This is a genomic window from Brenneria salicis ATCC 15712 = DSM 30166 (assembly GCF_003315515.1).
Classification (GTDB): Bacteria; Pseudomonadota; Gammaproteobacteria; order Enterobacterales; family Enterobacteriaceae; genus Brenneria; species Brenneria salicis.
On record NZ_QNRY01000002.1, the window covers coordinates 1 to 115,343 of the forward strand.

Consider the following 115,343-nt stretch of genomic DNA (forward strand, 5'->3'; position numbering starts at 1 on the left):
AGAATCCGAAGTTTCGTGTTATTTATCAGCCGGTTTACTCGCCCTGGGTAAATCATGTTGAACGGCTGTGGCAGGCGCTGCACGAAACGATAACCCGAAACCTCCAGTGCCGCTCAATGTGGCAGTTACTGAAAAAAGTGCGTCACTTTATGAATACTGTCAGCCCATTCCCCGGTGGGAATCATGGGTTGGTAAAAATGTAGCGATATTAGGATCAGTTATTTAGTTGCAGACAAGCGGCAATTTTAAGAATGATGGGTGTGGATATATTTTCTGGAGGGAACATGTCAAATACCATTAGTAGCATCAGTGTATCGACAGCTACCAGCAGTAGTAAAAGCAGCAGTAATACTGAGCAACAGATTGCGCAGTTGAGTAAGCAAATTCAGACGCTGACGCAAAAAGCCAGTAAGTTGGCGGCCTCTGCCACCAGCGCCGGAACAGAGGAAGAAAGTAAACAGATAGAGAAACAGCAGCAAATCATTCAGTCACAAATCCAGATGTTACAGGCTCAAATCGCTCGCTTACGCAACGAAGAAGCGGAAAAACAGACGGATGCGGTTTCTCAGACTCAGGCGACTAAACAAGAAAACGTTAATCTTCCTGATGAAAAAAGCCAGATTAATATCTACGTATAGTCTTATTTTTTTGGCTAATAAAACAAAGGCATCGTTAAACGGTGCCTTCATTTTATCTGTACGAATGTCTGGCGGCATCATCGTTTCAGCGGCTGAATCAACCTCTGCAAACCTTCTATTTTTATGGCCAACGCCAGTTGCATAAGCTCGCCTAATCGTCCTTTGGGAAACTCGCCTTTGCGGGCAAACCACAACAGATATTCCTCCGGCAAATCGATCAGAGCACGTCCCTGATATTTACCAAAGGGCATCAGCGTATTGGCAATTTCCAGCAGATCCTGTTTTTCCATAAGATCAAGCTCCCAACAGGCGGATCATTTCCGCTTCATCAATAATCGGGATCCCCAGTTCCTGCGCTTTGTTCAGTTTCGATCCTGCCGCTTCCCCGGCAATCACCATATCGGTTTTTTTCGATACGCTGCCACTGACTTTTGCCCCCAGCGCCGTCAGCCGGTCTTTGGCTTCATCACGGGACAAAATGCTCAACGATCCGGTCAGCACCACTGTTTTACCGGCAAATGGGCTGTCGATCTCCTCCGCTTTGACTACCACTGGCGCAGGCCAGTGAATGTTGATGCCTGCGGGATCGGTTAAGTCGCGGATCACTTTTTGATTGTGATCTTCATCAAGGAAATGACGCACATGGGCTGCCACCACTTTCCCCACGTCAGCGACTTCAAGCAATGCCTCTTCATCCGCCGCGAATAACGCGTCCAGCAACCCAAAGTGCGCCGCCAGATTCGCCGCCGTCGCCTCACCAACATCACGGATCCCCAACGCATACAGGAAACGCGCCAGCGTGGTGTTTTTCGCTTTATGCAATGCGTTCACCAGGTTCTGCGCCGACTTCGGCCCCATACGATCAAGGCCGGTCAGAATACCTGCCGTGAGCCGGAACAGATCGGCTGGTGTTTCGACATACTGTTTTTCCACCAGTTGATCAATAATTTTGTCGCCCATGCCCTCTACATCCAGCGCGTGACGGGAAACAAAATGCTTCAATGCTTCTTTGCGCTGCGCACCACAAATTAGCCCTCCGGTACAACGCGTAACGGCTTCGCCATCAACGCGCTCCACATCGGAATGGCACACAGGACAGTGCGTGGGGAATTCAATTAGCCGGGCATCCGCCGGACGCTCAGACGCCACCACGCCCACAACCTGCGGGATCACATCACCCGCCCGGCGGACAATAACCCGATCGCCAATCTGCAACCCAAGACGCTCGATTTCATCGGCATTGTGCAGCGTCGCATTGCTGACCGTCACCCCGGCGACCGCCACCGGTTCAAGACGGGCAACAGGCGTGATAGCCCCGGTGCGCCCAACCTGAAATTCGACATCGCGTATCCAGGTCAATTGTTCCTGAGCCGGAAATTTGAAGGCCACTGCCCAACGCGGGGCTTTGGCAACAAAACCGAGGCGCGCTTGCAACGCCAGATCGTCCACTTTGATCACCACGCCATCAATGTCGAATCCCAGCGAAGCACGTTCCTGTTCAACCTGATGATAGAAATCGAGGACCTCGGCGCTACCGGTACAACGCTTGATGCGATCGCTGACCGGCAATCCCCACTGTTTAAACCGCATCAGGCGTTCCCAATGGCTGTCCGGCAACTCGCCGCCCTCCAGCAAACCGACGCCATAGCAGAAAAAGGTCAGCGGACGTTTGGCGGTAATCCGGGGATCAAGCTGACGCAACGATCCGGCGGCCGCATTACGCGGATTGGCGAACACTTTGCCGTCGGTGCGTCTCGCTTCGTCATTCAGCTTTTCAAAACCGCTGTGTTTCATGAACACTTCACCACGCACTTCCATCCGTTGCGGGATGTTGTCGCCCCTGAGACGTAAAGGAATCGCGCCGATGGTGCGAATGTTGCTGGTGATGTTCTCGCCGGTGGAGCCATCGCCGCGCGTCGCGCCGCGCACCAGCATCCCATCTTCGTACAACAGGCTGACAGCCAGCCCGTCCAGTTTCAGTTCGCAGCAGAATGTCAGATCCTCAGATCTTTTCAGCCGATCGCCAATACGCTTGCTGAACGCCAAATAGCTGTCTTCATCAAAGACGTTATCCAACGACAGCATCGGTACTTCGTGCCGCACCGGTTCGAACGCGGACAACGGCGCGGCGCCTACGCGCTGAGTCGGAGAATCGTCGGTCACCAGTTGTGGGTACGCCGCTTCCAGCGCCTTCAGTTCCTGCATGAGCCGGTCATATTCCGCATCGGGAATTTCCGGCGTATCTTCAACGTGATATTTGTATTCATGATGACGCAACAATGCGCGCAATGCTTCGACGCGTAACGTTGCCTCACGCACTTCGGCTGACTCTACATTCAATGGTTTCATACCTGTATCAATGACGCGATATCATTCGTTAGTCGGATTTGCCCGCTTTAATGATATTAATGATGTTGGTGGTGGAGCAGCCATCCTCAAAATTCAGGACTTTAACTTCCCCGCCGTTAGCCCAGACTTCTTCACTGCCCGCGATCTGATGCGGCTGATAATCACCGCCTTTCACCAACACATCGGGCAGCACGTCGGCAATCAGGCGCTGCGGCGTGTCTTCCTCGAACGGTACGACCCAGTCCACGGCTTCCAGCGCGCCCAGCACGATCATGCGCTGCGCCAGCGGATTCACCGGACGGGTTGGTCCTTTCAGTCGCTGCGTCGACGCATCGCTGTTTACCGCAACGATCAGCCGATCTCCCAACTTGCGGGCATTGGCTAAATAGGAAACATGTCCCGCGTGCAGAATATCGAAGCAGCCATTGGTCATGACAATCTTTTCGCCGCGCGCGCGCGCCTGCGCAACCGCCTCTTTCAACTGTTGTTCGCTCATCACGCCAAAGCCCGTTTCGGCGCGCCCACGAATGGCGTTTTCCAGTTCAATCGGCGTAACCGTTGACGTACCCAGTTTGCCCACCACCACGCCCGCGGCGGCATTTGCCAGAAAACAGGCTTCTTCCAGTGTGTTGCCGGCGGCCAGCGATGCGGCCAGGACGCCAATCACCGTATCTCCGGCCCCGGTCACGTCATACACTTCCTGAGCCTGCGTCGGCAAATGCAAAGGTTCCTTGCCCGGCTGCAACAACGTCATTCCCTGTTCGGAGCGGGTAATCAACAGCGCCGACAGTTCATAGTCGGCCACTAGTTTCATCCCACGGGACACTAATTCATCCTCACTCTTACAACGCCCCGCGACCGCTTCAAACTCGGACAGATTGGGCGTCAGTAATGTCGCGCCGCGATAGCGGGAAAAATTAGTCCCTTTTGGATCGATCAACACCGGCACGCCGGCGGCTTTTGCGGTCTGGATCATGGTCTGAACGTGCACCAATGCCCCTTTCGCATAGTCAGACAATACCAACGTGCCGATATGGGGTAATGCCTGCTGAATGCGCTCAACCATCGGCTGCGGATCAACGCCATCAAATCCTTCTTCAAAATCCAGTCGGATAAGCTGTTGATTACGTGACAGAACACGCAGTTTGGTGATGGTCGGATGCGTCGGCACGGACACGAAATCGCACTTCACGTTCACCTCGCCGAGCTTCGCGCTCAACGCCCGCGCCGCGTCGTCGATTCCCGTCAGGCCAACCAGACGCGAAGCAGCGCCCAGCGAGGCGATATTCATCGCCACGTTCGCCGCGCCGCCGGGACGTTCTTCAATGGTGTCAACCTTGACCACCGGCACCGGGGCTTCGGGGGAAATTCGGCTGGTCGGACCGTACCAGTAGCGATCCAACATCACATCACCAACCACTAACACTCCCGCTTTGCGGAAGTCAGGCAGCGTAACTTTCATCCCATACTCCAAACTTATTCGCAGATTGCGCGTGATAATATCACAGCCTCAGCCCAACCACTTATTCCAGCTCTGTTGTACCTGCCGCCGTTCAGCCGCAAATCGGTCCTGACTGACCCGCCCCGATAGCTCTTGTAATGCCAAATGATGAAGCTCATTGCGCAAAGTGACATAGGCGAGCTTGAGCGCATTCGCTTCAGCCTCTTCCATCACGCCATACTGCGCCATCAATTCCAGAATACGAACGTTATCCGACCAACGCGTGAGGCGCGGTTCCTGCGCGGCATAACGCAACACCAGATATTGCGCGATAAACTCAATGTCGGTGATGCCGCCGACGTCCGTTTTCAGATCAAACAGCGAACGGTCTTTGTTCGCCAGGTGTTGCCGCATTTTTTCACGCATTTCACGTACTTCTTTACGCAACGTGTCCGCATCGCGCGCCCGGCACAAGATAGCCCGCCGAATAGATTCGAACTGTTGCTGTACGCCCGCTTCACCATACACCATTCGCGCCCGCACCAAAGCCTGATGTTCCCAGGTCCAGGCCTCGTTGCGCTGATACTCGTCAAACGCCTCAACGGTACTGACCAGCATGCCCGCGGCGCCTAATGGCCGCAGACGGGCATCGACTTCATACAAAATGCCCGACGAGGTACGGGTACTGAACAGATGCATGACACGTTGCGCCAAACGCAGATAAAACTGACGTCCATCAATACAACGTTCGCCATCCGTCATCACATCGGATGGGCAATCAATCAGAAAGACCAAATCAAGATCCGAACCGTAACCGAGTTCCCAACCGCCCAGTTTTCCATAGGCGATAACCGCAAAACCGCGCCCTTCACGTTGCTGCAAATGTGCAGGCTGGTCGTAGCGCGCCGCCATTTTTCCCCACGCCTGCTGCACCACCGCGGCGATAATCGCTTCCGCCAGATAAGTTAAGTGATCGCTCACTTTCATTACCGGCAGCACGCCCGCAATATCGCCGGCGGCAATGCGCAACTGCTGCGCCTGCTTGAACTGACGCATCGCCTCCAACTGCTGTTCTTCATCCTCGTCGGGGACACGCATCAGATACTGGCGCAACTCGTCCGCATACTCGTCCGGCTTGGTCGGCTGGTACAGTGTTGCAGAATCGAGCAGTTCATCGAGCAGCAAAGGATAACGAGCCAACTGTCCGGCCACCATCGGAGAAGCGGCGCATAACCGGATCAATTGCGCCAGCGCCGCGCGCGATTCAAGCAATAACTCCAGGTAGGTGGTACGCGTCACAATCCCCAGCAAGAGCGGCGTCAAACGTGACAGAATGGTATCCGCTTCCTGACGAGCGCACACTTCCGCCAACAGGTTCGGCATCAGTTGATCCAGCACATCCCGGCCACGCGGCCCAATCGTCCGTTTCGCCACATCCTGACGAAACCCGATGATCTCACGCAGCAGTTTCTCCCGCACCGGTTCGGTTAAATGCGGCGTTAACGACGCCAGATCCGAGTCATCCAGCGTATCCTGCCACAGGCTGCAATAGCTGCCATGTTCAGGGATCGCATTGCCATCCGGCGCATCGTCGCCGATCAAGGCATTGAATACGTCACGCACCGCCTGCATATGCCGCGACAACGCGGCCTGCAATGCCGTCCAGTCGTCACACCCCATTCCCCACGCCAGCCGCTGCTGGTTTAATTCATCGTCGGGCAGAGTCTGGGTTTGTTCATCCGCAATCGCCTGCAACAAATTTTCCAGACGACGCAAGAACAGATAAGACTCGCTAAGCGCCATCACTTGTTCAGGAGCTAACAGCCCCAGCACGCCAACATGCCGGAGCGTCGGCAGCAACGCGCGTTGTTGTAAGCCGGGTTCTCGTCCACCGCGAATCAGTTGAAAAACCTGGGCGATAAACTCAATTTCACGGATCCCGCCCGCCCCGAGCTTAATATTGTTGCGTAAATCCCGGCGGCGAACCTCACGGGCAATCATGCCCTTCATATTGCGCAACGACTGGATCGCGCTGAAATCAATGTAACGGCGGAAAACAAACGGCTTCAGGGTGCTGCGCAACTCCTGACTGTAGTCATCCTCCATTCTCCCCAGCAGGCGAGCCTTGACCATCGCGTAACGTTCCCAGTCCCGCCCCTGCTCCTGATAATAATCTTCCATGGCCGCAAAACTGAGCACCAGCGGGCCGCTGTCGCCAAAAGGACGCAACCGCATGTCCACGCGATAGACAAAGCCGTCCACCGTCGGTTGATCCAGCACTTTAATCAGGCGCTGCCCTAAGCGGGTGAAGAACTGGGCGTTATCCAGTTCACGCCGCCCGCCTTGCGTCTGGCCATTTTCAGGATAGACAAAAATCAGATCGATATCGGAAGAGAAATTCAGTTCTTCCCCGCCCAGTTTTCCCATACCGAGGATCAACAAGGGTTGAGGAACGCCTTGTGCGTTAGCAGGGGTTCCCCATTCACGGCAACACGCCTGATACAGCCAGTCGCGGGCAAAAACAATCAACGTTTCTGCCAGTTCGCTCAGTTGTTTGAGGGTTTGTTCGGTCGTACTGGTGCGAAGTATCTGCGACCAGGCAATCCGCACCAGAATTCGGCGTCGGAACTGGCGCAGCGCGGTCATCAACGCGGCTTCATCATTGACTTCCGCCACCGCCGCTCGTAACCAATCCGGGTAGTGACGCCATTCCTCTGCCTGTGGCGGTTGCTGATGGAGCGCCGGCCACCAGTCGGGATGCATCGTCAAGGCATCGCTGACAAAGTCGCTTAATGCCAATACCGCCCGATCATGATCGGTGACAGGATCGAGGCGGGGAAGCGTTTCCTGTAAGCGTAATAAAACCCGTTGAGACTGCTGCGCCAATAATGCGGGTAACGATGGCAAAGGAAGTATAGACATGCTGTTTCCCTTGGTATGTCACCCACCCTCATTGGCGGGTGAACGCGATTAACGGTTAATCCCCGGCGCTGCTTAACCAGAATGGTGACTGGGCCAGCGCCTGTTTACGGCAGGTTTCCAGATACGGCGACGGCGTGTGATCGACGGCAAGCTGTTCGATTGCCTGAATCAATGCCCGCCAGTATTCGATATACGCTTCGACCTGTTCTGTCGGATAAGCGCCCGACAACAGATAAAAAGCATAAATACTGCGATGCAATCGCGGCAATTGCTGCACATATTGCACTTCGCTTAAGGGATTATTGAATGTACCGCGCAGGTCGGCGGCGCTTCGGCTCATCATGATATCGGCAAAGCGTTTATAGGAGCCCTGCAACCGCATACGGCCTTTGTTGTCCATATAATCGCGCCAGCCTGCTTTAACCAACCACGAAGTGAGCACCAGCTTACTTTGCAGATAGTCGACGCTGTAGCACAGTGTTTCGGCCTCGCCCGGCCCTGCGATTTTCGTCTCCAGACTGGTCAGCGCAGCTCGGAAAAGCGTCGTCACCTTGCGGGGAACCAGCCCGCCCACCAGCACCAGCATCTCGCGCATCAACTCGCTGGCCTGCTGCAAAGCATCACGCGCTACCGCATTGCCTCTGATCCAGAGTTCTTCATGATATTGCCAATGCGCCAAAGCATATTCCAGCGCGGCATTGATCGCCTGATCAATATTGGCTTTCGGCGCTACCGCGAGCACCCCGACAGAGCGACATTCACGCGCCGGATCCCCTTTGGCAAGAAGATAGCCGCGCGCCGCCTTGCTGAGACTCCCCTGCCGCAAGCCGCCAAAGTCAGCAATTTCCTTTGCCAGATCCAGCAGATGCGCCGTCTGCCCGACTTTAAGCTCCATCTCCAGTTCGCAGAGCGGTTCGCTTCGTTCGCCCGCCCGAATCTCGCCGCGGTCAAACGCCACCTCGATAATGCTCTGATGGTAAGTAAACAACCATTTTTCACGCGTAAAGTCCGTGCTGAACAGGGGATTGAGCAAGGATTGCAAGCGCGTTAAATCACAATTTTCCGGCCAGATCTCCGCCGGAAACAGACTGAGATCCAGTTCCGCTTTTTCCAGCGCCACATTGTATTCCGGGTGCTGATGTAATCCGCCGACGACTTTACCGGCTGTTTTCGCCGTCATTTCATAACGTTCGTTCTCTCCGCGGATGCGCAGGCCAATCCCGTTGCGGCGCAGATAGTTGTCCGCCGTTTCATAGTAGGTATTGGTTAGCCGCTGGGCTCGCAGGTGTTCGCTCTGGCTGTACTCGCTCTGCCAGCCGGCCAACTGCCTGAGCAGCGAATCAACGCTGTCGGGATGAACGATAAACTTCAATTCTATTTCTTCACTCATAACATTTACTACACCGGATTCAGCGCCATTTGCGCCAGTAAATAACATTTTACTTCAGCTTGCCACTGTTGCAGCACACTCTCTTTTTCGCCTGCGAACAAGCGCGCATTTCTTGCCCGCCGCCAGGTTGGTGTTTCATCCTGAATACGGGAAAGCACGAGAAAACGCGGTATTCCGGCTCACCGCGCCGTCGGCGGCCCAAGAGTAAGATAGTTCTCATTCAGGTTTAATCATTGCCTCGTCAGACTTAAGCCTCTACTATCAGTCTACAATTCACGCAACACGATGATCTTATGCAGAAATTATGCCTAATTTGTTTTACCTTGATGACGTTCACCTTGGGTTCGGCGGCCCATGCCGAAGAAAAACGCTATGTTTCCGACGAGTTACTGACCTATATCCACAGTGGCCCCGGTAACCAATACCGCATCATCGGCACGCTGAACGCCGGCGATCAGGTCACCGTACTTAGCGTCAATGAAGGGGCAGGTTATGCACAAATTCGCGATGAAAAAAATCGCACCAGTTGGATCCCGCTCAATCAGTTAAGCGAAACCCCCAGCCTGCGTACTCGCGTACCTGAATTGGAAAATCAGGTCAAAGACCTGACCGACAAACTGAGTAATATCGACCAGACCTGGAATCAGCGAACGTCTGAGATGCAGCAAAAAGTCGCTGCCAGCGACGAGATCATTAACGGATTGCGTAACGAAAATCAGGATTTGAAAAATCAGTTGATCGTTGCCCAGAAAAAAGTCAGCGCCGCCAATGTCCAGCTTGACGACAAACAGCGCACCATCATTCTGCAATGGTTTATGTACGGCGGCGTTGTGGCCGGCGCGGGACTCTTGCTGGGTCTGCTGTTGCCGCATATTATCCCGCGCAGGAAAAAGAATGATCGCTGGATGGGATAACACGACAGATTCGCTTATCCGTCAAAACGGTGCTTATCGATTTTGCCTGCTTATGCAGGCATTTTTATAACGATGACGCAACAATGTTAATATACAGTAAATATCACCACCTCTCTCAGGAGCCCGGCATTGAAGATTTACCTTGTCGGCGGCGCTGTTCGGGACAGCCTGCTTGATTTACCCATCACCGAAAAAGATTGGGTGGTTGTCGGCGCCACGCCGGAGCAATTACTGGCACAGGGCTATCAACAAGTAGGAAAGGATTTTCCGGTCTTTTTACACCCTGTCAGCCACGACGAGTACGCACTAGCGCGAACCGAGAGAAAATCAGGCAATGGCTATACCGGCTTTGTCTGCCACACCGCGCCGGATGTCACGCTGGAGCAAGATTTATTGCGCCGGGATCTGACGATTAACGCCATCGCGCAAACGGAGCAAGGCGAACTGATTGATCCCTTCCAGGGCCGTCGCGACCTGGAAAACCGTGTGTTGCGCCATGTTTCCGACGCATTCAGCGAAGATCCGTTAAGAGTCCTGCGCGTCGCGCGCTTCGCCGCTCGTTTCGCCAGTCTTGGCTTTCAGATTGCGCAAGAAACGCTGACGCTGATGCAAAACATGACCCGTAACGGAGAACTGGCTTATCTGACGCCGGAACGGGTCTGGAAAGAAACGGAAAAAGCGCTCGGCACCCGTTCACCACAGGTTTACTTTCAGGTGTTGCGCGACTGCGGCGCGCTTGCGGTGCTATTCCCCGAAATCGATAAACTTTACGGCGTCCCGGCCCCGGCCAAATGGCACCCGGAAATTGATACCGGCATTCACACCTTGATGACGCTGGAAGTTGCCGCCCGCCTCAGCCCGGATATTGACGTCCGCTTCGCCACACTGTGCCACGATCTGGGCAAGGGCCTGACCCCGCCGGCGTTATGGCCCCGGCATCACGGTCACGGCCCCGCCGGGGTCAAACTGGTTGAGTCACTGTGTCAACGCTTGCGTATTCCCAACCCTATACGGGATCTGGCCAAACTGGTGGCGGAATACCATGACCTGATCCATACCGTCCAGATATTGCAGCCCAAGACGTTGATGAAACTGTTTGATGCCGTTGACGTCTGGCGTAAACCACAGCGGCTGGAACAATTGGCGATAACCAGCGAGGCGGATGCCAGAGGACGCACCGGCTTTGAAGAACGCCCTTATCCACAGGGCGATTATCTGCGCGAAGCGTTTCGCGTCGCCAGCAGCGTGAACAGTGCGGAAGTGGTCGCCGACGGTTATGAAGGCATAGCGATCCGCAACGAACTGATTCGCCGCCGAACCAACGCGCTGCAACAATGGAAAGCGCAACAGCCGGACAACACGGCGTAACCGGGCAAAGGCCGCCAAATGCGCGGCCTTTGCCGGTCCATTTAGGTTTATATAAACAGCTAAACAAACCGTTACATAAACACGATGTACACCACGCCCGCCACAATAAAGCGGTAGATGGCGAACGGGACGAAAGAAATGCGTTTGATAATCTGGAGGAAGGTTTTAATCGCGATTAATGCGACCACAAACGCCGTCACAAATCCCACCGCAAACATCGGCAGATCCGCCAGCGACAGGAAATGCCAGCTTTTGTAGAGATCCAATACGGTCGCCCCCATCATCATGGGAACCGCCAGGATAAAAGAGAATTCTGATGCGGCATAGCGGCTGACGCCCATCAGCATGCCGCCGGAAATAGTCGCGCCTGAACGGGAAAACCCCGGCCACAACGCCAGACACTGGAAGCAGCCGATCATGAACGCCTGACGGTGGGTGATGTCATCCAATCCGACGGCGCGCGGTTGTCTGGGCTTCAGCCATTCCGCGGCCAGCAACAGGAAACCGCCGACAATTAACGCATACATCACGTTTTCGGGGTTGAATAACGATTTGATGACGTCATGAAAAACCAGACCGAGCACCACTGCCGGGATCATCGCCAACAGAATATGGGTCAGTTTCAGGCAGCCTGAGGTTTGCCCTTCGTGCGGAACCTGACCGAAATGAATACCGATCAAGCCAAAAAGCCGCCGCCAGAACATGACGACCACCGCCAGAATAGAACCCAACTGGATAATCACCTCGAAGGTTTTGGCTTTCTCATCCACAAAGCCTAACCAATGGCCCACGATAATCATATGTCCTGTCGAGGAAACAGGTAAGAATTCCGTCAGCCCTTCAACGACTCCAAGAATAAACGCGATCAACAACGTATGCAGGTCTGCCATCTAAATTCCCTTGCCTCTTGTCGTAAACAATTTGTTGTAAACAATTTGTCGTAAAAACTTTATCGTAAACAATGAAAACGAAACCCATAAAACCGCAACAGCATGAATGACGGGCAGCAAGTCCGCCATAAAAAAGCGGCTGCGCTGCCGAGCGAGCCGCCAAATTCCCGCCAGAAGCATAGCGGGTATCTCCGTTATAGACCTGTGAGGTTACCGTTTAGTTGCAGATAAATCAGTATCAATTGAGCCAAATCAGATTTATCGCGTACCGCGCTCAATAATCACGCCTACCTGACGCGCCTGCGCCACCGCGCCCGGTTTGCTGACTTTGATACGCAACCAGGGGATTGAGAAACGCCGCATCAGAAGCTGCGCCACCTCTTCAGCCACCCGCTCCACCAGCGCAAAACGTTGTCCGGCAACGTGTTCGATCACCGCATCGCTGACATCCGCATAGCTCAGGCAGTCGCTCACCTCATCACTGGCCGCCGCCCGACGATTATCCCAGCCCATTTCGATATCGAACACCAGCTTTTGCTGAATGGTCTGTTCCCAGTCGTAAACACCAATGGTGGTAATGACGGTAAGTTCTTCAATAAATACGATATCCATCACGCTGTTCTCTGTTTTTGTCGTTGTCGGATACCACTTCCGACGGAATGTGCGTATTATCCATAGATGCGAAGAGTAAAACGACCCCTATTAAACGGAAACGCATTATGAGTGCAACCGCGCTTGGTATGATGTTAATCGCGTATCTATGTGGCTCTATTTCCAGTGCGATTCTGGTGTGTCGCATCGCCGGGCTGCCGGATCCGCGCCAACATGGTTCAGGCAACCCTGGCGCCACCAACGTGCTGCGTATTGGCGGGAAAGCCGCCGCTGCCGCCGTATTGGTTTTCGATGTGCTGAAAGGTATGTTGCCCGTCTGGGCGGCCTACGCGCTGGGCGTTCCGCCGTTCTATCTCGGCCTGACCGCCATTACCGCTTGTCTGGGGCATATCTATCCCGTTTTTTTTCGTTTTCGCGGCGGCAAAGGCGTTGCCACGGCTTTCGGCGCCATTGCGCCGATCGGTTGGGATCTGACCGGTCTGATGACCGGCACCTGGTTGCTGACCGTATTGCTGAGCGGTTATTCATCACTCGGCGCCATCATCAGCGCGCTGATTGCGCCGTTTTACGTCTGGTGGTTTAAACCGCAGTTCACCTTTCCCGTCGCCATGCTTTCCTGCCTGATCCTGTTGCGTCATCACGATAATATTCAACGCCTGTGGCGTGGCCAGGAAGGGAAAATCTGGCATAAACTCGGCAAGAAAAAGCCATCTGATACCCAGAAAGATGAGCAATGTTGATACGCGGATGCAATAAAAACAACGTGATGAAAAGCAAAAAGGCGCAGACGCCACATACAGCGCCTGCGCCCCGGTCAGGTACTTAACAACGGATTAATGCTGGCCGATAGCCATCATTTCCTGCCGATCCAGCTTGAACAACGCCATACTTTGCGCCAGTTGACGCGCCTGCTCCTCCAGCGAACGAGTGGCTGCGGCGGATTCCTCAACCAAAGAGGCATTATGCTGCGCGACTTCGTCCATCTGGGAAACCGCCAGATTGACCTGCTCAATACCGTTGCTCTGTTCACGCGTCGCCGTCGAAATCTCCCGCATCAATGTTGTTACATGCGCCACCGACGCGGAAATTTCATCCATGGTTTTACTGGCGATCTGCGCGATATCCTCGCCTTCTTTCACCCGCGTTTGAGAATCACTCATTAACGTTTTAATCTCTTTGGCGGACTGAGCGCTGCGTTGCGCCAGATTGCGCACTTCCCCGGCGACCACGGCAAACCCGCGACCTTGTTCACCGGCTCTGGCCGCTTCCACCGCCGCATTCAACGCCAGAATGTTGGTTTGGAATGCAATACCGTCGATAACCGCCAGAATATCGCCAATACGAGCCGAACTGCTGGAGATCGTATGCATTTTCTCAATCATCTGGCCCATCGCGTCGCTGCCTTTATCGGCAATATCAGAAACCGTCTGCGCCAGTTCATGCGCCTGGGCAGCATTTTCCGCATTGAGTTTCACTGTCGCGGTCAACTGCTCCATGCTGGCAGCAGTTTGTTCGAGCGATGCCGCCGATTCTTCGGTGCGCGCCGCCAGGTTCGCATTTCCCATTGCCAGTTCGCCAGTACCGATATCGATTTGTCCGCCAGCGTCACGCACGCGTCCTACCGCCAGCGAGAGGGAATGCTGCATGGTTTTCATCGACTGAATCAGCCGGCCAATCTCATTTCTGCCGCCTTCTTCAATCTCCTGCGTCAAATCACCGCTGGCAATAAACGCCAACTGAGCCACCGCACGCTCAAGCGGAGAGAGGATCAGACGCTTCAAGACGATCCAGGCGATCAACACCAATAACAGGGCCAGCCCGCCGGAAATACCGATGGTGATCAGGCGGCTGAAAGCGAAGCTCTCTGCCTGATCAACCATGCCTTGACCCACATTCAGGGCAAAATCGCGAAAATCGTTATTGGCCTTGTCCATGTCTATGCTGAGCGGCGGAATCACATTTTCCAGCACCCGATAATACTCATCCACCCGACCACGTTTCAGCGCATCAACCATTGGCTGAATACCTTTGTCGATATAGACGCTATAGTGGTTCTGCACCGCCGCGGCGAGGATCGTTCCCTCTTCCGTCACCGTGCCATAGCCCAAAAAGCGGATCATTTCCCGTCGGGACAGATCGATGTAGTTTTGCGCCCGCGCCACCGATGCCTCAGCCAACTCGGTCATTCCGCTTTCCATCTGGCGGGCGGCCAGCGCCGCGCCTGTCCTGGCGCGTAACGAAGCGGTATAACTGCCTGCCAACGCAGTGACTTCTTTTCCCTGAATTTTATCGATCGTAGTAAGTGACTTTATTCCCTGATTGATAGCGCTGACGCCAATCCCGCATACCAACGTCAATAGCAACACCATCATTCCCAACAAGACAATCAAATTCACTTTGATAGTGATATTTTTTAACATTACTTATTTCACATCCTGTATTAATGAGGAACATTTTATTAAAGAGAAAACCTCTCCAGCGCAATTTTTGCTCCACTTCTATCGGATTAATCTTTTTATTCTTTAATCCAGCTGCAATTTAGTAACTTAACTTCGCGTTGAAAAATTTATTTAATTGTTATGGTTTTATTAAAAACAAGTTTTTTCATTCTCGCTCCAACACAAGCCCTCTTCTAAAAATCGACGACTTTCTCTGTGACTTGGCTATAATGACCGCCACGCAATTTTAGGTTGAAAAGAAGGAAACTGACATGAGTCTGAACAATGTCCCGGCGGGTAAAGATCTGCCAGAAGATATTTACGTGGTTATTGAAATCCCCGCGAATGCGGATCCGATCAAATACGAAATTGATAAGGACACCGGCGCACTGTTTGTAGACCGCTTTATGTCTACCGCCATGTTCTACCCATGTAACTACGGTTACATCAACCATACCTTGTCTCTGGATGGTGATCCGGTGGATGTGCTGGTGCCGACGCCGTATCCGTTACAACCGGGTTCTGTGATTCGCTGCCGTCCGGTCGGCGTGCTGAAAATGACCGACGAAGCGGGTGAAGATGCCAAGCTGGTTGCCGTCCCGCACAGCAAACTGAGCAAAGAATACGATCACATTAAAGACGTTAACGACCTGCCAGAACTGCTGCGTGCGCAGATCGGCCATTTCTTTGAACATTACAAAGATCTGGAAAAAGGCAAGTGGGTGAAGGTGGAAGGTTGGGATAACGCGGAAGCGGCGAAAGCAGAAATCGTCGCCTCTTTCGAACGCGCTAAAAATAAGTAAGTGTTACCGGGGATATGTCGGTAATCCGGCGTTAAAAACACCGCTTCGCGCGGTGTTTTTATTGCGGACGGCAAACGCCGTCCGGCTAATGGGCCCGTTTTAAAGCGCCTCAGCGCGTTTCAGCCAGTCGCCGCTGACGATACGCGGCAACCCTGCTACCGAGTGCTTATAAAGATAGATCCAGGCGTTCCCTAAAGGAGTCGAAATCAACTCACGCTGATACTCGTGGCCGTCGCGCTTTAACGCATCAAGCTCTGTCAATATTGACGAACTGATGCGATACACTTCGCAATGAATCTCCCCATCACCCGTAACCACCGCCGGATAATGGCCGAGGTTGTACAACTCATACCCATTGAGTTGGCAATCCCCTAACCATTGCGCGTTGGTCATCCAGTGACTATTTCCCTGTTTGCGTCGTAAACTGCCGTAGACAATAATTCGCATCGCTAAAACTCAAACTGATAGAGCACATCTAATGCCTGGCTAATCCCAGACACCGCTTCCAAGTATAACTTTGGCATTAACCGGTAACGCAGCGTTAACGTCGCCAAAGAATCAAATATCCCAACACCATATTTGACTTGCAGGCCGGGAAGAACGTAACCGCTGACCACAACCTGAGAATTGTCGCCAACACCCTGTGTATCCAGAGCTAAATTACTTACGCCAAAAGCCTCGCCGATTTTACCCACAACTTGACCGCTTTGTGCAACCCCTAAACCAACCAACATCGAGGTCATGGCGGCACTATCCGCGCCGCTGCTTTCCAGACCTTGCCCGCGCAGCAAGTAGGACAAGGCTTCCTGCTGCGACATGGTGGGATCAGAGAACACCTCTAATTTCGGCGTGCTAGCCATGCCGGTGACCCGAACGCCTACCGTCACGTCATCTTCCGTGTTGTCTGGGTTACGGATCGCTTCAATGTTCAGCACCGGTTGATCCGGCGGGCCGGAGAACAGGATCAGGCCTTTACGGACAATCAGATCCTGCCCGTAAGCCTTGAAGCGACCGGAAGGAATATCTATCTGGCCGTTCAAGCCCAACCCGCGCTCATCCTGAATCATGTTCAGATCGCCCTGCAAACGAGCGATCAGACCGAACGCGTCCAGCCGCACATCATTACCGACACGAATAATCAGGTTACTGTTGATGGGGATGGCCGTGGAAGCTTTTTCCAGCGGCTGGCGCTGCGCATCCAGCAGCACTTCATCGGATGAAACGCCAACCGCGCTTTCCGGCATATCCTTAACCACAATACGCGCCCAGGGGATGCTGACCGAACCGTTTAGCGCGAACAGTTGCGGCGTGGCCTCAAAGACGATATCCGGCGACACATCCAGACGCGCCGTCGGCGGCAGCGTGACGCGCAACCGCTGGCCTTTCGCCGCAATGCGCGCACGCCAGGCATCCGGCTGCGACCAGTCCGCGTTGCCGCCCAGATTCAACTGGCCGTTATCGGTTTTCAGGAATCCCTGCAACGTGGAGGACATCCCATTGAAACTCACCGCCAGACGCCCGGTGGTGAGATCAATCGGCATCCAACTGCCGTCAATATCCAGTCTTTCCAATGCCATCTGACCGAATACCTGGGGCTGCTGCGCATTGCCGGCCAGACGCAGATTCGCACTCAGCATCCCCTCCGCTTTCTCCCCTGTGCGCAATATTGGGTTCAACAGCGTCAGAGAAAGCGCAGTGATGGTGACATTACCGCCAAGATTGCGTTGTCCCTGCGGATCGGTTATCTGGATATCGCCGCTGAAACGTCCGTTATCACGAATCGCCATCAGCCAGCCAAGTTGCGCTCGTCCGCGATCAAGACCGGCGTTCAGCGTGAAGGTGTCAAACGCCACCGGTAGCGTGTTCCCCTGTACCTGCTGACGCACATTCACATTGCTGCCCACCAGCGTGATTTTCGCCTGTGGCAAACCCTGTTCAGCCTGCCAACTGACGTCCGCCCCACCGCTGAATGTTCCCGCCAGCACCGTATCCTCACTCAGGAACGGCTTAAGCATCGCCAAATCAAAGCGATTAAGGCGAATAGCGGCTTGTCCGCTCGGCCCAATCTCAATGGTTTTCGGCACGCAGAGCTCCGCATTCGGGTTACGCCAGCAGTGCGTGCCAATACTGACTTTCTGCTGCGCATTCTGATAATCCAGCGCGATCGCCTGTGTCAGATTCCATTCCCCAACCGGGGTTTCAAACCGGGTATTGCTCAGCGAACCGCGCCAGCGCTGCGCCTGACGATCAAAACTTCCCGACAGCGCCAGCTGACCGGCTACCGGTTCGCCTTGAAGATTCAGACGCAGTTGATGCTGCTGCTCGTTACCCTCGGCATTCAGCGTCAGCAAACCGATGTTCAGGCTATCCTGACGCAATTGCTCAACGCGCACCGCGAGCTTGCCCGCAACCTGCCGGGTTGGAGACGATGGCGCGGCAGACGGTTGCCCGGAACGGACGTCGGCATCGACGTTTATCTGGCTGATGGTCATCGCCTGCCAGCGCAGGCCCGATGCGGTGAGATCCGCCAGGATCTGCGGCTCGCGCAGATTGCCGCGCAATCTCAGGGTTCCCCGCGCGCGACCGGCAAGGCCGGGCAGTATGCCGGTTAATGCGGGCGCATTGAGGTCGGCATCCAGTTGCCACTTATCACTCAGTTCGCCTTTAATGTTCAACTGGTTACGTCCCAGCGCCAGATTAAGCCCCGGGATTTGCCACTGTCCCGCCGCGTTGCCGCGTAATTCGCCTCTGGCGGTCAGCTTGTTCTCTTTCACATTGCCATCCAGACGCAGTTCCGGCACCTGTAGTTGCCAGCTTCCGCCGTAAATGCTGCCGCGCGTAGTGATTTTGCCATCCACCTTTGCGGGCCATTCCGACCACTGCTGCGCGGTATTGATCCCCTTGAGCAGCAATTCACTGCGCCAACTGATGGCTTTACTCCAGTCCACCAGCGCGCTCAGGTCGGCATTGCCCTGCAAGGCGGCGACACGCAGCCGGGTTAAATTGAATTGCTGAACATTGCCTTTACCGTCCAGCAGCAGCGTTGCCGCAGGCAGATCCGTGGCGCGAATATCACTGCGTAACGACAGCGCATAGTCCGTTGCTTTTCCGTTGAATCGCAAACGCAGATCGTTCGCCTGATATTGCGCGTCGCCGGTCAGCGGCCAGCGGACCTGTGCGGATTCCAGCGTCAGCGCCAATGGCAAGCCCGCCTCCGCCAGTTTGGTTTGCGCCGTTAACTGCGCACGTTGCGGGCCAGACAGATTCAGCGCTACGTTGAGTTGTTCGCGCAATCCGCCGTCCACCGTCAGCTTGAGTGTTTCGCCTTTCAACGGATCAACATTCAGTACGCCATTGGCCGAAAGGGATACCGGCCAATTTTCATTGAGCGTCGCCTCGCCCCGGACGTTCAGCCCGCCTTGCGGCGATTGCACCACCAACCGATCCAGGCGCAGATGCTGATTTTGCGTGGATGCCTGCATCATCAAATCAGAAATCAGTATGTCCTGATCACCGGTCAACCGCAGTTGCTGCGCGTGGATTTCTATAATCGTCACATCCAGCGGTAACGTGAACTGCGGTAAATCCGGCAGGAGAGGCTTGGAAAAGAATTCGGTCAGACGCTCACCCAGCGGCGCTTCTTCCGGTTGCGTCGTTTCCTGACTCGCGGTTCTCGCCGGCTGTGATGCGGGGGTGACTGGGCGCTTCTTGGCTATCTCAATCTCTTGCGAGGCGCCGCTTTCAATCGACTCGCGTACCGTGTTGGTGGTTTCCTTCACCACAGCGGCGACGTCGGCGGCGGTAACTTTTCCATCTTCCAGCACATCAATCGGCGTTTTCGGTAAGGCGACCAACAGCGCGCTGATTTTGGTTGGCAGCAGCGTGAGCGCCCGTTCCCGCCACTGCATCCCGGTGCGCAACGATCCCAGCGAAATGGCGGTGTCATCCACCGTGACCTTCACATTATCCAACGTCAATTGACTCAGCGAGATGGGAAATGGCGCGGACAACGCCGTCAGCGGCTCGCCGGACGCCGGAGGCGTTTCTGTCGCAGGAAGCGCCGTGGTATCCACCGTTACGTCAACATCTTTTGCCGACAGGTCATTTATGCAAAGCTGACTTTTACGCAAACAGCCGGTAGCCAGTGATAAATGGAACTCGCCCGCGCGCACCGTCACGCCGGGCATTTGATAACTGAGCTGCCGGAGCGTCAGATCGCGCCAGCCGCCGCTGACCTGCGCAATATCCAGTCCCGGCACAAAACGCGCCGCACCATTCAACAGCAGGTGCAAACCTGACGTCGTCCCGACCAGCAATACCAGCGAGATCAGGATTAACAACAGGAAAGCGCTGATGCCAATGCCCAGTCTTTTAAGCCATTTACCACGTTTTTTCGTGCTTACTCCGCGTGCCGAGGCGTCAGCGTGGGTCGAGGTTTTGTTCTCTTTCATCTCTTCCGTCATAACTCAGGCCCCAACGCGATATAGAACTGCACGCCATTTTTTTCGGGATCGCCGACAGGCATGGCGATATCCAGCTTCACCGGGCCGATGGGAGAGGCCCAGCGAATACCCACACCGGCCCCGGTTTTGAAATTGTCTTCCTTAATGTCATTCACCGCTTCGCCGGAATCGACAAACATCGCGCCCCACCATTTCCCGGTAAAGTTGTACTGATACTCCAATGAACCGGTCGCCAGTTTAGAAGCGCCGGTCAGTTTGCCTTCGCTGTCACGTGGTGAGATCGATTTGTATTTGTAGCCGCGAATACTGCGATCGCCGCCGGCGAAGAAACGCAGAGAGGGAGGGACACGCGAGAAGCTATTGGTTTCAATCCACCCCAGATTGCCGCGGGCGACAAACCGGTGTTTCTCCGCCAGCGTTCTAATCCAGACGTTTTGCGCCTGAAAAATCGTAAAATCAATGTCCGATCCCCACAGAGTATCGGAAACATCGATCGAATAACGCTGGGAATCGCCCCAAACCGGCATTAATCCACCGCGCTGGCGGGTGCGGTTAATACTCACGCCGGGATAAATCAGCATGGTCGTGTCGGTCACGCTGCCTTGTGTAAAGTGGTCAAGGCTCCAGCGCAGATTAATCGCCCGTTGCCAGCCGCTGGAGAGATCCCAGTAGCGCGCCACATTCAGCGTGGTTGCATCGGATTGGGTGTCGTTGAGGTCTTCCCGCTTAAAACCGCCTTGCAACAGGTAATACTGTTCCAGCGGGTTTTTCAATAGCGGGATCTTATAGCTCAGGTCGAGCGATTGCTCTGGCGCCGATACGCTCAGGCTGCTCTCAAGACTATGACCGCGAGAGTTAAGCCAGGGTTTGTTCCACGTGGTTTTAAAGCGCGGCCCCACATCTGTCGCGTAGCCTACTCCGGTTTCAATCTGATTACGGGTTCGCGGGCTGACCACGGCTTCCAGAGGCAGAACCCTGGTGGTTTTCGATTGTTCAAAATCAGGCGAAACCACAACCGAATTGAACCAGCCCGTCGCGGACAGACGGCGGTTTAACTCGCCTAATTCTTCACTGCTGTAAAAGTCGCCCGAATGGAAAGGCACCAGATTTTGCAGATAATCGTCGCGGATTTGCGCGCCATGAAATGTTACCTTGCCAAAGCGGTAGCGTTCGCCGCTATCGAAATCGATATCCCAGAATGCCAGTTTCTCTTCGCGCTGGATCCCTAACTGGCTGCGTTGGAAATGAGCATCGAAATATCCTTTACGCAGGGAGAGATTATTCAGCCCGCTTTTAAAGCTATCGTAATCACCGTGGTTCAACACCGAACCGATCGCAGGTTTATCGTCCCGCAGTCGCTGCTGAAAATCGCTGTCGTCGCGGGCGCCGCCCCGCAGCATGACATTCACTTCGGCGATCCTGACCGGTTCGCCTGGCGTCACGCTGGCAATCAGAACAGGCCGTCCGCCATTCACGGCAGGCCTGAATTCAAAGGCGATCTGCGGATCGTAATACCCCAATGCGCGCAATCCCTGACGAATAACCTCGTCAACCCTGGCGCGAAAGCGGCCATCCGCGTTGACTTCATCAGCGGCGATGGTCGATAAGCGCGCACGCACATTCTTTTGCAACGCGCCTTCCAGCCCCGTCACCTGTAAACGAACGTTGGCGGCATAAGTCGGCGGGGCGAACAACAATACAGTTAACAATGCAGTTAATAAACTGATTGAGGTTAATAAACCGGGTGCGCTCAATGCCCTGAAGGGGCGATACCGTGGCACGCCAAAGCCAGAAAAACCGAGTTTTGATCCTGTAAGAATGGTCACTGAACTCCCTGATTACATCAATCTGTTACACCAAATCTATAGCATGACTTTTATAACATCGCCGCTTTGACATCGGTTTTACTACCGCGCTCACACGCGCTGACCGGAGAAAAAATCGGCCTCAATCGTGGTTGAGACGGCTCAGCCCACTAAGGTTAGCGATAAATGCTGATTTTTTCCCTTAAAAATGGATTAAAACCTGTAAAAATTAAAGTGCAGCGTTTTAGGTAAACATAACCTTAACATTAAACAACCTTCAGTGATAAAGACAGAACAAAACTTCTCGGTTATTCTCTGATTACCTGCATTATCCAAACAACATGATAGCCACCGCCACGCGGGAGTTGACAAAGTGATATTTCATACCGATAAAACATTGCGTATAAAACCTTCCGATGCCTTACCGGGACGCACCACGCCCATGCCGGTAGCCAGATTGCATGTGGTAAACGAGCGCTCGATGACGCACGTCCCGGATAATATGGACGTCGCCCTTTTCGCTATGGGATGTTTCTGGGGAGCCGAGCGTTTATTCTGGCAACAGCCCGGCGTCTACAGCACGGCGGCGGGATATATCGGCGGTTACACGCCGAATCCGACCTATCGTGAAGTTTGCAGTGGAAAAACCGATCACGCTGAAGCCGTGCGGGTGGTGTTTGATCCCGCCGTTATCAGCTATAGCCAGTTACTGAAACTGTTTTGGGAAAACCACGATCCTGCGCAGGGAATGCGTCAGGGCGGCGATATCGGCACACAATATCGATCCGGCATTTATACGCTCACGCCGGCACAGGAACAGGCCGCGCAGGAAAGTTATCGGCAATTTCAGCAGGCGATGCAAGCGAGTGGCGATAACCGCACCATCAGTACCGAAATCGTCCCCGCCGGTCCTTTCTATTATGCCGAGGACGAGCATCAGCAATATCTGCACAAAAATCCCGGCGGCTATTGCGGATTGGGCGGCACCGGGGTTTGCCTGCCGCCTCAGCCTTGATCGCTGGCGGGACTTTCATCACTCCTGTTATACTGCGCGCGTTATATCCAATTGATTTTCAGATGCGGAAAGCCCAACTTCCCGCATCGGGAAAGATGACAGAAATATACCCTGAATAATTCGCGTTGCGGCGACGTCCATTAATGGGACGAATAATAAAGCCAACGCACCGCCAACTTGAAGAATCACGGGAATATTTATTTAACTAATTCGGGCTGACTTCCAGCCTTGTTAACGGCTAACCATGCGTTATCTGAAATGATTTACCTTTCTGAGGATCGCCTGTTCCCCTTGCGGGCAATTGCGAAAAAAACATGTTAAACAGTCTATTACTGATAATTCTGCTGATTGCCGTCAGCGCCTTTTTCTCGATGTCTGAAATATCGCTGGCGGCGTCCCGTAAAATAAAACTTAAATTGATGGCGGATGAGGGAAACCTTAACGCCGACCTGGTGTTAAAATTTCAGGAAACGCCGGGTATTTTCTTTACCGTTATTCAAATTGGCGTTAATGCCGTCGCTATCCTAGCGGGTATTATTGGCGATGCCGCATTCTCCCCTACTTTATCCGCGCTTTTCGAGCAGGTAATGTCGCCTGAAGCGGCCGCAAAAGTCAGCTTTATCTGTTCGTTCGTCCTGGTCACCAGCCTGTTTATTCTGTTTGGCGATCTGACGCCGAAACGCATCGGTATGATTGCGCCGGAAGCGGTCGCCGTGCGCATCATCAACCCGATGCGCTTCTGCCTGCTGATATTCCGTCCGCTGGTCTGGTTTTTCAACGGTCTGGCAAATGTGATCTTTCGTTTACTGAAATTGCCTATGGTGCGTAAAGACGACATTACCTCCGACGATATTTACGCCGTGGTCGAAGCGGGCGCGTTGGCCGGTGTACTGCGCAAACAGGAGCATGAACTGATCGAAAACGTGTTTGAGCTTGAATCACGCACTGTGCCTTCTTCCATGACGTCAAGGGAAAGCGTTGTCTACTTCGATCTGCACGAGTCGGAACAGCAAATCAAAGAGAAGATTGCCGAACAACCGCACTCGAAATACCTGGTTTGCGACGGTCACATCGATCAGATTGTTGGCTATGTTGATTCAAAAGATCTGTTGAACCGGGTGCTGGGCAATCAGAGTCTGGCATTGAACAGCGGCGTGCAGATCCGCCCGGCGCTGATCGTACCCGATACGCTTACCCTCTCTGAAGCGTTGGAGAGCTTTAAAACCGCCGGTGAGGATTTCGCCGTCATTCTGAACGAATACGCGCTGGTAGTCGGTATTATTACGCTGAACGATGTGATGACCACGCTGATGGGAGATTTAGTCGGTCAGGGGCAGGAAGAACAGATCGTCGCCCGTGACGAAAATTCCTGGTTAATCGAAGGCGGCACGCCGATAGAAGATGTGATGCGCGCCCTGAATATTGATGATTTCCCACATTCAGGCAACTATGAAACCATCGGCGGCTTCATGATGTATACGCTGCGCAAGATCCCGAAACGCACGGATTTTGTACGCTTTTCCGGTTATAAATTCGAAGTGGTGGATATTGACAGCTATAAGATCGACCAGTTGCTGGTGACGCGTCTGGAAGCGGTTACTGCGAAACCCGAATAAACCAGGTGATACACAAACAACAACGGCCCGCTGCGGGCCGTTTACATTTCGTCAACCCATTTCGGCCTGGAGCCTGATGACCTGGCGGTTAACTTCGGACATCACCAGCAAATGCTGTTTATCCTGCTTCTGTGGCAATAAAATTTTGCCGTAGTCGAACTCAAAAGCACCAACCCCCTTGATGTACAGCCGCCCGCGAAACAAGGTTTTCACATACTTGGCGACCCTCATGGGATTGTAACGCTCGAAGATTTTCATTTTTTTACTCTCCTTCCGTTTTACTTTTCTTTCGCCCTCCCCGCGCCAAAACAGAGCAGGACTCGAAGCGCTAAGAAATGTTATCGGATGCCATACTTAGTCCCTCGGCAACGGAGTTAGTTCCCGCCTTAACAGCATCCTTAACTGTTTTTACACACATTGACAGAATAAATTTTAATTAACCGGCTTACTATTGGTATAAAAATTCATAGAACTGACCCCAAAACCTGATGTCGCAGCAGGTTGTGTCCTGCTGCGTCAGTCGCCGAATTGAAAATAGCGGATCTCAAAATAGCGATACTCGAAAGCCAGGGTTGAGAAACGATTCACGCGGCGCGTAAGACAAGTCTTTTCCCTGCCAGTCATGAACCTGTGCGCCGGCGGCGGCGGCAACCGCGTGTCCAGCCGCTGTATCCCAGATATTGGTCGGCCCGAAGCGCGGATAAAGCTGGGCCTTGCCTTCCGCGACCAGACAGAATTTCAAAGACGAACCGATCGCCACCGTCTGGTGTTTCCCCAACTGACTGAGATAGTCCTTCAGTTCCTGATCCGCATGGGAACGGCTGACCACTACCAGCGGCGGGCGAGCATCCAGAACCTGGATCTGGCGCCGTTCACCGTTCTCTTCCTTCCAGGCTTTACCCTCCGCCGCACAATACATCACATCGGTTACCGGCACATACACCACGCCCAGCACCGCTTGCCCTTGTTCGATCAGCGCAATGTTTACCGTAAACTCACCATTGCGGTTGAGAAACTCTTTGGTGCCGTCCAGCGGATCAACCAACCAGTAGCGTTGCCAGTGCTGACGCTCCGACCACGACGGCGGGTCCTCTTCCGACAGTAACGGGATATCGGGAAATGCCGCCGCCAATCCTGCTCGAATAACCTGATGCGCCGCCAGATCCGCCGCCGTCACGGGCGAATCATCCTTTTTATGCATGACTTCAGTAGGCCGATGCCCTTCATAAACCTGCATAATGGCAGCGCCTGCATCGCGGGCCAATTGGCAAACATGTTCTAGCATTTTCCCACCTCATCGTTACGGGTTAATTATAGAGTGACGGATACTTCCGCACGACTCGGACTTCCCCCTCGTCGTTCATTATACAGCGGTGAAGTTACCTACGATTATTGCCTTTATTCTGAGTCTCGTCACAATTTACCGTGATAATTCCCTCCAAATTCATAATTATATTGGAACATATCGAGGATAATCAGTCTTGACGGGCAAATTCACGTCCTGCCCCTTCGCACAGGAGTTAAGTAATGAAGCATTCGCTAGCGCTCAGCCTGCTTGCCATGCTGGTGACCTCCACCACCCAAGCCTCTATCGTTGATTTACGGGTAATGGCAACGACCGATCTGCACAGTAATATGATGGATTTCGATTACTACAAGGATACGCCAACCGAAAAATTTGGTCTGGTGCGTACCGCCAGCTTGATCCACGCGGCGCGCGAGCAGGCGACCAACAGCGTGCTGGTGGATAATGGCGATCTGATTCAGGGCAGCCCGCTGGGAGATTATATGGCCGCCAGGGGGCTGAAAGCAGGTGAAATCCATCCGGTCTATCAGGCGATGAACACGCTCAATTACGCTGTGGGCAATATCGGCAACCACGAATTCAACTATGGTCTGGATTATCTGCATAACGCCTTGGCGGGCGCGAAATTCCCCTATGTGAATGCCAACATACTGGATGCCAAAACCGGTAAGCCACTGTTTACCCCTTACCGGATCGAAAATAAATCGGTCAAAGACCGCGAAGGTCAATGGCATATTCTGCGTATCGGGTACATTGGTTTCGTGCCGCCGCAAATTATGGTGTGGGATAAAGCCAACCTTGCGGGGAAAGTCCGTGTTGAAGACATCACCGCAAGCGCCCAAAAGTGGGTGCCGGAAATGCGCAAACAGGGCGCAGATATGGTTATCGCCATTCCCCATTCAGGGCTTTCCGCCCAGCCTTACAAGGCCATGGCGGAAAACTCGGTCTATTATCTGAGCCAAATTATGGGCATTGACGCCATTATGTTCGGTCATGCGCATGCCGTATTTCCCAGCAACGATTTTGCCGGCATCAAAGGGGCTGATATCAAGCGAGGCACCCTCAACGGCGTGCCGGCGGTTATGCCTGGACAATGGGGCGACCACCTCGGCGTGGTTGATTTTATTCTGAATAATGACAGCGGGAAATGGGTTATCGAACAGGCAACCGCGGAAGTTCGCCCGATTTATGACAACACGCAGAAAAAATCGCTGGCCGCCGAAGATGCAAAACTCATCAATATCTTGTCGGACGCGCACAACAACACCCGCGATTTCGTCAGCAAACCGATTGGTCAATCCGCGGACAACATGTATAGCTACCTCTCGCTGATTCAGGACGATCCGACGGTTCAAATCGTCAATAACGCTCAGCGCGCTTATGTGGAACACTTTATTCAGGGCGATCCTGATCTGGCCGATCTGCCGGTGCTGTCTGCCGCCGCGCCGTTTAAAGCCGGCGGGCGCAAAAACGATTCAGCCAGCTACGTCGAGGTAGAGAAAGGCCCGTTAACCTTCCGTCATGCCGCCGACCTGTATCTGTATCCCAACACGCTGGTGACGGTAAAAGTTAACGGACAGGAGGTTCGGGAGTGGCTGGAATGTTCCGCGGGCCAGTTCAACCAGATCGATGTCAACAGCAGCAAGCCGCAGCCGCTGCTCAACTGGGATAATTTCCGTACCTATAATTTTGATGTTATTGATGGCGTTGATTATCAGATTGATGTCACGCAGCCCGCACGCTATGACGGTGAATGCGTCCTGATCGACGAGAACGCGCACCGCATCAAAAATCTGACTTTCCAGGGCAAACCTATCGACCCTCAGGCGACGTTCCTCATCGCCACCAACAACTATCGCGCTTACGGTGAGAAATTTGCCGGAACCGGGGAAAAATACGTGGTGTTTGCCTCACCGGATGAAAACCGTGCTGTACTGGCGGGCTACATCAGTGCTGAAACCAAAAAATCCGGGGAAGTGAAACCGCAGGCGGACAATAACTGGCGGCTGGCGCCGATCGCCAGCGACAGGCCGCTGGATATCCGCGTTGAAACCTCGCCGTCCGCCAAGGCAGCCACGTTTATTAAAGAAAAAGCGCAATATCCACTGACAGCCGTCGGCACTGACGACACCGGGTTTGCGGTTTATCGCATCGATCTGCAAACCAGCACACGCTAGGGGCGTCATGGCGTGGACATCGCAGCGAAACCGGCTGCGTCACGCTTTCTGAAGGATATTTAAGCCACGGCGCAACGTGGCTTTTTTTCGTCCGTTAACGGCGGAAAGCTTCCCGGTCATCACGATCGTACCGATCATGGCCCCGTGTCTGACGATAGTCCCTTTTATCCCGAAAATCCCGACGCGGGCCGCGATCGTCAATGCGATACGGGCGGTCAGCACGGCGATGATCAAAACCTTTGGGGCCGCGTTGCTGCGCGCGCCACCAACTCGCATCACGCAAGCGCCAACCATCCCAATAGTGTCCATAACGATTACGTTCACCCTGGCGATAACCGCGATACTCACGCCACCACCGTTCGCTGCGCCAGTCATAACCGTCCCAGTAATTACCTCGCCGATCCCGATCACCGATGTTCAGCGTCACACCGGGGAGCAGTTCAATACTGACGCTGTCGGCCTCCGCCATTGGCGTCATGGCAAACATTCCTACTAACAGCGTACTAACGAACAGTGGCTTAAACATAACGTCACTCCATACATGCGCCAATGGCGAATGTGCAAAGATATACGGGGGAACCGTTATGCTCGCCATCAGACGACAGCGCATTTTACTGGTTTTACGTTTCTTAGCGATTTACTGACACGACCTGTTCCAGGCGCGTGAAGGAAAAAACCGGTCTGAGGCGGATTGCCTGCATAAATGGTTGCAAACGTGCAATTCTGGCCACAGAAAGACGCTCGATAAGCGCCTTTCCGCTCTTTACCAGATTGAGATTACAGAATCTCCAACAGTTCAACTTCAAAAATCAGCGCGCTGAATGGTGGAATAGACGCGCCCGCGCCACGTTCGCCATAAGCCAGATGATGAGGGATATACAATTCCCACTTAGAACCAACCGGCATCAGGGTTAACGCTTCAATCCAGCCGGGGATCACGCCATTGACCGAAAACTCCGCTGGCTGACCGCGCTGAACGGAACTGTCAAACACGCTGCCGTCAATCAAACGTCCGGTATAGTGCACACGAACGCGATCCTGACGCGCTGGGATGTCACCTTCACCCTGGGTCAGAACGCGGAATTGCAAACCGGATTCTGTGCTGCTCACGCCCTCTTTGCGGGCACTCTCAGCCAGAAACTGCCGACCTTGCTCCGCCATCGCCTGCTGGCGCTCACGGCTTACCGCGTCAGCACGCTCGTGGACTTCGCGCAAGGCACGATGAACCACATCCACGGGCACCGCTGGCGCATTACCTTCCAGCGCGTCACGCAAACCCGCGAGCAGGGCTTCCGGGATCAAACCTTCAAGACCAGATTCCTGTAATTGTTGACCAACCTGTAAGCCGATGCCGTAACTTGCCTGCGCTTCGACGCTATCAAAAGAAGGGGTTGTCATGGATGTTCCTTTTTATCTGTAAAAAACCGAAAGCGAAGCATAACAGCGCTGGAGATTAGGGTAAAATCCTGTATGCAGATGAACACAGGATCCATCGGCCAAACGCGTAATCCTGGCCTGCTAACCTATACTGGTAAATTGAACACGTTGGCATCATCGTTATCTTAAGCATCAACGCGTTAACTGGTCATCATCAGCGGGTTATCGGTATACTGTGTTGTCTTTCTATTTTTTATACCGTTGCAAGAGAGGTTACCATGGGCAGAATCGCGCCCAGGAAGCGAAAAACAACCTGGGATTATCAAGCGCTATTACGCCTCTGCCAACGTTTTATCCAGCGCGGCCCAGAACGTTCCGGCGGGGATTTGCAGGAAAATCCGGGGTCGTCAGCGCGTTCATCAGGGCAACGGATTACATCATCCCTGAAAAAAATCTGGCATCTGCCCGACGATTATCGTTGGATGGAACCGCTTCCGCTCTTCCATCGCCGTTGGATTTTAATCGCCATCGCTTTGCTGCTGGCGATCCTGCTGTGGCCCTACAGTCCGCCTAAGACACTGTCGCCTCAGCCGATTAACGCCCCGATGGAACAAGCCGACAACAGCGCCTCCATCCAGGCCGAAATTATTGAAAATCGCCCGACGGCAGAGCAGACGCCGGTTCTCCCGCCCGCAGAACCTGTCCAACCGGCGCCGCAGAATACGGAAATCCCCTGGCGCAACTATGAAATTGCTTCAGGTCAGACCCTGGCGCAGTTATTTCGTGACAACAACCTGCCGGTCGGCGACGTTTTCGCTATGGCTCAGGTGGAAGGCGACGACAAGCCGCTCAGCAACCTGCGCGCCGGTCAGAAAGTCAAAGTTCAGTTGAATGCGCAAGGCACAGTAACAGCGCTGGAAATAGAAACTACGGATAACCAACAAGTCCGCTTCACCCGTAACGCCGATGGCGCGTTTAGCCGCACCCGTTGACGGCACGCGCTGCTTTTCTCCCACCCCACAAACGCAAAACGCTGGCACAAGGCCAGCGTTTTACTCGTTAGCAAAAAGCGTTAATTACGCTTCAGCAACGACTACCACATTCAGCGTAGCGAACACATCGCTGTGTACCTGGAAGCTCACTTCGTGCTCGCCCAGAGTACGCAGAACGCCGTTCGGCAGGCGAACTTCGCTCTTCGCGACATCAACACCGGCTGCGGTTACCGCATCAGCGATATCGCGAGTACCGATGGAACCGAACAGTTTACCTTCGTCGCCTGCTTTAGACGCGATAGTCACGTTACCCAGTTCTTTGATCTTGGCGGCGCGAGCTTCGGCAGCAGCCAGAACGTCAGCCAGTTTAGCTTCCAGTTCAGCACGGCGTGCTTCGAAGAACTCAACGTTTTTCTTGGTTGCTGGCACAGCTTTGCCCTGCGGAACCAGGAAGTTACGGGCATAACCCGCTTTAACGTTTACCTGGTCGCCCAGGCTGCCCAGATTTGCTACTTTATCAAGCAGAATAACTTGCATTACCTTATCCTCTCAAAGTCTCGTTAATGGACAGTGGCCGATTACTGATGACGATCAGTGTACGGCAACAAAGACAAGTAACGCGCACGCTTGATAGCGCGAGCCAGCTGACGCTGGTATTTTGCACGAGTACCGGTGATACGGCTCGGAACAATCTTGCCGCTTTCAGTGATATAGTTTTTCAGCGTAGCGATGTCTTTATAGTCGATCTCGATAACGCCTTCCGCGGTGAAACGGCAGAACTTGCGACGACGGAAATAACGTGCCATTAGGCTAGTCTCCAGAATCTATCAATTCAATCTGCTCGGCATGTAACACCAGCTTGCTCAGGCTATTGCGTCCTTGATGGCAGCTAATGAACCCGTGCACGGTGAGTTGCGTGCCGACCGTTATACTGTGGGTAAGTGCTTGTGACGTGGGTCCACTGACAATCACGGGTATACGACACCATGCTTGCCGGTTGAATCCGGCTTCCACCTGCGTTGATCGGTGCTCAAGCACAAACTGGCAATGTGGAATACCCGAAGGACTGACTTTACGCATGGGCGCCTTGCACACGGTGCCGGACAACGCCAGACGATTGGTCGTCACCGCAACAATTACTCTTCAGAATCCCCTGCATCCACATCATCGCCGGCTTCAGCGAAATCTTCACGACGCTCACGGCGTTCGTCTTTCGCTTTAACCATCGGGGATGCTTCGGTTACCGCGTGCTTAACGCGCATAACCATGCTACGGATGACGGCGTCGTTGAAGCGGAAGTTTGTTTCCAACTCATCCATCACTTCCTGCGGCGCTTCGACGTTCATCAGAACGTAGTGCGCTTTGTGCAGTTTGTTGATCGGGTAAGCCAGTTGACGGCGGCCCCAGTCTTCCAGACGGTGGATCGTGCCCTGCGCACCGGTGATAGCACCGGTGTAGCGCTCGATCATGCCTGGAACCTGTTCGCTTTGGTCAGGATGAACCATAAAAACGATTTCGTAATGACGCATCGAATTGCTCCTTACGGATTATTCAGCCTCCTGTCAGGGTCAACCGCGGCCCATGGAAGCAAGGAACGTGTATGTGTGTGCGGCTGAAAAAATGACGCGTAAGTATAGTGCCCTAATGCGGCAATAGCAAGACAGCGTTTAGCCCATCCCTTTACAAACCCTATTGCCCGAATAACATCCTTGAACACCATGACAACGTTGCGCTCCACCCTCTGGAAATAAGAAAACCGATCGATAAATCTTCCCCATTGCTGGCGATGGCGCTGAGTAACCATGAAGTATTGCAATGCGAATTCGCTTTCTATCGAATTTCTGAAACGGGCGGAATGGAGAAGTACTTCGTTATAAAACTCAGGGATGCCCGGATTGTCGAATTAAAGCTGTCAGCCCCGCATTCAATGACGCAAAATGAAATGCCGCCGCAGGAAAGCGTATCCTTTAAATACGCCTGGGCTGTGCTGACAAATGCCGCTGAAAAAAATCCGCCCCGGCCCGCAAAGCAGCGGGGGTAATACGGTGACCGACGCCCGCTTCAGTCAGATAGAGAAGATTTCCATCCTGTCGGCTTTCGTGCAACGCACGATAAAGACGTGCGCTTTCTTGCGCCGGCACCACGTCATCCGCCTCGCCATGCCATACCAGTAAAGGCCGGTCGGACAAGGCTGTCAGTCGGGAGGAAACATCATAGTCGGCAAGCGTGGCCGACAGTTGCCGCAATACCGCCTCGGCCCCCTCTTCACCGGCCTCGACGGGGGGAAACAGAGTACGCGATAGCGTTGGGAAATAACCGGAACCCATAAACGCCGCGACAGCAGAAATCCAGGGATAACGCGCCATGCAACCCAACGCACTCATTGCGCCAAGCGACGCGCCGCAAACGCCGATACGCTGGTCGGCAATCAACCCGCGCTGTTGATACGCCGCAACGTAGTCAGGCAGTTCCTGAATATTTGATTGCAGAATATCCCAAAAGCGACGCAACCGGCGCGGCTCATCGCCGTCATAGCGCGCGCCGTGCATCGGGGCATCCGGCAGAATGACCCGGAATCCCGCGTTCGCCAACGCATAACCGAAATAGGAGTACACCTCTTTTGACGAGGTATAGCCGTGAAAGAAAAAAATCGTCGGTAACGGCGCATCGCGTTTACCCGCCGGAACCGCGTGTATGACTTCAATGTCACGGCAAATCACCTCGACCGATATTTCAACCATCACCTTCCCCTCTTTTTTGCAGAAAATGACATCCGCATGACGATAGCGCTACACTGCTGCTCTGCTTTCGTCTCAGGCTCAGTCGATGAACATTTTACGGATCTTTTTATTACCGCTGGTCATGCTGCTTTCCGCCTGCCAGATATTTCAGGGCAAGCCCGTCTCTGCTCCGCCGCCCGCGGATCACGCCATTGAAATCACCTATGCGCAAGCCACGGCGCTGGAAAAGCTTGGGACAGTTTCGGTGACGGTTCACGGCAGCCCGGATGATGCGGAACGCGCGATTCAACAAAAGGCGGATGCCAGCGGTGCGCGCTACTATGTGATTGTCACGAAAACAGACACGACGCTTCCCGGCAGGTGGCACGCCAGAGCAGTGCTGTATCGTTGACGTGTCCGGCAAAAAACAGGGCAGTGATTGCCCTGCGTTGGTATGCTTCTATGATTGAATACCGATGATTCAATACGACATACAGGCGGCATTCAGAATGCCGCCGCTCAACGATGCTGCGCCGAGAAATATGCCGGACGCCACTTCATTATCGCGGATATGCTGGCTAAGCCCCAGCATATAAAGCCGCACCGCACCGTAAATCAGCAGTTGAACCACCAGCGCCACGATGCCCCAGGTAATGTAATCGATCAGACTCACCGAATTAATCGCCGCGCTGGATAGCGGGATCACATAGCCGATAAATGCCCCCGCGAACCCCACCGCCGCCGCGCGATTATTTTCTTTAATCAGCGCCCATTCATCATGCGGCGTGACGCGGGTATAGATAAACAGGAATGCCAGCACCATGACAAAACCAATGAAAAAGTAAGAAGCAAACGCCAATAACGCGGTAACAATAGTCATACCGTAAATGTCCTTTGGGTTGTTGTTGACAAACGCGCGTCAGCCGCGCTGACGAACCGCTTCAAACAGGCACACGCCCGTCGCCACCGATACGTTTAATGACGATACGCTGCCCGCCATCGGAATACTGATCAATTCATCGCAGTGCTCACGCGTCAGCCGACGCATACCTTCCCCTTCCGCGCCCATCACCAGCGCCATCGGCCCGGTCAGTTTGCTCTGATACAGCGTGTGATCGGCCTCGCCCGCGGTTCCGACGATCCAGACATGGTGCTCCTGCAACAATCGCAGCGTGCGCGCCAGGTTGGTCACGCTGATCAGCGGAACGCTTTCCGCCGCGCCGCTGGCAACTTTCTTCACCGTGGCGTTCATTTGCGCCGAACGGTCGCGCGGCACGATCACCGCATGCACCCCCGCCGCATCAGCATTGCGCAAACAGGCGCCGAGATTATGCGGATCGGTAACGCCGTCCAGCACCAGTAAAAAAGGGGTATCCAGGCTTGCCAGTAGTGTCGGCAGATCGTTCTCCTGAAACTTTTTCCCTTCTTTGACTTTGGCGACAATCCCCTGATGCACCGCCCCCTCAGCCTGACTATCCAGCCACTGACGTTTCGCCACCTGTATCACGATGCCCTGCGCTTCCAGTTCGGCAATCACCGGCTGTAGACGGCGGTCATCGCGTCCTTTAAGAATAAAGACTTCCTGAAAGCGCTGGGGATCTCGCGCGAGTAATGCCTTAACCGCATGAATACCGTAAATAATTTCGCTCATTGCCACTCTTCAAATTAATCGTAAACAGACAGTATCCGCCTGTTGGTTGTTAACGCCCGCACAGTGAATATCACTCAGCAGGCTTCTTTCTGGCGCGCTTGGCTTTGGTTGCCGCCGCAATCTTACGTGTTTTTTCAGCGCTCTTTTTCGCTTTATCCGCGTTCTTTTTCAGCTTCGCTTTCGCTGATTTGGCATCCTGACGGAAAGCGGGATCAGGCTCGAAATTAGCCGCAGATTTGGCCGTATTGCGATGACGGCGAGTCGGCTTCGCTTCACGGCTATCCGGCTTTTTAGCCCGATCGCGGGCCGTTTTACCCTCGACCCGCGGTTTGCGCGTGCTGGATACCAGCGCAAAATCAATGTTGCGCTCATCCATATGGACCGCCTCAACGCGAATTTCCACTTCATCGCCCAAACGGTAGACCTGACCGCGAGACTCGCCGATCAAACGCTGACCGACATTATCGTAGCGATAATAGTCATTATCCAATGTGGATACATGCACCAACCCATCGATAAACAAATCGTTCAGACGCACGAAGAAACCAAAGCCGGTGACGCTGGCGATAATCCCCGTAAACACCTCGCCCACATGATCCTGCATGAAATCGCACTTCAGCCAGTCCGCCACATCCCGCGTCGCTTCATCCGCGCGGCGTTCGGTCATCGAACAGTGCATACCCAGTTGCAGCATTTCATTCATATCGCTGTGCCAACCGCCGGTCGGCGTCCAGCGCGCTTTACGATCGCTAAGCAGATATTTGATCGCACGGTGCAACGACAAATCGGGATAACGACGGATAGGCGAAGTGAAATGCGCATAAGAGGTTAACGCCAGACCAAAATGTCCCCGGTTTTCAGGATCGTAGACCGCCTGCTTCATGGAGCGCAGCAACATGGTTTGCAACATTTCATGGTCGGGACGATTGGCCACTTCCACCATCAGTTCGGCATAATCTTTGGGTTGGGGCTTCATTCCGCCTTTCAGCGTCAGTCCCAGTTCCCCCAGCACGCTGCGCAACGCAAGTACATGGTCTTCGCTCGGCTGATCGTGAACGCGGAACAGTGCCGGCTCTTCATTTTTCTCCATAAATTTGGCTGCGGAAATATTCGCCAGGATCATGCACTCTTCAATCAGTTTGTGCGCATCGTTGCGCACCACCGATTCAACCCGTTCAATACGACGCTCAGCGTTGAAAATAAACTTCGCTTCTTCCGTTTCAAACGCGATGCCGCCCCGCACTTCACGGGCATGCTCCAGCATCCTGTACAACTTGTGCAATTCTTCCAGCCCGCCCACCAGCGGTTTATACTGCTCGCGCAGTTCAGCGTCGCCCCGCAGGATATTCCACACTTTAGTGTAGGTCAGACGGGCATGCGAGCTCATCACCGCTTCATAAAACTTGTACGAGGTCAGTTTGCCCAGCGCCGATATGGTCATCTCGCACACCATACACAGACGATCCACCTGCGGGTTGAGCGAACACAAGCCGTTGGACAGCACTTCCGGTAGCATCGGCACCACTTGCGACGGGAAATAGACCGATGTTCCGCGCGCGCGCGCTTCGTGATCCAGCGACGTATTCGGACGCACATAATAGCTGACATCGGCAATCGCCACCCACAGACGCCAGCCGCCGCCGCGTTTCTTCTCGCAATAAACCGCATCGTCAAAATCTCGGGCGTCTTCTCCGTCGATGGTCACCAGCGGCAGTTTGCGTAAATCCACCCGGCCTTTTTTCGCTTCCTCCGGCACCAACTCGGACAGATCTTTAACCTGCTCCTCCACCTGCGGCGGCCAGCTATGCGGAATATCGTGCGTGCGCAGCGCGATTTCGACAGCCAGGCCGGTACCCATGTTATCGCCGAGGATCTCGACAATTTTTCCGACCGCCTTGGTGCGGCGGGTGGCGCGTTGGGTAAGCTCCACCACGACCACAAATCCCATACGGGCGCCGTTGATCTCTTCTTTCGGGATCAGAATATCGAAACTCAGACGACTGTCGTCTGGGACGACAAAGCCAACGCCGGCATCGACAAAATACCGCCCGACGATCTGGCCGGTGCGCGGTTCGAGCACGCGCACAATGCGGCCTTCACGACGGCCTTTACGATCGGCGGCCAACGGCTGCGCCAGCACCACGTCGCCGTGAATAGCGCGCTTCATTTCGTCCGTGGAGAGATAAAGGTCATCTTTGCGTCCTTCGACGCGCAGAAAGCCGAAACCGTCGCGATGACCGATTACCGTACCGCGCAGCAGGTCCAGCTTTTCCGGCAGCGCATAGCATTGGCGGCGGGTAAACACCAGTTGCCCGTCGCGCTCCATCGCCCGCAAACGACGGCGCAACGCTTCAAGCTGCTCCTCGCCGGTTAATTGTAAATCAGCAGCCAGTTCTTCACGGCTAATCGGCGTATCCCGTTTGGCGATATGCGCCAGAATGAATTCACGACTTGGAATTGGGGATTCGTATTTTTCTGCTTCGCGTTCCAGAAAAGGATCTTGTGACATTGCGGTTCCTCCGTTGTCATCAGCAGGAGGCTGAACAAAACTCATTCAACCAACAATAATTTGTAAAGCGGTGGGTTTTCTTTGACCAAATCAGCCAACGTGTAATGATCGAGTTCCTGCAAGAAATGTTGTACTGCCTGTTGGAGTACCTGTTTGAGTCGGCAGGCCGACGTGATGTGACAGAAATCGCTACCGCAGTTAACCAAGGAAAGCGGCTCCAGTTCACGCACCACATCACCAATACGAATTGAATCAGCCGGTTTCCCCAGCCTGATGCCGCCATTTTTGCCCCGCATGGCCATAACAAATCCGGCGCGGCTAAGTTGATTGATAATTTTGACCATATGATTACGCGATACACCATACACTTCCGTCACTTCCGAAATGCTGGTCATTTTCCCGCCGGGTAACGACGCCATATAGATAAGCGCCCGCAAGCCATAATCCGTGAAACTTGTTAACTGCACATAAACCTCGGATACCTCTGGGTATCATTGCCTGGCGACCTGAAGCCGCCCCAAACAGTAGCGACTGTAACGTTAAAATCAGGTGGACATGAAAAATAATGTGTATATAAGCAGATAATAAACCAGGCGCAAACACTACGGCTAATTATTTAGCCGCAATGCGCGGGATATCTTCACGGACAGGAGGCGAAGGACGAGCGGAATAGCATGAACCGGCTCGTTTTGACGGTTGGCGGGAATCGCAGCCTGTTGCCGGCGCGCTAATGCCGGCATCGATAGGTTTTGTAATCCAACTGGTATTTTTCCATCCTCAAACTCAGTGTGCGGCGGGTCATGCTTAGTTGCGCCGCCGCCTGGGAAATATTCCCCTGATGGCGCGAGAGCGCTTCGACAATCATGTCATATTCGACTTTGGTCAATTGCGCTTCCAGTCCGGTCACGGCCTCGCCCAGCACGACGGGCTGAAGATTGATCGGTAAATGGTAGCTGTGGATCACCCCTTCATCCGCCAGCAAGACGGCCCGCTCCATGGTGTTTTCCAGTTCGCGCACATTGCCCGGCCAGCCATAATTCAGCAGCAGATTCAGCGCAGGAGTAGCGATCGAGGGAACATCCACCCCTTGTTCCTTGGCAAAATGGGCATTGAAGTGATCGGCCAGGATCAGAATATCATTTCCGCGCTCGCGCAGGGGGGGAATGGTGATGGGAAAAACATTCAGCCGATAGAACAGATCTTCGCGGAATGTCCCGCTGGCGACCATGTCCTGCAAATTGCGATGCGTTGCCGCCAGAATACGTACATTCACTTTAATGGTTTCGTTGCTTCCCACCCGTTCAAAACAGCGCTCCTGTAATACCCGCAATAATTTGGCTTGCGCCGAGGGGGTCAGTTCACCGATCTCGTCAAGAAAAATGGTTCCCCCGTCCGCTTCTTCGAAACGTCCCGCGCGCCGTGATAATGCGCCGGTAAACGCCCCCTTCTCATGACCGAACAGTTCACTTTCAATGACGCCTTCAGGCAGCGACGAGCAGTTGAATTTCACGAACGGCCCATTGGCGCAATGACTGTTATAGTGGATCGCACTCGCCACACGCTCTTTGCCGACTCCGCTTTCACCCAGAATCAATACGGTGGTGCGGGCATGGCTGACTTTTTCGATCATCTGATATACGGACTGCATCACCCGCGAATTACCGATAATGTTCGCTGGCTTGAACTTTTCCTGTAACGCCTGCTTCAGTAGGGAATTTTGCTCCCTGAGCACTTTCTGGTGCGCCCGCTCCAGCAGATGTAACTCCACCGCCTGGGCGATGGTGGTGGCGATAATCCGTAAAACCTCCAAATCCAGATACAGCAGTTGTTCGTTGTTGTACAACCGCTCAATACCGATCGTCCCCATCACTTTCATGCCGCGTATGATCGGCACGCAGATAAAGGAAAGCTGGCGATCTTCATGTCGATCCCAGCTACCGGTGCGGTTCAAAAAACGCGGATCGTCGGCGATATGCGGCACGATAATCGGTTGCTTGGTTTCCACTACTTTGCCGGTAATCCCTTCACCGGGATAATAGACGCCCCGTTCGGCCTCTTCCCGCGATAGCCCGAAACTTTCATGAATAAAAATCTGATCGCAACTCGCATCATAGAGCGTAATCATCGCGCGGGTGGCCTGAAGATGCTGCTTCATCAGTTCTAAAACTAGTTTCAACGTTTTGGACAGCGAGCCTTCGGCGCTGACGACCTTGCTGACTTGCGACAACAGCGGTAATAACTCTGAACGGCATTCGCCTAACAGACAGGTAAACGCCAGCGGTTTTAAAATATGCCGCCCTGAATCCGCCGCTGTCATACTGTCTTTTCTGCGACTCATGCTTTTTTCTCCAGAAGACATACCGGTTAACGCGAACAATTGAAACGTGCAAACAGAGTCATTGCAAAATAGAAGCCAGCTTCAGCACAGTGTGCCGCTTTTTATTACCTTGATTTCACAATCAATTAAATTACCTCCACCGGGGAGATGGCGTAAAAATGTTCTCAAGCGAACGCTTACGCTGGAAAATGTACGTTTTGGTACATTTTCCAGCGCGGCGGACGGGTCAAGTCAAGGACGCTTTCCGCAAATCGAGTCGGCCCCGGCACCGGCAGAGCGTTCATTCCGGTGAAGCCGGGTGGATGGTGGCAAGCAGAAAGCCTTGAGGTTGAGGGTTAACGACAAGCGCCAGATTTAACGCCGGAAGTTGCTGCGCAAACCATTTTGGCAAATGGTCGCAGATGACGTTGAGCCGGGTGAATGCCCGCGCCTGCAAAAAAGGCAATAATAGTTGTTTTGACGTCAATCCGGCATCGCTTGCCAGCGCCGTCATCAGATTGATGTGATACTCGCCGTCATCCGTACCCGCCTGAATATAGGTCTGTTGCGCGGCGACCTGCGGCAAGGCGCGTCGCCTGACCGAATGGTAAACGGCGCTCAGACACGCCTCCGACGCGCCACGACATTGCCACATGGTGATCCCCATGCCATCAAACCAGGCACGCAGCGCGCCATGAATATCCAGCGCGACAAAATGCCGGCACGCCGTAAGCTCAGTCAGCATCGCCAGCGTCCGGGTACGGATTTCCGTCAAGTCCATCTCCTGACCAAGCGCATAAGGAATGTCTTTGACCGGACGCCAATGATCGCCGTAACAGGTAAATACCCGCACGATGCCGGGCGTAAACACCGAGGCGATCTCGCCTTGCGAATCTATAAAAACCGCAATTTTCATCATTAGCCCCTGTGTGCTCAGAATCCGTGCTTTTTCCCTGTCAGGGAAAGGACATTGATGCGTATGACCTGAGTGGCTTTGAGGTTGGCCGCCGGGAAAGCGGATGGCCGCGCCGTAAACCGCTCAACTATGCGCTGCAACGCCGCTATTTTTTCCTGCTCGTCTTCCACAAACATCGCCTCGCCAAAGCCGATTACCGTGCGGTGCCGGGCCTCGAAATTACAGACCATCGCCTCTTCAATCACGCCCTGATCGACCGATATCACAAAACACACCTTGTTATTGCGTTTCATGATATCGATTTTGGCGCCGCTTCGGGCCGAATGAAAATAGAGCGCCTGTCCGTCCCAGGCATAAAATACCGGCACGGCAAAAGGAACATCGTCGCGGCACAACGCCAGATACATTATTCTGGCGCCCTGAATAATCTGTTCGATTTCCAGCCGGTCGGTAATTTCCCGATCGTCCCGACGCATCGCGCCGTGAGGCCCCTGTGCGCCGGGCATTATCTCGTCTGTCGCTATCATGATGACTCTCGCTTATTCTTCGGTCGCCAGCAGCGCTGAAAGCGCATTGCAGATGGTCAAAATCGCCTCTTTGTCGGCGATGCCGGGCGTGCCGTGGTGGTAATTGTCCACCGAACAAATGCCAAAGATGCCGTCCAAATGACGAATGCCGTCGCATAGCGCCGCAGGCAGCGGCATCTGCTCCGTCACGGCGGCCAGCAGACCAGCGTAATTATGGTTGAACGGCATGTTTCCCTGCCGTGCGCAAAGCGCGATCAAATAGTTTTCAACGGCGATCGCCGCCACGTTGAACACCAGACTGGGCGACTGCTGCTGTTCGGCAAACAACACCGCCCGCCGGTGATAGCCCCGCGCATCCTGGTGACAACGCGCAAACCGTTCTTCATCGGTTTCAAAAATGTAGGTCGACATAGCACTCTCCCGTTCAGGCCCATGCGCCGCCTTGCCTGGCTACAAACGCACGGGCAAGATCGCTGTTTACTGCAAACGCCGTTACCACACATTCAAGATCCACTCTTTGTTTTTCTTGTATTCCATATCGGTAAACAACGCATTCGCCATTTGCTCCGCCAGCCAGATGGCCCCGGCGTAACCGACCACAGGGTGACGATACAACCCGGCGCGGTCATAGGTTGGAAAACCGACCCGTACCATCGGGATCTGGTTATCAATCGCCGTAAAGCGCCCCTTGGAATGACCCAGAATCAGATCCAGTTCCAGCGACTGTTGGGTTATACGATTTTCGAGTTCCCACAGGTCGGCATTGGTGACGATTTCCATACCGAAACTCACATTTTCTTGCAAAGCCGTCACTCTGGGATCGCCGCCGTAACTGGCGTTATCATCGCCGAGCAGCAGCAGGACAGGTTTCATTTCCAAATCCAGACAAAATTCCGCCAGCCCAATCACCAAATCGGGATTGCCGTAAATAGCGACTTTTTTATCCGCGAGGAACATATGAACCAGATCGGTGAGCGCATCAATAGCTATCCCGCGCTCTCGCACCAGTGAAGGCGGGATGGGGTTACCCGTCATTTTTTTCAGGTTGTGCAGAAAAGTATCCGTATTGCGAATGCCAATCGGCGAAGGCCCGATGATGGCCGGCACATTGAATGTCTCTTCCAGGTAGTTCGCCGCTTTAGCGCCTTCATAGCGATTGAGCGCGATAGTGCCCAGCGCATTGGCCGTATCAGTCAGATCCGCAATCGTGGTATTGCCGTGCGAAACCGTATTACCGGAAGGCATCAACGGTGAATCGAACGCTTCGATTTCAAACAGCACCGTCGCCTCGATCGCCATTTCCGCCAGCAGATGCTTAATGGCCGTGACATCGCCAGGATTGGCCCAACCGGTGATCACATTCAGTTTGCCGTTCGGCGCGCCTTTTTTGGCAAAGTATTTGACGAAATCCCTAACCGCCACGTCATAACCGCTGACCATACTGCCCACAAAACTGGGAGAATGGATGGGAATGAGATGGATCTCGCGATCGGCAAACTTTTCCTGCAACAGCCCTTCGTTCAGTTTGATCACCACGCCGTCCACATCATCGCCGATCACTTCGGTCGAACAGGTGGTGATAATGGGGATCACCTTCACATGGGGATAGCGCATCAGCAACACCTCCACCGCCTGTTCCACGCGATCCAGCGCGCCGAAAACCGCTCCGTCCTCATGCACGGAAGAAGACGCGATTTCAAAGCTTTCCTTCAGATGCTGAGAGATCAGCAACCGGACAAACATAACGCATCCTTGCCCACCATGTACGATCCCGATACAGTCTTTAATGCCGATACTGGCGTACTGCACCCCGGCTGGCTGGCAGGTGAAGATCGGATTGATCACGCCGACGCGATCTTTGGCTTTCAATTCACAAGACATTTCAGGCACCTCTTAATAACGTTGGTCAGTGAGCTCGGCGTTCAGCGACCCGGTAATCGTCAAATAGTCCATCCGCTCATGCAGTGTCTTCATCAGCCCCCGAATCGCATCGTGATCCATCTCGTTAAGCCAGGGAAAACGCGATCGGTACGCGTCAGCCAGCACCACCGCATCCACCCAATAACAACGATCGGCGGGCGTACTCAGATCCACCGGTTCATCGCACAACAACTGCTGGGTTTTCAATAAAATACCGGCATTTTGCTTTTCGCGGTCCCACGCTCTGGAGTGAAATTGCCAGAGGCAATGCTTCATGATGTAGTCCACCAGCGCGTCAATCTTCGTCTCATCTGGATTGCTCATAACGCCCCCTTACTCGCCAACCGCGACGGACGATGGCGCCGCCTCAAACGTGGGATAAACCCGCTCGCGCAGTTGGGATACGCTGTCGTAACCGCCGCTGTATTCACGTAAGCCCGGCGCGGTGCGCATCTCATCGCTCAGACTGGCGTCAGAGAGCATTCTGGCGGTGACGAAACCGCCATCCGCTGGGATCTCGTCCTGACTGATATCCAGTTTCGCCAATTGATGAATCGGTGAATAAATGGCGTTGTAAATATCGCGGGCAAAGCGCACCCACCCTTCAAATCCTTTATAGGGGCCGTTGTGATAGGCATGAGCATTCAGGTAGGGGACGCGGATTTTCTTCGCCACTTCCCCCGGACGTTTACCGGTAAAAATGACGTCCGGTTTCAGCCGATACATGGCTTCCAGCGATTCAAGTTCATTCGGATCGTCAATGGCCAGCGCGCCGGCCTCGCAGCGGGCAATGCCTTTTTCCATATCCCCTTGATGACCGAATTTGGTATAGACCGATACCACGTCGACGCCCATTTCGTCATGAATGACATGCGCCCAGTGCCACAATTTTGATCCGCCCGGCCACAGGCAGACTTTCTTCCCCTTCAGGCGGGCTTTATACCAGTCCAGTTCGGGCTTCCAGCGCGCGATCTCTTCATCAATAATCGCTTGAGCCCGATCTTCGATACCAAAAAACAGGCCGATTTTACGCAATGAGTCGGCAAGCGGCACAAAACCGAAGCCATCGATATCCAAACGGGGAATGCCGTAGCGCACCCGCAGTTCATTACAGATATATTCCGCGGAGCGCGCGCACTCCAGCACGTTCAGGTGCGCCCGGTGCATGGCGCGTAGATCGTCATAAGCGCCGTTGCCGGTAAAGGTGGACAACACCTGAATTCCCATGCGTTTAAAATAATCGACCATCACTTCCTGATCGCCCTGAATATTGTATTCGCCGACATAGTTAATGACGTAGTCGCTGGTGATGGTCGGCTCGACCGTCCCCACCTTCTGATTAATCCAGGCGATATTGATTTTGTGATGTCCGCCAGACTGACTTGGGCCCGCAAAACCGGGAGAGTTGCAGACAAAAATATCCACCTGTGGCCGTTCATCCATCACCTCCTGCGCGACGGCGGCAATATCATCGCCAATCAGCGCCGAAGCGCAGGTCTGATAAATCGTCATCCGTTTAATGGTCGGATGGGCATCAAACGCTTCGATGATATTTTTCTTCAGGACGCCTTCCGCGCCGAAAACAATATGTTTTTCCTTCATATCGGTAGCGAAGGTATATTTAAGCTGGAAGTTATCGTTGTCGCTGATATAGCGTTTGGTCTGCCAGGTATCATACGTACAACCGACCGGCCCGTGGCTGATGTGAATAACATCTTTCATCGGCGTGCCAATAACGTGCTTTGCCCCGCAATAGGCGCAACCGCGTTCAGAAATACTGCCCGGAATGGTATTTAAATATCCCAGCGGCAATGCCGACGTTAAATCTTCGTCCGGGCCTTTTACAACCGCATGCTGTTTCCTTTCGGGAATACACTTACTACAGTCAAACTCATGGTAAGGCATAATATATTCCTCACGCCAAATGAACATCATGAATAAAGCCGATGGCTATGTTTATACCAAGCAGTCAATATTTAGTCGGAAAGTCCATATTTAACTACCATGGATTCCAATTGATCCATGGTTAACGGACGGGGAATAACCAGATCGGTATTTTCAATAATCTTGCGGCCTAATTCGCAATATTCTTTCGCCTGATTCGCCTCCGGCTCATATTCCGTTACCGTTTTCTTATTAAACTCGGCTTTTTGTACAATATTGTCGCGTGGCACAAAATGAATCATTTTAGTGCCAATGGCGGCAGTAAATTCCTCCAGAAACGCTTTTTCGCCATCCACATTACGGCTGTTGCAAATAATTCCGCCCAAACGCACGCCGCTCTGTTTGGCATATTTCACCAGTCCCTTGCAAATATTGTTGGCGGCGTAAATCGCCATCATTTCACCGGAAGCGACGATATAGACTTCCTGCGCCTTGCCGTCACGGATTGGCATGGCGAACCCGCCGCAAACCACGTCGCCTAGCACATCAAAGAAAATAAAGTCTAAGTCATCGGTATAGGCTTTATTATTTTCCATCAAATCAATCGCGGTAATCACGCCGCGACCGGCACAACCGACACCCGGCTCCGGGCCGCCGGATTCGACGCAGCGGATATCAAAAACGCCTTTTTTCACCACCATGTCATTGGTGACTTTCTCGGCGCCCTGATCGCGCAATACATCCATTAATGTTTCCTGTGGTTTACCCCCCAATATTAAACGGGTTGAATCTGCTTTCGGATCACAGCCATGAATAAAGATCTTTTTTCCATGAAAATAAGCTAATGCAGCCGCGGTATTCTGGGTTGTAGTTGATTTGCCAATCCCGCCCTTACCATAAATCGCTAATTTACGCGTCATCACACACCTCTGTTTTAATAAACATTAAAATGCAACGCATTTTGATTTCACTGCTCGGAATCAATAGAGCAACCTGCGTGCCAATGCGAGTGTGATGATAAAAAGATAAAATACGAATTGATGATACGTCTGATAAATAGCGATATTTTATCAGGCGCACCATTTTAAAAAGCTGAAAACCGCAAGCCTAACGCGAAGATTCGTTTATCCGGTTGATAATATTTCGTTCAGGAATGTACGATTTCACCGGCGATCGTTCGCGAACGTCATAAAGCCGTGTTATCGGGATAGCTCACATTGCGTCAGCCAATTATCCATCATGCGACAGGCCGCCTCAGCCAATATCGAACAATAACGCTCCGCCTGCTCGCGTAATATACGCGGGTCGATACCCGCCTGCCCCAGTTCACAAGCATGCCCCACCAGCCAATAGGCCAGATCTTCTGGCGCTACTTCCAGATGAAATTGCAAACCCAGCGCATAATTGCCAACCGCAAACGCCTGATGCGGGCAAACGGAGGTGCCGGCCAGCAGTTGCGCAGCGTCCGGCACCTCGAACTGATCGCCATGCCAATGCAGCACCGCCACTCCGCCGAGGGCGGATAACACCGAGTGCTCGCCTGCGGGAGTGAGCGTCAAAGGACTAAAGCCGATTTCCTTGACGCCCATCGGCGCCACGCGTTTACCCAGCGCACGCGCCATCAACTGAGCGCCAAGACAAATCCCCAACAGCGGTTTTCTGCTGTCCAACCGTTGACGGATCAGGTTTAATTCCGCGGTTAAAAAAGGGTAAGCCGCCTCATCGAATGCGCCAATTGGTCCGCCTAACACCACCAGCAAATCGCAGTCGACCAGATTGATCGACGACAGATCGTCTACCGCCGCATCCAGATAGCGGCACAGATAGCCGCGTTGCTGTAAAAAGGAGGCCAGAATACCTAAATCTTCAAAATGCACATGTCGCAAAGCCACCGCAGTTTTCATCCGTAAATCTCCCAGTCAATGACGCCAGCATTGTTTTATCTCCGATAGTGCCAGAAAGCAGGCTGTTTTTTAAACAACGTTTTCCCTATTACTCATGCCCAACTCCCGTTCTGCCATATTTTTTTAATTTTATCTCCCGGCCATTCACATAACGTATGCTTTGGATGTCACCACGTTCCGCCATGTATTAATAAAGCGTAAGGAATTGAAAATCATGGATCTGAAAAATCTCTCCATCCGTACAGGATTACTGACGTTATTATTACTGACTATGCTCCTGCTGTTGCTCGTCAGCGGCATGGGCATACTGGCTATCAAAAAAGACCGGCAGGCACTGACGGCGCAAAACCAGATCCAGGGGATTGAACTGGGTAATCTGATGAGCGGTTATAACCTGACGCTGCGAGCCAGGGCCTCCGCGACGCTGGCGGTCAGAAAGATCGAAATGGGGCGTCTTGAGGAAGGGGAACAAGAGACAGGAATAGTAGAAGCGAATCTGCGTCAGTCACAGCAGGACATTAATCTTGTCGTTAACTCCGTCGAGGCGGATACGCAGCGATACCAGTTGGCGCAGGACGTACAAAAAACCTATCAGGCCTATCTCGAACAGGGCATGACGCCCATGTTGAGCGCGCTGCAAAAACAATATACCGACGAATACTATGACGTGCTGGAAAAACAGTTTGGCCCGCTGAGCGATGCCTTTGACAAATCCATTCAGGCTTTTCGCGCTCACGCGCAAATGCTTTCCGAACAAGGCATGGCGCAATCCGTGCAAAACGAACGCCAGATGCTGATGCTCATCGTGATCGCTTGCTTGCTGTCGGTGGCGCTGGTCGCGCTTGCCTGGATTGCGCTGCGTCATCTATTGTTAAAACCGCTGGATCACGCGATTAAGCAATTGGAGTACGTGGCGGCCGGCGACCTGACACACCGCTTGCTGCATGGCGGCAGCAACGAACTGGGACGGCTCAACGATGCCATCGGACGGATGCAGACCGCCTTGCTGGAATCGGTGAGTCAGGTTCGTGACGCCAGCACGCGTATCGATCTCGGCAGCCGTGAGTTATTTGAAGAAAATATCCAACTTTCTCAACGCACCGAAGAGTCCGTCGCCGCGCTGGAACAGACCGCCGCCAGTATGGAACAACTCAGCGCCACGGTGAAACAGAATGCCGATCACGCTGAACTGGCGCATCAACTCGCCAACAATGTTTCTGACACCAGCGGTCGCAGCAATGAATCCGTCTGCTACGTGATTGAAAAAATGCAGGAGATCGCCAACAGCGCCAAACGAATCAACGATATTCTTAGCGTGATTGACGGCATCGCCTTCCAGACCAATATTCTGGCGCTGAACGCTTCGGTGGAGTCTGCGCGCGCGGGCGAACAGGGACGCGGTTTTGCCGTGGTCGCCGGCGAAGTGCGTAATCTGGCGCAGCACAGCGCTCAGGCGGCAAAAGAGATTCGCTCGCTGATTCTGGATTCGCAGACCCGGATATCGGAAGGCCTGGAACTGGCTTCCAGGGCCGGAGAAACCATGGATGAAGTGACGGACGAAATTACGCGGATCACCCGGTTGATGAAAGATATTTCCAACGCCACCCAGGAGCAGTACCGGGGTATCGAGCAGGTCAACATCGCGTTCTCGCAAATCGACAAAGTGGCGCAACAAAACGCCCAACTGGTCAAAGCCTCCTCCGATACCACGCAATCGCTGGAACAGCAGTCGCAGCAGTTGATGCGCTCCATGGCGGTCTTTCAGATGTAGGCGGGTTGCTTGTCGAAGAACGCGCTCCCTTACCCGCAGGGAGCTCACTGAGTCTGGCGCCTATCCAATGCGCAACAGCAGGAGTTTTTATGAAAATCATCAACGCCGCGCTTCGCCGTCAAACCGGACTTTTCACTCTCACTCTCGATAACGGCCTGATCACCGCGATCGACGCCCAGTCTGCGTCATTAACTGCGGCGGAAAACCGTGATGTGATCGATGCCGACAGCCAGTTGGTCATTCCGCCGCTGGTTGAACCGCACATTCATCTGGATGCGACGCTGACCGCCGGTGAACCGGAATGGAACATGAGCGGCACATTGTTTGAAGGCATTGAACGTTGGGCACAACGCAAAGCCACCATCACTCACGACGACACCAAGCGCCGGGCGCACACCGCCATCGGCATGCTGCGGGATCACGGTATTCAGCATGTGCGCACGCACATTGATGTCACCGATCCCAGTCTGGCCGCGCTGAGCGCCATGCTGGAAGTCAAACAGGAAGCCCGCGGTCTGATCGACCTGCAAATCGTCGCTTTTCCGCAGGAAGGCATTGAATCCTTTGCCAACGGACGCCAACTGATGGCGCGCGCCATCGAGATGGGCGCCGATGTGGTCGGCGGCATTCCCCATTTCGAGAACACCCGCGATCAGGGCGTCAGTTCCATCAAATTCCTGATGGATCTGGCCGAACGTACCGGTTGTCTGGTCGATGTACACTGTGACGAAACCGATGACGCCCAATCACGCTTTCTGGAAGTGCTGGCGGAAGAAGCGCGGGTGCGCCAGATGGGGGAAAGGGTTACCGCCAGCCATACGGTGGCTATGGGTTCTTACGACAACGCTTATTGCTACAAACTGTTCCGCCTGCTCAAACTATCAGGCATAAACTTTGTTTCCTGCCCCACGGAGAGTATTCATCTGCAAGGACGTTTCGATACCTTCCCCAAACGGCGCGGCGTGACGCGGGTGGCCGAACTCGACCGCGCAGGCCTGAATGTCTGCTTCGCGCAGGACTCCATCAAGGACCCGTGGTATCCGCTCGGCAACGGCAACATTCTGCGCGTTCTGGATGCCGGGCTGCATATCTGCCATATGATGGGTTATGAAGACCTGCAACGCTGCCTGGATTTCGTCACGGATAACAGCGCCAGAACCATGAATCTGGGCGAGAGTTATGGTATCGCGGTCGGACGTCCGGCCAATCTGGTGATCCTGGATGCGGAGAACGACTATGAAACTGTGCGCCGTCAGGCGAAAGCCAGCGTGTCGATTCGTCATGGTAAGGTTATTATGCGCCGCACGCCTGAGCAGTTGAGCTATCAGGATTAATCAGCCGTGGATATCCGGGTATCGCCCGGATGTCCGCCACCCTGGAGCCTCAGCGGGCGCGCGCAAATAGGGACGGAAAAGAATAAATTTAAAAAATAATCATCGATCTCACAAAAAAAAATCCTTGCGTTATACTTCCTTGTAATTGAAAGGCGACACGTTTTCTTTCCAAACGCCTGCCGTGGATAAACACCACACAGTACATACCGTGGAACATACGCAACACACCCTTTTCGATCCGCATCGAAAATAGTATTTGAAGCGAAAATGAAGCAAGAGGCACTCAACAAACCGACGATCATCCTCTGACAGTCACAGTGGCATTATTTAATGCCAAATGTATAACAGTATATTGCATAAATACGCTGACAAGAATAATAGGTAAAGATGAAGATGAATAATCAAATATCCGATATTGATTTGATTAGCAAATTTGACAATCAAGCCAAATTGATTGCGTTGGATAAAGCTTATGCTATTGCCGAGTTTGATCTGTTCGGCACATTGATTGAGGCTAACAGCAACTTTTGCAGCATGCTTGGTTACGATAGAGTCGAGATTATCAATCAACATCACAAAATGTTTTTATTTGAAGAACAGCAACGGGATCACGATCGGTTCTGGCCTTGTGTAATTAGCGGCGGTATCCGCTCCGGGGAATTCCGGCGCCGAAATAAGGATGGCGAATCTATCTGGATTCATGCCGCCTATACGCCGATTATCGATGACGATGACCGACATATTGGCGTGATTAAACTTGCGCTGGATATTACTCAGCAAAAATACCTTACCAACGAACATCGTATAAAAATAGAAGCTATCGATAATTCACAGGGCGTAATTGAATTTGACCGGGAAGGATATATCACTTATGTCAACGATAATTACCTCGAATTGACAGGCTGTAGAGAAAATAAATTACTTCGGCAACATCATAAATTATTATATGAAAAGAATTATTTTAAAACACCGGAATACGACAAGTTCTGGGCAAAATTACAGCGTGGTCAATCGATCAGCGGACGCTTTCACCGGCTGGGAAAAAATAATAAACATTTTTGGATACAGGCCACCTACAATCCGATCATGGATGATGATGGCAATATAAAGAAAGTCATTAAATACGCTCACAATATTACCCACAATGTTGAGACGGAAAAAAAAGCCGAACAGCAAGGGGCGATCCTGGATATTTTGCTCTCCGCCCATGACAGTTTTCTGCTCGATCATAATTTGCCTTCCGCCTGTGATAAGGTCTTTTCCCGCCTGCTCAACGTGACGAACAGTGAATTTGGTTTTATTGCCAAGGTACAGGAAGATGAGGAAGGCAAATCGCTTTATATTCCCTCCATCTCCAACCTGTCGTGGGATAAAGAAACGCGGGAGTGGTATAACCAGCAGCGTAAAATCAATGGCGGACTGGTGTTTCGCCAACTCGACAATCTGTTCGGTCACGCCGTCACTCACAACAAGGTGGTATGCACCAACAACCTGGCGGCGCATCCGGCCAGTCGCGGTTTCCCCCCCGGGCATCCATCGCTATACGCATTTCTGGCTATTCCCATCACCCACAATGACAAACCCATCGGCATGATAGCCCTGGCCAACCGTCCTGATGGTTACGACCAGCATCTGATTGATCTGTTGGCTCCTTTGGTTAAAACCCCGGGGATTATCATCCATGCCCGCGTTCTGGAAGATGAACGCAAACAGATAGAAGAAACGCTGAGCTTTAATGCCGGGCATGATTTTCTTACCGGACTGCCCAACCGCAGCAATTTTTTTGAACAGGCTAATGCGCTCTTTCATTGCGGAAAACCATGCACCAGCATAAAAAAATGTTACCTGGCGCTGCTGGATATCGATTTTTTTCAAGAAAATAAATGATAAATACGGCCATTTGGCGGGCGATGCCGTGCTCAAAGAACTGGCTACGCTGCTGCGATTATCACTTCGCAGCGACGACCTGTTCGCCCGTATTGGCGGCGAAGAATTTATTATTTTGCTCAACAATGTCTCATACAAAACGGCGATGAACATTGTGGAGCGCATCCGCACGCAGATTGAGGAGCATACGTTATTGTATGAACAACAAACGCTGAAATTCACAGTCAGCGTGGGCGTCGCCCCCTAGCGCCCGGACTTTAACTCGGTAGATGACTGGATCCAACTGGCGGACGAAAACCTCTATGCCGCAAAACGTCAGGGGCGTAATTGCGTGAAGTAACCGGCAAAGATCTGCCAGTCAAGGCCCTTCCTCCCAGAGCGAGCCACGTAAGCCGCGATAGTCGTCACGCCAGCAACCCTTCTCCACAGCGCTGCCGCCAGCTTTGCTCGAAGGTTTGCATCCCGGCCTGCGCCCCTGTCTGCATCAGGCTGGGCAACTGATGGTTTTTCCCTTCGCGGATCAAATTGCTCACCGCCGCGGTCGCGGTCAGGACATCAAACAAGGCCACTCTTCCCCCCTGCGGCATCGGCAATAATTTCTGCGCCGCCACCGCCTGTAAACAGGCAGCCAGTTGGCTGCGAACAAAAGCTTTTTCCTCTCCCGGAAAAACATCAATCAGCCGATCGACTGCCTGCGCCGCACTGCGGGTATGCAACGTGGCAAGCACCAGATGCCCGGTTTCCGCCGCCGTCAACGCCAGGCGGATAGTTTCGGTATCGCGCAGTTCCCCCAGCAAGATAACATCAGGATCTTCACGCAATGCGGCGCGCAGAGCCTGCGCGAATGACGCGCAATGCTGGCCGATTTCACGCTGTTGGATCAGGCATTGCCGACTGGCGTGGAGAAACTCAATCGGATCTTCCAGCGTAATGACATGACGGGAATACCGTTCGTTCAGGGCGGCAATCATGGCGGCCAATGTAGTGGATTTCCCGCTACCCGTCGCTCCGGTTACTAAAATCAATCCATCCCGCCGTTCCAACAGATCCGACAACACCGGCGGCGCGCGCAGCGCGGTCAGTGAGAGGAGGGATGAGGGAATAAGCCGCATCGTGATGGAAAGCCCGGCGCGTTGACGAAACACGTTAACGCGCAGGCGCTGTCCTTCCGCCAGCGTCAACGCGCCGTCAACCTGCCCGTATTGCTGCAACTGTTGTTGTTGCGTCGCTTCCAGCCAGGTTGCGCACCACTGTTCCAGTTGTTCACAACCTAAATGTGGTAAGGTATTTTCAAATCGTAACTGACCGTCAATACGCAATATCGGCGGATGTCCGCTACACAGGTGCAGATCTGACGCATTATGTTTTACACTAAGCGCCACCCATTCACTCACATCCATAGATTGATCTCCTGAACCACTATGACGACTATCCAGCAGAATCTACAGGACATCCGGCGACAGATCTCAATGGCCGCACAACAGTGCGCAAGAGCGCCAGAGGAAATCACGCTGCTTGCAGTCAGTAAAACCAAACCTGTGAAGGCGATCAAAGCAGCCATCAACGCCGGACAGCGGGCATTTGGCGAGAACTATGTTCAGGAAGGCGTGGACAAGATCCGTTACTTCCGGGAAAACCAGCCGGAAACCCATTTGGAATGGCACTTTATCGGCCCGTTGCAGTCGAATAAAAGCCGTCTGGTGGCGGAAAATTTTGACTGGTTTCATACCGTGGATCGTTTGCGCATCGCCCAGCGCCTAAGCGAACAGCGTCCGGCGACGATGCCGCCGCTAAATGTGCTGCTGCAAATCAACATCAGTAACGAACCGAGTAAATCCGGTATTATGGCCGATGAACTGGCTGATTTGGCCGCCAGCGTGATGGGATTGCCGAATCTGCGTCTGCGTGGTCTGATGGCGATCCCGGCGCCCGAAACAGACTATCAGCGCCAGTTGGCCGTTTTCCGGCAGATGGCCGACCTGTTTCAGCAGTTAGCCGTGCGCTACCCTCATATTGATACCTTATCGATGGGGATGACCGATGATATGAAGGCGGCCATCGCCGCCGGCAGTACGCTGGTGCGCATCGGCACCGCCATTTTCGGCGCGCGCGACTATTCCGCCGCCTAAGGCGAAATCACGATAGGGCTTTTCATACAAAAACGATAATCAGCGAGAATACAGATGCAACAACGTAAAATAGCGTTTATTGGCGCCGGGAATATGGCGCAGGCCATTATTGCCGGGTTGATGGAAAGCGGTTACCCTGCCAGCTTGATCAGCGTATGCGCGCCTTCCGGCAACCGCCGTGATGGATTGGCGGCCAAATATGGCGTCATCAGCAGTAGCGATAATGTGCGCGGCGCACAGCAAGCGGACGTCGTTATACTGGCGGTCAAACCGCAGATGATGGCAAGCGTGTGCGAACCCTTGCGGCAACAGGTGGATTTCAGCGGTAAACTGGTGTTATCGATAGCCGCCGGCGTCAGCATTGCCCGTTTTCAGGCGTTGCTGGGTGAAAAACCGGCTATCGTGCGCATAATGCCCAATACGCCGTCGCTGGTAGGCAAAGGCATGAGCGGGCTTTATGCGCCCGCGACCGTCAGCGACGCTGACCGGGTATTCTCCACTGCGCTGATGCAAAGCGTCGGCAAGGTATGCTGGGTGGAACAGGAGTCCGGCATCAACGGGGTTATCGCCGCCGCAGGCAGCGCGCCCGCCTATTTCTTCCTGTTTATGGAAGCCATGCAACAGGAGGCGCTGCGTCAGGGATTCGATCTGGATACCGCGCGTCTGCTGGTGCAACAGGCCGCTTGCGGCGCCGCGGCGCTGGTCGAGGCCAATCCCGATACGCCGCTATCGACGCTGCGCGAAAACGTCACCTCCAAAGGCGGCACCACGGCGGAGGCGCTGCGGGTGTTTAATGAGCGCCAGTTGACGCAAACGGTGGCCGAGGCGATGCAGGCCGCCGTTAACCGCGCTCAGGAAATGGAAAAGCTGTTTTAATACAACGTGCCATTCATCCGCCCGTTTACTCTTTAATAAGGAACCGATGTATCTATGCTTACCCTGACTTTTCTGGTCAAGACGCTGGTCGACCTCTACGTGATGGTATTGCTGTTGCGCATCTGGATGCAGTGGTCGCGCAGCGACTTCTATAATCCCTTGTCGCAGTTCGTGGTAAAAATCACGCAGCCGATTGTCGGGCCGCTGCGTCGCATTCTGCCGTCGTTGGGCCCGATTGACAGCGCATCGTTACTGCTGGCGTTTGTCCTGACCACCATCAAGTATCCTTTACTGCTGCTGATTCAGGTGGGGGCGCTGTCGCTGAGTCCGATGAATCTGCTGGTCGGTTTGATCTCGCTGATTAAATCAGCCGGTTTCCTGGTGTTCTGGGTGGTGATTATCCGTTCGCTGATGAGTTGGATCAGTCAGGGGCGCAGCCCGGTCGAGTATCTTTTACATCAGTTGACCGAACCATTTATGGCGCCGATCCGCCGCATTATCCCAGCGATGGGCGGCATCGATTTCTCCGCCATGGTGGTGATCCTGATCCTGTATCTGCTCAATTATCTGGGCATGGATCTGTTTCCGGGGCTGTGGTTCTTGCTGTGAGCGCCATTACCCGCAGCAACGACGCGCTGATCATTCGGCTGTATATTCAGCCGAAAGCCAGCCGTGATCAGATTATCGGGCTGCATGGCGACGAACTGAAAGTCGCCATCACCGCCCCGCCGGTCGATGGACAGGCGAATGCCCATCTGACCCAATTCCTCGCCAAACAATTCCGGGTAGCCAAAAGTCTGGTCATTATCGAAAAAGGCGAACTCGGTCGGCATAAACAGATTAAAATCATCAACCCGCAAGTTATCCCGGCGCAAGTCGCGGATCTCATTCCTTAAAGACGCAGGAAAACAGCATGCAAAAAGTGGTTTTGGCGACCGGTAATCCCGGTAAAGTGCGTGAACTCGCCAGTCTGCTGGCGGATTTTGGTCTGGATATCGTGGCCCAAACCGAGCTTGGGGTGGATTCCGCCGAAGAAACCGGTCTGACATTTATTGAAAATGCGATCCTCAAGGCGCGTCACGCCGCACAAATCACCGGCCTGCCCGCCATTGCGGACGACTCCGGGCTGGCGGTGGACGCCTTAGGCGGCGCACCGGGCATTTATTCCGCACGCTATGCCGGCGTTGACGCCAGCGATCAGCAAAATCTGGAGAAACTGCTGCATACCCTGAAAGCACTGCCTGACGCGCAGCGCGGCGCCAGTTTCCATTGCGTGCTGGTTTATCTGCGTCATGCGCAAGATCCGACGCCGCTGGTGTGCCACGGTCGCTGGCAAGGCGTACTGACGCATCAACCCGTCGGCGCGGGCGGTTTTGGTTACGATCCGATCTTCTTCGTACCGGAACTGGGCAAAACCGCCGCCGAACTGACGCGTGAAGAAAAGAACGCGCAGTCTCATCGCGGTCAGGCGCTACGGTTATTATTGGATGCCCTGCGCCATGCTTAAACTGCCGCCGCTCAGCCTGTATCTGCATATTCCCTGGTGCGTGCAAAAGTGTCCTTATTGCGATTTCAATTCACATGCCCTGAAAGGCGATGTGCCGCATCAGGAATACGTTGAACACCTGCTCGCCGATCTGGATGCCGATCTGCCGCTGGCGGGCGACCGTCCGCTGCACACCATTTTTATCGGCGGCGGCACCCCCAGCCTGCTGAGCGCGCAAGCCATGCAATCATTGCTGGACGGCGTGCGGGCGCGGCTGCCTCTCTCGCCTGATGCCGAAATCACCATGGAAGCCAATCCGGGAACGGTTGAAGCCGATCGCTTCAGCGGCTATCAGCGGGCGGGCATCAACCGGATTTCTATCGGCGTGCAGAGTTTCGATGCGCAAAAGCTGATTCGGCTGGGACGCATTCACGGCCCGCAAGAAGCCAAACGCGCAGCCAACCTTGCGGCAGGGCTGGGGTTGCGCAGTTTCAACCTCGATCTAATGCACGGGCTGCCGGATCAATCGCTGGCAGAGGCGCTGGACGATCTGCGTCAGGCCATTGCGCTGAATCCGCCCCACTTGTCGTGGTATCAACTGACCATTGAACCCAACACGCTGTTCAGTTCACGTCCGCCGACATTGCCGGATGACGACGCGCTGTGGGATATCTATGAGCAAGGCCATCAGTTGCTGAGCGCAGCCGGCTACCAGCAATACGAAACCTCCGCCTATGCCAAACCAGGTTATCAATGTCAGCACAACCTCAACTACTGGCGCTTTGGCGATTATCTGGGCATCGGCTGCGGCGCGCACGGCAAACTGACTTTCAGTGACGGACGCATTCTACGCACGGTGAAAACCCGCCACCCACGCGGCTACATGCAGGGTAATTATCTGGACAAACAGCATGACGTGGCGCTTGCAGAGCGGCCTTTCGAGTTTTTCATGAACCGTTTTCGTCTGCTGGAAGCCGCGCCGCGTATTGATTTCACCGCCTATACCGGGCTGGATGAAAGCGTTATCCGCGACCAACTGGATCAGGCGCTGGCACAAGGCTATCTGAATGAAACCGATACACATTGGCAGGTAACCGAACACGGCAAACTGTTTCTGAATTCGTTGCTGGAACTGTTTTTGGCGGATTAAGGATAAAAATCAACCTTTTCAGACACACGGGATTGAATTTTTTCCGGAGATTATGACAAAGTATAGCGATGTGCAACCCTGCTGGTGACGATGATGAGATTGGTGAAATTAATAATGGTATCACTGCTGGTGGCGGCAACAGTAAGCGGGTGTAATACCGCTCGCGGCTTTGGCGAGGATGTGCAGAAATTAGGCAGCAAGATTTCAAATTCCGCCAGTTGACAAGCTCTACGCCCCCTTTGGCTAACAGACCCGCCGCGATGACGCAGCGGGTTTTTTACGCCGGATAAAAACGCATATCGATATGCGCAATGCCATCCTCGTCATAGATCTCGCCCGTCGCCACAAAACCAAAACCGGCATAAAAGCGTTGCAGATGAACTTGTGCGGACAGAAACACCGGTTTTTGCGGCCAGTGACGAGCGCAGGCAAACAACGCCTGTTCCATCAGTTGATGTCCCAAGTGCCGTCCCATGACATGGGGCGCGACGATCACCCGTCCGATAGCCGCCGCCTCATTGCCCGGATGCGGCGCCAACAGCCGCGCATAAACCGCCAGTTTATTGTTATCATAAGCCGCGATATGGCGATTGCCGTCAACCACATCACGTCCGTCGATATCCTGATACGGGCAGCTTTGTTCAACCACAAAAACCTGATTACGCAAGGCCAGAATGTCATGTAATGCATAGACATTCAGATCCTCAATTCCCCAGTCATGCCAAACCAGATTCATCGGTGTCTTAAGATCCTGTCTGATGATTATCCTGACGCCGCCGGGCGAAAATCAGCCATACCCACAACAAGACTATCGCCAACGCAAACAATACGCCGAACCCGATACCGATGGTGATGACCGATACTCCCAGTTTCACTACCAGCGAGTAAAGCCCCAGCATCAGCAACATGGCGCCGTTTTCCCCCAGGTTCTGGACGGCGATGGCGTTGCCTGCGCCGACGCTGGCCTTGCCGCGCGCCTGTAACAACGCATTGAGCGGCACAATGAAAAAGCCGCCCAGCGCGCCGAGCAAAATCAGTAAGCCATAGGCGCTGATCAGGTTGTGCTGAAGAGTAAAAATCACCACCGCCACGCCAATCAGCACGCCAGCCGGCATACAACACTGTACGGTCTTGAGCGTAATCAGTCTGGCCGCCGCGCCTGCCCCCAGCACAATCCCCACCGCAACCATCGCGTTGAGCAATGTCGGCGTCGCGTTATCCGTGATGCCCAGCGCCAACGGCACCCATAGCACCAGCAGGAAACGCAGCGTCACGCCCGCGCCCCAGAACAGGCTGGTGCCTAGCAGCGAAAAGCGGGTTTCCCCATCGCGCCACAACACCCGACAGGCGGAAAAAAAGCGGCGAGTCATCCGCACCGGATGCCAGGGCTGTCCCGGACGGGCGGCATTAAGTCGCGGGATCAACAGATTGGCGCCCAGCGCAATACCGTAGGCGACGGCGCAAATCGCCAGCGCCGCAGGCAGGTTCCAGTCAGCCAGCACCCCTCCGGCAACCGAACCGGTGAGGATCGCCGCGATAGTCGAGGCTTCCATCAGGCCATTGGCTTTAACCAGTTGATCGCCACCGGTGATCTCGCCCAGAATGCCGTACTTGGCAGGCGAGTAAGCGGCAGCCCCCACGCCCACCAGCGTATAGCCCAGAAACGGATTGCCGCCGACGAAAATCAGCAGCGCCCCCACCAGCTTCAGGCCATTGGCGAACATCATCACCCGCCCTTTGGCAAAGCTGTCCGCCACCTGCCCGACGAAAGGCGCCAGAATGATATACGCCGCCACAAAGCCCATCTGTAAAAACGGCTGGCTCCAGTCGGGGTAAACGAGTTGTTTGATCAACGCGATGGTGGCGAACAGCAGCGCATTGTCACCAAAGGCGGAAAAGAACTGCGCGATAATGACCGCGCTCATGCTACGCGACAACAACGGCGTCGCGGATCCCGGCGTCTGATTCATGATGCCTGCTCCGGTTGTTCGGCACTCGGTTGTTCGCCCGTGGATTGGCCGACGATGGATTGCCCGTCGCCAGATTGCTCAGCCATCTGGCGCAAGGCGACAAAATCAGGTTTACCGCTGCCCAGCAACGGCAATGCCTTCACGCAGCGAATATCACGCGGCACCGTCAGTTCAGGCACGCCGCCTGCGCGCGCCTGCGCCAGCAGTTTCTCACGGGTTAGCTCGCTGTCGGTGGTAAACAACACCAGCGCTTCACCTTTGTTGCTGTCGCTTTTGGCGCTGGCGGCATGTTGCGCGTCCGGCGAAACTTTTATCGCCAGTTGTTCCACGCTTTCCAGCGAAACCATCTCGCCCGCCAGCTTCGCGAAGCGTTTTACCCGCCCGATAATGGTACAGAATCCTTTGGCGTCGAGTTCGACGATATCGCCGGTGTCATACCAACCCGCCTGCCATTCGCCCTGCGCGTTTTCCGCCGTCGGCGCTTCCAGCACTCCTGGATGTTCAACCCGCAGATAGCCTTTCATGATATTTGGCCCGCGTAGTTGCAAGCGACCGCCGCGCGCAATCCCCGGCACGTCGATCAGCCGGGATTCCATTTCCGGCAGCAAACGGCCCACGGAATGAATTTTGATCGCCATCGGCACATTGATCGCCACCACCGGCGCGCACTCCGTCACGCCATAGCCTTCCAGAATGCGGATGCCGAATTTGTCCTGCCATAGCTGGCGGGTCGACTCCGACAGTTTTTCCGCTCCGGCCACCACATAGCGCAAACGGGCAAAATCATACGGATGGGCAAAACGCGCATAGTTACCCAGAAAGGTGGACGTGCCAAACAGCACGGTGCAGTTCTGGTCATACACCAGTTCCGGCACAATCCGGTAGTGCAGCGGGCTGGGATAAAGAAACACTCTGGCGCCGGTGATCAACGGCGTGAGCAACCCGACCGTCAATCCAAAAGCATGGAAGAGCGGCAATGCCGACATAAAGCGATCACGCGGGGTGAAATCCGCCACGGTGCGGATCTGCTCGACGTTCGCCAGCAAGCTGTCATGCGAGTGCACCACGCCTTTCGGCGCGCCTTCCGAACCAGAGGTAAACAGCACAATCGCGGCATCCTGCGCCTGCTGCGGCAACATGGCTTTGGCCGGAAACAGCAAATGAAACAGGATCCACAGCTTATCGGCCAGCGTCACGGTGTCTTTCAAATCCTCCAGATAAACCCAGTTGGCCTCACTCACCCGCACCGGCAAATCGGTCAACTTGCCTTTTTCCAAAAACTGGCGGGAAGTCACAATGGTTTTGATCGTGGCGGCTCGCATGGCGCTTTGCAGCCCTTTGGCCCCCGCCGTGTAATTCAGCATCGCCGGCACGCGGTTACGCAGCGTCGCACCCAAAATAGCGGCGGCGGTGACAGTGGCGTTAGGCAGCAAAAATCCCACATGCTCATCCGCCTGAGTAAAACGTTGCAGAATGCGCGCGACGCCGAGCGATTTTTTCAGTAAACCCTGATAGCTGTCTTCCTGGAACGAAATGTCCGCAATAGATGGTGAACTGCGCCCATAACGCCCGCGGGCGGCCAAAAACGCCTGATATAGCGTGTGGCTTGGACGCGTGGTCATTCTCGCCGCCATCATGATCTGATGCAGATGCTCCCCGGCCAGAATACGCCGTTCTCTGGCGCTGTTAGCCTCTGGCATCGGCAGCCGGGTGGGGGGCAGGTAACTGAGGTTTATCTGTGGAAACCAATGGCGTTTAACGACGCCTCGCAGACGACCAAACGGTGAAAGCTCCGCGCCGTCAATACGTACCGGAATCAGCGTCGCGCCTGATTTCGCCGCCACAAACGCCGCGCCGCTGTATATTTTCATCAGCGAGCCCGTGACGGTGATACGGCCTTCGGGGAAGACCACCACCGGCTGTCCGCGCTCTATCAGCTTAATCAACCGTTTGATGGCCAACGGTTTGGTGGGGTCCAGCGGCATAAAATCGATGTAGGGTCGCAACCAGCGGATATACCAGCGCTCAGAAATAGAGGAATAGACGGCAAAAACCGGCTTTATGGGTAAGAACAGTACCAGTAGCACGCCATCAAGAAAAGAAACGTGGTTGGGTGTAATCAGCAATTTTTCTTGCTGAAAATGGCTGCTGTCGCCCTCAATCCTAATGCGGTACAAACGGCGGAAAACCCAACGTAACAAGGTATAAATCATGTCTTCTCCCATAGACAGATAAACAATGTCGCCTGCGCCAGAGCAGGTCAGTCGGTCACCACGTCAAAATACGCCAGTGACCTGTCTTCCAACAGCATAACCGACACCAGGCTGACGGCAAGATAACGTATCAGGGTAATTTATCTTTATTTGTATAAACGCGGGGAAAAAAAACCTACGCGTCCGCGTAGGTTGGTGTAATCAAATGGTTCAATGTACAGAGCACATTGATATATCACCAATCAATACCTCTGGGACTTGATACTTTAGAGAGGTAGCCGTGCATAAACCAGCGTAGAATCGCAAGCGTTAACCTCTAAGTGCAACCAACTGTAAAATTCTACCGTATCCTGTAAGTATCAGGAGATCCCGGTCCGACAGCGCTACGTCGGGACGAATAGTCGCTTGTCTGGCCGACCGGCGTCAGGTTGCTCGCTGTAATCAACCACCCGCTTTATTTTCGGCCAACAACATCTTTGTTTGGCGAATAAAATAGAAACTCGCCCCCTCATTCCTTATGCTCTCTGAAATGAGATAACCCCGGTATTTTCGCTATTAATACTTAATCATTTTCAATGCGGTAATGAGAAAAGCGGATCATTGAGTCCAAATCGTGGATGCTGGAAATCGTCAGCGCTCAGGTGAGGGAAAAAAGTCGGTTGCGCCAACAACGGATAATCCGCGTGGCCTATTCATCATCCAACTGTACGGCAACATACAGCAGAAAACGGTCGTCGAAATTTGCCAGATTAAGGCCTGTCAGTTCAGAAATACGATGTAACCGATAGTCCAGCGTATTCTTGTGAATGAAAAGCGCATTGGCTGTGACAGCCGCTTGCAAATTATGGCTAAACCACGTATGCAGCGTTTTTCTGAAGACGCCATTGTTGTCCATCGCTTTTAAACGACGCAGTGGACGAACAAGCTCATTGGCCTGCCATCCTCCGCGTAAACTATCGAGCAGAACCGGAAGCTCCATATCCTGATAATAATAACACTGTACATCCGGCATGCGCTGCTTACCCACTTTCATGGTTGTTTTGGCGGTATGATATGAACGTTCGACGCCGCCGTCACCGGGGAAGAAGTTGCCCAACGCCAAGCGTACACGAAGCGTGCTTTCCTCTTGTAGCCGACGATATAACTTTTCCATCCGCCGTTTGTGTTCCCCCGGTTCCCAGCGTTCCGCGTGAATAAACGCGGACTTTAGCACCACCATCTCCGTCAAAGAAACGATAGCCATCAGGTCATCTTTATCGCTTTCCATCAGCAGCGACTGCAATTGCTGTAATTCGGTCATGGCGGTGCTGACGCCCAACTGCCCGCTATCCAACTCGACAATCATCGCAATGCGGGGTTTTTGCAGATCGACCCCTAAGCGCTGCGCCCATTCGTATAATGTGGGCGAGTAGGCCGTCGTGCGCACCAGATTTAGCACCAGTTCTTCGCGCAAACGACTGTTTTGCGCCAGTAGCTGGAGCAATCGGGCCTGTTCCAGCATCATTTCCGCCGTCATGCAAACCAGCTCACCATATTGACGCAGCCCGGCGGGATCGCCCGTCAGTCCAATCACCCCGACAATGTTGCTATTTAAACGCAACGGCAGATTAATACCCGGTTTTACTCCCTGTAACGTATGCATGGACGCATCGTCGATATTGACAATCCGCTCCTGCGTCAATGCCAGCAACGCACCCTCATGTATTTCTCCCACTCGTTCTTTATCGCCGCTACCGATAATCCGCCCTTTTGCATCCATGACATTGACGTTACAATCAATAATCTGCATGGTTCGCTCAACAATAGAACGCGCCAATTTTTCATCAAAATCATAGTCAGCCATCAGTTATCCTCAGCGTGACGACATAAAAAGTAATACGGCGATTAAATTCTCATTTAATGTCGATTCATCCCTGGAACAACGCTATCTATGCCGATTTTAAATAACACCGCGCTCATCATTATTACAACGGTATAAATAGTATGAGCATAACATACTTATCGCTGTCTAATTTTGACATGCAGGCTGGCGGACATCCGCCAGCCTGCATACCCAAAGGTAATAAATATTTCAATGCGTAACGGACGCGAGTTTAATTAACCGACCGATATTTTCACAGGCATGCTCCATATTTAACGGCCCTTCCTGTAATAATTCATCAATACTTTTCGCATGCGGAATGATACTAAAAATCGCATCAATACCTTCCTGATAGAGATCGTCCACGCCGCTGCCCACACAACCAGATACGGCAATAACCGGTACATTCTTCTCCTTCGCGGTTTTGGCTACACCGTGAGGGGTTTTACCGAATTTGGTTTGGCTATCAATGCGCCCTTCCCCGGTAAAACAGAAATTAGCGTTGATCAGTTTTTCGCGCAATCCGCTGTATTCAATGACAATATCAATGCCTTTTTGCAACGTGCAATCGGTGAACGCCATCAATCCCGCGCCCAATCCCCCTGCCGCGCCCGCGCCGGGTTGAGTGGCAATGTCTTTACCCAGTTGCGCTTTAATAATGTCCGCATAATGAGACAAATTGCTATCAAGCGTTTTGACCATTTCCGGTGTCGCCCCTTTTTGCGGCCCAAAAATATGTGACGCGCCGTTTTTGCCACACAACGGATTGGTCACATCGCAGGCCACCAGGATATCAATACGGGTCAGCCGGGGATCAATACCAGTAATATCAATATGATGTAGTTTTTCTAATGCGCCACCGCCCTGGCTTAATGGTTCACCGGCTTCATCGTAGAATTTCACGCCCAGTGCTTCCGCCATCCCCATGCCGCCGTCATTGGTCGCGCTGCCGCCAATGCCAAGGATGATCTTTTTAATCCCTTTATCCAGACAAGCGCGAATTAATTGACCCGTACCGTAAGTTGTCGTAATTAACGGATTCCGGTTATCTTGACTCACATAGTGAATACCGCTGGCTGAAGCCATTTCAATTACAGCCGTCTTGCCATCGCCCATAATGCCATAGCTGGCGTCAACCAGTTCACCCAGCGGGCCGACCACCCTTTGCTGGAAAATATGCCCCTGAGTTGCATCAATTAATGACTGTACAGTGCCTTCGCCGCCATCCGCCATCGGGACATGAATATAGCTGGCGTCAGGGAATATTTTTTTCAACCCTTTCTCCATGGCAATACACACTTCTTTCGCCGTCATACTTTCTTTAAAGGAGTCCGGGGCTAAAACGAACGTTTCATTTTTCATTCTCATTATCTCTCTATCTTATAAAATAAAACCGTACAAAATCGTTGAGACAATAACCATGACTCCACCCACCATTGCCTCATAAGGAATTAACGTCATGCGCTGTCGGATGCTCATATTCATGCTCTGCGCCGTGACATGGAAATAATTACCCTGAGGCAGAGAATCAATGACCGTTGCGCCGGTATGAACCATAACCGCGGAAGCAATAGGGGTTGCCCCTACGTGTGAAATCGCATCGCCAAACGTACCGGTCGCCAAAATAACGCCAGTGGATGTCGATGCCGTGGCCGCGGCCATCAAAATACCGGATATCGGCGCCAGGAAGGTGCCGGAAATACCGAGTACATTAATTAATGCAACGACCTGGATAGATAAATTGGACGCGGCAATTAATCCGGCGATAGCGCCCGCACCGATTAAAATCAGTACGGTGGCGGTCATTTTTTCCAAACCGGATGCAGTATAAGCCAGCATTTTATTCCGCTGCCCCATGGCAATCAGTCCCACGAACCCCGCCAGCGGCAGAACATACATGGCATCAAGTTTAAAGGAGGAGAGCGCGCTAATATTCAAAATAGAACCAACCGGATTAATCATCAGCAGGACAACTGCGACCAGCGGCGCCACGATAGCTTTACCAAGCGACGGATAAACGCGATCATTGCTTTTGACGGAGAGCGCATTCGCTTCCTCGTCACTGACCTTAATACCTTTATTTTTTAATAAGCTTGCAACCAATACGGCCATCAGCATGCCGCAAACGGCAGGAATAAAACCGGCTATCATCACATCGCTCAGACTCAGATTAAAACCATTCGCCGCAGCAATGGTATTCGGATTTGGTGAAATAATATTTCCCGCTTTCCCGCCGCCGGAAAGCGCCAGTAACAGCGCTAATTTCGACAAGCCCATTTTATTGCCGACAGACAGCGCAATTGGTGCGACAATCAATACAGCGACTGGAATAAATACGCCAACGGAAGTAATGATCATTGTCGCCAGCGTCAAGGATAAAATGGCTTTCCCTTCGCCCATTTTTTTTACAATCGCCTGAGCAATGGTTTCTGCCGCGCCGGATTCCATCATCACGCCCGCCAATACCCCGGCAGCTAACACACGAATAACGGTTCCCATTACGCTTTGCGTACCGGAAGTCAATAACGATATCGTTTGTTCTAAATTAGCGCCACCGATTACCGCACCAACAATGGCGCCAAAGAATAATGAATAAACCGGATTAACTTTTTTCAAAATAAGAAATATAGCAATAAATAAGCCAATCAATGCCCCATACCAACCAAGGGGTTCCATTCCGTTCATAATTAAACCTCTTTTATTTTAAATAAAAAATAGGGTAATAATACAAACTTTTTCCCTGATGGATTTGTATTAAAATGGTTTTTTAATTTCACAAATCGCAAAATTAATAAATCTATAACTTCAAGCCTCTTAATATTTCACTATAATTATTCTATTACGCCTGAATAGCGCTTACTATGTATGTAGACATGAAAAAAACTGATCGTTTTGATAAAAAAACTGTGTCAATACACAAGGCAGCGAGAGGCTTATCACATTGTATTGTTCTTCTGCCAGATATGAAGGCTTATCTGATGGGCGTCGAAAGGTTCAGCTTTGGCTGGCAGCTTGCCGCTCCCAGCCAGGTCGTTGCGTGAGGAAAGCATCAACCGACGCTTCCCGCAAATCATCCTGATTAAACCAACTCCAGCGCCAGCAATTCTTCCAGCGTCTGACGGCGGCGAATCAGCCGCGGTTCGCCATTTTCGAACAACACTTCCGGCAGCAGTGGTCGGCTGTTGTAATTGGAAGACATTGAGGCGCCATAAGCGCCGGTATCGTGGAATACCAGATAATCCCCCACCTGCGCATCCGGCAACGCGAAGGTTTCCACGCCGCCGCCTGCCTGCTGGGTAAATACATCCCCTGATTCACACAGCGGCCCGCCAATCACGCTGTCGCGCAGCGTAGCCTGACTGAGATCGCGGCCATCGCCCGCCAGCAAGGATATGTGGTGATAGCTGCCGTACATCGCCGGACGCATCAGATCGTTAAATCCTGCGTCAACCAGAACAAAGTGACGGCGCCCCATATCTTTAAACGCGCGAACCTCAGCCACCAACACGCCCGATTCCGCCACCAGAAAACGGCCTGGCTCGATTTCCAGCGTCACCGGATGGCTCAGATGAGCGGCAATTTTTTCACGCGCAGCGTTCCACAGACCGAAATAGTGCTGAGTATCGATCGCCTCTTCGCCCTCACGATACGGGATCGATAATCCGCCGCCTGCGGAAATCGCCTGAAGATCCTGACCCAGCGAGATAACCTGCTGCACCATCGCGTCGCATACCTGTTCCAGATGGCCGTAGTCCACACCGGAGCCAATGTGCATATGGATCCCCACCAGTTGTAACTGATAGCGCTGGATATGCGCCAGCGCCAACGGCAGATCGCCGAACCAGATGCCGTGCTTGCTGTTTTCGCCGCCGGTGTTGGTTTTCTGACTATGACCGTGACCGAAACCGGGATTCACGCGCAACCAGATCGGATGACCCGGCGACTGACGCCCCAACTGCTCTAGCATATCCACCGAACCGGCGTTAACCGGGATATTTAGCGCCGCAACCCGCTGTAATGTCGGACGATCAAGCAGATCGGCAGTGAACACGATCTCATGCGCCTCGGTCCCCGGCACAAAACCGGCCACCAGCGCACGCTCGATTTCCCCCAGAGAAACCGAATCCACTTTCACCCCTTGCTGACGCATCAGACGCAGGATATGCGTATTGGAGCAGGCTTTCTGTGCAAAGCGAATGGTATCGAACTGACGCAATTGCGCGACGCGATCAATGATGGTTTGCGCATCATAAGCCCAGACCGGGCAGCCAAAACGCGCGGGAAGTTCACGCAGGCTTGCTGCATTCAGTACGTGCGTCATGTCGTTGAGATTGTGTGGCATGATATTAATTACCCATTATTCGTAAAGCGTTTGAAATTACCGATCCCCACTATAAAAATGACCATAATGATAAACAAATATCGTTTTAAGCAGAGTCTATTCATTTATGATATGGATAGAGGCTGTTGGCTAAGAGGACGACATGGCGGCGATATCACTGCGACACATTGAGATTTTCCATGCGGTCATGACTTCCGGCAATTTGACGGAAGCCGCTGCATTGTTGAACACCTCGCAGCCGACGGTCAGCCGGGAGTTGGCGCGGTTTGAAAAACTGATTCAAATAACCCTGTTTGAGCGAGTGCGAGGGCGGCTTTATCCCACGGCACAAGGATTGCAATTGTTTGAAGAGGTGCAGCGCTCTTACTACGGGCTGGACAGAATTATCAACGCCGCCCACGATATCCGCCGTTTTCAGCAGGCACAGCTTTCGGTCGCCTGTCTGCCGGTATTTTCCCAATCGCTGCTGCCTGAGGTGTGCAAACCGCTGCTGACCCGTTATCCTCAGCTTAGCCTGCACATCATTCCACAAGAGTCGCCGCTGCTCGAAGAGTGGCTTTCCGCCCAACGTCACGATCTGGGGCTGACGGAAACCAACATCACGCCTGCCGGTACAGAGCGGCAAACATTAATGTTGCTCAACGAAGTCTGCGTACTGCCCGCCGCACACCCTCTGGCGGCCAAAACCGTGCTGACGCCAGCCGATTTTACCGGCGAACCCTTCATCAGCCTGTCCAGTGCCGACAGCTATCGCCAACTGCTGGATAAACTGTTTCAGGAACAAAACATAGCGCGCCGCATGGTGCTGGAAACACACAACGCCGCCTCGGTCTGCGCCATGGTACGCGCCGGCGTCGGCCTTTCGATTGTCAATCCGCTGACCGCGCTGGACTATGCCGCTTCCGGTATTGCTGTGCGTCCTTTCAGTATTGATGTCCCTTTCACCGTCAGCCTGATTCGCCCGTTGCATCGCCCCGCCTCGGCGCTGGTGGATATGTTTATTCATCAGCTTAAGCAGTATGCCGCCGGCGTCCCATTGCGTTTACAGCAAGCGCTAGAGCAGCGATGAGCCGAATCGGGACAAGATTCGGCTTGTCATTTGAGCCGAAACTGCAACACGACATCTAATCGATTTGCTGACAAAAGCGTGTATTGAGAAATTACGCGGACAAGGCAAAAATACACGTTATCAAATCAGACGTCGCTGAGCAGATAAAATAAGAGGGACGCGGTAAAGCCGCATTATTAGCAAGTGCCAGGAATAAAATAGCCAGGAATAAAATAGCTTGTATTGGGGATGCCATAAGGGGGCTGATACGTTATATCTTGTAAAACCCCCTCATTGAACACTGATTGCATATACAGTATAAATACGTCTTTCATCCAGATAATGGTATCCACAATGTTTGTTGAACTGATTTACGATAAGCGCAATGTGAAAGAGATTCCCGGAGCGAACGATCTGATTTTGACCGAGCTAACCAAGAGAGTGCATCGCATGTTCCCTGACGCCAATGTGAAGGTTAAACCCATGCAGGCTAACGGGATTAACACCGACGCCAGTAAATCGGATAAGGCCATCCTGAACCGCCTGGTTGAAGAAATGTTTGATGATGCGAGCGAGTGGTTAATGCTGGCACACTAAAAAGTGAGAACGGTAAGCGCCAAGGGAGATGGCACCCCCGGTTCTCCTCCCCCAACTGACGCAAATGCTTCAACTCAGACGGAGGCGGCGAATCATAACCTTTTCATCGACACACCTCGGTTCGGGGGCGTTCACATCAGGGCCATAGCCCGTGTTGTTTATCGCGCGGTCCAGCCGCCGTCGACGAATAGCGTCGAACCGGTACAAAACGAGGCGGCGTCGCTTGCCAGGAACACCATCGCCGCCGCAATCTCATCCGCCGTGCCGAGACGCCCGACAAGCTGGCGATTCCGCAGTCCGTCCATCAACGCTTCCGGGTCATCGCTTTTCGCCATGATCTCCTGATAATACGGCGAATCCACCGTACCCACGCCGAGACAATTCACGCGGATATTCTGCCGCGTGTGATCGAGCGCCAGCGCGCGGGTCAGCGCGGCGACCGCGCCTTTGGAAGCCACATACGCGGCGCGGCTCTCTATGCCCACCACCGATACCGCCGAGGCGGTGTTGACGATGGCGCCATGCCCCTGCGCTATCATACAGGGCAGAGCATACTTGCAGCACAGGAATACCCCCTTAACATTAACCGCCATCAGGTCATCCCATTCCTGCTCGCTGGTTTCCAACACCGTGGCGGCAAAACCATAGCCGGCGTTGTTGACCAGGATATCGATGCGGCCGAAGGTCGCGACAGTAAAAGCCATCAATGCCTCGACCTCGGCCGCTTGCGCCACGTCAAGCGAAAACGGCCGGGCCATGCCGCCTGCGGCGGCGATCTCTCCCACTACCTGATAGGCGCGATCGGAGATCTTGTCGGCGACGATGACCGTAGCGCCTTCGCGGGCGAAACGAATGGCGGTGGCGCGTCCGATACCCGAACCCGCGCCGGTGACTACCGCGATTTTATCAGTTAATTGCATCATGAATTCCTCAGCCCCGCATAACGGGACAGGCTTATTTTTCGACTTTAATCCAATCATAGCCGCCCACGCCCTGTAACAGCAGAAACCTGGCTGGCGTATCACCCTGATTGGAAACTTCATGGTGGGTCTGAGGATCGACCCGCCAGCGCTCCCCTGGCGTCAGCGTGACGCAATCAGCGGGCAATTCCGTCGTGATGGTCAGCGTGCCAGCCAGAACAAAATAATGATCCGAACTGAGCTTGTGGTAATGCCAGGGGACTTTGTCCCCAGGCACCAGCGTGAAAACACGGGCCAGCACGTCGTCGGTCTTAAGCACGACCTCAATGCGCTCAACCTCATAGGCGGGGGACGCAGGCTTATTTTTAGCTGTCATAACGTCGGGCTCCTCTTCTGGCGGTTGCGAGGGTTGATACTCAGTTTTACTTGTCGAGCGCAGCTTCATCGAAGTCGTTAATCTGCGGCAAGAGAGCGGACGTATACATGCGCTCGTCCGGCACCGGCTCGGCAATCAGCCCTGCGTCGACCATGTACTGCATCGCCGCCGCCCAGGATTCGGGCGTATAGCTTCCCCACTGGCCGTTTTCCGGTTTCGGCCCGTATGACAAGAAGACCTTGAGTATACGTTCCTGCTCTTCTATCGCTTTTTCGGTATTGAGTCCGGGTGGTTTAGCATTAGGATATTCCTTGAAATAAGCCTCGATACATTTTCGGGTGTCGGCGGCGCAGGCAATCCGGCCTTTCGTCAGAGCGCGGGCAAGCGCCGTTGCCTGGGCTGGATTTTTTTGCAGATTGGCGCTGGTGGAAACAAGTCCCCAGGCGAAAACCTTGCTGATTTGCTCTGAACTGAGATAGCGGAAGGTTGCGCCGCGGTTATTAAAGCCGGCATAGATCAGCGCATCCTGCGCCAGCGCATCAACGTCGCCACGCTGGAGCGAGGCCAGCGCCGATGCGCCCGAACCGACGTCAATCAATTGGTAATCCTTATCCTTCGCCATACCCGCCGACTTCATGATGGCCTGAGTGGTATAGAACTGCACGGCCGAGAGCGAGAATACGCCAATCTTTTTGCCGCGCAGATCCTCCAGCGTTTTAATCGTACTGTCATCAAGCACCGCTAAAGGAAAGGGATTTTTGGTAATGAAACTATAAAAAAACTTCAGGTCGGCGCCTTTGGAATTGGCAATAATTACCCCGTCGGGCGGAAGCTGCGCATACACCCCGCCGCCGTTAATCAATTGCTGTATTACCACCATCGAGCCTTTCGTCAATGGCATATTCAACTCCAGCCCCTCCTGCACAAGGTAGCCATTGGCCTGCGCCATCGCCCAGGGAGCATAGCGCACATCGTAGGAGGCGATCGGCTGCATCACCGTTACCTTGGTCAGTTCCTGCGCCTGTAGTCCGTTAGCGGAACCCATCGCCGCGGCTACGGCGATCCATGAGAAAAAGCGTTTTGCGGTTTTATTCATCTTAATGTCCACCTCTGCGATCAACCCAATAGACTATCCTGCGCTCCAGAGCCATCAGAGACAGGCTTGCGATTAAACCGATAACGGTCAGAATGACCAGTACGGCAAATAACGTGGCGGTATCGAGATTAGAGCCCGCCTGGAGCAATACCACGCCCAGTCCGCTTTGCGCGCCGACGAATTCGGCGACGATGGCGCCGGTCAGCGCCAGTACCAGGCCGATATTCAACCCTGAACAAATTTGCGTGGCGGCGGAAGGCAAACGTACATAGATAAAGTTCTGCCAGCGGGTAGCGAGCAACGAACGCATCAGATCATTGCGCAGGGGATCTTGTACCGACAGGCCGGAGACGGTGCTCACCAACACCGGAAAGAAAACGTTAAGCACCACCACGAGCACTTTCGATTCAATGCCGAATCCCATCCACATGACGATTAACGGCGCCACCGCCACCTTGGGCAGGCATTGAATAATGGCGAAGTAGGGATACACAATACGGCCAAAACCCGTCCATTCCGTCATCAGGGTAGCGAAAAAAATGCCCAGGATGGCGCCGCCGAAAAATCCCGCGACCATTTCAAATACCGTGGTGGCAATATGTGGCCATAAGAATCCAGACGCCAGTCCGTTCCAGAGCGTAACGGCAATCTCAGAGGGCCGGGCGAGGATCAGCGGTGAAACCTCAAATACGTCCGCCAGCCACTGCCAGAGCAGGATGCACCCGACCGCAATCAGGAAACTGGCATAACCGCGACCATATTTTTTCAGGTGCAAACCTGCGGAATCAGGGGGCTGCGCGTCAATTGTCCGGGATTTAGTCATGATTGAAGGCCCCCTCGCTGGCGTCATTTTTGAAGTGCTGCCGCACGCGATCGCAGAGTTCGGCAAACCGCGGCGCCAGCATGGATCCCCGGCCACGCGGCCGGGGCAGATCGATATCGATGATTTCTTCAATGCGACCGGGACGCGCGCTCATTACTACCACACGATCGCCCAGCAGGACCGCCTCGCTGATGCCGTGCGTGATCAGCAGCACCGTACATTTGGACTGTTCGGCGATACGCGCCAAATCAAAATTCATCTGCTCGCGGGTTAATGCATCCAGAGCGCCAAAAGGCTCATCCATCAACAGCAGACGCGGTTCTTTCATCAACGCGCGGACAATACCGGCACGCTGACGCATCCCGCCGGAAAGGTTTTTAGGCGCCTGCGATGTAAAAGCGCCAAGCCCGACCTGTTTGAGCATTTCCATCGCTTTGTCATTGGCCTGCCGCATATCGCCGCCCGCCAACCGTACCGGCAATGTGACGTTTTGCAGGATATTGAGCCAGGGCAGCATCACGGCATCCTGAAAGACAATGGAAATATCCCTTCGTGGCCGCTCGATCTGCTGGTCATAAAAATGGACTGTGCCGGCACTCGGCGGCATCAGCCCCGCCGCAATCTGTAACAACGTGCTCTTACCGCAACCGGAAGGCCCCACCACAGAGACGAATTCCCCCTCAGCCAAGGCGAGATCCACATTGCTGAGCGCTAAAACGGGATCTTTTTTCCCAGAAGCATAACTGTGCCTGATATGACGGAAAGTAAGCGCAGACGGTGCCGGCGCATGGGCATTTGACATCATGGGATCTCCTGGCTGCTTTTCTTTTCAGGTAACATCTCAGCCGACTGGACAGGAGGCGGAACGGGATCATCCCAAGCCACAGGTTCCAGCCGCTCACGATTGACGCGCATGGAAAACACGTCAAACCGATTGTAATATCCCGATACATCGTGGAACTGCTTGGGTTCGATACAAGCGTCCAGATCGAAGACGGCATAAGCGATCCCCTCTTCGTCCGACAAACAGTCGCCGATGGCCTCGCCCCGCGGGTTAACGAACATGGTCGCGCCGCGCGGGGAGCGTTGCAAAATGTCCCGCGCCTGCGGATCGACGGCGCCAAGAAAATCAACCATATAGTCGTCCATATAGCCTGCGCAGATAACGCTGAAGGCTTTGGCTTCGAACGAATGAGCGCTGGCCCGCAAACGGTTTGCCGCGACATTGTCGAAGTTCACGCCGTCTCCCGGACGGCGGGTGGGCCATAACGCGGGCCAGGTGGATATATGGATTTGCTCGCTTTGGGCAATCAATGAATACCGGGCAAGAGGATTGGTATTTTCGCCACAAATCAGCGCGCCGATATTTCCAATGCGGGTTTCAGCCACTTTTAATCCGGCGCCATCGCCGGATGCCCAGATCATTTTTTCAAAAAAGGTCGGAACCAATTTACGGTGGTGATTAAGCACTACCCCTTCATCGGAAATAAGGACATTACTATTCCATAAACACGCGACGCTATGGCGGGAACGTTCGCTAAATCCCATTGAGACAAATACGCCACACTGTGTGGCCGCGTGTTTAATCATCTCAATCTCGGCACCGTCGGCATAAATACTTTCCTGCACCATATTCTGAAAAAGCGAATGGTTGTCAATCGGCGCCCGGAACGAGGCCCACACAGGGAAAGCCGGTATATAGGATTCAGGAAATACGATGAGTTTGGCGCCGTTGCGACTGGCTTCCTGAATAATAGCAATGGCTTTTTCAGTCGTTTTAATTTTATTTAGAAATACCGGTGCGATATGGGCTGCCGCAACTTTTATTATATTATTTGTCTTCATCGTAATTATTTCTCTATGAATGTTAGTCGGTATTTAGCAGACAGGTGATAGGTTTCATCTTAGCAAAGGGAAAATCGTGGTCACTTCGTTTATCTGCATATATCTTTGCATTTGTGCAAAGGTTTTTTTGCACCACCAATGAGCACCCGCCCCACCAGACAGCATCAAAACTTCCTCCCCACGCTCGGGAAACACAGTGATTCCAGAAGTCGGCAAAACCACAACGCGGATTTGAAAAATAAAGGGAATAACAACGGCGCTATCTTATACTGTCAAACAGAGGAGACTTCATTTACCGACAGGACCTGACACGACAATGCAACCGCAAGATCCCAACTGGAATGATTTACGCATCTTTCTTGAAGTGGCCCGCACAGGTAACTTGTCAAGGGCCGCCCGGCAGTTAAAAATTGACGTCTCGACCGTCAGTCGCCATATTGCGCATCTGGAAAAATGCCTGAATATGCCGGTATTCGAGCGGGATCCGACGGGATTAAAAATGACAGCCCGTGGACAGGCGTTGATAGCGCATATCGAAGCCATGGAATCTCATGCCATTTCCCTTAAGGGTGAAGCGGTGGCGCATGACCGCAAAATACCTGCTGGTTCGGTACGAATCGGCACGATGGAAGGGATCGCGTCTTTTTATCTTTCCGAGCAGTTTGTCGCGTTTAATCAGGTTTATCCGCAGGTTCATATCGAACTGGTGACATCGCCGCATCAGGTTTATGTCAATCGGCGAGAGGCTGATTTGTTCCTCAGCTTTTCTCCCTATGATGGGAAGGGGCTTGATATTATGCCGGTTGGCAAATTTTCCCTTTACCTCTACGCCGCTCCCGGTTATTTGCAGCAACATAAGCAACTATCTTCACCCGACGATCTGCGGCGTCACCTTTTTGTTTCCTACATTGACGATCTGGTGCAACTCGATTCGGTACGCTGGCTGACGCAAGCCGTTTCCGCCCCGCGTTTCGCCTACAATTCGAGCAGTATGGTGGCGCAGATGTTTTCTGCGGCGGCCGGAGCAGGCATCGTAATGTTGCCCGAATTCATGCGCGCCGAACGTTTCGGTCTGGTACGGGTATTGGGTCATGAGGTTAGCCAAAGCCGGATAATCTGGATGACGGTTCACCATGATTTGCAGTTTATGCCGAGGATCAAAGTCGTCACCCGTTTTTTGAGAGAAATCTTGACACGCGATTACCCTGCTCCGCCAGGGATTAAATACCCATTGTAAAGCGGGCGGTTGCGAATAAGATAGTGACACCAGGCGGTGTCCGGCAACCGCTTCAATACTAAATTCCGCCGCAAAAAACTGGCTGGCGCCCTCGCGTCTTACATCATGATATCGCCAATCCTGAATACTTACGGCTGAGCGCGCAGTGCCATCGGTACGTTGACACTTCTCTATGTTATAGTGCGCCATATTGATTTTTCGCCTTTCAGGTTCCCGTAAAATGGGATGCCGACAAAGCGGAAATATAAAAAATGCACCAAAATACAGCCACGAAAAAACCAGCCCAAACAAGCATGAATACAGATAATCCGCAAAAACACAGCCCCCAACGCTTCTCCGTCGCGCCGATGCTCGATTGGACCGATCGCCATTGCCGTTATTTTCTCCGCCAGTTGAGCCGTCATACTCTGCTGTATAGCGAAATGGTCACCACTGGCGCCATTATTCATGGCAAGGGCGACTATCTGGCTTATAGCGAGGAAGAACATCCGCTGGCATTGCAACTGGGCGGCAGCGACCCGGCGGCGCTGGCGCACTGCGCGCTTATGGCCGAACAGCGCGGTTATGATGAGGTGAATCTGAATGTCGGTTGCCCGTCTGATCGGGTGCAGAACGGTCGTTTCGGCGCCTGTCTGATGGGAGAAGCGGCGCTGGTGGCTGACTGTGTCAAAGCGATGAAAGATCGGGTATCGATCCCGGTTACGGTGAAAACGCGTATCGGCATTGACGATCATGACAGCTATGAGTTTCTGTGCGACTTTATTCACACCGTGGCCGATCGCGGCGGTTGCGATACGTTTATTGTCCATGCCCGCAAAGCCTGGCTGTCTGGGCTGAGCCCAAAAGAAAACCGCGAGATCCCGCCGCTGAATTACCCGCGCGTTTACCAGCTTAAACGTGATTTTCCCGCGCTGACGATCGCCATCAACGGCGGCATCAAAACGCTGGCGGAGGCGAAAACCCATTTGCACTATCTTAATGGCGTTATGGTGGGACGTGAGGCTTACCAAAACCCCGGCATTCTGGCGCAGGTGGATCACGAACTTTTCGGCGAACCGTCGGCCAGCCGGGATATCGTGGGCGTGGTGGAATCCATGTATCCCTACATTGAACGCGAGCTTTCGAACGGCGCGGCATTAGGGCACATAACCCGTCATATGCTCGGTCTGTTTCAGGGGGTGCCGGGTGCGCGCCAATGGCGGCGTTACCTGAGTGAAAATGCGCATAAACCAGGGGCGGATGCCGCCGTGGTCGAACGTGCGCTGGCATGGGTTAACCATTCCGCCCGTTGAAAAAGGCCAATAGTTAGTCTTTTTAACCAACCTCTCACCGAAAACTTTTTTACGTCACTGATAAATCAATAACTTATCAGTGACGCATTCTGGCACGATTCTTGTAACTCTCCCTGAGACGCAAAACGATATCGGTCATCGCGTTCTTAACAACCGCATGCATCACTGCGGCCTTCTATTTTTGGCGTTCAAAAAAAGATTTCGCGGCTACGGGAGCACACCATGTTGGAGATTTTCTTCGTTATAGGCTTTTTTATCATGCTGATGGTGACAGGCGTATCGCTGTTGGGTGTTATCGCGGCATTGTTTGTCGCTTCTCTTTTTATGCTGATTGGCGGACTGTTCGTCATGGCGATTGAAGTCCTGCCGTGGTTGCTGCTGGCGGTAGCGGCGGTATGGCTGTGGCGTCGGTGGCAGCGCAAACCGGCATACAATTCGCACCGCGATATGTACCGTAAATATGCTTACCGTAACCGCAGAAGTAACGAGTGGTAAGCCAGCAAGCGCACAGAATGCATTATGGATAGGGAAGCAAAACTGCCTTTAATGCAAAACTGTGCTCCAGCAGATATTTTTTTCTGATCGCTGCTGCTAGGATGTCGTCACTATTAGTTGTCTGTCTTGCCTGACACCCGGTTTTATCACTATCAGGAAAAACATCCGATAAAAAACAAACAATTAATGGCAACGGACAACACGATTTCATTACCGTCAGGAAAAATAATAGTCACACAGTGACACCTCCAGACGACTATCCCGCTGTACCCTACATACAGCCTGATGAAATTAGCGTAATGGCAAAGGCCTCCCATCGGGGGGCCTTCTGCTTTTTCAGATGCAGCGACGCATTACCGCCCCGGAATCAACAAACAGGAACCTTGTGTACGGCGGCTTTCCAACGCCTGATGCGCGCCCCGTGCATCGGACAGCGCAAACACTTGTTCAGGCGGCACATCCACCTTGATGGCGCCGCTGGCTAACAACGAGAACAATTCATTGCTGGCCTGATCCAATTCGGCACGATCCGTTACATAGCCAAACAGCGACGGTCGCGTCACATACAGCGAACCTTTCTGATTGAGGATACCCAAATTGACGCCGGTTACCGGCCCCGACGCATTGCCGAAGCTGACCATCAGTCCACGGCGGCGCAAGCTGTCCAGCGACGCTTCCCAGGTCGCTTTACCGACCGAATCATACACTACCGCGACCTTGTTGCCGTCGGTGAGTTCCGCGACGCGCTGGGCGATATTTTCCGTGCTGTAGTTAATCGTTGCCCAGGCGCCAGCCTGTTTCGCCCGTTGCGCTTTTTCATCGGAACCCACCGTACCAATCAATTTAGCGCCCAGCGCTTGCGCCCACTGACAAGCTATCAGTCCCACGCCGCCAGCCGCCGCATGGAACAGGAAAATTTCATTGGGTTTGATTTCATAGGTCTGACGCAACAGATAGTACACCGTCAATCCTTTCAGGAAAGACGCGGCGGCCTGCTCAAAGCTGATGGCGTCCGGCAGAAGAGCGACGCGCGGCTCGGCGACATTATGCACCTCGCTGTAGGCGCCCATGCCTGACTGCGCGTAAACCACGCGATCGCCGACCTTAAACGTACTGACGCCGGCGCCGACTTTGGTTACCACGCCCGCCGCTTCCGTACCCAACCCGGAAGGTAAATCCGGCACCGGATACAAGCCGCTGCGAATATAGGTGTCAATGAAATTGACGCCGATGGCGCGGTTCTCCACCTGAACCTCGCCGGCTGCCGGTTCACTGGGCGTGAAATCGTCATATTGCAGCACCTCTGGCCCGCCGTAGGCCCTGAACTGAACACGTTTTGCCATGTTATCTCCTTAACCGTGACGGATTCGTTGTCTCACTATAATACGTATTGCAGTGTGTCATTTCATGCATTCGGATATACAATGCCCCCTTAACCAATGACAAATCAACCGGTAAAGAACTCGCTTCATGGCAGAAAAAAGACCAACCAATAAATCGAATCAACCCCGTGACCGCCAAATGGAAGGGTTGAAGCTTCCGCCACACTCATTGGAAGCGGAACAATCGGTATTGGGTGGACTGATGCTCGATAATGAGCGCTGGGATAATGTGGCGGAACGGGTGGTTGCCAACGATTTCTATAATCGCGCCCACCGTCTGATCTTCGCCGAAATGCAGCGTCTGTTGGAAATGAACCGGCCAATCGACCTGATCACACTGTCTGAATCGCTGGAACAGAAAGGCGATCTCGAATCGGCCGGCGGTTTCGCCTATCTCGCGGAACTGGCGAAAAATACGCCCAGCGCCGCTAATATCGGCGCCTATGCCGATATTGTGCGGGAACGCGCCGTGGTGCGGGAAATGATTGCCGTCGCCAATGAAATTGCCGACGCGGGTTACGATCCGCAAGGGCGCAGCAGCGAAGACCTCCTCGATCTGGCGGAATCCCGCGTTTTCCAGATCGCCGAAAATCGCGCCAGTAAAGATGAGGGGCCGAAAAGCATCGACCGCATTCTGGAAGATACCGTTTCCCGTATCGAGCAGCTTTATCAGCGTCCCCATGACGGCGTCACCGGCGTGTCCACCGGCTATCAGGATCTGGACAAGAAAACCGCCGGTTTGCAGAAATCGGATCTGATTATCGTGGCGGCGCGTCCTTCGATGGGGAAAACCACCTTCGCCATGAACCTGTGCGAAAACGCCGCCATGATGCAGGATAAACCGGTGCTGATATTCAGTCTGGAGATGCCCGGCGAACAGATCATGATGCGTATGCTGGCGTCACTGTCCCGCGTCGATCAAACCCGTATTCGCACCGGTCAACTGGATGACGAAGACTGGGCGCGTATTTCCAGCACCATGGGACTTCTGCTGGAAAAACGCAATATGTACATTGATGACTCGTCCGGCCTGACGCCAACGGAAGTTCGCTCCCGCGCCCGTCGGGTCTTCCGCGAACATGACGGCTTGAGCCTGATTATGATCGACTACCTGCAATTAATGCGCGTGCCATCCCTGTCGGATAACCGCACCCTGGAAATTGCAGAAATATCCCGTTCGCTCAAAGCATTGGCAAAAGAATTGCAAGTCCCTGTTGTCGCGCTGTCCCAGCTTAACCGAGGTCTGGAACAACGCGCGGATAAACGGCCGGTAAACTCCGACCTGCGTGAATCCGGCTCCATCGAGCAGGATGCCGATCTGATAATGTTTATCTATCGTGATGAGGTTTATCATGAAAACAGTGACCTGAAGGGAATTGCGGAAATCATTTTAGGGAAACAGCGTAACGGCCCGATCGGATCGGTACGTTTAACCTTTAACGGGCAGTGGTCGCGCTTTGATAACTATGCCGGCCCACAATACGATGATGAATAGCGCACAATGATAATCATGCGTTAAGGATTAAAGAATGAAAACGGCAACTGCCGTCATTAACCGCCGTGCTTTGCGTCATAACCTGCAACGCATCCGCCAGTTGGCCCCCGAAAGCCGTCTGGTGGCGGTGGTAAAAGCCAATGCTTACGGCCACGGACTGGTTGAAGCGGCCCAGACTTTTCATGACGCCGACTGCTACGGCGTCGCGCGCCTCACGGAGGCCCTGACGCTGCGGGCGGCGGGGATCACCAAACCTATCCTGCTGCTTGAAGGTTTTTTCTCCGCCGACGACCTACCCCTGCTGGCGGCCCATCAGTTTGAAACCGCGATCCATAGCATTGAGCAACTTACGGCGCTGGAACAGGCGAATCTCCCTCACCCGATCCGCGTGTGGATGAAACTCGACACCGGCATGCATCGCCTCGGCGTGCTGCCTGAACAGGCGCAAGCGTTCTGGCGACGTCTGACCGAATGCCACAATGTGGTGCAACCGGTGAACATGATGAGCCATTTCTGCCGTGCCGATGAGCCGGGATCGGGCGTAACGGAACGTCAGCTAGCCTGCCTTGATGCATTTGCGCAGGGAAAACCAGGGGCGCAATCCATCGCCGCCTCCGCCGGTATTTTGCTGTGGCCGCAGGCGCACCGCGATCAGGTTCGTCCCGGCATCATTCTGTACGGCGTATCACCCCTCGACGATAACTATGCCGCACATTTCGGCTTACAACCCGCCATGACCTTGACGTCGCACCTGATCGCCGTGCGTGAGCATAAAGCCGGGGAACCCGTCGGCTATGGCGGCGCCTGGATCTGTCCGCGCGATACGCGACTGGGCGTGGTGGCTATCGGTTACGGAGATGGTTATCCGCGCTGCGCGCCAGCAGGCACGCCGGTGTGGATCAACGGACGTGAAGTTCCCCTGTCCGGTCGGGTTTCCATGGACATGATCACCGTCGATCTCGGCCCCGATGCGCAAGATCAGGTGGGCGATGAAGTTATCCTGTGGGGCGCCGTTCTGCCGGTAGAGAAAATCGCCGCCCATACCGGCGTCAGCGCTTACGAGTTGATTACCCGCCTGACACAGCGCGCCCGACTGGAATACATTGATAGTTGAACCGCGCGATAGTTAAACCAAGATAGTTTAACCAACATAGTTGAACCGCACTATGTAGCCAATGTGAAAGGAAGCGCTGGCGCTTCCTTTACCTGACAACATTACTGTCCGACGGCCAGCCACTCGCCGACAATTTTCCGGTATTCACCGGTAGCCTTAGTCAAGTGCGCCCACTGATCCACATACAGCTTCCAGATCATGTCACCCTGCGGCAACATATACGCCTTTTCCCCATACAGTAACGGTTTCTCCGGGTTGATCGCACACAGTTCCGGATAATGTTTCTGCTGAAACAGCGCTTCCGAAGCCTCGGTAATCATTACATCCGCCTTCTTATCCACCAGTTGCTGGAAGATAGTCACGTTATCTTGCAACATCAGCGTCGCCTGCGGCAGATAAGCGTGAACGAAGGCTTCATTCGTGCCGCCCGCGGGTTCAATTAATCGCACTGAGGGTCGATTGAGTTGCTCAATGGTTTGGTATTTATCTTTATTTTCGCAACGCGCAAGCGGAATTTTTCCATCCACATCCAGCGGATTGGTGAAAAACACTTTTTTCTGACGCTCTAGTGTGACGGAAATACCGCCCATCGCGATATCGCACTTATCCGTCAGAAAATCCGACATCAAGTTTTTCCAGGTTGTCGGCACAAAATTCACCCTGGCACCCAGACTTTTTGCCAACGATCCCGCCATAACAATATCGATTCCCTCGTAACCGCCATCGTCACGGAGAAAGGTATACGGCTTATAATCGCCGGTAGTGCAAACATTCAGTACGCCAGTCTGCCGCACCTTATCCAGATGAGACTCGGCACTCACGCTCCCGGCTATCAGCAACAAGGCCAGAGACACCCATTTCGTCATGATTTACCCCTTTAAAAATAGTCCGATTTTTTATTACGTTAATCATCCGCTTTCATCACAATCAGCGGAATGTATAGCGCGGCGAAAAAATTTGCACGTTCAAGCGAATAATTTCGTGTTGTGGAAAAGTGAGAAAGTAAGAAAACGCTGGGTGCGGAGGAATCGCCCTAATGAAATACTTTCTAAGATTTAAAACCCTTAGTATATTTTCACAACGTTAAATACACCGCACGCAGCAATAGGCGTTATGCGTATTCATCAATAAGAAATAGAGACTATTGAGCAGTCTGACGCCCCTCAGGAAAAACCATGTACACCATTGATGACTTTGATATGAAAATCCTGACGCTGCTACAGGCCAATGGCCGCCTGACCAATCAGGAACTGAGCTCTTTGGTCGGGCTTTCAGCCTCACAGTGCTCCCGACGCCGTATCGCGTTGGAGCAGGCGCAGCTCATTCTCGGTTATCATGCCCGCTTGTCGCCCAACGCCATCGGGCTGGAATGCCTGGGATTGATCGAAGTCCGATTGATAAACCACACCGCTGAATATGTCGAAAGATTTCACCAGATGCTGGGGGAAGTGGACGCCATTATTGACGCCTATAAAACCACGGGCGATGCCGATTACCTGCTGAAAGTAGCGGTTGCCGATCTGCCGGGGCTAAGTACGCTGATTAGCCAGATCCTGGCGCAGAACAAGAGCGTAGCGCACCTGAAAACGTCGGTGGTGCTCAACAGACTGAAAGAAAATGGCTTGATGGCGCCCGATTAGCGCCATGAATCAGCTAATATATTGACTAACCCAGTTCAATAACTCGATACCTACTATATTCAGGAGAACTACGCTGTGTTCCAAAATGTTGATGCCTACGCGGGCGATCCCATCCTATCGCTGATGGAGACGTTTAAACTGGATCCGCGCGCGGATAAGATAAATTTGAGTATCGGGCTGTACTATAACGAGCAAAATATCATTCCCAGGCTTGGCGCCGTCAGCGCGGCGGAAGAGGCGCTGCAACAATTACCCAAGAGTGTAAGTTCCTACCTGCCGATGGAAGGTCTGTCCTCTTATCGCACCGCTATCCAGAACCTGCTGTTCGGCGAGGATCACCCGGCATTGAACGCTGGCCGGATCGCTACCATTCAAACGCTGGGCGGTTCCGGCGCGCTGAAAATCGGCGCCGATTTCCTGAAATATTACTTCCCGGATTCAGAAGTATGGGTCAGCGATCCAACCTGGGAAAACCATATCGCCATTTTCTCCGGCGCTGGTTTCAATGTTCATACCTATCCTTATTTTGATGCCGACAGCCTGGGCGTGAAATTCGATGCCATGCTGTCCGCGCTGCAACAATTACCGACGCGCAGCATTGTGCTCTTGCATCCATGCTGCCATAACCCGACCGGTTCGGACCTGACCAATGAACAGTGGGATCGCGTTATCGAGGTGGTTAGCAGCCGTGAACTGATCCCGTTTATGGATATCGCCTATCAGGGCTTTGGCGCGGGAATCGCGGAAGATGCCTATGCCATTCGCACTATTGCCAGTGCGGGCGTTCCGGCGTTGATCGCCAACTCATTCTCCAAAATATTCTCGCTATACAGTGAGCGCGTCGGCGGACTTTCCATCGTGTGTGACGATGCCGACAGCGCTCAACGCGTACTGGGGCAATTAAAAGCAACCGTTCGCCGCACCTACTCCTCTCCGCCGAACTTCGGCGCGCAGATCGTTTCCAACGTGTTGAACGATGCACAACTGAATGCCAACTGGCGTGCCGAAGTGGAAGCGATGCGCTCGCGCATCCAGGAAATGCGCCAAACGCTGGTCGCCGCGCTGAAAGCGGCATTGCCGAACCATAACGCTGATTATCTGCTGACTCAGCGGGGCATGTTCAGCTATACCGGTTTCAGCCCGCAGCAGGTCGATCGTCTGCGTGAAGAATTCGGCGTTTACCTGATTGCCAGTGGACGCATGTGTCTGGCGGGGCTGAACCACGGCAATGTTCAGCGCGTTGCGGCGGCTTTCGCCGCCGTTCAGTAAAAGACGCCGCCGCCGGGCTTAATCTGCCAGCAACCGATCACAGATTGTCGGTTTGGTTAATCCCGGCGGCGCCATAAACAACCCGCGTTAACCAACAACGTACCGATGCCCCTATCGGTTTGGCACAGCGATTGCACTTTTATCGGCAATCCTTCCACCATCAGGAGCTCACATTATGCCCACTCAGGCAACCGGTGATTTTGCCAAAAAGCGTCGCGCCTCGCTGACCGCCGCAATATTTCTGATGGCCACATCAGCAATCGGCCCCGGCTTTATTACTCAAACCGCAACGTTTACCGCAACCATGGGCGCCGCCTTCGCCTTCGGCATTCTCGCCTCGATCCTCATCGATTTCGTCGTGCAGTTGAATGTCTGGCGTATCGTGACCCTGACCGGGATGCGGGCTTCCGATATCGCCAACGCCACGCTGCCCGGCAGCGGCTATCTGCTGGCGATACTGGTGATTTTCGGCGGACTGGTGTTTAACATCGGTAACATTGCCGGGGCCGGTCTCGGACTGAATGCCATGCTCGGCCTGCCGCCGAAATGGGGAGGCGCACTCAGCGCCGTCATCGCGATCGGCATTTTCCTGTCGCGTCGGGCGGGCGTCGCCGTCGACCGCGTCATGATTGTACTCGGTCTGATGATGATCGGCCTGACGCTGTTCGTCGCCTATGCCTCCAATCCGCCGCTAGGTGAAGCGCTGCGCCAGACCGTGTGGCCGGATCATATCAACTTCGCCACCATTACCACTATTGTCGGCGGCACTGTGGGCGGCTATATCACCTATGCTGGCGCGCACCGTCTGCTCGATAAGGGAACCACAGGCGCCGAGCACATCCATGAGGTGTCCAAAGCCGCGCTCCACGGGATAATGGTCACTGGAGTGATGCGTTACGTGCTATTCCTCGCCATTCTTGGCGTGGTCGCCAGCGGCGTCATTATCGATATCTCCGGTCAGAGCGCCAATCCAGCGGCACAAGCTTTCCAGGCCGCCGCCGGTGAGTTCGGCCTGCGCATATTCGGTCTGATCTTGTGGGCCGCCGGGATCACCAGCGTGATCGGCGCAGCCTACACCTCGATATCGTTCGTTACCGTCTTCAAACCACAGATTACCGAACGGGGGCGCAATCAGGCCACGGTGATCTTTATCGCCGTCTCCCTGCTGATCTATCTGCTGCTGGGGACGCCGCCCGCGGCGCTGCTGGTGTTTGCCGGTGGATTCAACGGGCTGATCCTGCCCATCGGTCTGACGCTGTTTATGTACGTCGGCTGGCGGCGCACTGATCTGATGAACAACTATCCCTATCCGCGCGGGTTGCTGCTACTGGGTGCCCTTACCTGTTTGCTGACCTGGTACATGGCGATTAAATCCATCGGGCCAATCTTCGCTTTCCTCAGACTGGCCTGATAAGCGCAAGAGATGGTTATGACACCCCCCGTTCTGAACAGCGACCTGGGTGAAAATTTAGATCAGGGGGAAATGGGCGATGCCGCCGCGCCAGCGAATAAAACAAAGACGCCGCTCATCATTCCCTGCATACAACGTCCCGCAGATTTATTCACGCGCCAGCATCGGTTTCAGGAAACGCGCGGTATGCGATTTTTCACACTCGGCAACGGTTTCCGGCGTGCCGGAAACCAGGATCTGGCCGCCGCCGCTGCCCCCTTCCGGCCCCAGATCAACGATCCAGTCAGCGGTTTTTATCACATCAAGGTTGTGTTCAATCACCACAATGGAATTTCCCTGATCACGCAACTGATGCAACACCGCCAGCAATTGCTCGATATCGGCAAAATGCAGGCCGGTGGTCGGCTCATCCAGAATGTAGAGCGTCTGACCGGTGCCGCGCTTCGACAGTTCACGCGCCAGCTTCACGCGCTGCGCCTCACCGCCGGATAACGTGGTCGCCGATTGCCCCAGACGGATATACGACAACCCGACGTCTATCAACGTTTGCAGCTTACGGGCCAGCGCCGGGATCGCATCAAAGAACTCGCGGGCTTCTTCGATGGTCATCTCCAGCACTTCGTGGATGCCTTTGCCTTTGTATTTGATTTCCAGCGTCTCTCGGTTATAGCGTTTGCCTTTGCACTGATCGCAAGGGACATAAATATCCGGTAAGAAGTGCATTTCAACCTTGATCACGCCATCGCCCTGGCAAGCCTCGCAGCGGCCGCCACGCACGTTAAAGCTGAAGCGGCCGGGATTGTAGCCGCGCGAACGCGATTCCGGTACGCCGGCGAACAGTTCCCGGATCGGGGTGAATATGCCGGTGTAGGTCGCCGGATTGGAACGCGGCGTGCGGCCTATCGGACTCTGATCGATATCAATCACCTTGTCGAAATGTTCCAGCCCCTCGATGGCGCGGTAGGCCGCCGGTTCCGCCAGCGTCGCGCCATTTAACTGACGCTGCGCCAGCGGGAACAGCGTGTCGTTAATCAACGTGGATTTCCCCGATCCCGATACGCCGGTCACACAGGTGAACAGCCCGACCGGTAAAGTCAGCGTGACATCTTTAAGGTTGTTGCCTCTCGCGCCAATCAGTTTCAATACTTTGGTTGGATCAGCCGGAACACGCCGTTCGGGAATTTCAATTTTACGTTTGCCGCTAAGGAACTGCCCGGTAAGCGAGTCCGGCACCGCCATGATTTGTTCCATCGTGCCTTCCGCGACAATCTGGCCGCCGTGAACTCCCGCCCCCGGCCCGATATCAATCACATGGTCGGCGGCGCGGATCGCATCTTCGTCATGCTCGACCACAATCACGGTATTGCCCAGATCGCGCAGATGAATCAGGGTTTCCAGCAGCCGTTCGTTATCGCGCTGATGCAGGCCGATCGATGGTTCATCCAGCACATACATCACCCCGACCAGTCCGGCGCCGATCTGACTTGCCAGACGAATCCGCTGCGCTTCGCCGCCGGACAGGGTTTCCGCCGAACGCGACAGCGACAGATAATTAAGCCCGACGTTCACCAGAAACTTCAGGCGATCGCCGATTTCTTTCAGCACTTTCTCGGCAATTTGGGCGCGCTGCCCGCTGAGCTTCATATTCTGGAAAAAGCGCATCGCATGGCCGATGCTCATATCGGAAATCTGCGGCAGCGTCGTCTGTTCAACAAACACATGACGCGCCTCTTCACGCAGACGCGTACCGCGGCAACTGGCGCAAGGGCGATTGCTGATAAACTTCGCCAGTTCTTCCCGCACCGCGCTGGATTCCGTTTCTTTATAGCGGCGTTCCATATTATGCAACACGCCCTCGAACGGATGGCGGCGCACCGAGGTATCGCCCCGGTCGTTAATGTATTTAAACTCGATATTTTCTTTGCCGGAACCGGACAGGATCAGCTTCTGAACGGCGGCATCAAGGCTTTCAAACGGCGCATCGACATCAAACTTGTAGTGTTCGGCCAGCGAGCGCAGCATCTGAAAATAGTAGAAATTGCGGCGATCCCAGCCACGGATCGCGCCACCGGCCAGCGACAACTCCGCATTCTGCACCACGCGGGCAGGATCGAAAAATTGCTGAACCCCCAGACCATCACAGCTTGGGCACGCCCCGGCAGGGTTGTTGAATGAAAACATCCGCGGTTCCAGTTCATGCATGCTGTAACCGCAGATCGGACAAGCGAAGTTGGCGGAAAACAGCAGTTCCGGCGTGGTCGGATCATCCATATCGGCCACCACCGCGCTGCCCCCGGAAAGCTCCAGCGCCGTCTCAAACGACTCCGCCAGACGCTGAGCCAGATCGTCACGCACTTTGAAACGATCCACCACCACTTCAATGGTATGTTTTTTCTGTAACTCCAGTGACGGCGGGTCGGACAGATCGCAAACTTCGCCATCGATACGCGCGCGGATATATCCCTGCGTCGCCAGATTCTCCAGCGTCTTGGTATGCTCGCCTTTGCGATCTTTCACAATCGGCGCCAGCAACATCAGGCGTTTCCCTTCCGGCTGCGCCAGCACATTGTCCACCATCTGGCTGACCGTTTGCGCATCCAGCGGGACATCGTGCTGCGGACAGCGCGGCTCCCCCACGCGGGCGAACAGCAAGCGCAGATAGTCATGAATTTCGGTGATGGTTCCCACCGTGGATCGCGGGTTATGGGAAGTCGACTTCTGCTCGATGGAGATCGCCGGCGACAGACCTTCTATATGGTCGACATCCGGTTTTTCCATCAGCGACAGGAACTGACGCGCATAAGCGGAAAGCGACTCGACATAACGTCGCTGCCCCTCGGCATACAAGGTGTCGAACGCCAGCGATGATTTGCCGGAACCGGACAGTCCTGTGATCACTATCAGCTTATCGCGGGGAATTATCAGGTTGATATTCTTGAGATTATGAGTACGAGCACCACGAACTTCGATCTTATCCATTCACACGCTTCCCGGAATAAATACGGTTTTGCATCATCTCACTGACAGAGACAACCGGTACGAAACGCGCAATTATGACACAAAAAAAGCTGAATGAATATCCAGTACCCATTCCAGTCGTGATGTAAAGGTTGCAAACTTCTTCTTCATTTTTGATCGCGCTTCGCAGGTATGACAGAGACTTTTCTCATGCTAAGATTGATCGTTTAGACTTAGAAAATAAATCTATCGATTCATCAGGAGACTCGAGCATGGCCAGCAGAGGCGTTAATAAAGTGATTCTTGTCGGACATCTGGGACAAGACCCGGAAGTTCGCTATATGCCGAATGGCGGTGCGGTTGCCAACATCACGCTGGCCACGTCCGAAAGCTGGCGTGATAAGCAGACCGGCGAGCAGAAAGAAAAAACCGAATGGCACCGTGTCGTACTGTTCGGCAAACTGGCGGAAGTCGCGGGCGAATACCTGCGCAAAGGCTCTCAGGTTTATATTGAAGGCTCGCTGCAAACCCGCAAATGGACCGATCAGGCCGGGGCAGACCGCTACACCACCGAAATCGTGGTCAATGTCGGCGGCACCATGCAAATGCTGGGCGGACGTCAGAGCGGTGCTGGCAACGCACCGGCGGGCGGCGGCCAGCAACAGGGCGGTTGGGGCCAGCCACAGCAACCACAGGGCGGCACCCCATTTAGCGGCGGCGCTCAACCCCAGCAGCCACGTCCGGCGCAGAATAATACGCCAGCGCAAAGCAATGAACCGCCAATGGATTTTGATGACGATATTCCGTTCTAATTATCTGTTTTAAAAGAAATATAACGTTTTTCCGCCAAGCCCCGTTTACGGGGCTTGGCGTTTGATGCCTGACAACACTCCCCACCATCGTCATTTGCACGCCGCCAACCTTTATCCACTTGACAAACCTTTCTGACCGCCAATTTCGGACAGTTGTCACACTTTGTCCAATTTTCAGTAATGCAGATGAATATGATTCGTATTTAATGAATTCCAAGAGAGATACCTATCATGCAATCCCGTTTTCACAAACGCCCGCTGGCCGTCATCATCAAATTGGCGCTGGCGCTCCCGTTGAGTTTCTATGCCTACGCAGACGATCAGGCCGGCGATACGCTGGTGGTAACCGCTTCCGGGTTTGAGCAAAATCAGGAAGACGCCCCGGCCTCCATCACCGTGATCAAAGGTGAAGAACTGCGTAAACGTTCGATACAAAATCTGGGGGATGCGGTTCGCAACGTGGAAGGCGTGGTGGTGAATGGCGGCGCCAACGAAACGGATATCTCCATCCGCGGCATGCCGGGCGACTACACGTTGCTGATGGTGGACGGCAAGCGCCAGAGCGGACGCGATTCCCGCGTCAATGGCAATTCCGGGTATGAACAAAGTTTTGTCCCGCCAGCCGCCGCCATTGAACGTATCGAAGTGATCCGCGGCCCGATGTCGTCGCTGTACGGTTCGGACGCCATTGGCGGCGTAATTAATATCATCACGCGGAAAGTGTCGCGAGAATGGGGCGGTTCCGTTTCCTATGATTATTCGGCGCGCCAGCACAGCGATCAGGGCAACGCCAGCCAGACGCAATTTTATCTCAACGGCCCAATCGTTGAAGACTTCGTGGGCCTGCAACTGTGGGGCCGCTATCTGGATCGTCAGGCTGATGATGATGTCCAAACGACCAATGGTTTCACCAAAGCCGACCACCGGGATTTGACTGGCCGACTGGCCTTTACCCCAACGGAAAATCACGACATTTTGCTGGAAGCTGGCGCCACGCGTTTGAAAAACGGCGAAGGCACCAGCCCCAACTGGGCCACCCGCGAACAAAAGAACAATCGCGATCACTGGTCGGTATCGCATGAAGGACGCTGGCGTTGGGCCACTTCGAATGTGTCATTGTCGCAGGAAAAAACCAGCCGCGAAGGTGTCGCCACCGCCAGCCAAGCCGACGTTCTGGGGCGCAAACCTGAAATCAAGAACACGGTATTTGATGCCAAACTGGTCGCGCCGACCGACTATCATATCGTATCCACCGGGGTGCAATGGAATCAAAGCACGCTGCATGACTGGAACCAGGGGGTGGGCGATCAGAGAAATTACAAATTCCAGGTCATTCAAAAGGCGCTGTTTGCCGAAGACGAATGGCGGCTCACCGACAGTTTTGCCCTGACCACCGGTCTGCGTCTGGATAACCATGAGCAGTACGGCAATCATTTCAACCCCCGCCTCTACGGCGTCTGGCATGTGAATGACGAATGGACCTTCAAGGGCGGCGTCGCCCGCGGCTTTAAAGCGCCGGAACTGCGTGCGGTGATCGATGATTACGCGGTGCTGCGTCGTAACCGGTTCGTCATGTTCGGCAATGCCGATCTGAAGCCGGAAACCAGCACCAACTACGAGCTATCCACGCGCTGGTCCAACCGCGACAACTTATCTGCCGGAGCGACCTTGTTCTACAACGACTTCAGGGACAAGCTTTCCACGCGCACCACGGATGAACGCTGGAACAACTTCATCATCATGGAACGAATCAATGTCGATAAAGCGGTCATCAGAGGGGTGGAACTGAACGGCGGCTGGCAGATTACGCCCGCCTTGTCTCTGAAAGGTAACTTCACTTATACCGACTCAGAACAGAAAAGCGGTCCTAATGCGGGCGCGCCGCTGGCACTGACGCCGAAGCAAAAAGCCAACCTGCGCACCGAGTTGAATGTAACCGAGAAAGCGCAACTGTGGGCTGCCGCCAACTATTACGGCAAAGAATTCGGCAATACGATCAGCGCGGAACCGTCTCCCGGTTACACCACAGCGGATATCGGCGCGTCTTACCAGCTGACCCGTACGGTGGCGCTTAACGGCGCGGTTTACAATCTGAACGACAAGCGTCTGGATGATGAAACCTACGGCACGGTCAATTACGGTCGTACTTTCTGGTTCGGCACCAACATCACGTTCTAATCCAGCGGTAGCCACACCACCGCACACAATCCGGCAGGCGGACGATTCTCCAGAATCAGTTCGCCGCCGTGAGCATGAATACAGGCGCGGGCGATAGATAGCCCCAATCCGACCCCCGCGCCGATTTCACCGTCCTCGCGCCCGCGATGTTGCGCCAGTTGAACAAAAGGCTCGAACGCCTGTTCCAGACAGACCGGATCAATGCCTTTACCGTGATCCAGTATCTCAATGCGAATATTATCCCCTTCACGCCACAGACTGAGGGCGGCATCCCCGCCGTGCACGATCGCATTGTCGATCAAATTACCCAGGGCGCGCTTGAGCGCCAAGGGCCGGCAGCGGATCATCATCGGTTCGGCGCCTACCCAGTTCACCGGGTGTCCCAAATTACGGTAGCGCTTTGCTAAATCGTCGAGCACCGCGCTAATCGACAGGCTGCTCGTTGGCTCCTGCATGGCGTCGCCGCGCACGAAGTTAAGGGTTTCATTCACCATCGCGCTTAACTCCGCCAGGCTTTCCAACATATCGTCGCGGGCGGCGCCATCCTCCAGCAGTTCCACCTGCAACCGCAGTTCGGTAATAGGCGTGTTCAGATCATGGCTGACGGCGGCCAACATGCGGGTTCTACCCTCAATATGACGGACGATGCGCTCTTGCATCACATTGAATGCCTGCGTTAGTTCACGCGCTTCCTACGGCCCGGACAGCGGCAACGGCGCGATCCATTCTCCCCGGCTGATGCGATCCGTGGCGTTGGCCAGCGTCTTAACCGGGTGAACCACGCGCCGCATAAAGAACACCACTATCAGCAAAACCGGCACGCTGGTCACTGGCAGCGAATACGATAACAGGCGGCTCCATTCATATGCCTGAATCGGGTGCTGCAACCCATTGAGATATCGTCCGTCCGGTAGCCGGATGCTGGTGCGAAGTCGCAGCGGCTCCCAGCGGGCGATGCTGAAAAAATTCCCGCGCGCCAGTCCGCCATCGGTACGTTCAAGCTGCATCACAATGGATGCATCCTGCGCTATCGGGGGAAGAGAAGCCAATTCCGCGGCCAATCGACGCTCCTCGGACTTCATATCAAACGAGCTGACATCGGGTTGGGCGGCGATCCAGAAGCGGGTATCGCTGGCATTCATGGAACCCAGTAGTTGCCCGGCGTCCGTCCCTGACAGACTTTCCGCCGCTTGATAGGCAATCGTCAAACGCTCAAGCGCCAGCGTGCGCGATACCGGGTGGAGCAGCGCGCCTGTCAATTGAATGCAGGCGATGGCGATAACGTTAGACACCACCAGCGCCAGCACCAACAATAACGCCAACTGGTTGGCCATCCGTCTGGGAAAACATTGAGTGATACACTTCATGCCGACTGGATGCTCACATCGGCAGCCAGAAGATAGCCGCTGCCCCAGACCGTAATCAATAATTCCTGATCGCGCAGGAAATGAGAGAGCTTGCTGCGCAGGCGGCTGACTTGCCGATCGATCGCCCTATCGAACACATCGCCCTTGCGAACACACAAATCGATCAACCGATCCCGGCTTAACACACAATGCGGGTGTTGCAGAAAGGCGCTCAGCAAACGCCCTTCCATGGTGCTCAATTGCACGGCGGCGCCCTCGTCGTCGCTGAGCATACCGATCGCCGGTACGAAATGCAGACCGGAAAAATGGTAAGTCACCCGCTCATTGCGCGTATCAGCATGCGAAGGATCAACGTGCTGCCGTGCGCTGCGGCGCAGAACGCTATGGATACGGGCGACCAGTTCTCTGGGTTCGAACGGCTTAACCACATAATCATCAGCCCCCAGATCCAGCCCCCGAATGCGATCATCCGCGTCGCCGCGCGCGGTCAACAGAATGACCGGGGTTTTGGTGCGCCGGTGAAGCTGATGGCACAGCGTCATGCCGTCGCCATCGGGTAACATGACATCCAGAATGACGATATCAAACGGTTGGTTTTTCAACATTAGCCACATCCCCGCCGCATTCTCGGCCGTGCGGACATCAAACGCCTGGCGGCGCAAGTAAACCGCGAGGGGATCACGGATCTTACGCTGGTCATCCACAACCAATACGCGCGGCATCGCGGCAACCTGAGCGGTGTTCATTAACCTTCCTGCATCGTGAAATCTACCGGGTATCATACCTTTCATTTCCGGTCATACTACGCCAACCCCTATGTTCTCAGGCAACCATTTATTGATTCTGTTTTTTCTTTTCATGTCGCTTCGCAATTTTTCCTTCGCGCCTGTCGTTCGCACAGTGACCGGACTGTCGGATGAAGCGATGCAAAAAATGATTGCATCCGGTGACGCACGCCGGCAACCTGGCGGATAACAGGGGTTCTTCCCGCCAGAACCGGCGTCTCTTGCTACGCGTTACCCTCGCGCCTTACGTGCTGAGCCGATAGGCGCTGATTTAGCGTTGCTGGACAAACTCACGATATTTCGCCACAAGCCGCAGAAAATCCTCCAGGCCGCACAGAGACAGGCTTTCTTCATCGTAGTAACGCATGCCTTCTTCCATTTCATCTACCGTAAATTCAAGCTGATTCGCCTGAATCATCACTTCTTCATCATCCAGCAGCAACGTGTATTCATGTCCGACTTTCCGCCACTGGTGCTCATTTCCCGCCACCGAACGGGCGGCGGCTTCCACCTCATCCAGCACATCCAACCGGCCTTTTACTTCTTCATTTAGCCAGTGGCCCACGGCTTCATGCCCCATCGACATTCGTACCATCACCTGCCCGGTAACGTCCCGCAAGAATTCATAGTCCATGATGCCACCCTCAGTGATATGTCTGTTAGCAGTGTAATGGTCATGTCGCATTACCACAGTGACAGTTCGCAAACTTGGCTCAAAAAAAGGGAGGCCCGATGGCCTCCCTGAAACGGTGAACTATAGCGATTTAGACGGTTGTCTGGAAGATCACGCCATCCGCTTTTTCCGTATATTGACCCAGACGATCAAAATTCAGATAGCGGTAAGTGTCTTGCGCGGTTTTATCGACCTGAGCCATGTAGGTCTGGTATTCATCCGCGGTCGGCAGACGACCCAATAGCGACGCCACGGCCGCCAGTTCAGCGGAAGCCAGATAAACATTGGCGCCCGTTCCCAGACGGTTCGGGAAATTACGCGTGGAGGTGGAAACCACCGTCGCGCCATCGGCCACTCGCGCCTGGTTGCCCATGCACAGTGAACAACCTGGGATTTCAATCCGTGCGCCGCTCTTGCCGAACACGCTGTAATATCCCTCTTCCGTCAGTTGGGCCGCATCCATTTTAGTCGGCGGCGCAACCCACAAACGCGTCGGCAACTGACCTTTGTGGCTATCCAGCAGCTTACCGGCCGCACGGAAGTGACCGATGTTAGTCATACAGGAACCGATAAAGACTTCATCGATCTTCTCGCCCTGTACGTCAGACAACCAACGGGCATCGTCAGGATCGTTCGGCGCACACAGGATCGGCTCGTTAATTTCAGCCAGATCGATGTCGATAACGGCGGCATATTCCGCATCGGCATCCGCTTCCAGCAGTCGCGGATCCGCCAGCCATTTTTGCATTCCCTGAATACGGCGCTCCAGCGTGCGCCGATCGCCGTAACCTTCCGAGATCATCCATTTCAACAGCACGATGTTGGAATTCAGATACTCGATAATCGGCGCTTTATCCAGCTTGATGGTACAGCCCGCGGCGGAACGCTCCGCCGAGGCATCCGTCAATTCAAACGCCTGCTCGACCTTCAAATCCGGCAAACCTTCAATTTCCAGGATCCGGCCGGAGAAAATGTTTTTCTTACCCTTTTTCTCAACGGTCAGCAAACCTTGCCTGATGGCGTAGAGCGGAATGGCATGAACCAGGTCGCGCAGTGTGATCCCCGGCTGCATTTTGCCTTTGAAGCGCACCAGTACCGATTCCGGCATATCCAGCGGCATCACGCCGGTAGCGGCGGCAAACGCCACCAGCCCGGAGCCCGCCGGGAAAGAAATACCGATCGGGAAACGGGTATGGGAATCGCCCCCCGTACCCACGGTATCCGGCAGCAGCATACGGTTCAGCCAGGAGTGAATAACGCCATCGCCCGGACGCAGGGAAACCCCGCCACGGTTCATAATGAAATCAGGCAAGGTATGGTGGGTGGTCACGTCCACCGGCTTCGGATACGCCGCCGTATGACAGAAAGATTGCATCACCAGATCAGCGGAGAAACCCAGGCAAGCCAGATCTTTCAGTTCATCACGCGTCATCGGCCCGGTGGTGTCCTGCGATCCCACGGAGGTCATCTTCGGCTCACAGTATTCGTTAGGGCGAATACCGGCGACGCCACAGGCGCGGCCCACCATTTTCTGCGCCAGCGAGAAGCCTTTGCTGCTTGCCGCCACCGCTTTGGAAACGCGGAATAGGTCACTGGGCGGCAGCCCCAGAGAATCGCGGGCTTTGGAGGTTAGCCCACGGCCAATGATCAACGGGATACGACCGCCCGCGCGTACTTCATCAAGCAATACGTCAGTTTTCAGTTCAAATTTTGCCAGCACTTCGTTGGTGTCATGACGGCAAACTTCGCCCCGATACGGGTAGATATCAATCACATCTCCCATATTCAGATCGTTGACATCCACTTCGATCGGCAACGCACCGGCATCTTCCATGGTGTTAAAGAAGATTGGCGCGATTTTACCGCCCAGCACCACGCCGCCGCCGCGTTTGTTAGGTACATGAGGAATATCGTCCCCCATAAACCACAGTACGGAGTTGGTGGCGGATTTACGTGAAGATCCGGTGCCGACCACATCCCCAACGTAAGCCAGCGGGAAACCTTTTTTATTCAGTTCTTCAATTTGTTTGATTGGACCGACCACGCCCGGCTGATCGGGTTCAATGCCTTCGCGGGCATTTTTCAGCATCGCCAGCGCATGCAGCGGAATATCAGGGCGCGACCAGGCATCCGGCGCAGGCGACAGGTCATCGGTGTTGGTTTCGCCGGTCACTTTAAATACGGTTACGGTAATCTTTTCCGCTAGTTTGGGGCGGGACTGGAACCACTCGGCATCCGCCCAGGATTGGATAACCTGTCTGGCATAATCGTTACCCGCTTTGGCTTTCTCTTCCACATCATAAAAATTGTCGAACATCAGCAAGGTATGAGACAGGGCTTTGGCGGCAATCGGCGCCAGCGCGTCATTATCCAGCGCTTCAATCAATGGATGGATGTTGTAACCACCCTGCATGGTGCCGAGCAACTCAACGGCGTTCTCAGGCGTTATCAGAGGAGAAGCGGCCTCGCCTTTTGCAATGGCGGCCAGAAAACCCGCCTTCACATACGCGGCTTCATCGACGCCAGGGGGAACACGATTGGTCAACAGATCCAACAAAACGTCTTCTTCACCTGCGGGTGGGTGCTTTAGTGACTCAACCAACGCTGCCATCTGTGCGGCATCCAACGGCTTGGGAACAATCCCCTGTGCAGCCCGGTCGGCTACGTGCTTACGATATTCTTCTGGCACGACTTTCTCCTCGCTCTCATTGTCTTCGTTATGCCCGGCGCTCTTGTTCCCGCTCTCGATGTCCATGCCTGGTGTAAGCGTGTGGATGTAAGGTAATAGAGTGCCCGGTCCAGCCTCGTCAGCATATCAGGATTTGAATCAATTGTTAATTCGTTCACATAATAGCAACATTAAATACGTTTAACCGCTTCATAATCACGACGGATCGTCGCCGACGCGAAGCAGAATAACATTGTCAGGCCCCCATCTTTCCACAACTTTCTGGCTTTGGCGAATCGGGTATTGCGCTGCACATATCATTACCACGCTCATAATAAATCAGTATGCAAATAATCGCTCCGACTGCCGATAGGCTGTTAATAGCTAAAATAATATTGACACCGGGAGTCACTATGTCTTTTTTGCGAAATATCACCATCAGGAAAGTATTGTTGATTATTCTCAGCCTTTTTCTGCTGTTATGGGGGGGCGTTTCATGGTTCACCTTATCCTCACTTAATCAGGCGACACATTTCCTGACCGTCGGTAATACACAGGTAGAAGCATTAAATACTCTGACCGATGGCAATAATCAGGCGTTGCGCGCCGCCATCCGCCTCAATCAGGCCATGACGCTGATGCAAAGCGGTAAGTTGGACGACATTGACGTCACGGTTTCCTCAGCGGTCGATGCACTAAAAAGCAGCCAGACCAACCTTGAAAAATTCAAACAACAAACGCACCCGCAGATTGATCAACAGGTCGTGGATAGCGTGATCGCTTCCTGGAGCAAGCTGATCGAACAGGGATTACAGCCCATGCTGGGCACCCTGCAAGAAAAACGCTTTGCCGAGTACCGTCGTTTATTCCGTGATGATTTTCAGTCGTTGAATGAATCGTTTATCACCGAGTTGAACCGTTATCAGACCTTGTCCGCGGATAACCATACGCTGCAACAGATCTATGCGCTGGTCGACTGGTGTAAAAAAATCCTGATTGCCGCCATGATCGCGGGCGCCCTCATCCTCCTGCTGACCGACCGTTATCTGTCAAACTTTGTAGTCAAACCCCTGACGTCGATTAAAGCGCATTTCCGCACGCTGGCGGAGGGACGGCTTGATCGGGCGCTGGAAAATTTTGGTCGCAATGATGCAGGTCAGTTGATCCCCTATCTGCAAGAGATGCAGGAAAGCCTGAAAACAACGGTTGCCACCATCCGCGACAGCGCCCATTCCATTTATCAGGGAACGGCAGAGATCAGCGCGGGCAACAACGACCTTTCTTCCCGCACGGAGCAACAGGCTTCGGCATTGCAACAGACCGCCGCCAGCATGGAACAGTTGGGTATTACGGTGAAACATAATGCCGATAACGTTCATCAGGCCACAAGGCTGGCGGAGAATGCCGCCACCGTCGTCAAACAAGGCTGGGAAATGGAGCGGGAACTTGGCGTCATTATGCAAAGCATCGCCACCAGTTCACACAAAATCACCGAAATCACCGGCATGATCAACAGTATTGCCTTTCAGACCAATATTCTGGCGTTGAACGCCGCCGTAGAAGCGGCGCGCGCGGGTGAGCAAGGGCGCGGCTTCGCGGTCGTCGCGGGCGAAGTTCGTAATCTGGCGCAAAAAAGCGCTCAGGCGGCGAAAGAAATCGAAGGGCTGATTGCGGAATCCGTTGAACGCGTTGACGCCGGCTCCAAACAAGTGGTGCGAACCGGCGAAGTGATGGACGGCGTGATTACCTCTATCCGGCAGGTAAACGATCTGATAGGCGAGATTGCCTCGGCTTCCGACGAACAGGCGCAGGGGATCAGTCAGGTCAGTCAGGCGGTGACGGAGATGGACAGCGTCACGCAACAGAACGCCGCACTGGTGGAGCAATCCGCGGCGGCGGCGGCATCGCTGGAAGAGCAGGCGCGTCAGCTTACCCAGGCGGCGGCCATCTTTCAACTGGAACAGCAGGAGCGACAGGAAGACCCCAGCGCCTTCACGCAGCGGGCGCCGCAGTTGGCAATGCTTGAAGCTGCATCCTGATGTTCTGAATCTTCTCTGCCATTCCCGGCGGGGAAATGCCTACGCCGGGATAGATGAGAAATTGCTGCCGATTTCAGCTATATAACCAAAATAAATAATTCATGCCATTTACCCCATCAACCAGGCACAGTAGATTAAGATCTCTTTGTTGCTGACTTCCCTGCTGCTGATGACTAACCAAACTGATTTAACCTCAACGCTCGCCCGGTTCATTGCCCGCAGTTTACCCAGCCCGGCGGCAATCGATGCCGCGCGCCGTGGTGTAACCGATTTTATTGCTACAGCCTTGCCGATTACTCAGGGCGCGATTGCCGACAGCGGTTTGATCCCGTTAAAGCAGGTTTTCAACGGTACGGATAGCCAGACAAACAGTGTGATCCTGGGATATGTCGGTCATGCGCTGGACTTTGATGACTACCATCCGGCGTTTCGCGGTCACCCCAGTACGGTGATCCTGCCGGCACTGTTTGCTCTGGCAGCGGAAAACCGCCACATCACCGAAGAGGCCTTTTTGACCGCCTATGTGATCGGCGTGGAAGTCGCAGGCAGAATCGGTCTGGCTTGCGGACCGCGTCATTACAGTCTCGGCTATCACAATACCGCCACATTAGGCGCGATTGCGGCGGCGGCGGCGGCGGCGCGGCTGCTTGGCGCCAGCGTTGAACAGACCGAAAATATCCTTGGTCTGGCGGCGACGCAGGCGGCGGGCTTACGCGCACAGTTTGGTTCGGCGGTAAAACCGCTTCATGCGGGGCTGGCGGCCAGAGCCGGCGTAACGGCGGCCATGCTTGCGTTGGCGGGTTTCAATGGCAATTCCGGCCAGGTTATCGAGGCTTTTCTGGCCGCGCATGGCGATCAGCTACAGCAACCACAGCTACTGACCGAGTCCTGGGGAGCGCCGTGGCGCATCGTGGCGCCCGGTCTGGAATTCAAACGCTACCCGACCTGCGGCGGAACACACAGTGCGGCGGAAGCGGCTTTCGCGCTAAGAGAGCAGTGGCATGCGCAATATAACGCCAATGTTTCACTTACCGATAGCGTGGCGCGTATTACCGTATCCTTCCCACCGGGCGGCGACATTGCGCCGTTTATCCGTCGTGCCGCAACCGGCGTAGAGGCGCGTTTCAGCCTGGAATATGTGATTGCCGCGGCGCTGCTGGAAGGTGAACTCAAGCTGACGCGTTTTGCCGAAGGGCCGGTTGATCCCGTTATTCTGGCGCTGGCCGACAAAGTCACCCGATTAGCGGACGACACCGCACCGCCGGACGAACGGGATCCTGAAGCCCGTTTCCATGAAGTCACCTTGTACCTGCACAACGGTTCAATGCTCACCCGTCGGGTCACACGTCAGGAAACGGCGGCCAAACCCACCGATCTTGACGCGAAGCTGGCACAGAACATCAGCGCACTGCCGCATCTGGACAGCAACCAGATCCTGGCGCGCTGCGCATTAAGCACCTCCGGCGATTTGCGCTATCTGCTTGGATTACTGATTAGCGATTCAGCCTGATTGACCAACATCATCGGCTGTTCCCATTTTTACAAAAAAAATCCGGCATCGTGAGATGCCGGATCAGGAATGATTAACCGCTAATTGAAGGCGAAATTATTTCTTCTTCGCTTTCGGGTTCGGCAGGTCGGTAATGCTGCCTTCAAAAATCTCAGCAGCCAGCCCCACGGATTCATGTAGCGTCGGGTGAGCATGGATGGTCAGCGCGATATCTTCCGCATCACAACCCATCTCGATCGCCAAACCGATTTCACCCAACAGTTCGCCGCCGTTGGTGCCGACAATCGCGCCACCGATAACACGGTGCGTTTCTTTGTCGAAAATCAGTTTGGTCATACCATCCGCACAGTCGGATGCGATAGCACGACCGGACGCCGCCCAGGGGAAGATCGCCGTCTCATAGCTGATGCCTTTCTCTTTCGCTTCTTTCTCGGTCAAACCCACCCATGCGACTTCCGGTTCGGTATAAGCAATAGAAGGAATGACTTTCGGATCGAAGTAATGTTTCTTACCCGCGACAACTTCAGCCGCGACATGACCTTCATGCACGCCTTTGTGCGCCAGCATCGGCTGACCGACAATGTCGCCAATCGCATAGATGTGCGGCACGTTGGTGCGCATTTGCTTATCAACGTGGATGAAGCCGCGATCGTCCACTTCCACGCTCGCTTTACCCGCATCCAGATTTTTACCGTTCGGTACGCGACCGATGGCCACCAGCACCGCATCGTAACGCTGCGGTTCAGCCGGCGCTTTTTTGCCTTCCATCGTCACGTAGATGCCGTCTTCTTTGGCTTCCACCGCCGTCACCTTGGTTTCCAGCATCAGCGTAAACTGCTTGCTGATACGCTTGGTGAAGACTTTAACGATATCTTTATCGGCTGCCGGGATCACCTGATCGAACATTTCCACCACGTCGATCTGAGAACCCAGCGCATGATACACGGTTCCCATTTCCAGACCGATAATACCGCCACCCATGATCAGCAAACGTTCGGGAACCGTTTTTATTTCCAGCGCATCGGTGGAATCCCATACGCGGGGATCTTCGTGCGGAATAAATGGCAGTTGGATCGGACGGGAACCTGCCGCGATAATCGCGTTATCAAAGTTGATGATGGTTTTACCGTTTTCACCCTCAACTTCCAGCGTGTTGGCGCCGGTGAATTTACCCAGACCGTTCACCACTTTGACTTTACGGCCTTTGGCCATACCAGCCAGACCACCGGTCAATTGGTTGATGACTTTCTCTTTCCACAGCCGGATCTTGTCAATATCGGTTTTCGGCTCGCCGAATACGATGCCATGCTCAGCCAGCGCTTTGGCTTCTTCAATGACTTTGGCGACGTGCAGTAATGCTTTGGAAGGGATACAGCCAACGTTCAGACAAACACCACCCAGCGTGGCGTAGCGCTCCACCAGTACGGTTTCCAGGCCTAAGTCCGCGCAGCGGAATGCCGCGGAATACCCGGCAGGGCCGGCACCAAGTACCACTACCTGAGCTTTAATTTCAGTACTCATCATGACCTCTTAATTAATTTCCGGCGGGTCTGTGACGTCATTGTTATTGAGCCTCAACGCCCTCTTCCACCGGGACGTGTCTTTGTCGCCGTAGTTTACAAAACCGTTAACATTTTTGAAACAATAAGCGACTAACGATTTGTCCTTAATCACGGATAGCTGTAACTAACGACAGCTTACCAGAAAAAAGCCGACCGTCAGGCCGGCTTTTCGATTACATCACCAGACGGCGAATGTCAGACAACATGTTGTTGATGATGGTAATAAAGCGCGCACCATCAGCACCGTCAATGACACGGTGGTCGAAGGACAGAGATATCGGCATCATCAGACGCGGCGTAAACTCTTTACCGTTCCACACGGGTTCCATCGCGGACTTGGACACACCCAGGATAGCCACTTCCGGCGCATTGACAATCGGCGCGAAATACGTCGTACCCAGGCCGCCGATGCTGGAAATGGTGAAGCATCCGCCTTGCATTTCGCCGGCCGTCAACTTACCGTCACGGGCTTTCTTGGAGATCGTCATCAGTTCAAGTGAAAGCTCGATGATGCCTTTCTTGTTCACGTCTTTGAACACGGGAACCACCAGACCATTCGGGGTATCCACCGCCACGCCGATATTGATGTATTTCTTCAACGTCAGTTTCTGAGCGTCTTCCGACAGCGAACTGTTGAAACGCGGCATCTGCTCCAACGCATAAGCAACGGCTTTCATGATGAAAACAACCGGGGTGATCTTCACATCCAGTTTTTTCTTCTCCGCTTCCAGATTCTGCTGTTTACGGAACGCTTCCAGATCGGTGATATCCGTTTTGTCGAAGTGCGTAACGTGCGGGATCATTACCCAGTTACGGCTCAGGTTGGCGCCGGAAATTTTCTGGATGCGGCCCAGTTCGACTTCTTCAACTTCACCGAACTTGCTGAAGTCCACTTTCGGCCAAGGCAACATGCCCGGCAGACCGCCACCGCTAGCCGCCGGCGCGGACTCCGCACGTTTCACCGCGTCTTTCACGTAAGCCTGAACGTCTTCGCGCAGGATGCGGCCTTTATGCCCGGTTCCCTTCACTTTTGCCAGATTCACGCCAAATTCACGCGCCAGACGACGGATAACCGGCGTCGCGTGCACATAGGCATCATTCTCGGCAAACTCGCCCTTGCTTTCCGCTTTCGCCGCAGGCGCGACGGCGGTTTCTTCTTTCTTGGCCGGTGCAGATTCCTGCCTGGCCGCCGGAGCCGGAGCAGCGGCAGGCGCCGCGCCTTCAACTTCGAAGACCATAATCAGCGAACCGGTTTTAACTTTGTCGCCGGTGCTGATCTTGATTTCTTTCACCGTACCGGCGAAGGGCGCCGGGACTTCCATGGAAGCCTTGTCGCCTTCAACGGTAATCAGTGATTGTTCAGCGGCGATTTTATCGCCCACTTTAACCATCACTTCCGTGACTTCAACTTCGTCACCGCCGATATCCGGCACATTGACGTCTTTCGCCGCCGCTGCGCCGCTGGCGGCGGCTGGCGCCGCTTCCGTATTGCTTTCTTCTTTAGCCGGCGTTGAACCACCCGCGCCCGCTACGTCAAAGACCATAATCAGCGAACCAGTTTTCACTTTATCGCCGGTGCTGATTTTGATTTCTTTAACCGTGCCGGCAAATGGCGCAGGCACTTCCATGGACGCTTTATCACCTTCTACGGTAATCAGGGATTGCTCGGCTTCAACGCTGTCGCCGACTTTGACCAGCACTTCGGTGACTTCAACTTCATCCGCGCCGATATCCGGCACGTCAACTTCTTTGCTGGCGTTGGCGGCAGCGGCTGGTTTGGCGTCTTCCTGCTTCTCTTCCGCTTTGGCGGGCGCAGCATCGGCTGCGCCGTCGGCGGAATCGAAAATCATGATAAGTTTGCCGGTTTCCACTTTGTCGCCGACAGCCACTTTGATCTCTTTAACCACACCGGCCTGCGGCGAAGGCACTTCCATAGAAGCCTTGTCGCCCTCTACGGTTATCAGCGACTGTTCAGCTTCGACTTTATCGCCCACCTTCACCATCACTTCGGTGACTTCAACTTCATCTGCACCGATGTCCGGTACGTTGATTTCGATAGCCATGTAATCTTTACCTCTTATGCCAGACGCGGGTTGACTTTATCTGCATCGATTTCGAATTTAGTGATGGCGTCGGCAACCACTTTCTTATCAATTTCACCGCGTTTAGCCAGTTCACCCAATGCCGCAACCACAACGTAAGACGCATCCACTTCGAAGTGATGACGCAAATTCTCACGGCTGTCGGAACGACCGAAACCGTCAGTACCCAGAACACGATAATCGCTGGCCGGGATAAAGTTACGGATTTGCTCGGCAAACAGCTTCATGTAGTCGGTTGACGCTACCGCTGGCGCATCGCTCAAAACCTGAGCCACATAAGGTACGCGTGGTTCTTCGGTCGGGTGCAGCATGTTCCAGCGTTCACAATCCTGACCATCGCGCGCCAGTTCAGTGAAGGAGGTAACGCTAAACACATCAGAACCGATGCCGTAGTCTTTCGCCAGGATCTGCGCCGCTTCACGCACGTGACGCAAGATGGAGCCGGAGCCCAGCAACTGCACTTTACCTTTGCCGCCTTCAACCGTTTCCAGCTTGTAAATACCCTTACGGATACCCTCTTCCGCCTCTTGCGGCATCGCCGGCATGTGGTAGTTTTCGTTCAGCGTGGTGATGTAGTAGTAAATGTTTTCCTGCGCTTCGCCATACATACGATGCAAACCGTCATGCATAATGACAGCGACTTCATAAGCATAGGCCGGATCGTAGGAAATGCAGTTCGGGATAGTCAGAGACTGGATATGGCTGTGACCATCTTCGTGCTGCAAACCTTCGCCGTTCAGCGTAGTACGACCGGACGTACCGCCGATCAGGAAGCCGCGCGCCTGTTGGTCGCCTGCCGCCCAGCACAGGTCGCCGATACGTTGGAAGCCGAACATGGAGTAGTAAATGTAGAACGGGATCATCGGCAGATCATTGGTGCTGTAAGACGTCGTCGCCGCCAGCCAGGATGAACCGGCGCCCAATTCGTTGATCCCTTCTTGCAGGATCTGACCTTTTTTGTCTTCTTTGTAGTAAGCAACCTGCTCACGGTCTTGCGGGGTGTATTGCTGACCGTTCGGGCTGTAAATACCAATCTGACGGAACAGACCTTCCATACCAAAGGTACGCGCTTCATCGGCGATGATCGGCACCAGACGATCTTTGATCGATTGGTTCTTCAGCATCACGTTCAGGGCGCGCACAAACGCGATAGTGGTGGAGATCTCTTTGTTCTGCTCTTCCAGCAGGGTGTTGAAATCTTCCAACGTCGGCAGTTCCAGTTTTTCACTGAAGTTCGGCTGACGGCTTGGCAGGTAACCTTCCAACGCCTGACGACGCTCGTGCAGGTATTTGTATTCCGCCGAGTCTTTATCGAAAGTGATGTACGGCAGTTTTTCGATGTTTTCATCGCTGACCGGCACATTGAAACGATCGCGGAAGTAACGCACGCCATCCATGTTGATTTTCTTAACCTGGTGAGCGATGTTTTTGCCTTCAGCGGCGTCACCCATACCATAACCTTTGATGGTATGCGCCAGGATCACCACCGGTTTGTCTTTGGTTTCCTGCGCTTTTTTCAGTGCGGCAAAGACTTTCTTCGGATCATGACCACCACGGTTCAATGCCCAAATCTGATCGTCGGTCCAGTCTTTGACCAGGGCCGCCGTTTCCGGATATTTACCGAAGAAGTGCTCGCGAACGTAAGCGCCGTTTTTGGATTTGAAGGTCTGGTAGTCGCCATCGACGGTTTCGTTCATCAGTTGGATCAGTTTACCGCTGGTGTCTTTACGCAGCAGTTCGTCCCAACGTCCGCCCCAGATCACCTTGATCACTTCCCAGCCAGCGCCGCCGAAAATGCCTTCCAGTTCGTTAATGATTTTACCATTACCGGTAACCGGGCCATCCAGACGTTGCAAGTTACAGTTGATCACGAACACCAGATTATCCAGTTTTTCACGGGTGGCGATGGTAATAGCCCCCTTGGATTCCGGTTCGTCCATTTCACCGTCGCCCAGGAAAGCGTAAACGGTTTGTTTAGACGTATCCTTCAGACCACGATGCTCCAGATATTTCAGGAACTTAGCCTGATAAATGGCGCCGATCGGCCCCAATCCCATGGAAACGGTCGGGAACTGCCAGAATTCCGGCATCAGTTTCGGATGCGGGTAAGAAGACAGGCCTTTGCCATGCACTTCCTGACGGAAGTTGTTCATCTGCTCTTCAGTCAGACGGCCTTCAAGGAAAGCGCGGGCATAAACGCCGGGAGAAATGTGACCCTGGAAGTAAACCAGATCGCCGCCGTCCTGTGCATTACGCGCACGGAAGAAGTGGTTGAAGCACACTTCATAGAACGTTGCTGAAGACTGGAAAGACGCCATGTGGCCGCCCAGGTCCAGATCTTTTTTCGACGCACGCAGAACCGTCATGACCGCGTTCCAGCGAATCGCTGAGCGAATACGTCTTTCCAGATCCAGATCACCTGGATATTCCGGCTCGTCTTCCACTGCGATGGTATTGACGTATAGACGTGCGGCACTGCCGGCAGCAACGCTCACACCACCTTTACGTGCTTCACTCAGCACCTGATCAATCAGATACTGAGCGCGCTCAACACCCTCTTCACGGATGACCGATTCGATCGCCTGCAGCCAGTCGCGGGTTTCGATCGGATCCACGTCATTATTTAAACGATCTGACATGGTTGTTCCTTATCTTCTCTAATAAGTTGGTTTATTGGAGCCTGTCTTCTTGTGCTCTGACTTATTCAGTTATAAGTAAAGCACATGAAGACAGGCCCATCGTCATAGTTACCGCATTCAGAGCCCTGAAACAGGACGCTCAATCCTTGCGTTGCTGGAGTCGACGCAGCGATCGCTCACGCCGACTATGTTCCCGGTTAAGATCCAGCAATATCTCCTCAATAAACGCCAGATGGCGATGTGATGCTTCACGAGCCTTTTCTGGTTCGCGGGCAACTATCGCCTCAAAAATTCCAGCGCGATGAATGCTTACCTGCGCCAGCACTTCACGGCTTAGATAGAGCAATTCAAAATTCTGTCTTACGTTCTGTTCCAGCAACGGCCCCATGCAACGCAGCAAGTGCAGCAACACCACATTATGCGAAGCCTCTGTAACAGCGACCTGATACTGCATCACCGCTTCCGATTCCGCGTTCAAATCTCCTGACTCTCTGGCCTGCTGAATGACGGCGTGGCAATCCCGGATGCGTTGAAGATCCGATTCCGTACCACGTAACGCAGCGTAATAGGCGGCAATGCCTTCCAAAGCGTGACGGGTTTCCAACAGATCGAATTGTGATTCGGGATGTGTGCTCAGTAGTTCCGCCAGCGGATCGCTGACGCTTTGCCAAAGATTGGTTTGAACGAAAGTACCGCCACCCTGACGGCGCAAAAGTAACCCTTTGACTTCCAGGCGTTGAATGGCTTCTCTCAGAGAAGGGCGGGAGACATCGAACTGTTTCGCCAGTTCGCGCTCCGGGGGGAGTTTTTCGCCGGGGCGCAAGGTTCCCTCAAGGATCAGAAATTCCAGTTGCTGCTCAATCACATCTGACAGCTTAGGCTGACGGATCTTGCTGTATGCCATGGTGAATTCTTCTCTGCGAATGGCGCGGAGTCAATTGGTAATACCAATTTCAAAAACATGACGCTAAAGTAACAAAGTATTCACCTTCTGTCCATAAGGATGTGGAGCGAAATCACCAATCCCCTCAGATTTTAACAAACGCACCAGCAATATAAGGCAACGTGACGATCCACCTGTAATACTCCCCTTGATCCCCCTGATTAATATTTTAACTTTTTTGAAACGCAAGGTAGTCATTGCTGAACCGTTAAACCTTGAATATAATTGAATATAAATTCATTTATTATGAATTATTATTCCATTTTTTGTGATAAAAAATTTTCCCATTGTTCCTTTTACCGGCGATCCTCGCCTCGCTGGTAAAAAGAGAATAACGATGATGACGTTTTTAAAATATTCGCAATATCGTGAGCAGCAATTCGGACGTGCGCCAGCTTGATGGCGATGATTTTTATCTATTGATACGTAAAGAAATCAGTGCAATTTGGCGTGCATATCACTATTCTCTGACAAAGGGTAGATACCGCAGGACATTAGCCGGCATTTCACGGTAAAAATAAAATTACACAAACGTAAAGCAAAACACGTCTTGCTACCGCATCCGTGTTTTGCTTGTCATGGCAGAGGATTAAATTTGATGGATGACCAACAACAAGACGGGACGCTAAAGCGCGGCTTGAAAAATCGTCATATCCAGTTGATAGCTTTGGGCGGCGCGGTGGGGACCGGGCTTTTTCTCGGTATCGCGCAAACAATCAAAATGGCTGGGCCATCGGTACTATTGGGTTATGCGATCGGCGGCTTTATTGCTTTTCTTATTATGCGTCAACTTGGCGAAATGGTGGTGGAAGAGCCTGTTGCCGGTTTTGCCTCCGGCTGGAACTACTGGGTGCTGTACGTGCTGGTCGCCATGGCGGAACTGAGCGCCGTCGGCATCTATGTACAATACTGGTGGCCGGATATCCCGACCTGGGTCTCCGCCGCCGTTTTCTTCTTGCTCATTAACGCGATCAACCTGGCGAACGTCAAAGTTTACGGCGAAATAGAATTCTGGTTCGCCATCATCAAAATCGCGGCCATTATCGGCATGATCGTTTTTGGTGGTTGGTTGCTGATTAGCGGTTCTGGCGGCCCGGAAGCAACGGTAACCAACCTGTGGGCGCAGGGCGGATTTTTCCCGAACGGCATCGACGGGCTGGTCATGGCGATGGCCGTCATCATGTTCTCATTTGGCGGACTGGAACTGGTCGGGATCACCGCGGCGGAAGCCGATAACCCGGAAAAAAGCATTCCGCGCGCCACCAATCAGGTCATCTACCGTATTCTGATCTTTTATATCGGCTCACTGACCATCCTGCTGTCGCTTTATCCCTGGGGTAAAGTGGTCGAAGGCGGTAGTCCGTTTGTCATGATCTTCCACGAACTCAACAGCAATGTGGTGGCGACCGTACTGAACATCGTGGTGCTGACCGCAGCGTTATCGGTTTATAACAGTTGCGTTTATTGCAATAGCCGCATGTTGTATGGTCTGGCGAAACAAGGCAATGGCCCCAAAGTATTGCAAACGGTTGATGGACGCGGCGTGCCTGTCGTGGCGATCGGCGTATCGGCGCTGGCGACCGCACTGTGCGTCGTGATCAACTACCTGCTCCCCGGCAAGGCTTTTGAATTACTGATGGCGCTGGTGGTTTCTGCATTGGTGATTAACTGGGCGATGATCAGTCTGGCGCACCTGAAATTCCGGGCGCAAAAAGACAGAGAAGGCACCGCCACCAGGTTTAAAGCCTTACTTTATCCGCTGGGCAACTATCTCTGCCTGGTGTTCCTGGCCGGCATACTGGTCATCATGTATCTGATGCCCGGCATCCAGATTTCAGTGCTGTTGATTCCGGTCTGGTTGATTATTTTGGGTATCGGCTACATCTTTAAGCAGAAGAAGGCAGGCCGTTAAGATTTCACCTGCAAAATAAACAAATGGCCGATAATTTCGGCCATTTTTCATGTTGTACACCGCTTGCCTGATTTAAACCAACGCGCCATAAATCGTCAATAGCGCCACCACAACCACCAGTACCAGTGTTACTTTCTTCGATAGCGCCACAGCCGCCTTCGGTGTTGCCACCGGATCAATATGCGGCTCACGCGCCAGAGCGAACTGCGCCAGTTGCGTTAACACCCAATATTGCGAATTGCGGGTATCGCACAGTGAGGAAAACCAGGCAGGCAAAGCTTTCTCACCGTGGCCTAACAACGCATACGCCGCGCCTGCCAAACGTACCGGGATCCAGTCAAGCCAGTGCAACAACGCATCGACGCCGGACTGCGCACGCGCCAACGGCGTATGATGACGCGCCAACCAGGTTTGTCTGGCGCGTAAAAAAGCATAACCCGCCAACGTGGCCGGGCCATAAGGCCCGGCCACCGTAAACCAGAACAGCGGCGCCAGATAGAAGCGGAAGTTAATCCATAACAACGCGTTCTGTAACTCCTTCAGACGTTCCGTCTCCCCCGTTCCTAGCGGCAATCCGTGGATTAAAGCCAACTCTGTCGCCAATTGCTGGCTGGCATCTTTTTCACCGCGCTGCGCCGACTGAAGATAACGGCGATAATGTTGGCGAACCTCACCCGCCCCGATACATATCATGCTGATGACAGTCCACAGCAATAGTAGAACAACACCAAATAGCACACCGTTTACCAGCCATAGCAATACCGCCACGCTCGCCATACAGCAAAGTGTCAGTAACAGAGTCTGAAATAACGAAGGCGAAGGCAAACGGCGAAACACCACTTCAAGGCGGTGATCAATCTGCCAATGTTCGCCCTGTTTGAACAGACGCTCCCACGCCAAAACCAGCAACAATGTAAACAGCGTCATCGTTCTATACTCCCTCGTTCTCTTTCCTGCCTTCCTGAATCAGGCGATGGTAGTAATCCCAATCAAAAGCGGGGCCTGGATCGGTTTTACGCCCCGGAGCGATATGGCTGTGGCCGGTGATCCTGGACGGTGTTATCGGGTAAGCGCTGACGAGTAGCCGGGTTATCGCCGCCAACTGGTGATATTGCTCAGTAGTAAAAGGTAGCGTATCCGTTCCTTCCAGTTCGATACCGATTGAAAAATCGTTACACCGCTCACGGCCTGCATAACAGGAAACCCCCGAATGCCACGCCCGCTGGTCAAAAGAAACATACTGAATCACCTCCCCATCCCGACGGATCAGACAGTGCGCCGACACACGCAAATGGGCGATATCAGCAAAATAAGGATGAGCGCACGGATCGAGCGTAGCAGTAAATAACTGATCAATATAAGGTCCGCCGAATTCGCCCGGCGGCAGACTGATATTATGAATCACCAGCAAGGAAGGCGCTTCCGCCTGCGGGCGACAATCAAAATGAGGTGAAGGTATATGTTTTATTTGAGATAACCAGCCATTTTCCAAAAGCATCGGCGCTAACCTCGCATTATGTCGTTTGCCGGGCGGAATAAGGTGCGGTAAGTGGGATCTGCGTTTAACAAAAATGCCGTTGCCAACAGCGTACCATGTTTCCCGACATCATACCTAACCATTTGGATACAAAAGGTTTTACTATTTCGCCGCCCGTTTTTCGATATTTCCCATCAATTAAAAGATAAAAAACCATTGAGATAACCATCACGGTCAATTCCGTTGTTCAGAAATTTACAGAGCCATATTTGTGATGCAGATCACAACACCATCGCAATATGGTGAATATATGAACTAGATTCCGTGCATAGCATCAATTTTTATTTAAAATAATCGCGGGAATCCTCTCCTGTTTCTTTAGATATTACAAAAACTTATTTCACAACACTCAATGCCGCAGCGTTCCGCTAAACATAGGTTAACCGACATGAAAAAAACGCTCACCGCTGGTGCTTTAATCGCTTTATCCTACAGTGGGCCAACGGTGGCCGACACCAATAAACCAGGATACCTTTCCGACTGGTGGCACCAGAGTGTCAATGTGGTGAGCAGCTACCACACCCGCTTTGGGCCGCAATTAAATAACACCACCTATCTGGAATATGAGGCGTTTGCCTGTAAAGATTGGTTCGATTTTTACGGTTATGTGGATATACCCAAATTTTTCGGTGGCAATACAGACAGCCGGGGCGTTTGGGACAAAGGCTCGCCGTTATTCGTCGAAATAGAACCACGCTTTTCCATCGATAAGCTAACAGGAACCGACCTCAGTTTCGGCCCATTTAAAGAGTGGTATATCGCCAACAACATTATCTATGACCAGGGCCGCAATAGCGACGCACGTCAAAGCACCTGGTACATGGGCATCGGTACCGATATTGATACCGGCACCGATCTCTCGCTCTCTCTGAACGGCTATGCCAAATATCAATGGCAGAACTACGATGCCGGCAACGAAAACGAGTGGGATGGCTACCGCGTTAAAGTTAAATATTCTTACCCGTTAGGCAGTTTGTGGGGGGGTAATATGACCTACATCAGTTTCACTAACTTTGACTTTGGATCAGACCTGCGCAATAAAGATGGCCGCTCCCGCACCAGCAACTCAATCGCTTCCAGCCATATTCTGGCCCTGGGTTATGATAACTGGCACTACTCTGTGGTCGCCCGTTATTTCCATAACGGCGGACAGTGGGCGGACGGAACCGAACTCAATTTCGGCCAAGATCCGTTTGAAGTGAAATCGACTGGCTGGGGCTACTACCTGGTCATAGGTTATAATTTCTAAATTTTTCAACCAAATAAACACAACATCGGGGCGAAGCGTTGCATAAGGAGGCTTCGTCCGGGCGCAATACAAGCGTTTTTCAGGTCACCTTCGCTCCCCGGTATTTTGCCATTAATCATCAAAACAAGTAACCAACTGAATTACAAAGATTATTCATTCTGGATGTCTGTCTGTAAACAAGGTAGCATATCGTCCCGAATCCCCCTTCGGAGCCTTTGTGATGCCAATTCGTCGTTACAGTCAGGAACAGCGCCAGACCGATCTGCTTGCGCGTATTGAGCGTGATATTCCCGCCAGCGTTACTCTGGCCTTAAGTGAAGATTTAGGTGGTATCGCTGATGCCAGTCAGGACATTACCGCCCATTTGCTCGCGGATGAAACGCAGGCGCATGCTCACATTATCACCCGTGAAGCAGGTGTTTTCTGTGGCAAACGCTGGCTTGAGGAGGTTTTTTCTCAGCTTGGCGCCGCGACCAACATCGCCTGGTATGTCGCCGACGGCGATACCATCCTACCCAACCAGACGCTGTGTGAAATCACCGGACTGGCAAAACAACTGCTGACCGGGGAACGCACCGCCCTGAATTTCCTGCAAACGCTATCCGGCGTCGCCACCGAAGTCAGCCGTTACGTCGCGTTATTACAAGGCACCCGCACCCGTCTGCTCGATACTCGCAAAACCCTGCCGGGTCTGAGAACTGCCCTGAAATACGCCGTTTCATCTGGAGGGGGCGAGAACCATCGCCTGGGACTCGCCGACGCCTTCCTGATCAAGGAAAACCATATCATTGCGGCAGGTTCAATCCGGCAAGCGGTGGAAAAAGCGCGGTTGTTGCGTAGCGATGTACCGGTGGAAGTCGAGGTCGAATCGCTCGATGAACTGCGCCTGGCGCTGGATTCCGGCGCGGACATCATCATGTTGGATAACTTCAGTCTGGAGAAAATCCGCGAGGCGGTCGCTATCGCGCAAGGACGAGCGCTGCTGGAAATATCAGGGAATATCACCATTGAGACACTACGTGATTACGCCGAAACTGGTGTGGACTATATTTCTGTCGGTGCGCTGACCAAGCACGTGCGAGCACTGGATTTATCCATGCGTTTCCTCTGAGTCCTCTTTGTATGGTGGGCAATCCCTGCCCACCCCCCTTTGGGCCGCCACAACGTGGCGTTGAAAAATGCTCCAGACATTTTTTTATGGTGGGCAATCCCTGCCCACCCCCTTCGGGCCGCCGCTTTCCGCTTGTCTCCGGCATCCATCAGGTTGCTGGTTGTTTCGCTTCACAAATTGCGTAACCGCTCGCAAAACTCATTTAATCAGCAGCAAACTCAAAAATCTTTTTCATAGCGTATTCCGGTTTGGAACCTACCTGGTCGCCAGCCTTGCTTCGGTTTTCTATCCTGTCGCCACAGACAATAAACAGGGAAATCCGACATGGAGAAACAACGGGGATTTACGCTGGTTGAATTAATGATCGTTATTGCGATTGTCGCCATCCTGAGCGCCATTGGCGTTCCTGCTTACCAAGGCTATCTACACAAAGCCGCCATGACCGATATGCTGCAAACCATGACGTCCTATAAAACAGCTGTCGATTTATGTGGCCTGGAAAATGCTGCCTTTACCACCTGCAACTCAGGCAATCAGAGCATTCCCGGCGGCATAACTTCACGCTATGTCAGTAACGTCGCCGTGAATCAAGGCATTATCACGTTGACCGGGCAATCAACATTGCAAGGACTGCGCGTTGTTCTGACGCCAACCTGGGATTCGGCGACCAGCACATCACGCTGGACAAAACGCTGTGCCATGGACAACAAGGCGGAAAGCTTACAATCCGCGTGTCAGGATGTTTTCCGCTTTGATAATACGGCGGAGTGATCATGACTGACACCGCGCATCTGATGGACGAATTACAACAACTGTGCCGTCGTTATCATGCCTTCTTCCTGGGGCTGGATGAACAGACTATCTCGGTTGCGGTCAACGCCTCGCCTTCTGCGGAAATGATCGCAGCACTGCGTTTTGCCGGCAACCGCAGAATTTTAATCGAGCAGTGGCCGCAGGCAAAAATGGAGCGACAGCTTAACCCGACCAAAGCCATTGAGGAGCCTTCGGTAACCTATCCCACTCAACCGGATAGCCCCACCAGTGATGACGATCCGCCTGTCGTACAGTTTATTAATCAGACGTTGCGGCTGGCCATTCAACGTCGGGCTTCGGATATTCATTTTGAACCGTTGCTGACCGATTACCGCGTTCGGCTACGGATTGATGGCGTGTTACAGGAAATAGCCGCGCCGTCCACGGAACTGATCGCGCGGCTCACCGCACGGTTGAAAATCATGGGTAAATTGAATATCGCCGAACGCCGTTTACCGCAAGATGGGCAATTCAGTCTGATACTGGATCAACAGGCCTATTCATTGCGCATTGCCACTCTCCCGGTACAACAGGGAGAGAAAGTGGTGTTGCGCATTTTACA

General features: G+C 53.6%; 103 protein-coding genes and 1 pseudogene (1 of these 104 running past the window's edge). 42 read left to right on the top strand and 62 right to left on the bottom strand.

The genetic code is table 11. The annotated features are described in order from the left end of the window. Nucleotides 1–203 (top strand): annotated as a pseudogene (locus DES54_RS01545) (IS630 family transposase); the annotation flags it as partial. A gap of 81 nt (nucleotides 204–284) precedes the next feature. Next, entirely contained in the window at nucleotides 285–638 is a 354-nt protein-coding gene (locus DES54_RS01550) for a FlxA-like family protein (protein WP_113864869.1), read from the top strand. Between the two features lie 77 nt (nucleotides 639–715). On the opposite strand, the gene DES54_RS01555 is transcribed toward DES54_RS01550, so the two are convergent. Genes DES54_RS01555 through DES54_RS18540 form a run of 6 tightly spaced genes read right to left on the bottom strand, consistent with a single transcriptional unit; the run spans nucleotide 716 to nucleotide 8,898 of the window. Continuing rightward, nucleotides 716–928 (bottom strand): DUF3820 family protein, encoded by a 213-nt coding sequence (locus DES54_RS01555; protein WP_113864870.1) that lies wholly within the window; start codon nucleotides 926–928, stop codon nucleotides 716–718. A gap of 4 nt (nucleotides 929–932) precedes the next feature. Then, the gene (gene ligA / locus DES54_RS01560) at nucleotides 933–2,987 is read right to left on the bottom strand and encodes an NAD-dependent DNA ligase LigA (protein ID WP_113864871.1); all 2,055 of its coding nucleotides are present in this window, start codon (nucleotides 2,985–2,987) and stop codon (nucleotides 933–935) included. A 28-nt stretch (nucleotides 2,988–3,015) separates the two neighbouring features. Beyond that, nucleotides 3,016–4,449, bottom strand: a complete 1,434-nt coding sequence (gene hldE / locus DES54_RS01565; protein WP_113864872.1) for a bifunctional D-glycero-beta-D-manno-heptose-7-phosphate kinase/D-glycero-beta-D-manno-heptose 1-phosphate adenylyltransferase HldE — start codon at nucleotides 4,447–4,449, stop codon at nucleotides 3,016–3,018. Nucleotides 4,450–4,497: 48 nt separating this feature from the next. Then, complete coding sequence (glnE, locus tag DES54_RS01570; protein ID WP_113864873.1) at nucleotides 4,498–7,350, bottom strand: bifunctional [glutamate--ammonia ligase]-adenylyl-L-tyrosine phosphorylase/[glutamate--ammonia-ligase] adenylyltransferase; 2,853 nt, start codon at nucleotides 7,348–7,350, stop codon at nucleotides 4,498–4,500. Between the two features lie 55 nt (nucleotides 7,351–7,405). Continuing rightward, a complete protein-coding gene (locus tag DES54_RS01575; RefSeq protein WP_113864874.1) occupies nucleotides 7,406–8,740 on the bottom strand; it encodes a CYTH domain-containing protein in 1,335 nt (444 codons plus the stop codon). A gap of 8 nt (nucleotides 8,741–8,748) precedes the next feature. After that, nucleotides 8,749–8,898 (bottom strand): hypothetical protein, encoded by a 150-nt coding sequence (locus DES54_RS18540; protein ID WP_169050418.1) that lies wholly within the window; start codon nucleotides 8,896–8,898, stop codon nucleotides 8,749–8,751. 135 nt (nucleotides 8,899–9,033) lie between these two features. Between DES54_RS18540 and DES54_RS01580 the strand changes: the two genes are divergently transcribed. Both DES54_RS01580 and DES54_RS01585 read left to right on the top strand, forming a co-directional pair. Beyond that, on the top strand, nucleotides 9,034–9,654 hold the full coding sequence (locus DES54_RS01580; RefSeq protein WP_113864875.1) for a TIGR04211 family SH3 domain-containing protein: 621 nt from the start codon (nucleotides 9,034–9,036) through the stop codon (nucleotides 9,652–9,654). A gap of 129 nt (nucleotides 9,655–9,783) precedes the next feature. Beyond that, a complete protein-coding gene (locus DES54_RS01585) occupies nucleotides 9,784–11,022 on the top strand; it encodes a multifunctional CCA addition/repair protein (protein WP_113864876.1) in 1,239 nt (412 codons plus the stop codon). A 71-nt stretch (nucleotides 11,023–11,093) separates the two neighbouring features. Here DES54_RS01585 and bacA read toward each other — a convergent pair whose 3' ends face one another. Together bacA and folB are read right to left on the bottom strand one after the other, a co-directional pair. Beyond that, complete coding sequence (gene bacA / locus DES54_RS01590; protein WP_113864877.1) at nucleotides 11,094–11,912, bottom strand: undecaprenyl-diphosphate phosphatase; 819 nt, start codon at nucleotides 11,910–11,912, stop codon at nucleotides 11,094–11,096. Between the two features lie 258 nt (nucleotides 11,913–12,170). Then, nucleotides 12,171–12,524: a bifunctional dihydroneopterin aldolase/7,8-dihydroneopterin epimerase gene (gene folB, locus DES54_RS01600; protein ID WP_113864879.1), complete on the bottom strand. Its 354-nt coding sequence runs from the start codon at nucleotides 12,522–12,524 to the stop codon at nucleotides 12,171–12,173. Between the two features lie 107 nt (nucleotides 12,525–12,631). Here folB and plsY point away from each other — a divergent pair, with 107 nt between their 5' ends. Beyond that, a complete protein-coding gene (gene plsY, locus DES54_RS01605; protein WP_113864880.1) occupies nucleotides 12,632–13,264 on the top strand; it encodes a glycerol-3-phosphate 1-O-acyltransferase PlsY in 633 nt (210 codons plus the stop codon). A gap of 93 nt (nucleotides 13,265–13,357) precedes the next feature. Here the strand turns inward: plsY and DES54_RS01610 are convergent, their stop codons facing one another. Then, the gene (locus DES54_RS01610; RefSeq protein WP_113864881.1) at nucleotides 13,358–14,944 is read right to left on the bottom strand and encodes a methyl-accepting chemotaxis protein; all 1,587 of its coding nucleotides are present in this window, start codon (nucleotides 14,942–14,944) and stop codon (nucleotides 13,358–13,360) included. 290 nt (nucleotides 14,945–15,234) lie between these two features. Between DES54_RS01610 and ppa the strand changes: the two genes are divergently transcribed. Continuing rightward, a complete protein-coding gene (ppa, locus tag DES54_RS01615; RefSeq protein WP_113864882.1) occupies nucleotides 15,235–15,765 on the top strand; it encodes an inorganic diphosphatase in 531 nt (176 codons plus the stop codon). Between the two features lie 99 nt (nucleotides 15,766–15,864). Here ppa and DES54_RS01620 read toward each other — a convergent pair whose 3' ends face one another. From DES54_RS01620 to tamA, 3 genes are read right to left on the bottom strand one after another with little or no spacing between them, the layout of a single operon-like run. Further along, entirely contained in the window at nucleotides 15,865–16,212 is a 348-nt protein-coding gene (locus tag DES54_RS01620; protein ID WP_113864883.1) for a gamma-glutamylcyclotransferase family protein, read from the bottom strand. A gap of 2 nt (nucleotides 16,213–16,214) precedes the next feature. After that, complete coding sequence (tamB, locus tag DES54_RS01625) at nucleotides 16,215–20,216, bottom strand: autotransporter assembly complex protein TamB (RefSeq protein ID WP_169050500.1); 4,002 nt, start codon at nucleotides 20,214–20,216, stop codon at nucleotides 16,215–16,217. 8 nt (nucleotides 20,217–20,224) lie between these two features. Beyond that, nucleotides 20,225–21,955, bottom strand: coding sequence for an autotransporter assembly complex protein TamA (tamA, locus tag DES54_RS01630; RefSeq protein WP_338075470.1), 1,731 nt, complete (start codon nucleotides 21,953–21,955; stop codon nucleotides 20,225–20,227). Nucleotides 21,956–22,406: 451 nt separating this feature from the next. Between tamA and msrA the strand changes: the two genes are divergently transcribed. Both msrA and paeA read left to right on the top strand, forming a co-directional pair. Continuing rightward, nucleotides 22,407–23,048 (top strand): peptide-methionine (S)-S-oxide reductase MsrA, encoded by a 642-nt coding sequence (msrA, locus tag DES54_RS01635; protein ID WP_427846313.1) that lies wholly within the window; start codon nucleotides 22,407–22,409, stop codon nucleotides 23,046–23,048. A gap of 314 nt (nucleotides 23,049–23,362) precedes the next feature. Further along, on the top strand, nucleotides 23,363–24,664 hold the full coding sequence (paeA, locus tag DES54_RS01640; protein WP_113864885.1) for a polyamine export protein PaeA: 1,302 nt from the start codon (nucleotides 23,363–23,365) through the stop codon (nucleotides 24,662–24,664). A gap of 51 nt (nucleotides 24,665–24,715) precedes the next feature. Here the strand turns inward: paeA and DES54_RS01645 are convergent, their stop codons facing one another. Together DES54_RS01645 and cysQ are read right to left on the bottom strand one after the other, a co-directional pair. Beyond that, a complete protein-coding gene (locus DES54_RS01645) occupies nucleotides 24,716–24,922 on the bottom strand; it encodes a DUF1107 domain-containing protein (RefSeq protein WP_113864886.1) in 207 nt (68 codons plus the stop codon). Nucleotides 24,923–25,208: 286 nt separating this feature from the next. Next, nucleotides 25,209–25,949 (bottom strand): 3'(2'),5'-bisphosphate nucleotidase CysQ, encoded by a 741-nt coding sequence (gene cysQ / locus DES54_RS01650; protein ID WP_113864887.1) that lies wholly within the window; start codon nucleotides 25,947–25,949, stop codon nucleotides 25,209–25,211. Between the two features lie 242 nt (nucleotides 25,950–26,191). Between cysQ and DES54_RS01655 the strand changes: the two genes are divergently transcribed. After that, a complete protein-coding gene (locus tag DES54_RS01655; RefSeq protein WP_113864888.1) occupies nucleotides 26,192–28,147 on the top strand; it encodes a bifunctional 2',3'-cyclic-nucleotide 2'-phosphodiesterase/3'-nucleotidase in 1,956 nt (651 codons plus the stop codon). A 94-nt stretch (nucleotides 28,148–28,241) separates the two neighbouring features. On the opposite strand, the gene DES54_RS01660 is transcribed toward DES54_RS01655, so the two are convergent. Both DES54_RS01660 and bamJ read right to left on the bottom strand, forming a co-directional pair. Then, a complete protein-coding gene (locus DES54_RS01660; protein ID WP_113864889.1) occupies nucleotides 28,242–28,673 on the bottom strand; it encodes a DUF2502 domain-containing protein in 432 nt (143 codons plus the stop codon). 251 nt (nucleotides 28,674–28,924) lie between these two features. Continuing rightward, a complete protein-coding gene (gene bamJ, locus DES54_RS01665; protein WP_113864890.1) occupies nucleotides 28,925–29,545 on the bottom strand; it encodes a BamJ family beta-barrel-assembly machinery protein in 621 nt (206 codons plus the stop codon). A 257-nt stretch (nucleotides 29,546–29,802) separates the two neighbouring features. Here bamJ and DES54_RS01670 point away from each other — a divergent pair, with 257 nt between their 5' ends. Beyond that, entirely contained in the window at nucleotides 29,803–30,516 is a 714-nt protein-coding gene (locus DES54_RS01670; protein ID WP_113864891.1) for a LysM-like peptidoglycan-binding domain-containing protein, read from the top strand. Between the two features lie 84 nt (nucleotides 30,517–30,600). On the opposite strand, the gene rplI is transcribed toward DES54_RS01670, so the two are convergent. The 4 genes from rplI to rpsF are packed head-to-tail and all read right to left on the bottom strand — an operon-like array spanning nucleotide 30,601 to nucleotide 32,045. Continuing rightward, nucleotides 30,601–31,053 carry a 50S ribosomal protein L9 gene (gene rplI / locus DES54_RS01675; RefSeq protein WP_113864892.1) on the bottom strand — a complete coding sequence of 151 codons (453 nt, stop codon included), beginning with the start codon at nucleotides 31,051–31,053 and terminating at the stop codon, nucleotides 30,601–30,603. 41 nt (nucleotides 31,054–31,094) lie between these two features. Beyond that, nucleotides 31,095–31,322 (bottom strand): 30S ribosomal protein S18, encoded by a 228-nt coding sequence (gene rpsR / locus DES54_RS01680; RefSeq protein WP_048637617.1) that lies wholly within the window; start codon nucleotides 31,320–31,322, stop codon nucleotides 31,095–31,097. Nucleotides 31,323–31,326: 4 nt separating this feature from the next. Continuing rightward, nucleotides 31,327–31,644, bottom strand: a complete 318-nt coding sequence (gene priB, locus DES54_RS01685; protein ID WP_113864893.1) for a primosomal replication protein N — start codon at nucleotides 31,642–31,644, stop codon at nucleotides 31,327–31,329. Nucleotides 31,645–31,652: 8 nt separating this feature from the next. Beyond that, nucleotides 31,653–32,045 carry a 30S ribosomal protein S6 gene (rpsF, locus tag DES54_RS01690; protein ID WP_113864894.1) on the bottom strand — a complete coding sequence of 131 codons (393 nt, stop codon included), beginning with the start codon at nucleotides 32,043–32,045 and terminating at the stop codon, nucleotides 31,653–31,655. Between the two features lie 230 nt (nucleotides 32,046–32,275). Between rpsF and tssD the strand changes: the two genes are divergently transcribed. Then, nucleotides 32,276–32,557, top strand: a complete 282-nt coding sequence (tssD, locus tag DES54_RS01700) for a type VI secretion system tube protein TssD (RefSeq protein ID WP_240634908.1) — start codon at nucleotides 32,276–32,278, stop codon at nucleotides 32,555–32,557. Here tssD and yjfP read toward each other — a convergent pair. Next, on the bottom strand, nucleotides 32,484–33,257 hold the full coding sequence (gene yjfP, locus DES54_RS01705) for an esterase (protein WP_113864897.1): 774 nt from the start codon (nucleotides 33,255–33,257) through the stop codon (nucleotides 32,484–32,486). The two genes, tssD and yjfP, sit on opposite strands and share 74 nt — an antisense overlap. A gap of 85 nt (nucleotides 33,258–33,342) precedes the next feature. On the opposite strand from yjfP, the gene bsmA reads away from it, so the two are divergent. Continuing rightward, on the top strand, nucleotides 33,343–33,648 hold the full coding sequence (gene bsmA, locus DES54_RS01710) for a biofilm peroxide resistance protein BsmA (RefSeq protein ID WP_113864898.1): 306 nt from the start codon (nucleotides 33,343–33,345) through the stop codon (nucleotides 33,646–33,648). A gap of 69 nt (nucleotides 33,649–33,717) precedes the next feature. On the opposite strand, the gene DES54_RS01715 is transcribed toward bsmA, so the two are convergent. The 13 genes from DES54_RS01715 to DES54_RS01775 form a co-directional block, all read right to left on the bottom strand. Beyond that, on the bottom strand, nucleotides 33,718–34,116 hold the full coding sequence (locus tag DES54_RS01715; RefSeq protein WP_113864899.1) for a DUF350 domain-containing protein: 399 nt from the start codon (nucleotides 34,114–34,116) through the stop codon (nucleotides 33,718–33,720). Between the two features lie 39 nt (nucleotides 34,117–34,155). Then, the gene (rlmB, locus tag DES54_RS01720; RefSeq protein WP_113864900.1) at nucleotides 34,156–34,887 is read right to left on the bottom strand and encodes a 23S rRNA (guanosine(2251)-2'-O)-methyltransferase RlmB; all 732 of its coding nucleotides are present in this window, start codon (nucleotides 34,885–34,887) and stop codon (nucleotides 34,156–34,158) included. A gap of 70 nt (nucleotides 34,888–34,957) precedes the next feature. Continuing rightward, nucleotides 34,958–37,396, bottom strand: a complete 2,439-nt coding sequence (gene rnr, locus DES54_RS01725; protein WP_113864901.1) for a ribonuclease R — start codon at nucleotides 37,394–37,396, stop codon at nucleotides 34,958–34,960. A gap of 41 nt (nucleotides 37,397–37,437) precedes the next feature. Continuing rightward, nucleotides 37,438–37,863 (bottom strand): nitric oxide-sensing transcriptional repressor NsrR, encoded by a 426-nt coding sequence (gene nsrR, locus DES54_RS01730; RefSeq protein WP_113864902.1) that lies wholly within the window; start codon nucleotides 37,861–37,863, stop codon nucleotides 37,438–37,440. 260 nt (nucleotides 37,864–38,123) lie between these two features. Continuing rightward, the gene (locus DES54_RS01735; RefSeq protein ID WP_240634906.1) at nucleotides 38,124–39,734 is read right to left on the bottom strand and encodes a sigma-54 interaction domain-containing protein; all 1,611 of its coding nucleotides are present in this window, start codon (nucleotides 39,732–39,734) and stop codon (nucleotides 38,124–38,126) included. Between the two features lie 280 nt (nucleotides 39,735–40,014). Further along, nucleotides 40,015–40,629, bottom strand: coding sequence for a Fe-only nitrogenase accessory protein AnfO (gene anfO / locus DES54_RS01740; protein ID WP_170132581.1), 615 nt, complete (start codon nucleotides 40,627–40,629; stop codon nucleotides 40,015–40,017). Nucleotides 40,630–40,646: 17 nt separating this feature from the next. Then, nucleotides 40,647–41,156 (bottom strand): pyridoxamine 5'-phosphate oxidase family protein, encoded by a 510-nt coding sequence (locus DES54_RS01745; protein ID WP_240634905.1) that lies wholly within the window; start codon nucleotides 41,154–41,156, stop codon nucleotides 40,647–40,649. A 12-nt stretch (nucleotides 41,157–41,168) separates the two neighbouring features. Continuing rightward, nucleotides 41,169–41,567, bottom strand: a complete 399-nt coding sequence (locus tag DES54_RS01750; RefSeq protein WP_113864904.1) for a hypothetical protein — start codon at nucleotides 41,565–41,567, stop codon at nucleotides 41,169–41,171. 81 nt (nucleotides 41,568–41,648) lie between these two features. After that, a complete protein-coding gene (gene anfK / locus DES54_RS01755; protein WP_113864905.1) occupies nucleotides 41,649–43,037 on the bottom strand; it encodes a Fe-only nitrogenase subunit beta in 1,389 nt (462 codons plus the stop codon). Between the two features lie 12 nt (nucleotides 43,038–43,049). Further along, nucleotides 43,050–43,400, bottom strand: a complete 351-nt coding sequence (gene anfG, locus DES54_RS01760) for a Fe-only nitrogenase subunit delta (RefSeq protein ID WP_113864906.1) — start codon at nucleotides 43,398–43,400, stop codon at nucleotides 43,050–43,052. A 9-nt stretch (nucleotides 43,401–43,409) separates the two neighbouring features. Further along, a complete protein-coding gene (anfD, locus tag DES54_RS01765) occupies nucleotides 43,410–44,981 on the bottom strand; it encodes a nitrogenase iron-iron protein, alpha chain (RefSeq protein ID WP_113864907.1) in 1,572 nt (523 codons plus the stop codon). A 71-nt stretch (nucleotides 44,982–45,052) separates the two neighbouring features. Next, nucleotides 45,053–45,880 carry a nitrogenase iron protein gene (gene nifH, locus DES54_RS01770; protein ID WP_113864908.1) on the bottom strand — a complete coding sequence of 276 codons (828 nt, stop codon included), beginning with the start codon at nucleotides 45,878–45,880 and terminating at the stop codon, nucleotides 45,053–45,055. A gap of 279 nt (nucleotides 45,881–46,159) precedes the next feature. Beyond that, nucleotides 46,160–46,864 carry a glutamine amidotransferase gene (locus tag DES54_RS01775; RefSeq protein ID WP_113864909.1) on the bottom strand — a complete coding sequence of 235 codons (705 nt, stop codon included), beginning with the start codon at nucleotides 46,862–46,864 and terminating at the stop codon, nucleotides 46,160–46,162. 214 nt (nucleotides 46,865–47,078) lie between these two features. Here DES54_RS01775 and DES54_RS01780 point away from each other — a divergent pair, with 214 nt between their 5' ends. The 4 genes from DES54_RS01780 (at nucleotide 47,079) to DES54_RS18740 (ending at nucleotide 52,103) form a co-directional block, all read left to right on the top strand. Further along, nucleotides 47,079–48,635 carry a methyl-accepting chemotaxis protein gene (locus DES54_RS01780; protein ID WP_113864910.1) on the top strand — a complete coding sequence of 519 codons (1,557 nt, stop codon included), beginning with the start codon at nucleotides 47,079–47,081 and terminating at the stop codon, nucleotides 48,633–48,635. Nucleotides 48,636–48,724: 89 nt separating this feature from the next. Then, nucleotides 48,725–49,969: a cytosine deaminase gene (codA, locus tag DES54_RS01785; RefSeq protein WP_113864911.1), complete on the top strand. Its 1,245-nt coding sequence runs from the start codon at nucleotides 48,725–48,727 to the stop codon at nucleotides 49,967–49,969. A 393-nt stretch (nucleotides 49,970–50,362) separates the two neighbouring features. After that, nucleotides 50,363–51,856 (top strand): sensor domain-containing diguanylate cyclase, encoded by a 1,494-nt coding sequence (locus tag DES54_RS01790; RefSeq protein WP_240634904.1) that lies wholly within the window; start codon nucleotides 50,363–50,365, stop codon nucleotides 51,854–51,856. Nucleotides 51,857–51,884: 28 nt separating this feature from the next. Further along, on the top strand, nucleotides 51,885–52,103 hold the full coding sequence (locus DES54_RS18740; RefSeq protein WP_240634903.1) for a GGDEF domain-containing protein: 219 nt from the start codon (nucleotides 51,885–51,887) through the stop codon (nucleotides 52,101–52,103). Nucleotides 52,104–52,260: 157 nt separating this feature from the next. On the opposite strand, the gene DES54_RS01795 is transcribed toward DES54_RS18740, so the two are convergent. After that, complete coding sequence (locus DES54_RS01795) at nucleotides 52,261–53,256, bottom strand: type IV pilus twitching motility protein PilT (RefSeq protein WP_113864912.1); 996 nt, start codon at nucleotides 53,254–53,256, stop codon at nucleotides 52,261–52,263. A 21-nt stretch (nucleotides 53,257–53,277) separates the two neighbouring features. On the opposite strand from DES54_RS01795, the gene DES54_RS01800 reads away from it, so the two are divergent. From DES54_RS01800 to DES54_RS01830, 7 genes are all read left to right on the top strand, one after another. Next, nucleotides 53,278–53,985, top strand: a complete 708-nt coding sequence (locus DES54_RS01800) for a YggS family pyridoxal phosphate-dependent enzyme (RefSeq protein WP_113864913.1) — start codon at nucleotides 53,278–53,280, stop codon at nucleotides 53,983–53,985. 54 nt (nucleotides 53,986–54,039) lie between these two features. Beyond that, nucleotides 54,040–54,861 carry a pyrroline-5-carboxylate reductase gene (gene proC, locus DES54_RS01805; protein WP_113864914.1) on the top strand — a complete coding sequence of 274 codons (822 nt, stop codon included), beginning with the start codon at nucleotides 54,040–54,042 and terminating at the stop codon, nucleotides 54,859–54,861. 54 nt (nucleotides 54,862–54,915) lie between these two features. After that, nucleotides 54,916–55,470 (top strand): YggT family protein, encoded by a 555-nt coding sequence (locus DES54_RS01810; protein WP_113864915.1) that lies wholly within the window; start codon nucleotides 54,916–54,918, stop codon nucleotides 55,468–55,470. Then, nucleotides 55,467–55,757 (top strand): DUF167 family protein YggU, encoded by a 291-nt coding sequence (gene yggU / locus DES54_RS01815; protein ID WP_113864916.1) that lies wholly within the window; start codon nucleotides 55,467–55,469, stop codon nucleotides 55,755–55,757. The genes DES54_RS01810 and yggU overlap by 4 nt, the downstream gene beginning before the upstream one ends. Nucleotides 55,758–55,774: 17 nt before the next feature. Continuing rightward, nucleotides 55,775–56,368: an RdgB/HAM1 family non-canonical purine NTP pyrophosphatase gene (rdgB, locus tag DES54_RS01820; RefSeq protein ID WP_113864917.1), complete on the top strand. Its 594-nt coding sequence runs from the start codon at nucleotides 55,775–55,777 to the stop codon at nucleotides 56,366–56,368. Then, nucleotides 56,361–57,497 (top strand): radical SAM family heme chaperone HemW, encoded by a 1,137-nt coding sequence (gene hemW, locus DES54_RS01825; protein ID WP_113864918.1) that lies wholly within the window; start codon nucleotides 56,361–56,363, stop codon nucleotides 57,495–57,497. The genes rdgB and hemW overlap by 8 nt, the downstream gene beginning before the upstream one ends. A 114-nt stretch (nucleotides 57,498–57,611) precedes the next feature. Next, entirely contained in the window at nucleotides 57,612–57,719 is a 108-nt protein-coding gene (locus tag DES54_RS01830) for an entericidin A/B family lipoprotein (RefSeq protein WP_404802308.1), read from the top strand. A gap of 55 nt (nucleotides 57,720–57,774) precedes the next feature. Here the strand turns inward: DES54_RS01830 and DES54_RS01835 are convergent, their stop codons facing one another. The 7 genes from DES54_RS01835 to lysA all read right to left on the bottom strand — a co-directional run bounded on the left by DES54_RS01835 (nucleotide 57,775) and on the right by lysA (nucleotide 67,883). Next, entirely contained in the window at nucleotides 57,775–58,233 is a 459-nt protein-coding gene (locus tag DES54_RS01835; RefSeq protein ID WP_113864920.1) for a GNAT family N-acetyltransferase, read from the bottom strand. A gap of 7 nt (nucleotides 58,234–58,240) precedes the next feature. Further along, nucleotides 58,241–59,467 carry a lysophospholipid transporter LplT gene (gene lplT / locus DES54_RS01840; protein ID WP_113864921.1) on the bottom strand — a complete coding sequence of 409 codons (1,227 nt, stop codon included), beginning with the start codon at nucleotides 59,465–59,467 and terminating at the stop codon, nucleotides 58,241–58,243. Beyond that, nucleotides 59,464–61,680, bottom strand: a complete 2,217-nt coding sequence (gene aas, locus DES54_RS01845) for a bifunctional acyl-ACP--phospholipid O-acyltransferase/long-chain-fatty-acid--ACP ligase (protein ID WP_113864922.1) — start codon at nucleotides 61,678–61,680, stop codon at nucleotides 59,464–59,466. Before aas ends, lplT begins: the two co-directional genes overlap by 4 nt. A 688-nt stretch (nucleotides 61,681–62,368) precedes the next feature. Continuing rightward, nucleotides 62,369–63,523, bottom strand: coding sequence for a CdaR family transcriptional regulator (locus tag DES54_RS01850; RefSeq protein WP_113864923.1), 1,155 nt, complete (start codon nucleotides 63,521–63,523; stop codon nucleotides 62,369–62,371). Between the two features lie 228 nt (nucleotides 63,524–63,751). Beyond that, the gene (locus DES54_RS01855; RefSeq protein ID WP_205680161.1) at nucleotides 63,752–64,909 is read right to left on the bottom strand and encodes a glycerate kinase family protein; all 1,158 of its coding nucleotides are present in this window, start codon (nucleotides 64,907–64,909) and stop codon (nucleotides 63,752–63,754) included. A gap of 12 nt (nucleotides 64,910–64,921) precedes the next feature. Beyond that, nucleotides 64,922–66,226, bottom strand: a complete 1,305-nt coding sequence (locus DES54_RS01860; protein WP_113864925.1) for a GntP family permease — start codon at nucleotides 66,224–66,226, stop codon at nucleotides 64,922–64,924. 394 nt (nucleotides 66,227–66,620) lie between these two features. Beyond that, entirely contained in the window at nucleotides 66,621–67,883 is a 1,263-nt protein-coding gene (gene lysA, locus DES54_RS01870) for a diaminopimelate decarboxylase (RefSeq protein ID WP_113864927.1), read from the bottom strand. 142 nt (nucleotides 67,884–68,025) lie between these two features. Here lysA and DES54_RS01875 point away from each other — a divergent pair, with 142 nt between their 5' ends. Next, entirely contained in the window at nucleotides 68,026–68,952 is a 927-nt protein-coding gene (locus tag DES54_RS01875) for a LysR family transcriptional regulator (RefSeq protein ID WP_113864928.1), read from the top strand. Nucleotides 68,953–69,285: 333 nt separating this feature from the next. Then, a complete protein-coding gene (locus tag DES54_RS01880) occupies nucleotides 69,286–69,528 on the top strand; it encodes a DinI-like family protein (RefSeq protein WP_113864929.1) in 243 nt (80 codons plus the stop codon). Nucleotides 69,529–69,686: 158 nt separating this feature from the next. Here DES54_RS01880 and DES54_RS01885 read toward each other — a convergent pair whose 3' ends face one another. From DES54_RS01885 to DES54_RS01910, 6 genes are read right to left on the bottom strand one after another with little or no spacing between them, the layout of a single operon-like run. After that, complete coding sequence (locus DES54_RS01885; RefSeq protein ID WP_113864930.1) at nucleotides 69,687–70,448, bottom strand: SDR family oxidoreductase; 762 nt, start codon at nucleotides 70,446–70,448, stop codon at nucleotides 69,687–69,689. Nucleotides 70,449–70,482: 34 nt separating this feature from the next. Then, the gene (locus DES54_RS01890) at nucleotides 70,483–70,824 is read right to left on the bottom strand and encodes a cupin domain-containing protein (protein ID WP_169050416.1); all 342 of its coding nucleotides are present in this window, start codon (nucleotides 70,822–70,824) and stop codon (nucleotides 70,483–70,485) included. 46 nt (nucleotides 70,825–70,870) lie between these two features. Beyond that, nucleotides 70,871–71,920 (bottom strand): ABC transporter substrate-binding protein, encoded by a 1,050-nt coding sequence (locus tag DES54_RS01895; RefSeq protein ID WP_113864932.1) that lies wholly within the window; start codon nucleotides 71,918–71,920, stop codon nucleotides 70,871–70,873. 1 nt (nucleotide 71,921) lies between these two features. Beyond that, nucleotides 71,922–72,743: an ABC transporter permease gene (locus DES54_RS01900; RefSeq protein ID WP_169050415.1), complete on the bottom strand. Its 822-nt coding sequence runs from the start codon at nucleotides 72,741–72,743 to the stop codon at nucleotides 71,922–71,924. Beyond that, nucleotides 72,736–73,548: an ABC transporter ATP-binding protein gene (locus DES54_RS01905; protein WP_205680160.1), complete on the bottom strand. Its 813-nt coding sequence runs from the start codon at nucleotides 73,546–73,548 to the stop codon at nucleotides 72,736–72,738. The genes DES54_RS01900 and DES54_RS01905 overlap by 8 nt, the downstream gene beginning before the upstream one ends. Further along, nucleotides 73,545–74,588: a carbon-nitrogen hydrolase family protein gene (locus DES54_RS01910; RefSeq protein WP_113864935.1), complete on the bottom strand. Its 1,044-nt coding sequence runs from the start codon at nucleotides 74,586–74,588 to the stop codon at nucleotides 73,545–73,547. The genes DES54_RS01905 and DES54_RS01910 overlap by 4 nt, the downstream gene beginning before the upstream one ends. A gap of 316 nt (nucleotides 74,589–74,904) precedes the next feature. On the opposite strand from DES54_RS01910, the gene DES54_RS01915 reads away from it, so the two are divergent. From DES54_RS01915 to pspG, 3 genes are all read left to right on the top strand, one after another. Next, complete coding sequence (locus DES54_RS01915) at nucleotides 74,905–75,825, top strand: LysR family transcriptional regulator (protein WP_113864936.1); 921 nt, start codon at nucleotides 74,905–74,907, stop codon at nucleotides 75,823–75,825. Between the two features lie 293 nt (nucleotides 75,826–76,118). Then, nucleotides 76,119–77,117, top strand: a complete 999-nt coding sequence (dusA, locus tag DES54_RS01920; RefSeq protein WP_338075469.1) for a tRNA dihydrouridine(20/20a) synthase DusA — start codon at nucleotides 76,119–76,121, stop codon at nucleotides 77,115–77,117. A gap of 222 nt (nucleotides 77,118–77,339) precedes the next feature. Further along, nucleotides 77,340–77,612 (top strand): envelope stress response protein PspG, encoded by a 273-nt coding sequence (gene pspG, locus DES54_RS01925; RefSeq protein ID WP_113864938.1) that lies wholly within the window; start codon nucleotides 77,340–77,342, stop codon nucleotides 77,610–77,612. 353 nt (nucleotides 77,613–77,965) lie between these two features. On the opposite strand, the gene DES54_RS01930 is transcribed toward pspG, so the two are convergent. Continuing rightward, the gene (locus tag DES54_RS01930) at nucleotides 77,966–78,955 is read right to left on the bottom strand and encodes a quinone oxidoreductase (protein ID WP_113864939.1); all 990 of its coding nucleotides are present in this window, start codon (nucleotides 78,953–78,955) and stop codon (nucleotides 77,966–77,968) included. Between the two features lie 127 nt (nucleotides 78,956–79,082). Between DES54_RS01930 and dnaB the strand changes: the two genes are divergently transcribed. Together dnaB and alr are read left to right on the top strand one after the other, a co-directional pair. Next, nucleotides 79,083–80,489, top strand: a complete 1,407-nt coding sequence (gene dnaB, locus DES54_RS01935) for a replicative DNA helicase (protein ID WP_113864940.1) — start codon at nucleotides 79,083–79,085, stop codon at nucleotides 80,487–80,489. 34 nt (nucleotides 80,490–80,523) lie between these two features. Then, a complete protein-coding gene (gene alr, locus DES54_RS01940) occupies nucleotides 80,524–81,603 on the top strand; it encodes an alanine racemase (protein WP_113864941.1) in 1,080 nt (359 codons plus the stop codon). A 101-nt stretch (nucleotides 81,604–81,704) separates the two neighbouring features. Here the strand turns inward: alr and DES54_RS01945 are convergent, their stop codons facing one another. Continuing rightward, nucleotides 81,705–82,469, bottom strand: a complete 765-nt coding sequence (locus tag DES54_RS01945) for a transporter substrate-binding domain-containing protein (protein ID WP_113864942.1) — start codon at nucleotides 82,467–82,469, stop codon at nucleotides 81,705–81,707. Nucleotides 82,470–82,778: 309 nt separating this feature from the next. On the opposite strand from DES54_RS01945, the gene DES54_RS01950 reads away from it, so the two are divergent. The 3 genes from DES54_RS01950 to DES54_RS01960 all read left to right on the top strand — a co-directional run bounded on the left by DES54_RS01950 (nucleotide 82,779) and on the right by DES54_RS01960 (nucleotide 85,923). Beyond that, nucleotides 82,779–83,243 (top strand): Lrp/AsnC family transcriptional regulator, encoded by a 465-nt coding sequence (locus DES54_RS01950; RefSeq protein ID WP_113864943.1) that lies wholly within the window; start codon nucleotides 82,779–82,781, stop codon nucleotides 83,241–83,243. Between the two features lie 75 nt (nucleotides 83,244–83,318). Beyond that, complete coding sequence (locus DES54_RS01955) at nucleotides 83,319–84,512, top strand: amino acid aminotransferase (protein WP_113864944.1); 1,194 nt, start codon at nucleotides 83,319–83,321, stop codon at nucleotides 84,510–84,512. A gap of 175 nt (nucleotides 84,513–84,687) precedes the next feature. Then, a complete protein-coding gene (locus DES54_RS01960; protein ID WP_113864945.1) occupies nucleotides 84,688–85,923 on the top strand; it encodes an NRAMP family divalent metal transporter in 1,236 nt (411 codons plus the stop codon). A gap of 147 nt (nucleotides 85,924–86,070) precedes the next feature. On the opposite strand, the gene uvrA is transcribed toward DES54_RS01960, so the two are convergent. After that, on the bottom strand, nucleotides 86,071–88,902 hold the full coding sequence (gene uvrA, locus DES54_RS01965; protein ID WP_113864946.1) for an excinuclease ABC subunit UvrA: 2,832 nt from the start codon (nucleotides 88,900–88,902) through the stop codon (nucleotides 86,071–86,073). Between the two features lie 251 nt (nucleotides 88,903–89,153). Here uvrA and ssb1 point away from each other — a divergent pair, with 251 nt between their 5' ends. After that, a complete protein-coding gene (gene ssb1, locus DES54_RS01970) occupies nucleotides 89,154–89,693 on the top strand; it encodes a single-stranded DNA-binding protein SSB1 (protein ID WP_113864947.1) in 540 nt (179 codons plus the stop codon). Nucleotides 89,694–89,924: 231 nt separating this feature from the next. Then, complete coding sequence (locus DES54_RS01975) at nucleotides 89,925–91,871, top strand: TonB-dependent receptor domain-containing protein (protein WP_113864948.1); 1,947 nt, start codon at nucleotides 89,925–89,927, stop codon at nucleotides 91,869–91,871. On the opposite strand, the gene DES54_RS18745 is transcribed toward DES54_RS01975, so the two are convergent. The 5 genes from DES54_RS18745 to acnB all read right to left on the bottom strand — a co-directional run bounded on the left by DES54_RS18745 (nucleotide 91,868) and on the right by acnB (nucleotide 97,385). Next, nucleotides 91,868–92,530, bottom strand: a complete 663-nt coding sequence (locus DES54_RS18745) for a sensor histidine kinase (RefSeq protein WP_240634907.1) — start codon at nucleotides 92,528–92,530, stop codon at nucleotides 91,868–91,870. The genes DES54_RS01975 and DES54_RS18745 overlap by 4 nt on opposite strands. 33 nt (nucleotides 92,531–92,563) lie before the next feature. Continuing rightward, nucleotides 92,564–93,238, bottom strand: coding sequence for a HAMP domain-containing protein (locus tag DES54_RS18750; RefSeq protein WP_240634902.1), 675 nt, complete (start codon nucleotides 93,236–93,238; stop codon nucleotides 92,564–92,566). Beyond that, the gene (locus DES54_RS01985) at nucleotides 93,235–93,984 is read right to left on the bottom strand and encodes a response regulator transcription factor (protein WP_113864949.1); all 750 of its coding nucleotides are present in this window, start codon (nucleotides 93,982–93,984) and stop codon (nucleotides 93,235–93,237) included. The genes DES54_RS18750 and DES54_RS01985 overlap by 4 nt, the downstream gene beginning before the upstream one ends. Before the next feature lie 310 nt (nucleotides 93,985–94,294). Beyond that, nucleotides 94,295–94,657 (bottom strand): protein YacL, encoded by a 363-nt coding sequence (gene yacL / locus DES54_RS01990; protein WP_113864950.1) that lies wholly within the window; start codon nucleotides 94,655–94,657, stop codon nucleotides 94,295–94,297. A 130-nt stretch (nucleotides 94,658–94,787) separates the two neighbouring features. Further along, nucleotides 94,788–97,385: a bifunctional aconitate hydratase 2/2-methylisocitrate dehydratase gene (gene acnB / locus DES54_RS01995; protein ID WP_113864951.1), complete on the bottom strand. Its 2,598-nt coding sequence runs from the start codon at nucleotides 97,383–97,385 to the stop codon at nucleotides 94,788–94,790. Between the two features lie 392 nt (nucleotides 97,386–97,777). Here acnB and DES54_RS02000 point away from each other — a divergent pair, with 392 nt between their 5' ends. Both DES54_RS02000 and DES54_RS02005 read left to right on the top strand, forming a co-directional pair. Further along, nucleotides 97,778–99,403: a methyl-accepting chemotaxis protein gene (locus DES54_RS02000; RefSeq protein ID WP_113864952.1), complete on the top strand. Its 1,626-nt coding sequence runs from the start codon at nucleotides 97,778–97,780 to the stop codon at nucleotides 99,401–99,403. A gap of 169 nt (nucleotides 99,404–99,572) precedes the next feature. Then, nucleotides 99,573–100,913 carry an MmgE/PrpD family protein gene (locus DES54_RS02005; protein ID WP_113865009.1) on the top strand — a complete coding sequence of 447 codons (1,341 nt, stop codon included), beginning with the start codon at nucleotides 99,573–99,575 and terminating at the stop codon, nucleotides 100,911–100,913. Nucleotides 100,914–101,009: 96 nt separating this feature from the next. Here the strand turns inward: DES54_RS02005 and lpdA are convergent, their stop codons facing one another. The 4 genes from lpdA to pdhR all read right to left on the bottom strand — a co-directional run bounded on the left by lpdA (nucleotide 101,010) and on the right by pdhR (nucleotide 108,120). After that, on the bottom strand, nucleotides 101,010–102,434 hold the full coding sequence (lpdA, locus tag DES54_RS02010) for a dihydrolipoyl dehydrogenase (protein WP_113865010.1): 1,425 nt from the start codon (nucleotides 102,432–102,434) through the stop codon (nucleotides 101,010–101,012). Between the two features lie 214 nt (nucleotides 102,435–102,648). Beyond that, nucleotides 102,649–104,538 (bottom strand): pyruvate dehydrogenase complex dihydrolipoyllysine-residue acetyltransferase, encoded by a 1,890-nt coding sequence (aceF, locus tag DES54_RS02015; protein ID WP_113864953.1) that lies wholly within the window; start codon nucleotides 104,536–104,538, stop codon nucleotides 102,649–102,651. Nucleotides 104,539–104,552: 14 nt separating this feature from the next. Further along, nucleotides 104,553–107,216: a pyruvate dehydrogenase (acetyl-transferring), homodimeric type gene (aceE, locus tag DES54_RS02020; RefSeq protein WP_113864954.1), complete on the bottom strand. Its 2,664-nt coding sequence runs from the start codon at nucleotides 107,214–107,216 to the stop codon at nucleotides 104,553–104,555. Between the two features lie 139 nt (nucleotides 107,217–107,355). Then, on the bottom strand, nucleotides 107,356–108,120 hold the full coding sequence (gene pdhR / locus DES54_RS02025; RefSeq protein WP_113864955.1) for a pyruvate dehydrogenase complex transcriptional repressor PdhR: 765 nt from the start codon (nucleotides 108,118–108,120) through the stop codon (nucleotides 107,356–107,358). Nucleotides 108,121–108,757: 637 nt separating this feature from the next. Here pdhR and DES54_RS02030 point away from each other — a divergent pair. Continuing rightward, on the top strand, nucleotides 108,758–110,071 hold the full coding sequence (locus DES54_RS02030; protein ID WP_113864956.1) for an amino acid permease: 1,314 nt from the start codon (nucleotides 108,758–108,760) through the stop codon (nucleotides 110,069–110,071). A gap of 72 nt (nucleotides 110,072–110,143) precedes the next feature. Here DES54_RS02030 and ampE read toward each other — a convergent pair whose 3' ends face one another. Further along, on the bottom strand, nucleotides 110,144–110,998 hold the full coding sequence (ampE, locus tag DES54_RS02035; protein WP_113864957.1) for a beta-lactamase regulator AmpE: 855 nt from the start codon (nucleotides 110,996–110,998) through the stop codon (nucleotides 110,144–110,146). A gap of 4 nt (nucleotides 110,999–111,002) precedes the next feature. Then, complete coding sequence (ampD, locus tag DES54_RS02040) at nucleotides 111,003–111,569, bottom strand: 1,6-anhydro-N-acetylmuramyl-L-alanine amidase AmpD (RefSeq protein ID WP_113864958.1); 567 nt, start codon at nucleotides 111,567–111,569, stop codon at nucleotides 111,003–111,005. A gap of 427 nt (nucleotides 111,570–111,996) precedes the next feature. Between ampD and DES54_RS02045 the strand changes: the two genes are divergently transcribed. The 4 genes from DES54_RS02045 to gspE form a co-directional block, all read left to right on the top strand. After that, entirely contained in the window at nucleotides 111,997–112,857 is an 861-nt protein-coding gene (locus tag DES54_RS02045; protein WP_113864959.1) for a nucleoside-specific channel-forming protein Tsx, read from the top strand. 220 nt (nucleotides 112,858–113,077) lie between these two features. Continuing rightward, entirely contained in the window at nucleotides 113,078–113,968 is an 891-nt protein-coding gene (gene nadC / locus DES54_RS02050; RefSeq protein ID WP_113864960.1) for a carboxylating nicotinate-nucleotide diphosphorylase, read from the top strand. Between the two features lie 324 nt (nucleotides 113,969–114,292). Further along, the gene (ppdD, locus tag DES54_RS02055) at nucleotides 114,293–114,739 is read left to right on the top strand and encodes a prepilin peptidase-dependent pilin (protein ID WP_113864961.1); all 447 of its coding nucleotides are present in this window, start codon (nucleotides 114,293–114,295) and stop codon (nucleotides 114,737–114,739) included. 2 nt (nucleotides 114,740–114,741) lie between these two features. Continuing rightward, a protein-coding gene (gspE, locus tag DES54_RS02060) for a type II secretion system protein GspE (protein ID WP_113864962.1) crosses the window boundary here: on the top strand, nucleotides 114,742–115,343 show its 5' portion. The gene runs 841 nt beyond the window's last position; only the first 602 of its 1,443 coding nucleotides appear in the window; the start codon lies at nucleotides 114,742–114,744; the stop codon falls past the right edge of the window.

Coding starts and splice junctions, on each gene's coding strand:
- DES54_RS01550 (WP_113864869.1), top strand. CDS start 285: ATGTCAAATACCATTAGTAGCATCAGTGTATCGACAGCTACCAGCAGT.
- DES54_RS01555 (WP_113864870.1), bottom strand. CDS start 928: ATGGAAAAACAGGATCTGCTGGAAATTGCCAATACGCTGATGCCCTTT.
- ligA (WP_113864871.1), bottom strand. CDS start 2,987: ATGAAACCATTGAATGTAGAGTCAGCCGAAGTGCGTGAGGCAACGTTA.
- hldE (WP_113864872.1), bottom strand. CDS start 4,449: ATGAAAGTTACGCTGCCTGACTTCCGCAAAGCGGGAGTGTTAGTGGTT.
- glnE (WP_113864873.1), bottom strand. CDS start 7,350: ATGTCTATACTTCCTTTGCCATCGTTACCCGCATTATTGGCGCAGCAG.
- DES54_RS01575 (WP_113864874.1), bottom strand. CDS start 8,740: ATGAGTGAAGAAATAGAATTGAAGTTTATCGTTCATCCCGACAGCGTT.
- DES54_RS01580 (WP_113864875.1), top strand. CDS start 9,034: ATGCAGAAATTATGCCTAATTTGTTTTACCTTGATGACGTTCACCTTG.
- bacA (WP_113864877.1), bottom strand. CDS start 11,912: ATGGCAGACCTGCATACGTTGTTGATCGCGTTTATTCTTGGAGTCGTT.
- folB (WP_113864879.1), bottom strand. CDS start 12,524: ATGGATATCGTATTTATTGAAGAACTTACCGTCATTACCACCATTGGT.
- plsY (WP_113864880.1), top strand. CDS start 12,632: ATGAGTGCAACCGCGCTTGGTATGATGTTAATCGCGTATCTATGTGGC.
- DES54_RS01610 (WP_113864881.1), bottom strand. CDS start 14,944: ATGTTAAAAAATATCACTATCAAAGTGAATTTGATTGTCTTGTTGGGA.
- ppa (WP_113864882.1), top strand. CDS start 15,235: ATGAGTCTGAACAATGTCCCGGCGGGTAAAGATCTGCCAGAAGATATT.
- DES54_RS01620 (WP_113864883.1), bottom strand. CDS start 16,212: ATGCGAATTATTGTCTACGGCAGTTTACGACGCAAACAGGGAAATAGT.
- tamB (WP_169050500.1), bottom strand. CDS start 20,216: ATGAAAGAGAACAAAACCTCGACCCACGCTGACGCCTCGGCACGCGGA.
- paeA (WP_113864885.1), top strand. CDS start 23,363: ATGTTAAACAGTCTATTACTGATAATTCTGCTGATTGCCGTCAGCGCC.
- DES54_RS01645 (WP_113864886.1), bottom strand. CDS start 24,922: ATGAAAATCTTCGAGCGTTACAATCCCATGAGGGTCGCCAAGTATGTG.
- cysQ (WP_113864887.1), bottom strand. CDS start 25,949: ATGCTAGAACATGTTTGCCAATTGGCCCGCGATGCAGGCGCTGCCATT.
- DES54_RS01655 (WP_113864888.1), top strand. CDS start 26,192: ATGAAGCATTCGCTAGCGCTCAGCCTGCTTGCCATGCTGGTGACCTCC.
- DES54_RS01660 (WP_113864889.1), bottom strand. CDS start 28,673: ATGTTTAAGCCACTGTTCGTTAGTACGCTGTTAGTAGGAATGTTTGCC.
- bamJ (WP_113864890.1), bottom strand. CDS start 29,545: ATGACAACCCCTTCTTTTGATAGCGTCGAAGCGCAGGCAAGTTACGGC.
- DES54_RS01670 (WP_113864891.1), top strand. CDS start 29,803: ATGGGCAGAATCGCGCCCAGGAAGCGAAAAACAACCTGGGATTATCAA.
- rplI (WP_113864892.1), bottom strand. CDS start 31,053: ATGCAAGTTATTCTGCTTGATAAAGTAGCAAATCTGGGCAGCCTGGGC.
- rpsR (WP_048637617.1), bottom strand. CDS start 31,322: ATGGCACGTTATTTCCGTCGTCGCAAGTTCTGCCGTTTCACCGCGGAA.
- rpsF (WP_113864894.1), bottom strand. CDS start 32,045: ATGCGTCATTACGAAATCGTTTTTATGGTTCATCCTGACCAAAGCGAA.
- yjfP (WP_113864897.1), bottom strand. CDS start 33,257: ATGGTTGAAATATCGGTCGAGGTGATTTGCCGTGACATTGAAGTCATA.
- bsmA (WP_113864898.1), top strand. CDS start 33,343: ATGAACATTTTACGGATCTTTTTATTACCGCTGGTCATGCTGCTTTCC.
- DES54_RS01715 (WP_113864899.1), bottom strand. CDS start 34,116: ATGACTATTGTTACCGCGTTATTGGCGTTTGCTTCTTACTTTTTCATT.
- rlmB (WP_113864900.1), bottom strand. CDS start 34,887: ATGAGCGAAATTATTTACGGTATTCATGCGGTTAAGGCATTACTCGCG.
- rnr (WP_113864901.1), bottom strand. CDS start 37,396: ATGTCACAAGATCCTTTTCTGGAACGCGAAGCAGAAAAATACGAATCC.
- DES54_RS01735 (WP_240634906.1), bottom strand. CDS start 39,734: ATGAGTCGCAGAAAAGACAGTATGACAGCGGCGGATTCAGGGCGGCAT.
- anfO (WP_170132581.1), bottom strand. CDS start 40,629: ATGAAAATTGCGGTTTTTATAGATTCGCAAGGCGAGATCGCCTCGGTG.
- DES54_RS01745 (WP_240634905.1), bottom strand. CDS start 41,156: ATGATAGCGACAGACGAGATAATGCCCGGCGCACAGGGGCCTCACGGC.
- DES54_RS01750 (WP_113864904.1), bottom strand. CDS start 41,567: ATGTCGACCTACATTTTTGAAACCGATGAAGAACGGTTTGCGCGTTGT.
- anfK (WP_113864905.1), bottom strand. CDS start 43,037: ATGTCTTGTGAATTGAAAGCCAAAGATCGCGTCGGCGTGATCAATCCG.
- anfG (WP_113864906.1), bottom strand. CDS start 43,400: ATGAGCAATCCAGATGAGACGAAGATTGACGCGCTGGTGGACTACATC.
- anfD (WP_113864907.1), bottom strand. CDS start 44,981: ATGCCTTACCATGAGTTTGACTGTAGTAAGTGTATTCCCGAAAGGAAA.
- nifH (WP_113864908.1), bottom strand. CDS start 45,880: ATGACGCGTAAATTAGCGATTTATGGTAAGGGCGGGATTGGCAAATCA.
- DES54_RS01775 (WP_113864909.1), bottom strand. CDS start 46,864: ATGAAAACTGCGGTGGCTTTGCGACATGTGCATTTTGAAGATTTAGGT.
- DES54_RS01780 (WP_113864910.1), top strand. CDS start 47,079: ATGGATCTGAAAAATCTCTCCATCCGTACAGGATTACTGACGTTATTA.
- codA (WP_113864911.1), top strand. CDS start 48,725: ATGAAAATCATCAACGCCGCGCTTCGCCGTCAAACCGGACTTTTCACT.
- DES54_RS01790 (WP_240634904.1), top strand. CDS start 50,363: ATGAATAATCAAATATCCGATATTGATTTGATTAGCAAATTTGACAAT.
- DES54_RS01795 (WP_113864912.1), bottom strand. CDS start 53,256: ATGGATGTGAGTGAATGGGTGGCGCTTAGTGTAAAACATAATGCGTCA.
- DES54_RS01800 (WP_113864913.1), top strand. CDS start 53,278: ATGACGACTATCCAGCAGAATCTACAGGACATCCGGCGACAGATCTCA.
- proC (WP_113864914.1), top strand. CDS start 54,040: ATGCAACAACGTAAAATAGCGTTTATTGGCGCCGGGAATATGGCGCAG.
- DES54_RS01810 (WP_113864915.1), top strand. CDS start 54,916: ATGCTTACCCTGACTTTTCTGGTCAAGACGCTGGTCGACCTCTACGTG.
- rdgB (WP_113864917.1), top strand. CDS start 55,775: ATGCAAAAAGTGGTTTTGGCGACCGGTAATCCCGGTAAAGTGCGTGAA.
- hemW (WP_113864918.1), top strand. CDS start 56,361: ATGCTTAAACTGCCGCCGCTCAGCCTGTATCTGCATATTCCCTGGTGC.
- DES54_RS01830 (WP_404802308.1), top strand. CDS start 57,612: ATGGTATCACTGCTGGTGGCGGCAACAGTAAGCGGGTGTAATACCGCT.
- DES54_RS01835 (WP_113864920.1), bottom strand. CDS start 58,233: ATGAATCTGGTTTGGCATGACTGGGGAATTGAGGATCTGAATGTCTAT.
- lplT (WP_113864921.1), bottom strand. CDS start 59,467: ATGAATCAGACGCCGGGATCCGCGACGCCGTTGTTGTCGCGTAGCATG.
- aas (WP_113864922.1), bottom strand. CDS start 61,680: ATGATTTATACCTTGTTACGTTGGGTTTTCCGCCGTTTGTACCGCATT.
- DES54_RS01850 (WP_113864923.1), bottom strand. CDS start 63,523: ATGGCTGACTATGATTTTGATGAAAAATTGGCGCGTTCTATTGTTGAG.
- DES54_RS01855 (WP_205680161.1), bottom strand. CDS start 64,909: ATGAGAATGAAAAATGAAACGTTCGTTTTAGCCCCGGACTCCTTTAAA.
- DES54_RS01860 (WP_113864925.1), bottom strand. CDS start 66,226: ATGAACGGAATGGAACCCCTTGGTTGGTATGGGGCATTGATTGGCTTA.
- lysA (WP_113864927.1), bottom strand. CDS start 67,883: ATGCCACACAATCTCAACGACATGACGCACGTACTGAATGCAGCAAGC.
- DES54_RS01875 (WP_113864928.1), top strand. CDS start 68,026: ATGGCGGCGATATCACTGCGACACATTGAGATTTTCCATGCGGTCATG.
- DES54_RS01880 (WP_113864929.1), top strand. CDS start 69,286: ATGTTTGTTGAACTGATTTACGATAAGCGCAATGTGAAAGAGATTCCC.
- DES54_RS01885 (WP_113864930.1), bottom strand. CDS start 70,448: ATGCAATTAACTGATAAAATCGCGGTAGTCACCGGCGCGGGTTCGGGT.
- DES54_RS01890 (WP_169050416.1), bottom strand. CDS start 70,824: ATGACAGCTAAAAATAAGCCTGCGTCCCCCGCCTATGAGGTTGAGCGC.
- DES54_RS01895 (WP_113864932.1), bottom strand. CDS start 71,920: ATGAATAAAACCGCAAAACGCTTTTTCTCATGGATCGCCGTAGCCGCG.
- DES54_RS01900 (WP_169050415.1), bottom strand. CDS start 72,743: ATGACTAAATCCCGGACAATTGACGCGCAGCCCCCTGATTCCGCAGGT.
- DES54_RS01905 (WP_205680160.1), bottom strand. CDS start 73,548: ATGATGTCAAATGCCCATGCGCCGGCACCGTCTGCGCTTACTTTCCGT.
- DES54_RS01910 (WP_113864935.1), bottom strand. CDS start 74,588: ATGAAGACAAATAATATAATAAAAGTTGCGGCAGCCCATATCGCACCG.
- DES54_RS01915 (WP_113864936.1), top strand. CDS start 74,905: ATGCAACCGCAAGATCCCAACTGGAATGATTTACGCATCTTTCTTGAA.
- dusA (WP_338075469.1), top strand. CDS start 76,119: ATGAATACAGATAATCCGCAAAAACACAGCCCCCAACGCTTCTCCGTC.
- pspG (WP_113864938.1), top strand. CDS start 77,340: ATGTTGGAGATTTTCTTCGTTATAGGCTTTTTTATCATGCTGATGGTG.
- DES54_RS01930 (WP_113864939.1), bottom strand. CDS start 78,955: ATGGCAAAACGTGTTCAGTTCAGGGCCTACGGCGGGCCAGAGGTGCTG.
- dnaB (WP_113864940.1), top strand. CDS start 79,083: ATGGCAGAAAAAAGACCAACCAATAAATCGAATCAACCCCGTGACCGC.
- alr (WP_113864941.1), top strand. CDS start 80,524: ATGAAAACGGCAACTGCCGTCATTAACCGCCGTGCTTTGCGTCATAAC.
- DES54_RS01945 (WP_113864942.1), bottom strand. CDS start 82,469: ATGACGAAATGGGTGTCTCTGGCCTTGTTGCTGATAGCCGGGAGCGTG.
- DES54_RS01950 (WP_113864943.1), top strand. CDS start 82,779: ATGTACACCATTGATGACTTTGATATGAAAATCCTGACGCTGCTACAG.
- DES54_RS01960 (WP_113864945.1), top strand. CDS start 84,688: ATGCCCACTCAGGCAACCGGTGATTTTGCCAAAAAGCGTCGCGCCTCG.
- uvrA (WP_113864946.1), bottom strand. CDS start 88,902: ATGGATAAGATCGAAGTTCGTGGTGCTCGTACTCATAATCTCAAGAAT.
- ssb1 (WP_113864947.1), top strand. CDS start 89,154: ATGGCCAGCAGAGGCGTTAATAAAGTGATTCTTGTCGGACATCTGGGA.
- DES54_RS01975 (WP_113864948.1), top strand. CDS start 89,925: ATGCAATCCCGTTTTCACAAACGCCCGCTGGCCGTCATCATCAAATTG.
- DES54_RS18745 (WP_240634907.1), bottom strand. CDS start 92,530: ATGCAAGAGCGCATCGTCCGTCATATTGAGGGTAGAACCCGCATGTTG.
- DES54_RS18750 (WP_240634902.1), bottom strand. CDS start 93,238: ATGAAGTGTATCACTCAATGTTTTCCCAGACGGATGGCCAACCAGTTG.
- DES54_RS01985 (WP_113864949.1), bottom strand. CDS start 93,984: ATGAACACCGCTCAGGTTGCCGCGATGCCGCGCGTATTGGTTGTGGAT.
- yacL (WP_113864950.1), bottom strand. CDS start 94,657: ATGGACTATGAATTCTTGCGGGACGTTACCGGGCAGGTGATGGTACGA.
- DES54_RS02000 (WP_113864952.1), top strand. CDS start 97,778: ATGTCTTTTTTGCGAAATATCACCATCAGGAAAGTATTGTTGATTATT.
- DES54_RS02005 (WP_113865009.1), top strand. CDS start 99,573: ATGACTAACCAAACTGATTTAACCTCAACGCTCGCCCGGTTCATTGCC.
- lpdA (WP_113865010.1), bottom strand. CDS start 102,434: ATGAGTACTGAAATTAAAGCTCAGGTAGTGGTACTTGGTGCCGGCCCT.
- aceF (WP_113864953.1), bottom strand. CDS start 104,538: ATGGCTATCGAAATCAACGTACCGGACATCGGTGCAGATGAAGTTGAA.
- aceE (WP_113864954.1), bottom strand. CDS start 107,216: ATGTCAGATCGTTTAAATAATGACGTGGATCCGATCGAAACCCGCGAC.
- pdhR (WP_113864955.1), bottom strand. CDS start 108,120: ATGGCATACAGCAAGATCCGTCAGCCTAAGCTGTCAGATGTGATTGAG.
- DES54_RS02030 (WP_113864956.1), top strand. CDS start 108,758: ATGGATGACCAACAACAAGACGGGACGCTAAAGCGCGGCTTGAAAAAT.
- ampE (WP_113864957.1), bottom strand. CDS start 110,998: ATGACGCTGTTTACATTGTTGCTGGTTTTGGCGTGGGAGCGTCTGTTC.
- ampD (WP_113864958.1), bottom strand. CDS start 111,569: ATGCTTTTGGAAAATGGCTGGTTATCTCAAATAAAACATATACCTTCA.
- DES54_RS02045 (WP_113864959.1), top strand. CDS start 111,997: ATGAAAAAAACGCTCACCGCTGGTGCTTTAATCGCTTTATCCTACAGT.
- nadC (WP_113864960.1), top strand. CDS start 113,078: ATGCCAATTCGTCGTTACAGTCAGGAACAGCGCCAGACCGATCTGCTT.
- ppdD (WP_113864961.1), top strand. CDS start 114,293: ATGGAGAAACAACGGGGATTTACGCTGGTTGAATTAATGATCGTTATT.